89 protein-coding genes, 6 tRNA genes and 11 pseudogenes (2 of these 106 only partly in view) are annotated in these 115343 nt (G+C 34.0%); 59 read left to right on the top strand and 47 right to left on the bottom strand.

Annotation, left to right across the window (positions count from 1 at the left end; genetic code table 11):
* Positions 1-1945, bottom strand: partial view of a WD0745 family porin gene (locus tag JSQ73_RS03660; RefSeq protein WP_214249638.1) — the 5' portion only. Its footprint begins 98 nt before the window's first position; only the first 1945 of its 2043 coding nucleotides appear in the window; the start codon lies at positions 1943-1945; its stop codon lies off the left edge, out of view.
* A gap of 398 nt (positions 1946-2343) precedes the next feature.
* Here JSQ73_RS03660 and JSQ73_RS03655 point away from each other — a divergent pair, with 398 nt between their 5' ends.
* Positions 2344-3588: a lipase family protein gene (locus JSQ73_RS03655; protein WP_234301642.1), complete on the top strand. Its 1245-nt coding sequence runs from the start codon at positions 2344-2346 to the stop codon at positions 3586-3588.
* Positions 3589-3630: 42 nt separating this feature from the next.
* On the opposite strand, the gene JSQ73_RS03650 is transcribed toward JSQ73_RS03655, so the two are convergent.
* The 4 genes from JSQ73_RS03650 to JSQ73_RS03635 form a co-directional block, all read right to left on the bottom strand.
* The gene (locus tag JSQ73_RS03650) at positions 3631-4458 is read right to left on the bottom strand and encodes a 3'-5' exonuclease (RefSeq protein WP_214249637.1); all 828 of its coding nucleotides are present in this window, start codon (positions 4456-4458) and stop codon (positions 3631-3633) included.
* Complete coding sequence (gene era / locus JSQ73_RS03645) at positions 4451-5335, bottom strand: GTPase Era (RefSeq protein WP_214249636.1); 885 nt, start codon at positions 5333-5335, stop codon at positions 4451-4453. The genes JSQ73_RS03650 and era overlap by 8 nt, the downstream gene beginning before the upstream one ends.
* A gap of 62 nt (positions 5336-5397) precedes the next feature.
* The gene (locus JSQ73_RS03640; protein WP_234301641.1) at positions 5398-5826 is read right to left on the bottom strand and encodes a hypothetical protein; all 429 of its coding nucleotides are present in this window, start codon (positions 5824-5826) and stop codon (positions 5398-5400) included.
* Positions 5827-5948: 122 nt separating this feature from the next.
* Positions 5949-6021 (bottom strand) — tRNA-Gly (locus JSQ73_RS03635).
* A gap of 151 nt (positions 6022-6172) precedes the next feature.
* On the opposite strand from JSQ73_RS03635, the gene JSQ73_RS03630 reads away from it, so the two are divergent.
* The 3 genes from JSQ73_RS03630 (at position 6173) to JSQ73_RS03620 (ending at position 7315) form a co-directional block, all read left to right on the top strand.
* Positions 6173-6793 carry a ribonuclease D gene (locus JSQ73_RS03630; protein WP_214249635.1) on the top strand — a complete coding sequence of 207 codons (621 nt, stop codon included), beginning with the start codon at positions 6173-6175 and terminating at the stop codon, positions 6791-6793.
* Positions 6794-6872: 79 nt separating this feature from the next.
* Positions 6873-7199, top strand: coding sequence for a thioredoxin (gene trxA / locus JSQ73_RS03625; protein WP_064085368.1), 327 nt, complete (start codon positions 6873-6875; stop codon positions 7197-7199).
* A 39-nt stretch (positions 7200-7238) separates the two neighbouring features.
* Positions 7239-7315: transfer RNA gene (locus JSQ73_RS03620), tRNA-Ile, on the top strand.
* A 741-nt stretch (positions 7316-8056) separates the two neighbouring features.
* Here JSQ73_RS03620 and JSQ73_RS03615 read toward each other — a convergent pair.
* Complete coding sequence (locus tag JSQ73_RS03615; RefSeq protein ID WP_234301640.1) at positions 8057-8278, bottom strand: hypothetical protein; 222 nt, start codon at positions 8276-8278, stop codon at positions 8057-8059.
* 98 nt (positions 8279-8376) lie between these two features.
* On the opposite strand from JSQ73_RS03615, the gene JSQ73_RS03610 reads away from it, so the two are divergent.
* From JSQ73_RS03610 to JSQ73_RS03595, 4 genes are read left to right on the top strand one after another with little or no spacing between them, the layout of a single operon-like run.
* Positions 8377-9036 carry a CADD family putative folate metabolism protein gene (locus tag JSQ73_RS03610; protein WP_214249634.1) on the top strand — a complete coding sequence of 220 codons (660 nt, stop codon included), beginning with the start codon at positions 8377-8379 and terminating at the stop codon, positions 9034-9036.
* A gap of 22 nt (positions 9037-9058) precedes the next feature.
* The gene (locus JSQ73_RS03605) at positions 9059-9445 is read left to right on the top strand and encodes a dihydroneopterin aldolase (protein ID WP_214249633.1); all 387 of its coding nucleotides are present in this window, start codon (positions 9059-9061) and stop codon (positions 9443-9445) included.
* Positions 9442-10695: a dihydropteroate synthase gene (folP, locus tag JSQ73_RS03600; protein WP_214249632.1), complete on the top strand. Its 1254-nt coding sequence runs from the start codon at positions 9442-9444 to the stop codon at positions 10693-10695. Before JSQ73_RS03605 ends, folP begins: the two co-directional genes overlap by 4 nt.
* A complete protein-coding gene (locus tag JSQ73_RS03595) occupies positions 10692-11171 on the top strand; it encodes a dihydrofolate reductase (protein ID WP_214249631.1) in 480 nt (159 codons plus the stop codon). The genes folP and JSQ73_RS03595 overlap by 4 nt, the downstream gene beginning before the upstream one ends.
* Before the next feature lie 255 nt (positions 11172-11426).
* Here JSQ73_RS03595 and JSQ73_RS03585 read toward each other — a convergent pair.
* Positions 11427-12330: pseudogene (locus JSQ73_RS03585) on the bottom strand (alpha/beta hydrolase family protein).
* 454 nt (positions 12331-12784) lie between these two features.
* Between JSQ73_RS03585 and cutA the strand changes: the two are divergent.
* From cutA to JSQ73_RS03570, 3 genes are all read left to right on the top strand, one after another.
* Entirely contained in the window at positions 12785-13120 is a 336-nt protein-coding gene (gene cutA, locus JSQ73_RS03580; protein WP_214249630.1) for a divalent-cation tolerance protein CutA, read from the top strand.
* Positions 13111-13182 (top strand) — tRNA-Gln (locus JSQ73_RS03575). Before cutA ends, JSQ73_RS03575 begins: the two co-directional genes overlap by 10 nt.
* A gap of 21 nt (positions 13183-13203) precedes the next feature.
* The gene (locus JSQ73_RS03570; protein WP_015587954.1) at positions 13204-13749 is read left to right on the top strand and encodes a hypothetical protein; all 546 of its coding nucleotides are present in this window, start codon (positions 13204-13206) and stop codon (positions 13747-13749) included.
* On the opposite strand, the gene JSQ73_RS03565 is transcribed toward JSQ73_RS03570, so the two are convergent.
* Positions 13746-14036 carry a hypothetical protein gene (locus JSQ73_RS03565; protein ID WP_214249629.1) on the bottom strand — a complete coding sequence of 97 codons (291 nt, stop codon included), beginning with the start codon at positions 14034-14036 and terminating at the stop codon, positions 13746-13748. The two genes, JSQ73_RS03570 and JSQ73_RS03565, sit on opposite strands and share 4 nt — an antisense overlap.
* Before the next feature lie 439 nt (positions 14037-14475).
* Complete coding sequence (gene dapE, locus JSQ73_RS03560; RefSeq protein WP_214249628.1) at positions 14476-15672, bottom strand: succinyl-diaminopimelate desuccinylase; 1197 nt, start codon at positions 15670-15672, stop codon at positions 14476-14478.
* A 42-nt stretch (positions 15673-15714) separates the two neighbouring features.
* On the opposite strand from dapE, the gene JSQ73_RS03555 reads away from it, so the two are divergent.
* The gene (locus tag JSQ73_RS03555; RefSeq protein WP_214249627.1) at positions 15715-16980 is read left to right on the top strand and encodes an iron-containing alcohol dehydrogenase; all 1266 of its coding nucleotides are present in this window, start codon (positions 15715-15717) and stop codon (positions 16978-16980) included.
* Positions 16981-17534: 554 nt separating this feature from the next.
* Here the strand turns inward: JSQ73_RS03555 and JSQ73_RS03550 are convergent.
* The 8 genes from JSQ73_RS03550 to lipB form a co-directional block, all read right to left on the bottom strand.
* Positions 17535-17606 (bottom strand) — tRNA-Met (locus tag JSQ73_RS03550).
* Entirely contained in the window at positions 17597-18898 is a 1302-nt protein-coding gene (purB, locus tag JSQ73_RS03545) for an adenylosuccinate lyase (protein ID WP_214249626.1), read from the bottom strand. Before purB ends, JSQ73_RS03550 begins: the two co-directional genes overlap by 10 nt.
* A gap of 130 nt (positions 18899-19028) precedes the next feature.
* Positions 19029-19583, bottom strand: coding sequence for a 50S ribosomal protein L9 (rplI, locus tag JSQ73_RS03540; protein ID WP_214249625.1), 555 nt, complete (start codon positions 19581-19583; stop codon positions 19029-19031).
* A 3-nt stretch (positions 19584-19586) separates the two neighbouring features.
* Positions 19587-19865 (bottom strand): 30S ribosomal protein S18, encoded by a 279-nt coding sequence (rpsR, locus tag JSQ73_RS03535; protein WP_015587948.1) that lies wholly within the window; start codon positions 19863-19865, stop codon positions 19587-19589.
* Entirely contained in the window at positions 19865-20638 is a 774-nt protein-coding gene (gene rpsF, locus JSQ73_RS03530) for a 30S ribosomal protein S6 (protein WP_214249624.1), read from the bottom strand. The genes rpsR and rpsF overlap by 1 nt, the downstream gene beginning before the upstream one ends.
* 48 nt (positions 20639-20686) lie before the next feature.
* Positions 20687-24016 (bottom strand): DNA polymerase III subunit alpha, encoded by a 3330-nt coding sequence (dnaE, locus tag JSQ73_RS03525; protein WP_214249623.1) that lies wholly within the window; start codon positions 24014-24016, stop codon positions 20687-20689.
* Positions 24017-24709: 693 nt separating this feature from the next.
* A complete protein-coding gene (locus tag JSQ73_RS03520; protein WP_214249621.1) occupies positions 24710-25678 on the bottom strand; it encodes an LD-carboxypeptidase in 969 nt (322 codons plus the stop codon).
* On the bottom strand, positions 25678-26295 hold the full coding sequence (gene lipB, locus JSQ73_RS03515) for a lipoyl(octanoyl) transferase LipB (protein WP_214249620.1): 618 nt from the start codon (positions 26293-26295) through the stop codon (positions 25678-25680). The genes JSQ73_RS03520 and lipB overlap by 1 nt, the downstream gene beginning before the upstream one ends.
* 246 nt (positions 26296-26541) lie before the next feature.
* Between lipB and JSQ73_RS03510 the strand changes: the two are divergent.
* The 4 genes and pseudogenes from JSQ73_RS03510 to JSQ73_RS03495 all read left to right on the top strand — a co-directional run bounded on the left by JSQ73_RS03510 (position 26542) and on the right by JSQ73_RS03495 (position 28958).
* Positions 26542-27700 (top strand): annotated as a pseudogene (locus tag JSQ73_RS03510) (phage portal protein).
* A 52-nt stretch (positions 27701-27752) separates the two neighbouring features.
* Positions 27753-28211 carry an ankyrin repeat domain-containing protein gene (locus JSQ73_RS03505; protein ID WP_234301635.1) on the top strand — a complete coding sequence of 153 codons (459 nt, stop codon included), beginning with the start codon at positions 27753-27755 and terminating at the stop codon, positions 28209-28211.
* A gap of 30 nt (positions 28212-28241) precedes the next feature.
* On the top strand, positions 28242-28454 hold the full coding sequence (locus JSQ73_RS03500; RefSeq protein ID WP_234301634.1) for a hypothetical protein: 213 nt from the start codon (positions 28242-28244) through the stop codon (positions 28452-28454).
* Between the two features lie 129 nt (positions 28455-28583).
* Positions 28584-28958, top strand: a complete 375-nt coding sequence (locus JSQ73_RS03495; RefSeq protein WP_214249619.1) for an ankyrin repeat domain-containing protein — start codon at positions 28584-28586, stop codon at positions 28956-28958.
* Between the two features lie 41 nt (positions 28959-28999).
* On the opposite strand, the gene JSQ73_RS03490 is transcribed toward JSQ73_RS03495, so the two are convergent.
* Both JSQ73_RS03490 and murJ read right to left on the bottom strand, forming a co-directional pair.
* The gene (locus JSQ73_RS03490; protein WP_214249618.1) at positions 29000-31489 is read right to left on the bottom strand and encodes an AsmA family protein; all 2490 of its coding nucleotides are present in this window, start codon (positions 31487-31489) and stop codon (positions 29000-29002) included.
* Between the two features lie 383 nt (positions 31490-31872).
* The gene (gene murJ, locus JSQ73_RS03485; RefSeq protein WP_214249617.1) at positions 31873-33369 is read right to left on the bottom strand and encodes a murein biosynthesis integral membrane protein MurJ; all 1497 of its coding nucleotides are present in this window, start codon (positions 33367-33369) and stop codon (positions 31873-31875) included.
* Between the two features lie 131 nt (positions 33370-33500).
* Here murJ and JSQ73_RS03480 point away from each other — a divergent pair.
* The 9 genes from JSQ73_RS03480 (at position 33501) to JSQ73_RS03440 (ending at position 41303) form a co-directional block, all read left to right on the top strand.
* Positions 33501-33576: transfer RNA gene (locus JSQ73_RS03480), tRNA-His, on the top strand.
* Between the two features lie 147 nt (positions 33577-33723).
* A complete protein-coding gene (locus JSQ73_RS03475) occupies positions 33724-34254 on the top strand; it encodes a hypothetical protein (protein WP_214249616.1) in 531 nt (176 codons plus the stop codon).
* 89 nt (positions 34255-34343) lie between these two features.
* On the top strand, positions 34344-36392 hold the full coding sequence (gene mnmG / locus JSQ73_RS03470; RefSeq protein ID WP_214249615.1) for a tRNA uridine-5-carboxymethylaminomethyl(34) synthesis enzyme MnmG: 2049 nt from the start codon (positions 34344-34346) through the stop codon (positions 36390-36392).
* A gap of 8 nt (positions 36393-36400) precedes the next feature.
* On the top strand, positions 36401-38197 hold the full coding sequence (locus tag JSQ73_RS03465) for an aminopeptidase P family protein (protein ID WP_214249614.1): 1797 nt from the start codon (positions 36401-36403) through the stop codon (positions 38195-38197).
* Between the two features lie 94 nt (positions 38198-38291).
* A complete protein-coding gene (locus tag JSQ73_RS03460) occupies positions 38292-38657 on the top strand; it encodes a hypothetical protein (protein ID WP_214249613.1) in 366 nt (121 codons plus the stop codon).
* Between the two features lie 97 nt (positions 38658-38754).
* On the top strand, positions 38755-39399 hold the full coding sequence (locus JSQ73_RS03455) for an alpha/beta hydrolase (RefSeq protein ID WP_214249612.1): 645 nt from the start codon (positions 38755-38757) through the stop codon (positions 39397-39399).
* A 5-nt stretch (positions 39400-39404) separates the two neighbouring features.
* On the top strand, positions 39405-40184 hold the full coding sequence (locus JSQ73_RS03450; protein WP_214249611.1) for an SDR family oxidoreductase: 780 nt from the start codon (positions 39405-39407) through the stop codon (positions 40182-40184).
* A gap of 91 nt (positions 40185-40275) precedes the next feature.
* On the top strand, positions 40276-40743 hold the full coding sequence (locus JSQ73_RS03445; RefSeq protein WP_234301633.1) for an ankyrin repeat domain-containing protein: 468 nt from the start codon (positions 40276-40278) through the stop codon (positions 40741-40743).
* A gap of 80 nt (positions 40744-40823) precedes the next feature.
* The gene (locus JSQ73_RS03440) at positions 40824-41303 is read left to right on the top strand and encodes an ankyrin repeat domain-containing protein (protein ID WP_234301632.1); all 480 of its coding nucleotides are present in this window, start codon (positions 40824-40826) and stop codon (positions 41301-41303) included.
* Between the two features lie 254 nt (positions 41304-41557).
* On the opposite strand, the gene JSQ73_RS03435 is transcribed toward JSQ73_RS03440, so the two are convergent.
* From JSQ73_RS03435 to JSQ73_RS06840, 4 genes and pseudogenes are all read right to left on the bottom strand, one after another.
* Positions 41558-44377, bottom strand: coding sequence for a hypothetical protein (locus JSQ73_RS03435; protein ID WP_214249610.1), 2820 nt, complete (start codon positions 44375-44377; stop codon positions 41558-41560).
* The gene (locus JSQ73_RS03430) at positions 44358-46712 is read right to left on the bottom strand and encodes a VirB4 family type IV secretion/conjugal transfer ATPase (protein ID WP_214249609.1); all 2355 of its coding nucleotides are present in this window, start codon (positions 46710-46712) and stop codon (positions 44358-44360) included. Before JSQ73_RS03430 ends, JSQ73_RS03435 begins: the two co-directional genes overlap by 20 nt.
* A 51-nt stretch (positions 46713-46763) precedes the next feature.
* Positions 46764-47129 carry a hypothetical protein gene (locus JSQ73_RS03425; RefSeq protein ID WP_214249608.1) on the bottom strand — a complete coding sequence of 122 codons (366 nt, stop codon included), beginning with the start codon at positions 47127-47129 and terminating at the stop codon, positions 46764-46766.
* A 104-nt stretch (positions 47130-47233) separates the two neighbouring features.
* A pseudogene (locus JSQ73_RS06840) lies at positions 47234-48085 on the bottom strand (DUF350 domain-containing protein); the annotation flags it as partial.
* Between the two features lie 132 nt (positions 48086-48217).
* Between JSQ73_RS06840 and JSQ73_RS03415 the strand changes: the two are divergent.
* Positions 48218-48355, top strand: a pseudogene (locus JSQ73_RS03415) (IS5/IS1182 family transposase); the annotation flags it as partial.
* A gap of 623 nt (positions 48356-48978) precedes the next feature.
* On the opposite strand, the gene JSQ73_RS03410 reads toward JSQ73_RS03415, so the two are convergent.
* Together JSQ73_RS03410 and JSQ73_RS03405 are read right to left on the bottom strand one after the other, a co-directional pair.
* Complete coding sequence (locus tag JSQ73_RS03410) at positions 48979-49974, bottom strand: NAD(P)H-dependent flavin oxidoreductase (protein ID WP_214249607.1); 996 nt, start codon at positions 49972-49974, stop codon at positions 48979-48981.
* Between the two features lie 5 nt (positions 49975-49979).
* Positions 49980-50501 (bottom strand): cytochrome b, encoded by a 522-nt coding sequence (locus tag JSQ73_RS03405; RefSeq protein WP_214249606.1) that lies wholly within the window; start codon positions 50499-50501, stop codon positions 49980-49982.
* Positions 50502-50764: 263 nt separating this feature from the next.
* Between JSQ73_RS03405 and JSQ73_RS03400 the strand changes: the two genes are divergently transcribed.
* Entirely contained in the window at positions 50765-51937 is a 1173-nt protein-coding gene (locus tag JSQ73_RS03400) for an NADH-quinone oxidoreductase subunit D (RefSeq protein ID WP_214249604.1), read from the top strand.
* Positions 51938-51955: 18 nt separating this feature from the next.
* Here the strand turns inward: JSQ73_RS03400 and recJ are convergent, their stop codons facing one another.
* Positions 51956-53695, bottom strand: a complete 1740-nt coding sequence (gene recJ / locus JSQ73_RS03395; protein ID WP_214249603.1) for a single-stranded-DNA-specific exonuclease RecJ — start codon at positions 53693-53695, stop codon at positions 51956-51958.
* A 687-nt stretch (positions 53696-54382) separates the two neighbouring features.
* Here recJ and JSQ73_RS03390 point away from each other — a divergent pair.
* The 4 genes and pseudogenes from JSQ73_RS03390 to JSQ73_RS03375 all read left to right on the top strand — a co-directional run.
* A pseudogene (locus JSQ73_RS03390) lies at positions 54383-54514 on the top strand (IS5/IS1182 family transposase); the annotation flags it as partial.
* 115 nt (positions 54515-54629) lie between these two features.
* A complete protein-coding gene (gene miaB, locus JSQ73_RS03385; RefSeq protein WP_214249600.1) occupies positions 54630-55946 on the top strand; it encodes a tRNA (N6-isopentenyl adenosine(37)-C2)-methylthiotransferase MiaB in 1317 nt (438 codons plus the stop codon).
* A 434-nt stretch (positions 55947-56380) separates the two neighbouring features.
* A complete protein-coding gene (gene ileS / locus JSQ73_RS03380) occupies positions 56381-59611 on the top strand; it encodes an isoleucine--tRNA ligase (protein WP_214249599.1) in 3231 nt (1076 codons plus the stop codon).
* 43 nt (positions 59612-59654) lie between these two features.
* Positions 59655-62337 (top strand): annotated as a pseudogene (locus JSQ73_RS03375) (hypothetical protein).
* Here JSQ73_RS03375 and pheT read toward each other — a convergent pair.
* Complete coding sequence (gene pheT, locus JSQ73_RS03370; RefSeq protein ID WP_214249598.1) at positions 62334-64673, bottom strand: phenylalanine--tRNA ligase subunit beta; 2340 nt, start codon at positions 64671-64673, stop codon at positions 62334-62336. The pseudogene JSQ73_RS03375 and the gene pheT sit on opposite strands and share 4 nt — an antisense overlap.
* Positions 64674-64784: 111 nt before the next feature.
* Complete coding sequence (locus tag JSQ73_RS03365; protein WP_214249597.1) at positions 64785-65066, bottom strand: hypothetical protein; 282 nt, start codon at positions 65064-65066, stop codon at positions 64785-64787.
* A 239-nt stretch (positions 65067-65305) separates the two neighbouring features.
* Here JSQ73_RS03365 and JSQ73_RS03360 point away from each other — a divergent pair, with 239 nt between their 5' ends.
* Genes JSQ73_RS03360 through JSQ73_RS03335 form a run of 6 tightly spaced genes read left to right on the top strand, consistent with a single transcriptional unit; the run spans position 65306 to position 69857 of the window.
* Positions 65306-66031: a F0F1 ATP synthase subunit A gene (locus JSQ73_RS03360; protein WP_214249596.1), complete on the top strand. Its 726-nt coding sequence runs from the start codon at positions 65306-65308 to the stop codon at positions 66029-66031.
* Between the two features lie 59 nt (positions 66032-66090).
* Entirely contained in the window at positions 66091-66318 is a 228-nt protein-coding gene (locus tag JSQ73_RS03355) for a F0F1 ATP synthase subunit C (RefSeq protein WP_214249595.1), read from the top strand.
* Positions 66319-66321: 3 nt separating this feature from the next.
* Positions 66322-66801, top strand: coding sequence for a F0F1 ATP synthase subunit B family protein (locus JSQ73_RS03350; protein WP_214249594.1), 480 nt, complete (start codon positions 66322-66324; stop codon positions 66799-66801).
* Between the two features lie 7 nt (positions 66802-66808).
* Positions 66809-67285: a F0F1 ATP synthase subunit B family protein gene (locus JSQ73_RS03345; protein WP_214249593.1), complete on the top strand. Its 477-nt coding sequence runs from the start codon at positions 66809-66811 to the stop codon at positions 67283-67285.
* Positions 67286-67290: 5 nt separating this feature from the next.
* Positions 67291-68880 (top strand): glycosyltransferase family 2 protein, encoded by a 1590-nt coding sequence (locus JSQ73_RS03340; protein WP_214249592.1) that lies wholly within the window; start codon positions 67291-67293, stop codon positions 68878-68880.
* The gene (locus tag JSQ73_RS03335; protein WP_214249591.1) at positions 68862-69857 is read left to right on the top strand and encodes a COX15/CtaA family protein; all 996 of its coding nucleotides are present in this window, start codon (positions 68862-68864) and stop codon (positions 69855-69857) included. Before JSQ73_RS03340 ends, JSQ73_RS03335 begins: the two co-directional genes overlap by 19 nt.
* Here the strand turns inward: JSQ73_RS03335 and JSQ73_RS03330 are convergent.
* A complete protein-coding gene (locus tag JSQ73_RS03330) occupies positions 69840-71819 on the bottom strand; it encodes an ATP-binding protein (RefSeq protein ID WP_214249590.1) in 1980 nt (659 codons plus the stop codon). The genes JSQ73_RS03335 and JSQ73_RS03330 overlap by 18 nt on opposite strands.
* 61 nt (positions 71820-71880) lie before the next feature.
* A complete protein-coding gene (locus JSQ73_RS03325; RefSeq protein ID WP_214249589.1) occupies positions 71881-72558 on the bottom strand; it encodes an ankyrin repeat domain-containing protein in 678 nt (225 codons plus the stop codon).
* A gap of 151 nt (positions 72559-72709) precedes the next feature.
* On the opposite strand from JSQ73_RS03325, the gene gltX reads away from it, so the two are divergent.
* The gene (gltX, locus tag JSQ73_RS03320; RefSeq protein ID WP_214249588.1) at positions 72710-74062 is read left to right on the top strand and encodes a glutamate--tRNA ligase; all 1353 of its coding nucleotides are present in this window, start codon (positions 72710-72712) and stop codon (positions 74060-74062) included.
* 767 nt (positions 74063-74829) lie between these two features.
* On the opposite strand, the gene JSQ73_RS03315 is transcribed toward gltX, so the two are convergent.
* The gene (locus JSQ73_RS03315; protein WP_234301630.1) at positions 74830-75204 is read right to left on the bottom strand and encodes an Hsp20/alpha crystallin family protein; all 375 of its coding nucleotides are present in this window, start codon (positions 75202-75204) and stop codon (positions 74830-74832) included.
* 454 nt (positions 75205-75658) lie between these two features.
* Between JSQ73_RS03315 and JSQ73_RS03310 the strand changes: the two genes are divergently transcribed.
* Complete coding sequence (locus JSQ73_RS03310) at positions 75659-76366, top strand: pyridoxine 5'-phosphate synthase (RefSeq protein WP_214249587.1); 708 nt, start codon at positions 75659-75661, stop codon at positions 76364-76366.
* Here JSQ73_RS03310 and JSQ73_RS03305 read toward each other — a convergent pair.
* The 3 genes from JSQ73_RS03305 to rplM form a co-directional block, all read right to left on the bottom strand.
* Entirely contained in the window at positions 76359-76670 is a 312-nt protein-coding gene (locus JSQ73_RS03305) for an HU family DNA-binding protein (protein ID WP_214249586.1), read from the bottom strand. The genes JSQ73_RS03310 and JSQ73_RS03305 overlap by 8 nt on opposite strands.
* 145 nt (positions 76671-76815) lie before the next feature.
* Positions 76816-77217: a 30S ribosomal protein S9 gene (gene rpsI, locus JSQ73_RS03300; protein ID WP_214249602.1), complete on the bottom strand. Its 402-nt coding sequence runs from the start codon at positions 77215-77217 to the stop codon at positions 76816-76818.
* A 47-nt stretch (positions 77218-77264) separates the two neighbouring features.
* Complete coding sequence (gene rplM / locus JSQ73_RS03295; protein ID WP_214249585.1) at positions 77265-77723, bottom strand: 50S ribosomal protein L13; 459 nt, start codon at positions 77721-77723, stop codon at positions 77265-77267.
* 119 nt (positions 77724-77842) lie between these two features.
* Here rplM and JSQ73_RS03290 point away from each other — a divergent pair, with 119 nt between their 5' ends.
* From JSQ73_RS03290 to JSQ73_RS03275, 4 genes are all read left to right on the top strand, one after another.
* On the top strand, positions 77843-79078 hold the full coding sequence (locus tag JSQ73_RS03290; protein ID WP_410543641.1) for a TolC family protein: 1236 nt from the start codon (positions 77843-77845) through the stop codon (positions 79076-79078).
* Between the two features lie 10 nt (positions 79079-79088).
* Positions 79089-79610: a PopZ family protein gene (locus tag JSQ73_RS03285; RefSeq protein WP_214249583.1), complete on the top strand. Its 522-nt coding sequence runs from the start codon at positions 79089-79091 to the stop codon at positions 79608-79610.
* 75 nt (positions 79611-79685) lie between these two features.
* Positions 79686-80264 (top strand): RlmE family RNA methyltransferase, encoded by a 579-nt coding sequence (locus tag JSQ73_RS03280; protein WP_214249582.1) that lies wholly within the window; start codon positions 79686-79688, stop codon positions 80262-80264.
* A gap of 176 nt (positions 80265-80440) precedes the next feature.
* Complete coding sequence (locus JSQ73_RS03275; protein WP_214249581.1) at positions 80441-81130, top strand: ankyrin repeat domain-containing protein; 690 nt, start codon at positions 80441-80443, stop codon at positions 81128-81130.
* A 552-nt stretch (positions 81131-81682) separates the two neighbouring features.
* Here the strand turns inward: JSQ73_RS03275 and JSQ73_RS03270 are convergent.
* On the bottom strand, positions 81683-83323 hold the full coding sequence (locus JSQ73_RS03270) for a lysine--tRNA ligase (protein ID WP_214249580.1): 1641 nt from the start codon (positions 83321-83323) through the stop codon (positions 81683-81685).
* Positions 83324-83387: 64 nt separating this feature from the next.
* On the opposite strand from JSQ73_RS03270, the gene JSQ73_RS03265 reads away from it, so the two are divergent.
* The 8 genes from JSQ73_RS03265 (at position 83388) to rsmD (ending at position 98503) form a co-directional block, all read left to right on the top strand.
* Entirely contained in the window at positions 83388-83684 is a 297-nt protein-coding gene (locus JSQ73_RS03265; RefSeq protein WP_214249579.1) for a type IV secretion system protein VirB3, read from the top strand.
* A 9-nt stretch (positions 83685-83693) separates the two neighbouring features.
* Complete coding sequence (locus JSQ73_RS03260) at positions 83694-86099, top strand: VirB4 family type IV secretion/conjugal transfer ATPase (protein WP_214249578.1); 2406 nt, start codon at positions 83694-83696, stop codon at positions 86097-86099.
* Positions 86092-88596: a TrbL/VirB6 family protein gene (locus tag JSQ73_RS03255; protein ID WP_214249577.1), complete on the top strand. Its 2505-nt coding sequence runs from the start codon at positions 86092-86094 to the stop codon at positions 88594-88596. Before JSQ73_RS03260 ends, JSQ73_RS03255 begins: the two co-directional genes overlap by 8 nt.
* A gap of 17 nt (positions 88597-88613) precedes the next feature.
* On the top strand, positions 88614-91019 hold the full coding sequence (locus JSQ73_RS03250; RefSeq protein WP_214249576.1) for a TrbL/VirB6 family protein: 2406 nt from the start codon (positions 88614-88616) through the stop codon (positions 91017-91019).
* Positions 91016-93922, top strand: a complete 2907-nt coding sequence (locus JSQ73_RS03245; protein WP_214249575.1) for a TrbL/VirB6 family protein — start codon at positions 91016-91018, stop codon at positions 93920-93922. Before JSQ73_RS03250 ends, JSQ73_RS03245 begins: the two co-directional genes overlap by 4 nt.
* An 81-nt stretch (positions 93923-94003) precedes the next feature.
* Complete coding sequence (locus tag JSQ73_RS03240) at positions 94004-97237, top strand: TrbL/VirB6 family protein (protein WP_214249574.1); 3234 nt, start codon at positions 94004-94006, stop codon at positions 97235-97237.
* Positions 97221-97850, top strand: coding sequence for a WD_0853 family protein (locus JSQ73_RS03235; RefSeq protein ID WP_214249601.1), 630 nt, complete (start codon positions 97221-97223; stop codon positions 97848-97850). Before JSQ73_RS03240 ends, JSQ73_RS03235 begins: the two co-directional genes overlap by 17 nt.
* Before the next feature lie 104 nt (positions 97851-97954).
* Positions 97955-98503: a 16S rRNA (guanine(966)-N(2))-methyltransferase RsmD gene (rsmD, locus tag JSQ73_RS03230; protein ID WP_214249573.1), complete on the top strand. Its 549-nt coding sequence runs from the start codon at positions 97955-97957 to the stop codon at positions 98501-98503.
* 251 nt (positions 98504-98754) lie between these two features.
* On the opposite strand, the pseudogene JSQ73_RS06835 reads toward rsmD, so the two are convergent.
* A pseudogene (locus JSQ73_RS06835) lies at positions 98755-98874 on the bottom strand (IS200/IS605-like element ISW1 family transposase); the annotation flags it as partial.
* Positions 98875-99315: 441 nt separating this feature from the next.
* Here JSQ73_RS06835 and JSQ73_RS03220 point away from each other — a divergent pair.
* Complete coding sequence (locus JSQ73_RS03220; protein ID WP_214249555.1) at positions 99316-100152, top strand: polysaccharide deacetylase family protein; 837 nt, start codon at positions 99316-99318, stop codon at positions 100150-100152.
* A complete protein-coding gene (locus JSQ73_RS03215; protein WP_214249554.1) occupies positions 100107-101663 on the top strand; it encodes a penicillin-binding transpeptidase domain-containing protein in 1557 nt (518 codons plus the stop codon). Before JSQ73_RS03220 ends, JSQ73_RS03215 begins: the two co-directional genes overlap by 46 nt.
* A gap of 100 nt (positions 101664-101763) precedes the next feature.
* Here JSQ73_RS03215 and lon read toward each other — a convergent pair whose 3' ends face one another.
* From lon to JSQ73_RS03185, 6 genes and pseudogenes are all read right to left on the bottom strand, one after another.
* The gene (gene lon, locus JSQ73_RS03210) at positions 101764-104220 is read right to left on the bottom strand and encodes an endopeptidase La (protein ID WP_214249553.1); all 2457 of its coding nucleotides are present in this window, start codon (positions 104218-104220) and stop codon (positions 101764-101766) included.
* Positions 104221-104235: 15 nt separating this feature from the next.
* Positions 104236-105513 carry an ATP-dependent Clp protease ATP-binding subunit ClpX gene (clpX, locus tag JSQ73_RS03205; RefSeq protein WP_214249552.1) on the bottom strand — a complete coding sequence of 426 codons (1278 nt, stop codon included), beginning with the start codon at positions 105511-105513 and terminating at the stop codon, positions 104236-104238.
* Positions 105513-106139 (bottom strand): ATP-dependent Clp endopeptidase proteolytic subunit ClpP, encoded by a 627-nt coding sequence (gene clpP / locus JSQ73_RS03200; protein ID WP_214249551.1) that lies wholly within the window; start codon positions 106137-106139, stop codon positions 105513-105515. The genes clpX and clpP overlap by 1 nt, the downstream gene beginning before the upstream one ends.
* Before the next feature lie 11 nt (positions 106140-106150).
* Entirely contained in the window at positions 106151-107494 is a 1344-nt protein-coding gene (gene tig / locus JSQ73_RS03195) for a trigger factor (protein ID WP_214249550.1), read from the bottom strand.
* Between the two features lie 155 nt (positions 107495-107649).
* Positions 107650-107731: transfer RNA gene (locus tag JSQ73_RS03190), tRNA-Leu, on the bottom strand.
* A 169-nt stretch (positions 107732-107900) separates the two neighbouring features.
* Positions 107901-108038, bottom strand: a pseudogene (locus tag JSQ73_RS03185) (transposase); the annotation flags it as partial.
* Between the two features lie 233 nt (positions 108039-108271).
* Here JSQ73_RS03185 and JSQ73_RS03180 point away from each other — a divergent pair.
* The gene (locus JSQ73_RS03180) at positions 108272-108871 is read left to right on the top strand and encodes a BON domain-containing protein (RefSeq protein WP_214249549.1); all 600 of its coding nucleotides are present in this window, start codon (positions 108272-108274) and stop codon (positions 108869-108871) included.
* A gap of 206 nt (positions 108872-109077) precedes the next feature.
* Here JSQ73_RS03180 and JSQ73_RS06760 read toward each other — a convergent pair.
* The 4 genes and pseudogenes from JSQ73_RS06760 to JSQ73_RS06635 all read right to left on the bottom strand — a co-directional run.
* Positions 109078-109183 (bottom strand): annotated as a pseudogene (locus JSQ73_RS06760) (transposase); the annotation flags it as partial.
* A 92-nt stretch (positions 109184-109275) separates the two neighbouring features.
* Positions 109276-109500 carry a transposase gene (locus JSQ73_RS03175; protein WP_214249548.1) on the bottom strand — a complete coding sequence of 75 codons (225 nt, stop codon included), beginning with the start codon at positions 109498-109500 and terminating at the stop codon, positions 109276-109278.
* Positions 109501-109581: 81 nt separating this feature from the next.
* Positions 109582-110433, bottom strand: coding sequence for a peptide chain release factor N(5)-glutamine methyltransferase (gene prmC / locus JSQ73_RS03170; RefSeq protein WP_214249547.1), 852 nt, complete (start codon positions 110431-110433; stop codon positions 109582-109584).
* Between the two features lie 80 nt (positions 110434-110513).
* Positions 110514-110636, bottom strand: a complete 123-nt coding sequence (locus JSQ73_RS06635) for a hypothetical protein (protein ID WP_255701060.1) — start codon at positions 110634-110636, stop codon at positions 110514-110516.
* A gap of 239 nt (positions 110637-110875) precedes the next feature.
* On the opposite strand from JSQ73_RS06635, the gene rpsL reads away from it, so the two are divergent.
* The 4 genes and pseudogenes from rpsL to JSQ73_RS03150 all read left to right on the top strand — a co-directional run.
* Positions 110876-111244: a 30S ribosomal protein S12 gene (gene rpsL, locus JSQ73_RS03165; protein ID WP_214249546.1), complete on the top strand. Its 369-nt coding sequence runs from the start codon at positions 110876-110878 to the stop codon at positions 111242-111244.
* Positions 111245-111247: 3 nt separating this feature from the next.
* Positions 111248-111724 (top strand): 30S ribosomal protein S7, encoded by a 477-nt coding sequence (gene rpsG / locus JSQ73_RS03160; RefSeq protein ID WP_214249545.1) that lies wholly within the window; start codon positions 111248-111250, stop codon positions 111722-111724.
* 21 nt (positions 111725-111745) lie between these two features.
* Positions 111746-113821, top strand: coding sequence for an elongation factor G (gene fusA / locus JSQ73_RS03155; protein WP_214249544.1), 2076 nt, complete (start codon positions 111746-111748; stop codon positions 113819-113821).
* Between the two features lie 12 nt (positions 113822-113833).
* A pseudogene (locus tag JSQ73_RS03150) lies at positions 113834-113971 on the top strand (GTP-binding protein); the annotation flags it as partial.
* A 138-nt stretch (positions 113972-114109) separates the two neighbouring features.
* Here the strand turns inward: JSQ73_RS03150 and tnpA are convergent.
* Positions 114110-114422, bottom strand: a pseudogene (tnpA, locus tag JSQ73_RS03145) (IS200/IS605 family transposase); the annotation flags it as partial.
* A gap of 321 nt (positions 114423-114743) precedes the next feature.
* Here tnpA and JSQ73_RS03140 point away from each other — a divergent pair.
* Positions 114744-115343 carry the 5' portion of a superoxide dismutase gene (locus JSQ73_RS03140; protein WP_214249571.1) on the top strand. 9 nt of this gene lie beyond the right edge of the window, so only the first 600 of its 609 coding nucleotides appear in the window; it begins with the start codon at positions 114744-114746; the stop codon falls past the right edge of the window.

The following is a 115343-nucleotide window of genomic DNA, read 5'->3' as shown; positions in this document are numbered from 1 at the left end:
TAAAATAATGTAAGGCTGCATAAGGAACAAACTTGCTCTTATTGCAAGAAGATAGGTCATATTGAACACCAAGTGCAACATCATGAAGCATATCTTTATCATTCATTGCGCTGCCAAAGTATGTCAAACTTGTATAGACATTTTCATATTGATAGCCAGCACCTGCAGTCCAATACATGGTGTCCTTGTCATTAAACTGACTTAATCCATCTTTTCTAACATTATCACTAGTATCTTTATATTCTTTTAAAGCAGTGTCGAGTTCCTTGATAATCTTCGGTTGACCAGACTTGCCCAAATATGCAAAAGAAGCAGCAAATTTTATATTTTGACCTTCGTCAATTTTATAATCAGCACTTGCACCTAAATTAACACCCATCAAGTTATTGTACTCTATGAATTCCTTATAAAGGTGCTTATCTTTACTCGGTTGCTTTGAAAACCCATATTCACCAACTACGGAAGTTTTAACTTTTATATTATGTTTACTAAAGTCATATTCATATGACGCACCAGCACTTATTATATGCTGATAATCTGGTCCAACATGTCTTAACATTTCCTCATTCTTTACCCCTGTTACCGTATTACTTGAATCTTTGAGGAGATCTGGAGCTATTTCTTTTACAACGGATAAACCACTATCGTAGCGAGGTGAGTAGCTAAGACCAAATCTTGCACCCATATAATTCGGCGAGTAGTAAGCAGCTCTAAATGGCAATGTGGTCATAACCTCTTTGTTGTATTTTCCTGCCATACGGAAGGAGAGTTTTTCGCTCTCGCTCGAGAAGCTTTCAGTGTAAAGACGTGGTGTTACGTAAAATGGGAAGTTTGCAGCACTTCCTTCTAAGTTTACTTTTCTGAACCAGTCACTATCTGCAGCTCCATCAACAGTTGCAATTCTTGTTGCATCAAGTCTCACCAGAGACTCAGGACCAAACTGATAGCCAAGTTTCAGATTACCATATTTTGAATTCAAAAACACATGTGCACTTCTACCTCTTGCAGCATTCACGCCTTGTGAAGCTCCTTTACCTTCAGTAACTGGAACATGGAATTGTACATCGGCACCATAATGAACACCAATATCCTCATTTTTATTTTCAGCTCTTAAGTGCAATATTGCATCTGAAATCATGCCCATGTTTTCACTGTAATCACCAATATTCCCTATCCCTTTAGGAAATATTGGATTTGCTCCTTTTATACTATCTGGAGTATTGTTAAAATAATCTGTAGATTTACCTGGCATAACATTATAATGGTTATAGCCACTTAGCCCATGGTTACCATAACCTTGAGAATCAACAACGCCACCGAAAGTTATTCTTAAACCATCCCCTTGATTGGGATTGATATTATCAATCCCACCAACTGAAATAATAGGACTTGCCTTACCTTTTTCCTCTGTATTGCTGTTAACAACTTTTACATCCTTTTTTATATCTTTAGCTTCAATTTTAGCATTCTTAGTTTTAGAACCCTTAATTTTTGACTTTTCTACATTAGAATTTTTAGTGCTTAGAGCTTTCGCCTTTGAATCCTCTATAAGCTTTGCTTTTTTCTCTTTTGCTAGCCTAATTTCATCTTTTTTCTTTTGTTTTGCTACTAATTTTAACTCTTCTTTTTTCTTCTTTTGTTCAGCTGCTAATTTTAACTCCTCTTTTTTCTTCTGCTCAGCTGCTAATCTTAGTTCTTCTTTTTTCTTAAGCTCCTCAGCTTTTTTTCTTGGATCAGCATTACATATCTTGTCCATTTTTTCTTTTAGTTTCTTATTTGACGTCTTCATCACTTCCATCTTTCCAGAAGTTTTGATTGACTCGTTAATCTCTTGCTTTTTTACTTCCTTCATACTCTCGTCAGAAAAGTCAGCAGCAAAGCCACTGAAAGAACATAAAGTCAATAGAGAAGCTAGAGCAGTTCTAGTATAAATAGATTTTTTCATGAAGTGCCCCCAAAAAATTTTAAAATCATAACATAAATAGTATAAAGGTGTTGAAAATCCAACTTAAAGCAACCTTATAGCGAAAATAAAAGTAAAATGCAATACTTTAAAAGCAACTTTCTTAATACGCTCAACTTGTATATTAACCAAAATTTAGTACAGAGGTTTGCTTGTTAATGTATTATAACTCTATACTTATTCTATGGAAGTAAAATTTACTCAAGTGAAAGTACATAAAGATTAAAATATTAATATAACTATTGACAATAATATTAGTTTATATTATAATTAGTGAATTATTGTTTTATTTTTAATAATCAAGGTATTTATGGATTTTAGTTTTTTACGAAATTGGTTTAGCACTACAGGTGCTGCTACAGGCTCAGAGCCAGGTAATATTGAACAGCCTAGACTCTATTTCAGTAGATGATGGCAAATACGAGATGAAAGAATATGACGATGAATTTGAGATCATTGAAGATTATGAATTTATAAATCGTGCTGATCCAAATGAGCCATGTTCTTTACCTTCTGACTATAAAATAGATGAAAGTATTGTAAAAATTGCAGGATTTGATAGAGAGAAATTATTAGAAATGGGTAATTTTTGCAAGATAAGCTATGGCGATGATGATGGTAAATTAAGTAAAAAAAGATGTAACAACTTAGCTCAAAGAGTATACAAAACTGAATTTGAAATTGTAGAAGATTTTGAAATTGTTCCATCTACTGAAAAAATGTATAAAACTAGAGCTGAACTCATCAACGAAGGTTATGAAATTATTCCATTTGGTAATAGCTTTGAAAAAGATGCTGGTCACGTTTTTATAAAAGGTAAAGAAATAACAATAGCTTACCATGGTACTCGTCTGAGCCAGAGTTTTAATGATGGAATTACTGATATAAATGTACTTTTTGCTACTTCGGAATTTTTACCTGAAGGTGGAAGAATTCATTGTGGTTTCTATAATTCATTTATGGATTCATGGCCTAATCTGTATGGCATTTTGAAGTCTCATGCTGAAAAACAGGGATCAGAAATCAAGGATTTTAAAATTAATCTCACAGGTCACAGTATTAGAGGAGCTATTGCTAAGATATCTGCTTTATGCCTCAATAAAACAGAAGGAGCTGAAGATGTTCATGTTGCAACTTTTGGTGATCCACGAGTTTTTGATCTTACTGCTAGTGAATTTTATAATGATGTTCTTCAAGAAAAAACCATTAGAGTAACTCAACATAGACAAGACCCAGTACCAGCGGTATCACCTGGTATTTGTGGTTATGCTCATGTAGGTGGACAATTGAGAATATCAGTACCTGAAGGATATTTTGTTCATCAAATAGATGGTTATCATGAAGCCATTAAAATAATGGATGAAAAGGATTTTCGATCGAACAATAACGTTTCTCTCTTTTATTACCCTTCGAGAATATTAAGTCGAATTAACTGTGCAGTTTTAGGTAATGCTCAATATTATGCTGCTAATTTAGGTAATTATATTCTTGGTGGACAAAATTTTTTCGAGAAAGTAAAAAAGGAATACCAAGATAAAAACTTAGAAAATTTTTCTAAGCTTGAACAAGCAAAAGTTAAGCAAAGGGCATATCAAAATGTCTTTTCTACTACAAGGAGTTTATAACTACTATATAGAGCAATCTAATGATTGCTCTATAGCATCTATTCATTTAAATTCAATATAAAAATTTTCACCAGAAGTTATTTTCCATTCTTCTTTAAATTTCTTTAGGTGTTCTTTTTTTTCGCATTCTAAAAGCAGTTCTTCTATGCTCTTATTATAGCTTTCTGTAGCAATTCTTCCTTGATGATGCATAAACCTCAAATAAATCAAATAAGTGTTAATCACATCTGTTTCACAATAATCGCGAATCTCTTGTATTTTGCCACTATCATATAAGTCCATAACTTGTGAACCATCAACTCCAATCTTACCGGGAAGATTAAATGCTGCGCAAACTTCGTTCATCTTCATTCTTGCAGAAGCTCCAAAATCAGAGAGAGATTCAAGCAAATCACAATGCCAATCACTACTGTACCTCTGATTGTAACTATTCCACTTATCGCCAGCTTTGTGAAAATATTCTGCTTGAGTGCCATGAACCATAGCACGGTACTTCAGTACCGGTATATCAAAAGTGCGTCCATTGAACGAAACTAGTCTTGGCTTTTTCTCTGATATGTAGTTAAAAAATCCCTTTACTAGCTCTTTTTCATTGGAGTTTACTGTGCCTCCAGATCTTATTTCTTGTAGTGTGAACATTTCATAATCGCTCTGGCGTGTTATATTACAAAGTAAAAAACTGATAACTACAACAAGGTGGAAGGGCTGACGCAGAAAAGAGTTTTGCCCGTTTGTTATTTCAAGATGATATTTTGTTAATGCGTTCCTCTTTTCTTCTACACTGCTATCATCACTAATATTTAGTAAATTCTTGCAGGAATTTACATCTGGTATAGTTTCAATATCAAATACCAACAAAGAATTAAGCATTACTTATATATTCCTCAAGGCGATCAGTCCAAGGTCGTACTTTTACGAACAAAAAGAGATGAACTTTACACTCAAATAACTTTTCCAATTCTGTACGCGCCTCGATATTAATTTTTTTTATGCTACTGCCGTCTTTTCCTAGCACTATTTTCTTATGATTATCTTTCAATACAAATATGATCTGTTTTATGACTAAACTCTTATCTTTTTTTTCCTCAAATTGTTCAGTTATAACAGCTGTAGAGTATGGCAATTCTTCACGTAGGTTCAAGAATAACTTCTCTCTTGTAATTTCTGCTGATAAAAAATCAGCTGAGGAATTGGTTACTTGATCTTCTTCATAGAACCAAGGGCTTATCGGTGCAATTTCAGATAAGTAATTCATCAAATTAGAAAGTCCATCATTCTTCAGTGCCGATATCGTAAAAATTTTTTCAAACTTATAAAGCAAATTTAGGTGCTCATGTGCCATCTTGAGCTCTGATTTCTTTACTAAATCAGTTTTATTGATAACCAAAATGCATCTGCCTTTTGTGCGCTCCAGTCGTGCAAATATCGTTTTTATTCTTTCTATATTTTTTAGGTAATTGTTTACATCAACAAGTAACAAAGTAATGTCACTATCCTTAACTGCTCCCCATGCAGATTTGACTAAAGCTTTTTCAAGATTTGTTTCTGCTGAAAACACTCCTGGAGAGTCAGTAAAAACAATTTGCGCATTGTTGCATATAGCAACACCCCTTACCTGCGTCCTTGTTGTCTGCACTTTAGGGGTGACAATTGCAATTTTCTTGCCTACGATGCTGTTAATTAGCGTTGACTTTCCAGCATTTGGCAAACCAGCTATCGTTACAAATAAGCATTTTTCTTCTTTCACAAAGGAAATTATAAAGAAAACTAAACGTTAACGTCAAACAACTTTTTTTAATTATCCTTTAACTAGCCCGTTTTTTCCTCTTTTGAAGAAAAACATTTTTCAACTATAGGTGATATAATATACTCATTCACTTTCTTAGCTATTGGTTTAATAATACAAGCTGTTGCAATTAACCCTGCGATTACTGATATGGGTGCTATCAACTCACCTGCTAAAGCTGCCGATTCCATTCCAAGCATTGCACCAGGGAAAACAGCAGTTGCAGCTGCAACAAGACTAACTCTAGTTGCAAAGCTTGCAGCACATAAACAAGCACCAATAATAAAACTTTTTTTGGAAAAATTTTTATTATAAATCATTATGCATGTAAATAAGGCTGCCAGAACAGAAGCAACAATTCCACCCATTACCAATGGTGATAGAGTTGTAAAACTAAGCGCTAAGCCTGTAAGTGCTCCTATTGATGTAGCTATACCTAAGGCAAATAACATTTCTTTATCATCATCATCTATACGGCCTCCTTAAATAATAATTTTCTAAAAAGCTTTTAGCTACTTTAAGCATAGCTGAACTAGTTGAATAAGTGAAGTAATTTTTTTTATGTTAAAAGAAGAGCGGGAGAAGGGGTTCGAACCCTCGACCTCAACCTTGGCAAGGTTGCGCTCTACCAACTGAGCTACTCCCGCAATGAAAATTTACTTATTCTTATTATAGGTGCATATCATAATTTGTAAACCCTACATACATGAAAATCATGAGAGCCAATTTTCTATGATCTTTTCGTATACTTAAAACTCATTTTTGATTATTGTATGTGTCATAAAACATATTAAATTTATGAGAATATTTATATATAAAGATGACCTGCCAGCCAGTGCAATACCGAATGATATAAAATCTATAGCTGTTGATACAGAGGCAATGGGGCTACTGCATAGCAGAGATAGATTATGCCTTGTGCAGCTTTCTTTTGATGATGGCAACGCTCACTTAGTTCAATTCAAAAACGATTATACAGCTCCAAATTTGAGAAAAATATTAGAGGATAAGAATATAACCAAAATATTTCACTTTGCGCGATTTGATGTAAGCATAATACATTATTATTTAAAAATCTGGGCACTGCCTTGCTATTGCACGAAAATAGCCTCACGTTTAATTCGCACTTATACAGATAGTCATAGCTTAAAAGAGTTGTGCTTAGAACTACTTGATATAAAATTAAATAAGCAACAACAATCTTCTGATTGGGGAAATGAAAATTTAACAGACAAGCAAAAAAGTTATGCTGCATCTGATGTTTTATATCTTCATAGAATAAAGGAAAAGCTAGATTTAATGCTAGAACGTGAAAATAGAAAAGAATTAGCCGAAAAGTGCTTTGAATTTCTTCCTACTCGTATTGAGCTAGATTCAATGGGTTGGGGGAGTGTAGATATCTTTAATCATCAGATGTAATCACTTCACTTGAATCCAGAAAAATTTAGTTGATCAGCTGTTAATTGATACGCTATATTTATAAAAATTTAGGTATTTTATGAGTGATGATATTAAAGCGGTAAATGATCAAAATTTCGAATCTGAAGTTGCTAACCACAAAGGATTTGTGCTGGTAGATTTTTGGGCAGAATGGTGTGGACCATGCAAAAGTCTGATGCCACGTATCGAGCAGTTAGCCAAGGATAGAAAAGACAAGATCAAAATCTGTAAGTTTGACATAGATGGAGAAACTGAAGTGCCAAGTAAGTATGGAGTTCAATCTATACCTACTTTAATCATATTTCAAGATGGTAAGGAAATTGCACGCAAAATTGGCGCAATAAATGATTTACACAGTTGGGTTGATAGTGAAATAAGCGAGTAGACAAATTTCCTTTTGTGTGTATTATAAGTGTTAATAAAAGGGATTGTAGCTCAGTCGGTTAGAGCAGTTCGCTCATAACGAATTGGTCGTAGGTTCGAGTCCTACCAATCCCACCACTATTAATACAATTGCAAAACCTACTCTCTTACATAAGCTTTTTGTGTTTTTAAAGTACGCAGTATTGTAGTTGTTAGTGTTTGAAAATTCCACTATATAAAAATTACTTCCGGATATTTTCAATCTAATTATAATTGCAATTAGAGATATTTTAAGAGCTCAAAAATTTATCTTTGTCTGCAGGCTTTCAATTAATCTTTCAATAAAAAGCGTACTCTTCAGCTTATATCTGTCGTGTGTGCGCTGCATTTTTTTCTAATTTATACAGGAGGATTTTATGTTCAGAATTCCAGATATTTGACCTTTACCTTAGCTAATAAAAACCAACTGGCGCCTTTGGTTTTTATAAAAAAAATCTAGGAAATAACCAAAAACTGTTTCCAGGCATAAATTTGCCATCTATACCTAAAAAGTAATGATATTAGCATAATGTTCATATTTGTATGCCAATATTAATATCATTTAAATTGAAGAGTATTATGGAACAACAAGCATCAAACAAAGAGAAAGGGATTGAATTTAGATATAATCAATGTAAGCAGAAATGCCATTCCTACAAAACAAAACGGACAGACCAAGAATGCCTAGATAAATGCTATGAGAAGTACGTTTCTAAACTTTATCCATAAATTAGTGAGAAATTATTAGCTAGTGAAAACAATCTCTATGATGAAAGCACAAAATTATCACTTATAGCAGATACTCTAGATGCAATGTTTTTTTAATCACAAAAGAAACACTTATTTCAATATTTGCAGAGATGTTAGCTTTTTAGATATACTTTGACTTATTGAATAATTCTTTAAATTGGTAAAATACTGTTTCTTTTCCTCTATTTCTTTTTCACTATTCTTTTCAAATATCACTTCTGTTTTTATCTCTTGATTGAGCGAGCCCTTCTTTTTGAAATAATCATCTGTGAATTCTAAAAAGAGTGAAATTAGCTCAGGAATTATGTTCACTTGATGAGCACAACTCTGTAATCGGAGAAAGGTAATGAGAAATGCCTCTTGACATTTGATAAACCTAAACGTAGCCTAAAACAATTTAGTGTTTATTTATGATATTTGTTCAATCACTTAATAATCAATTAGATAGTTTACACTTATTAAAACACCCATTTTACGAGTCATGGAATGAAGGTAGCTTAAGCCTGCAGGCTCTGCAAACCTATGCTAAGGAATACTATCACCATGTTGCTGCTTTTCCTCGTTATATCAGCGGTATACATTCCTTGTGTTCGAATTTGAAAATGCGGCAAGTTTTACTTGGTAATTTAATAGAGGAAGAACAAGGTGACGAGAATCACCCAGAATTATGGCAGCGTTTTGCTGAAGGACTGGGAGTAGCACGTTCAGAACTTTGTGAAAATGCACAAATTAAGGAAACACGAGAATTAGTTGATGGTTATTTTGACATTGTAAAATCAGATTTTGCAGCAGTTCTTGGAGCTCTGTACGCTTATGAACGTCAAACTCCAGAGGTTTCTAAGTCTAAAATTAAAGGTCTGAAAAAACACTATTCAATAAATGACGAACGTTCTCTCAAATTTTTTACCGTTCATATGGAAGCTGATGAGTGGCATTCTGAAGAATGTGCAAACTTTATTGCAGATTTAAGCGAAGAAGAGCAAGAGAAAGTTATGCAAGGCGCTAAAAAAGGAGCAAAACTCTTATGGGGTTTTCTTGATGGCATGATGAATGTTAACGTTTGCCATTAATTATAAGTAGATACTAAATTCAGTGGTAGCATGTAATCTTCTTATATCTGATTTACGGCTTTGGGTTCATTTGGGATGTAGTGCAGAAGAGAAGTTTTCTCCCCAATTGGTGAGTATTGATGTTGATTTTACTTTTAAATCTCCTCCTTCAGGGCTTACAACTGATCAATTTAAAGATACTATCTGCTATTTGGAAGTAGTGCAAAATATTCAATCTCTTGTTCAGGGCAAGCAATTTAATTTAATCGAGCATTTAACTCATGAGATATACAGAGCCATTAATAACCTTTTGCTGCGAAAGAAGCATATTATTTCTTCTGTCAAGGTGACTACTCACAAAACTGCACCACCAATTCCTGGTGTGCATGGGGGAGTTTTCTTTACTTACTGTAATGAATTGCAAGAATGATCTATATTTCTATTGGGTCAAATATAGGGAATCGCCTTTCCCATTTACAAAGAGCTACTGAGTTACTAAAGAAGCGCTATTTAAAAGACTTAAAGTCTTCGATCATTCTAGAAACTAAGGCTATTTTACCAAATGGTGCTCCACCTGATTGGAACAAGCCATTTCTCAACATGATTGTCTATGGAAGTTGTTCTTCTTCTCCTGAGGAGCTACTAAAAGGCTTAAAACAAATCGAATGTGATATTGGTCGTCCACAAGTCTACGAAAAATGGGCACCTCGTGTTATTGATTTAGATATTTTGTTATGGGATGATCTAACGCTTGATATACCTGACCTTAAAATTCCTCACCCAAAATTAGTAAATAGACCATTTTTGCTCCACTTGATGGCAATTGTTAATAAAACCTTTGCTTTCAATGTTCAAGACTGTTTTTTAAAGAGTTTTACGCTTTCACCAAAGCTTATGGGTATCGTCAATATTACCCCTGATTCATTTTCAGATGGTGGTCTTTATTATGATGCGAATCGAGCAACCAAGCAGGCATTGCAGCTGTTATCAGATGGTGCAAGCATAGTTGATCTTGGAGCTCAATCAACAAGGCCTGGAGCTTCAATAAAGACGCCAGAGGAAGAGTATGAACGTCTAAAACCAGTACTTGATAATCTTAGCGACTATATGAAAACTGGTGATATTAAGGTCAGCATTGATAATTTTTGGCCGAATGTTATTTTAAACGTTTTGAAGCACTACAACATTGCCTGGGTAAATGATCAGAAGGGAGATCTGAATGATCATACTCTAAAAGCGATTGCTAGTAGTGGATGTAGTATCGTTATTATGCATTCACTCTCCATACCGCCACATAAGGACAAAATTATTCCACATGACACTGACCCAATTGATACTATAAATAACTGGGCAGAGAAGAGCATTAACAGACTACTAGGCCTGGGTTTTGATGAAAGTTCAATAATTATTGACCCTGGTATTGGTTTTGGCAAATCTATGTATCAGAATATTCAGATTTTACGCAGTATAGAAACTTTACAAAATTTTGGCTGCAAGGTTTTAGTTGGCCATTCCAGAAAGTCATTTATTTCCTCTTTTTCCATAGAATCTCCTTCTAATAGAGATTTAGAAACAATTGCTACATCTGCTGTACTGCAAAATAAGGTTGATTTCCTTAGAGTGCATAATGTATGTGACCACATGAGATTTTTTGTAGCCCAAGCTGTCTTAAAGGGATGAAGATTATTGGAATTATGGCTGTTGACCCTAATGGGGTAATTGGAATAAATAATGATTTGCCCTGGCGTTATCAAAGTGAATTCAAACATTTTTGTCAAGTAACCGACAAGCAAGTTATTGTGATGGGAAGAAAGACATTTGAAACCGTGCCTCAGAGCATACTAAAGAATCGTACACCTATTGTTTTCTCCCGTAACAAGTGTTTTAATAGAGGCCCAAAATGTACTGTTGTCTCTTCCATGCAAGAATTTCTGTCAATTCAAAGTAGTTCTCAAGTCTTTGTGATTGGTGGGGCACAAATAGCACACCTTTTTTTAGAGCATAACCTAATCTCAGAATTTATTATGACTGAAATTCACAAGCCCTATAAGGGTGATACATACCTCAATTTAGCATTTTTTGATCGATGGAATAAAACTATTCTCGTCAGAACAGAAGACTATACTATATTCAATTGTATCCGTTCGGCAGAGTAGTAAAATAAGGTAGGCGAGAAAAGACAACTATCAGTGCATGACACTACCTAGACACTGGCATCCAGTTAAATTTATGGATTCCAGCATCAAGTGCTGGAATGACAGGGGAGAACTACTAAATGACATCTTCAATTTCTGTACAGCTACATCGCAAGAAAGGAAGCACTGCTTTCACATTAGCAAATTCCCTGAACAGATGCATACAATTTAATACGTAATGAAGTGTGACCTTAGCCAAAAAAAGCAGAAGAAAAGTTAATGCGTTCTAGACGTAACTTTACTAAGTACCATTTCTCTTAATTCTTCAGTCAGTGTGCCACTATCCAAAACACTGTTATGAGGATCATCTTCATATATAAACAGATCATCACGAATCTTAATCGGATTACCATTTAATAATTGATCACCTCTTATCGCATTTGCCAATTGTGCAGGCAAGTGGTATTAATGTGTCTCTTGCGTGATTAATAATTACTATTGGCGTTTTTTCATTTTGTGACTTTTGCAAATTATCTGCTATATCAAAGTCTAAATCGAAGGCTTTTAGTATTCTTTTTAGTAGGAATGAAGGCAGTATACTCAAAATTTTCGTTTGAGGCATTGGAAAATGCTCTATTGCTGTATGAAAAGAACTAAAAGTGCTAGTGAAGACGATTCCTCCAAGTTTAACATCTCTATTCGCAAAATGCCTTGATACTTCCGATGCAACTGCTCCTCCAAAAGAATGACTGAAAAGTATAATATTTTCGGGTTTTACACCTTGATATATTAGTTGATCAATTTGCTCTATTGAAGACTTGAATAACTTTTGATCCTTATTTAGAAACGGAATCATGAGTAGGAATATAGATAAAAAAACACAAGCTGAAGCTGATAAGACTGCCAATCCATCTGTTCTAGCTGTTATTGAATTAGTGAGCAGTATGACAGTAGGTGGCAATATTGATGCTAGTAAGCATACGAAGCTGATTAAGGCATAAGTTATATAATTTTGAAATGCAGACGGGTATTTGTGTTCATGAGTGTGAAAATTAGGTATATCATGGTGGTGCATGAGCTCAGATTGCATATCTTTACAGAATGTAGTTGCATTTTTATAATTATCCCCTAACCCATGAAAGAATATAAGATGTATTTCTTTTTCTTTAGTGTTAGGCATTATTTTCACTATTAAATATTTTCAATTATATACTATTCTTATAATTTTGTTGAGCTTTTTCTATGTTAACTAGTGAACCGGCAATCTTAAAATGCTTGCAAGATCTACTTACATCAAGGTGCATGAGTTTTTTTTGTATCCGTTCATCAGAGTAGTAAAATAAGAAAAAGAGAAAAGACGACTAGAGAAATAAATGATGTTATTCAAGTAGCTGACACTGATTCCTTTATGGTGATGTCATGCCATTGTCAGCTACTTGGATAACATTCCACTCCAGTACTTGATGCTGGAATCTAGATGAAAAACCAGTCTCTAGGCACTGGGATGACAAGGGGAGAGCTACTAAATTACATCTTCAATTTCTGTGTGTCAAGCACTGAAGAGGTCTCTCCTATTTTCTCTTGATGAATAAATCTAAGTAGAGTATAGTAAAAATGCATTGATGTAGCGATTAATGAGCAATTTAGTTTTAGTCTATATAACTTTTTCAAACTTGAAAGAGGCTCAGGCTATTTCTGAAGAATTGTTAAACGAGAAGTTAATTGTGTGTGTAAATATATTTCCTGAAGTAAATTCTCTGTATTTATGGGAAGGTAAAATTAATAATAATTGTGAAGTAGTGGCAATTATGAAAAGTAGGAATGATCAGGCTGATAAGATTGTAGAAAAAATCGAGGCAATGCATTCTTATGATCAACCAGCCGTTGTGATAATACCCATAGGAAAAGCGAATAAATCTTTTACTAATTGGGTTAATAATGTTATTGATATAAACGATATTGGGGTGTAGCCAAGTGGTAAGGCAGCGGTTTTTGATACCGCCACGCGAAGGTTCGAATCCTTCCACCCCAGCTTTATTGAAGTGTGAGTGAAATGATATCACTTTTTTATAAATTAAGGTTATTTAATTACATACTGGGCAGTTTGAAAGATATAGTTGTCAAGCTATTTCTTTTCACTTTGTATCTTTATACATCGAGCATTATGCTCATGTTTCTCACCAGTGGCTTTTGGTATGCTGTAGAATTTAGCTCTTTCAAAAATGCATTTTACCATTTATATCAATATTTAAAATGGTATTATGAAAATAGAGATGATTTGGGTTATGGAGTTTCTATTAGAATATTAGTAGCGTTTCTTACTCCGCATTTTCTCTACAAATTATTTTCTGGCACAGGCTGGAAGTCTTTTTTCAAGGAGAAGATAGTTCAGATACTCAGCACAAGAAGAAAAATGAGTAATAAACCAAATGGCAGTAGTTATGGTTATAGTAATAAGAACAGTTACGGTAACAATAATCTTCAAGAGGCAGAACGGAAAGTGAATATGATAAAGCAGCTATTAATCCAAGATATAGATGAAGCTATAGAAAAAAGATTAAATGATATTTTTCTTGGTGAGAGGGGTAAACCTCATTAAAAGGGCTTTATCTTGTTTAGAATTGGCTGTATTTTGTTTTTTACGTATAACGGATCGCAATCAGCCAGTATACATGTTTCAACAAAATCTTGACTGAAGTTTGATAGCCAGGAAATTGCTTTACGTTTCTCTACCAAGCTTTCTGTTTTTTTACAGTTACTTGCTGCATCAATCATTGCCTGTGATATCACTGATTGCCATAGTATGCAGTACCTTTGTATATCATCTAAAGTGCTATTTGTTTCGTGATGGTGAAAAAATTCTTTGAAATTGAAGTTATTTGACATTATGTACCTCTTTAAGTTGAAAATTAGAATTTGAAGTAGTGCGAAAGTTGTCTGCTGTAATGAGTAGCCTTTATGACAGTCAGACCGGGTTTTATGTGAGCTATAAATGTTTAAGAAATTATATCTGTTCAGATCTATGTGAAACCAGTGCTTCTTTTCTTGTTATCCGAGCTGGGATCCAGGTTGACAAAAGCGCTTTACAACGTTTTGTGTACAAAAGCCAGTGTTGCATAACGCTATTTGTTCTTATACCCTTTTTGTCTATCTTATTTTGTCACTCTGCTGAACAGATAATTTTCGCCAATAAGCTTTCTACTGAATTTTTGTTATTGAGCTCGCACAGATCAAAGACAAGTTTTGATTCAAAAATACCCTTAATATTATAATAAGGGGCTGGTAAAATGTGTCTAGTAAGTTTTCTTCTCTATGCAACTGCACCTCAAGCTAATAATGGACCATCAGGCGTATTACCAATTACATTGATCTGGTTTAATATTTTATTAGTGGGGTAAAAATAATTTTTTATAAACTCCTTATATATAGCTGTTAATTTATGTATATCGTCTATTGATATGCATTCATTTACCTGATGTGCGGTTTTGTTGATCATACCAAATTCAATTACTGGACAAATATCCTTAATAAACACAGCATCAGATGTGCCACCATTTGTACTCAGCACAGCATCAATGCCGGTAATTTTATTTATCGCATCAAGCATAATATCAGTATTTCTATCAGGAATAGAGAGAAAAACGTTTCTGCTGCTCTGCATAGACAGTTTATAATCGTTAGTCACATTGGTGCATATTGCATCAATCATCTTATATAAAACGTCTGGTGTTTGTGTATTGTTATATCGAACATTAAAACCTGCTGCTATTGAACTAGGTATTAGATTATTAGTATTATTTCCAACGTCGATAGTAGTAATTTCGCAATGTGAAGGCTGAAAGTATTTATTACCAGTATCAAAAGTGGTATCTTTTATCTTACTTAGTATCGATACCATTTTATATATTGGATTATCTGCTAGATCTGGGTAGGCAACGTGCCCTTGTTTACCATGGCAAATCAATTTAAATGTTGCAGAACCTCTTCTACCTATTTTTATGGTATCACCTAATTTCTCACTACTCGTTGGTTCTCCAACTATACAAAAATCTATCTTTTTTTGCTTGCTTTTCATCCATTCCAAAACGGCCTTTGTTCCATGTTCTTCAGTGCTTTCTTCAGCGCTGGTAATCAATGCACTGATTGAACCGCTGAATCGAAACTTACCTGCAATTGAATCTACGATAGCAGCAATAAATGCAGCTACTCCGCCTTTCATATCAGCTGCTCCTCTTCCATATAGCATTCCATCTCTAATTTCTGGCTTAAATGGATCAGATATCCAATCTTTTAACTCACCTGGTGGTACAACATCAACATGTCCAGCAAAACACAAGTTTGGTACTCCATTTATATATTTTGCATAAAGATTTTTAACTTTATCACCAAACTCTAAAATCTCACATTCAAAACCACTTTTCTTGAGAATGGCTGCTATATGCTCTATTGCCCCATCGTCTTTTGGTGTTATACTTTTAAAAGAAATTAATTTCTTAGTTAGTTCTACAGGGTCAATCTTCATGTCAATCTTGAAATACTAACATTACCGTATTGTAAACATTCTATGCGATATTTAAAACAAATATTACAGCACACAGAACAAGTTCTTATTAGGGAAGTAAAAGTACTTGCTGATAATATCTATGAAATATGTAGACAATACGGAAATGACATTTTTCTGATTGCAGATGAAAATACAGCAAAACTTTTAAACAAAAACATACTGAATAAAGTTTCTCATTTAATTATTCCAGCCACACCTGTCATTCCAGCGCGTGACTATGATGGATCGCAGTGTCACGCTACTTGGATGACACCAAATAGACTGAACAGCGCTGCTTCTCTCCAAGCTGTAAACCTAGTTAGAAATAAAGCAAAAGATAGTGACTTAATGGTTGCATTTGGCAGTGGCACTGTTAATGATATCTGTAAGTACGCAAGCTATTTAGAAGGCAAAGACTACATATCCTTTCCAACAGCTGCTTCCATGAATGGATATAGCTCTGCAAATGCTTCAATATTAGTTGATGGATATAAAAAATCATTCGGAGCACATCTTCCAAAGGCAATATACATTGATACCGATATAATTGCCAACGCACCACCACGCCTCACATTAAGTGGATTTGCAGATTTCATCTGCCGTTCAACAGTACAAGCCGATTGGCTATTATCTCATCTATTACTTAGCACAGAATATAATGAACTCCCCTTTAAACTTGTTCGCAATCTGGAGGAAATTTTGCTCAGAGAACACTTGGCACTTGCTAAAAAAGATAAAAGAGTAGTTTTATTACTTATGGAAGCCTTATTGATTTCAGGACTCGGAATGGTGATGTCAAAAGGCAGTTACTCTGCAAGTCAAGGAGAACATATGATAGCTCATGCAATTGAGATGGTAACACAGGATTATTCCTCCTCGTTACATGGGGAAAAAATTGCTGTGACAACGATTACCATGGCTAACTTGCAAGAGGAGATATTGTCAATACAAAACCCGATTACCAAACCGATCACTTTAGATGTAAAACATATAACTCAGTGCTTTGGTAATACCGAATTTATAAAAATTCTAAAGCAGAAGCAAATGATGCAGCAAAAAATTCAAGAGATTATTTGCAAAGAATGGATTAATATTTCTAGTTTAATTAAGCAAAATTTACTATCTGCAAAACACCTGCAGAAAGTATTTGAAGATCTGTCAATTCCGTACTTACCGGAGCATCTTAATTGGAACAAAGAGCAATATTGCAAGGTAGTCAATCTTACATTTGCAACAAGAGATAGATTCACCTTTCTTGACCTGGCTGGTTGTATAGAAAAAAGTTAGATTTTGTGTATTCGTTCAGTAGGGTAGCAAAATAAGATAGACAAAAACAAAGTAACAAATGGTGTCATGCAAGTAGCTATCCAGCCTTTCTTAACAACAAAAATTTAGCATGACTTTTGTGCTCAAAAAACTTCTGGATTCCAGCATCAAGTGCTGGAATGACATGGTAAAATATTATTCAAGTAGCCTCTGTCCCAGTACCTATTCGGTGTCATTCAAGTCAACTCTTTTCTTGTCATCCCAGTGCCTAGACACTGGGATCCAGAAAACTTCACTTTAAATGAGTGCATTAGATTGTCTTTATATAGATGCCAGTGTCAGCTACTCGGATGAAATTCATTTAGTTGTCTTTTCTCATCTACCTTACCACTTTCTTGAACGGATACCATTAGCCATTCCCCTGAAAAGATACAACAAATGTTGTATCTTTATCACTTCACATACATTATTCCATATACTATATGAACAACTAAAAAAAAACTTCAGTTAATTGACAATGAATCACGTTATTTTGTCAAATGCGCTGCTATCGCCAAACCATAGCTTAGCTTGAGTGGCTGAGGAGGGATTTGAACCCCCGACCAAGAGATTATGATCCTCCTGCTCTACCACTGAGCTACTCAGCCTCATTAAAAACCTTGCTATATATATGATCTACATGTTTCGTATAATACTTCAAATCAAACAAAGATTCAAGTTTTTTAGAGTTAATAACTTCAAGTAAGGATTTATCTTGTTTCAGTTCGGCCAGAAAATCACTATTGTTTTGTTTCACTTTCATTGCATTGCTCTGAACAATTTTATACGCCTCTTCCCTCGCCAAACCACTATTTACCAACTCGAGTAATATTCGTTGTGAAAAAACCAAGCCTTTTGAAGAATTTAAGTTCTTTTCAATATTTTCCTTATTGATCACCAATTTATCTATCAAATCTGTTAATCGTACTAAAGCAAAATCCATTGCTATACAAGCATCAGGAGCAATGCACTTTTCCACAGACGAGTGCGATATATCTCGTTCGTGCCATAATGCAACATTTTCTAATGCAGGAAAAACATAGCTGCGTACTAAGCGTGAGAGCCCAGTCAAATTCTCACTTAAAATAGGATTACACTTATGCGGCATAGCAGAACTTCCCTTCTGCCCAGTGGAAAAATATTCAGAGATTTCGCCGACTTCAGTTCTTTGCAAATGACGAATCTCAATTGCAATATTTTCTATTGAGCTTGCAATTACTCCCAAAACTGAAAAGAACATGGCATGTCTATCACGAGGGATGACTTGAGAAGATATGATTTCAGGTATGAGTCCCATTTCTTTCGCTACATACTCTTCAACAAATGGATTAATATTTGCAAAATTACCTACTGCACCTGATGTTTTACAAATTGAGATCTCTTTTTGCGCGCTAATTAATCTCTGATAATTGCGTTTAAATTCAGCATAAAATCTAGCAAATTTTAATCCAAGAGTTATTGGTTCTGCATGCATTCCATGACTGCGTCCAACACAAACAATATCTTTATAATCCTCAGCTTTTTTTTTCAATACTATAAGTAAATTTTTTAGATTCTTGAGTAAAATATCACATGACTCTTTCAACTGTACTGCAAGGCATGTATCTAAAACATCAGAACTTGTCATTCCGTAATGGAGATAACGAACATCAACTCCTGCTTTTTCAGCAATATATGTCAAAAAAGCTATAACATCATGTTTTACAATGGATTCAATTTCGTTAATACGCTCAATATCAAATTCAATAGCACCAGAGAGCTTTTCAGCAACATCATTTGGAATAACTTTTAATTTTTCTTGAGCTTTACATGCTAATTTTTCTATTTTGAGCCATATGTTGAACTTATTTTTTTCTTCCCAAATAGAAGAGATTTCTTTGCGGCTATAGCGTGGGATCATTTTTGATTTATTCCAATAATGGTGTCATTCCAGTGTCACGCACTTGGATGAAATGAGGGGAGCACTTGAATGATACCAGCTTAGCAATGGAAGACATTTTTTTACAACTATAACAAGGGATCATCTTTGATCAGCTATCATCATCATCAGTAGCTTCTTTACTCGCATCTTGCTCTGCCTCTTTTTGCTCAGATTTCTGATTTTTCAACTTTGCTTGCCTTAATTCATGTGCATCTTTCTCAGATCTGACAACGTATATAGTAGTTGGCACTATCACTTTACTATGTAATTCTATATTCACTTGATACTCGCCCAAATTTTTGATGCTTATTCCACCAAAAGATAAACTATGATGACTTATATCATATCCTTCTTGTAATAAAGTCTTTGCAATTTCACGTGTGGTTACAGAGCCAAAAATCTTTCCATCCTCTGAAGCTTGCTTTATTAATATAATAAATTTATCATGCAGTGATGATGCAAGCACTTTTGCTACATTTAATTTTTTGGTATTTTCTTCTTCCAATAATAAACGCTGTTCCTCTAACTTTATTAAATTTTCCTTAGTGGCTTTCATCGCCTTTTTTTGTGGAAAAAGAAAATTACGTGCATAACCTGGCTTAACTTTGACAACTTCACCAATCTTACCTAAAGTTGTTATATTTTCCTTTAAAATTATTAACATAAATTACCTAACTTTTTTAGTACAGTAAGGAGCAAGAGCTAAAAAGCGTGCTCTTATAATTGCTAAGCGCAACTTTCTTTGTTTTCTTGCGCACACACCTGTTAACCTTCTAGGTAATATTCTACCATAGTCAGAGGTGAATTTGGACAATAAATCTATATTCTTATAGTCTATGTCCTCATCTTTAGATGCAGCAAGAGGACAGACCTTAGGACGCCTAAAGCCAGTTCTGTTATTTACAGACACGTAAGAATTATTAAAACTATTTCGTCTTTTCATCATTATGCACTTTTCTCCTCAATTTGTTTATCCATCATGTAAGATTTACCTTTAAAAAACTCATTAATCCGTACAGACAAGTGGCGAATAATATTCTCATTCAGTTTTACTCTACGCTCAAATTCATCCATAATGCTTGAAGTAAAACTTATACACATCATACAGTAATGACCACTTTTCATCTTATTTATTGGGTATGCAAAATCCAATAGACCCCAATATTCATATTTTATCAATCCTGAAGCTTCAATATTTTTCAAAAGCACTTCCAGCGTTTTATTCAATTGATTTGAGTCTACTATTTTAAAACTTTTTAAAACCTCTTGAAGGGGCTTTATTAGATGTTGTGAAATATTTTCCTTAAAAGCATTTACTACATTATAGATAAATGCACTTTTAGTGTTAGCTCCTGGAAGGTCCATAAAATTTTGTTTTATTCCCGTATCACTTAGTTCATTTTTCAATTCTTTATCGATTCTTGACTTTATTTCTTTTAAATTTGAAAAATCTTCTTCCAATTCAACCCATAAAATTTTTGTCAGAGTTTCCAAAAAATCAGAGTAAACAATCAGACTTTTTTTAATGCTTTCAGTACTTGCCTCTAGCTCTTGTTTTGTAACTGTGCTATGTTCTCTTTCTATCAGACCTTTAAACTCCTGAGAAATAACATCTGCTTTAATATTTTTCAACAAAATAGCCAATTCTTGGACCATTTCTTCTACTTCTTGCTGCAATAAGTTCGGTTGTGCTATAAAAGTAAATTCATAAAGATTCACTATATCTTCCTTTAATATCAATTAAACACTTTATTATATGAAACTTTTTTATATAAACAAGTTATTTGTATTAATTTCTACGCCTTCAATCCAACTTAAGTGAGATATTTCATAAATAGCTTGGGGGGTGATTGAATATGTACCTGGCAACAAGATGCTGACTTTATGTTTTTCGAGAAGAAACTTTAGCATTATTTTGGTTTTGCCTCCATTTTTCAACACTGCATTCAACTCCTCAGCAACTTTTTGCGAGTCTGCACATACAGCAGTTAAAACTAATCCTTTCATTAGAGAAGTAACCTTTTCTGTAAATTCAGATATGTCCTTTCCTGATAATCTCGTTGTGTTTTCTGAAATTTCAAGATCAATTATCACAAATGCTCCAGGTGAAAATAGATTCTTTTTTTCTTCTATTATTTCATTGTTGTAGAATGCTATTTCAGAAACATTGTGGGGATCAGAAAGTGTTAGGATAACAAATCTTCCACGTTCTGAGGTTCTCATACGCACATTTAATACTACACCAGCAGTTTTTATCGTTTTACTCTCTCCGATAAACCCAATATTTAATTTTTTCAAGAGAGTTCTAAATTTTTCAAGTGGATGATTAGTTAAGTAAAATCCCAATGAAAATAACTCATGCTCTAATTTTTCCTCTTCATTAAAATCTTCCACGTTCTTAAGTTTTGGCTTCAGAATATCAAGATTACCAAATAAAGCAGCTTGATTTGACTGCCTATTTTTATTTGCAAAGTAAATCAATGTGTCTATTGACTCATATAACTGCTTTCTATTTTTGTGCACATTATCAAATGTTCCAGATTTAATTAAACTTTCTAATGCCCTTTTATTTATTATATGCCCCAAATTTTGAATGAATTCCCATATGTCCTTATAAGAACTTGAGCGTGCATTTACTATTCCTTCTGCTATAGCAAAACCAACATTACGCAAAGCAGCAATTCCGTAGCGTATGTGCTCACCCTCTATTGAAAATTCATCCTTAGATTTGCTGATATCAGGCGAAAGAACAGCAACTCCACTGAATTTTGCAGCATGATAAAACAAATTCAGTTTGTCTCTATCATCAATGTTGAGATTCATCAAGGCCGTAAAAAATTCTAGCGGGTAGTTAGCCTTAAGGTAAGCTGTTTGGTAAGATATAATCGCATATGCTGCAGCGTGGGATTTATTAAATCCATAACCAGCAAATTTTGCAACAAGGTCAAAAATATAACTTGCCCTATCATAATCAACACCATTCTTTGTTGCTCCTTGAACAAAAAGTTCACGTTGTTTATCCATCTCTTCCTTAATTTTCTTACCCATGGCACGTCTGAGTAAATCTGCTTCTGCGAGGCTATATCCAGAAAGAATACGCGCTATTTCCATTACCTGTTCTTGGTAGATTATTACTCCGAATGTTTCTTTTAACACCTCCTCAAGCAATGGATGAATGTAATCTGGCTTTTCAAGTCCATGCTTTCTTGAAACATAAATTGGAATGTTATCCATAGGCCCTGGGCGATAAAGAGAAATTAAAGCGATGATATCTTCAATACAGTCTGGCTTTAATTTGATTAAAGCTTCTCTCATCCCTGAACTTTCAAGCTGAAACACTCCGATTGAATCACCTCTTGAGAGCATTTCATAGGTTCTTTGATCAGTCAAAGAAACCGAGGAAATATCAAATTTTTTTTCATCACGATTAATTAAACGACATACATGATCTATTAGTGTTAGCGTACCAAGTCCAAGAAAATCAAATTTTATTAACCCAGCTTTCTCCACATATTTCATGCTGTATTGAGTGATTGGCAAAGCCGAATTTGGATCATAATAGACGGGAACAAAATTTTCTAACTTTTGATCGCATATCACAACTCCAGCAGCATGAGTTGAAACGTGACGGTATATTCCTTCAAGCTTCAAAGAGATATCAAGGAGTTTTGCAATTACTTCATCACTATCTCGTTCTTTCTGTAGATTTTGATCAAACTCTATCGCTTGTGATAAAGTTACCGGATTTACCGGATTAAATGGAACCATTTTGGATATTTTATCCACCTGAGCGTAGGGTATCTGCAATACTCTACCAACGTCACGCAGCACAGCTCTAGCTTGCAATTTTCCGAAAGTGATTATTTGAGCAACATAACCGTACTTCTTCCAAACATAATCAATAACTAAATCCCTCTTTTCCTGGCAGAAATCAATGTCAAAATCGGGCATCGATATACGATCAGGATTTAAAAATCTTTCAAAGATCAGACCAAATTTTATTGGATCAAGATCTGTAATTTGTAAGCTCCAAGCAACAATCGACCCAGCACCAGAACCTCTTCCCGGTCCAACTGGAATGCCATTTGCTTTGCTCCAACGAATGAAATCAGAAACTATCAAAAAGTAGCCAGCGTAGTTCATCGAAGTTATTACGCTTAGTTCGTAATTCAGCCGATCGTAGTATTGTTTAAGGTCTATGTCCGTTTCATTTGCAATACGCAGCTTCAACCCTGAAACTGCCTGCTCCCTCAGTTCTTCATTCTCAGTTTTATTTTCTCGACAAGGAAATTTAGGCAAGATAGGCTGCCTGCTTCTTGGCATGTAAGAGCACCGCTTAGCTATCACTAAAGTGTTATGAATTGCTTCGGGAATGTCGCTGAACAGTTCCTCCATTTCTGCCACAGATTTGAAGTAATGCTCGGTAATTAACTTCTTTCTGTTATTCTCCAGGGCATAACTGCCCTCCGATATGCACGTTAATATGTCATAAGCCTCATAATCAGACTTATTTGGAAAAAACACATCATTCGTTGCAACTAGTGGTATATTGCGCTGATAAGCAAAATCTATTAAAGCTTCTTCAAGCTCTAGCTCTTTATTCAGCCCATGACGCTGCAATTCAACATATAAATGACCATCGAATGCTGAGAGCAGTCTTTTTATCGTTTCTTTATCTTGCTTCAATAACAGTTGAGCCAATATGCCGTCATATCCACCAGTTAAGGCGATTAGGCCTGAACTTAAATTTAATAGCTCATCAAAATCAACGTAATGAATATCGCTATTATTCTTGCGCTTTTTAAAAGACTCACTCACCAAGGTGACTAAATTAGTGTACCCTTGTTCATTTTTTGCAAGTAGGAGTATTGATAAATTTTGTTCTAAGTGTCGAACGATAATATTGCATCCTATTATTAGCTGTATTCCCCTATTAGCTGCATATTCTGCAAATTCAAGTGAGCCAAATAAGTTACCTGAGTCAGTAACTGTAACTGCCGGCATTTTGTTCTGCAAACAAAGACCAATCAGCTCCTCAATTTTAACCGAACTCTCAAGCAGAGAGTAAACGCTATGAACACGCAAGTGTATGAACATAAAAAACTTTAGATTAGCAATAATTAAGGATAACATTAATTTACTCATAAGGATATGCAATAGAGTCAACTTGACAAACCTCATCAGTCTTCTTATCATGACAATAAGAGTATTTATCCTTGTTTTTAATCTCTGCAGATTTAACAACAAAAATTCAGTAAAAAACTCAGATATATATTGGCAGATTACATAAAATTATAGTGGCTGCATGTCTTTTTATTTTTTCTACATTCAGCTAAAACGCGCTTTAAATAAGCGTTAGCACATTATTACAATGCCGATTTACATTATTATAGGGTTAAAACTCACTACTGGGGGATTCTTTTGCCTTTTTTCTTGGTAAATTTCTTAATATTTTTGATTGGTTAGGAGTCCTATAGAGATGTCATTTCAGTGCTTCTTATTACCTGTTCTGGATGCCAGTGTCTAGGCACTGGGATGACACTGAAGGGGTTACTCGAATGACAAGAATAAGGAGTACTGGGATGACAAGAAAGCACTGATTTCATATGCATCTGATAAAAAAGATGATGTCATGCCAGTGCCCAGACACTGGCATCCAGTTTTTTGTGCAATTTCGTCAAAAAAAAAGCGCTTTCGTGTTTACCAACTTAGTTGGATCTCAGTGTCAGCTACTCTGATGACAAGAAGGAGGGCTACTTGGATGACAAAGAGCAGAAGTGTAAGATAAAGTTACTTGTATAACTGTTGCACATCCATAAACTCCTTCTCGTTTTGAATGCTGATGATAGTGTGAGTGTTGAAAGGTAAAGGGTCATTTATATGTCCATGGCCTACTCCTTTCATTGTAAATACTGGAAAGTTGACACTTTTTGCAAACCTTTCTTTTACAATTTCAACAAGATTATCATTATAACAGTTAATAAAGTCTCCAAAGATTACTGCATCTACTTCATCAAAAATATGAGCTTGTTTTAGGTGATCTAGACTGCGCTCAATTGAATATGGATAAACTTTTATGTCTTCTAAAAATAGAATTTTGTTTTTTGCGTTTATTTGCCAAGCAGTTCCTATGCTATTTTCAACCAAAGTCATATTACCACCGATGATTTTAGACTCTAATCTGCCATTTTTTAGTCTAACTCCATTATTTATCATCTTTAAGTTGTCAAATTTGATAGAGTTGCGTTGGTTAAGAATTAATTCTTTTAATTTTTCAACAGAGCTTTCAGCAACAGAGTTATTTACTATCATTTCCAACATGGTACCGTGAAGAGTTTGCCAGTCATATTTAACTTGCAGATAAATATGTAAAGCAGTGATATCACTATAGCCTATAAGAATTTTTTTGTTTTGAGCAATTCTTTCTTTTTTATCATTGGGCAGCTTTTCTAGGTAAGGAATTAACCGAGAAGCCCCTTCTCCTCCTCTGATACACCAAATTATTTTGCTATCATCAGTGAGCGCATTAACCAAATCATTCGCTCTAAACTCATCAGAGTTAGAATAAAATGGGTTGTCATTACTGTATATTTTCTCCGAAATATGGGGATTAAAACCCAAAGTTTTTACGTATTCTTTTATATTAAGCAAATCTGATTCTTTTCCCTTCGAAGAAGGAGCAATAATATCAACTTGATTGATTGTGTGTGCAGGATTAGTGAGTAAAAGGCATAGAAAATAAAGAATAAAGGAATACATTAAAATATCTTATGAAACTCTTGCTTTAATATATCATCTAATTCGCAAAGAGAAACTTTTACTCCTAGTTTTTCCATTGATGTAACGCCGTAATCTTTTAGTCCACAAGGAATAATACACTTATAGTGGGAAAGGTTTGGAGAAACATTAAGTGCTATGCCATGATAAGTTACCCATTTTTTCAAGCGAATGCCAAAAGCTGCTATTTTTTCTTCTACTTCGTTGTTGTTCACCCAAATGCCTATTCTATCTTCCTTAAATTCCCCAAGTATATTAAAGTGTTTTAAAACATTTATGATCCAATTACTTAGGTCCCTGATATACAGCTTGATGTCACATTTGTTTCTTTTTTTGAGGTTTAGCATTAAGTATATAATGCGCTGCCCTGGCCCGTGATATGTATATTTACCGCCCCTGCCTGTTTTGTATATGGGAAATAATTTTTCAATAATGTCATCATCTGTTGCACCGATTCCTGCAGTATAAAGTGGAGGGTGCTGGAGTAGCCATACTAACTCATCAGATAAATTATTGTGAATTTGTTGAATTTTTGCTTCCATGAATTTCACAGAATGGTTATAATCAGCAAATTGGTTAGATATTAGCCATTCTGTCATATTCTATTTTTTTTAGGTCTATCAATGTCATTACAGTGCTTGACACTGGAATCCAGAAATTTAATTGTAGATAGCACACTGAACTGGTAAGCATAGTTGCTTTACGCTAAAAAGAACGTCTTTGACTAGATTGTATGAAAAATTGGATCCCAGTGTCAAGCACTGGGATGACATCATTCTTGTAACACTAATTGATATAATTCAACTACAATTTCAAATTTTTAACAAAGTTTTCAGGAGGCACATATGAATTTTAACATTTTTCAAAGAAAGAAAAGCAGTGAATACTCTGCTTTGCAACTAATGATGAAACCAAGTTGGAGTAGGCGCAATTATGCAAGTTTTGCTGAGGAAAGCTACATAAAAAATGTCATTGCCTTTCGAGCAATTAATATGATGGCAAGTGCTGCATCTTCGGTACCTTTTACTCTCTGCTAGCTTACTGATCAGGGAAAGTCACAACTAAAAACACATCCTTTACTAAAATTACTTTATTCTCCTAATCCAATGATATCAAAATCGGAATTTATTGAGGGGATTGTGACTTATCGATTAGTTAACGGCAATTCTTATGTATTGATGATTGAGGCGCAGAACAAACCAACAGAGCTTTATCTTCTGCGCCCCCGATAGAGTTGAAATTATTCCAGGAAGAAATAACGTTCCTTATGTCTATCGTTATACCGTAAATAACAACAGTTATGACTTTAGAGTTGATAAATTGACTGGGCGTTCAACAGTACTGTATCTTAAAACCTTTAACCCTTTGAATGATTGATATGGACTTTCACCAATTGAGGCAGCTGCATATAGTATAGATCAGCATAATCAGGCAATGCTGCAAAATGGAGCAAGACCAAGTGGTGCAATAGTTGTAAAATCAGAAAAAGATGGAAGTGGTGAAAACTTAAGTCAAGAGCAGTACCAACGCTTAAAAGGACAGATAAATGATCATTACTCAGGTCCTATCAATGCTGGAAGACCTATATTGCTTAAAGGGGGTCTAGAGTGGAAGGAAATGAGCTTATCACCGAGGGATATGGATTTTATTGAATCCAAACATAGCTCAGCTCGTGATATTGCGCTAGCTTTTGGCGTTCCGCCGCAGTTGCTTGGCATACCAGGTGATAACACTTACAGTAATTTAATTGAAGCACGTATTTCCCTTTGGGAACAGACAGTCTTACCGACTCTAGAAAATATTATTTGTCACTTAAATTCTTGGCTAGTGCTCAAGTTTGGCAAAGATTTATGTTTGTCATATGATAAAGACGCGATAGAAATTCTAATGGAAAAAAGGCAAAAGATGTGGAAATACGTGGAAAACGCAAGCTTCATGACGCTCAATGAAAAAAGAGAAGCTTTTGGCTTGCAACCGTTACCCGGTGGTGATAAATTGGGTTGATATTATTTTTTTTACATATTAAATTAACTACAATGAAATTGTGGGGTAAATTATGAATGAAAGGGAACAAAGAGAATTGGATGAACTATTAATGAATTCTTCTAAAGGAGAGAATATACAGCAGATTACGGAGTTGATAGAAGCTGGAGCAAATATTAATGCAGTAACAACTGTGCAAAAGGAAACTCCTTTACATATTGCAGTTAGGTATGGTCATAAGGAAGTAGCAGAATTGCTGCTTGATAGAGGAGCAAATGTTAATGCAGTAGATAAGAAAGGAAGGACCCCTTTATCTATTGTAGTTAGTGATGATTACAAAATAGGGTATTGCGATAAACCGATGGTAGTAAGAACTATAATTGCATATGCTGTGGTACATAGTGGTATCACAACGAAACCAGAGTGTATTGTCAAAAATATTGAATTGTCCAAATTTTGGGATGATTATCAGAATGAGATGATGAACGTCAGGCTTAGTAACAGCAATATATCATTATATCAGTTTCTGTAAGAGACTGATGAGAATAAATTAGCAAGTTATTTGTCTGATAGAGAATATGATGAAATAAGGTGTTCTGACGCATTGGAACATATATCAGAATTTCCTGAACACGTTGATACAATAGTAAGCCAATTTGATAAGGAATCGGACAGAAGGGATTTGTTAGATAAAAGTAAAGCAGCTATTCCAAGTCAGAATTTGGATAATCCAAGTGCTGAACAACTTCAAGCAGCTGCTCAAGCTCATAATTAGAGTAATGTACACAGGCCTATGCTCATTATAAAAGGAGAAACTTTTACCGTTACCCGGTGGTGATGCGTTGAATTGATATTTATATAGTGTAGATATTTATACTAAGCTTTAAGAAATTAGAGGTATTTTATGTATCAAGAACAAGAAAATTCAGTAGGTAATTCTCGATTTATTCTTCCTCATATAGAATTGTCATCGAGACGCAAAGCAAATATTAATGCAGCAGATCGTAATGGTGAAACTCCTTTACATTACGCTGCTAAAAGAAATCGCTTAGAGCAAGTGAAATTATTGCTTGAAAAAGGAGCAGATATTAATATATCAAGTAATTCTTATATTACTGTGTTACATTTATCTGTTCTCAAAGACTATAGGGAGATAACACGTTTATTGCTTGGAGAGACAGAGAGTCCAAGCACAAGCTGCAGCGATGCAAATATTGAGAAGGTACAAACAATCAGTTTTATCATTGGTGAGAGTGGAACATCTTTTACTAAGGTCTAACTTAAAGATAGATTGTCCCTTAAATCCTACATCTAAATGAGTTAACTATTTTTCTTGCTAACTAAGGTGTTGTAAATTTGGTCTACATCAAAACTCATCTTAGGGCACCAAATAGGGCCATCTAAGTGTGCCTCGATATAAAGAGGACTATTATGATTTGGTAGTATGAAAAAGAGTCTGAATATAGAAGTTAAGGAGAAATTAGATAAGATTAAATTAGAAGAGATAGAACCTGATGCTTGATCGGTACTAAACTGTGAACTAGTTGAACATACACCACTGTTAATACTTACTTTTCCATTAATATTTTCAAAAAGCGTACTGCCATTACATATATCAACGTAAGCAAGCTTGGAAATTTCAGGTTTATTCTTACTACTTAACAACTTAGTGATGAATGAATTAAAATCCACATTTGTAAACTCTATTTTCTGTGCTTGAAAGTTTACATTTCCTGATAAGTTACTAGCCCAATCATCAAAGCTTGTTCCTTGAGTTTTGATTTCACCACTTAAGCTTATCTTGCCATTTATGTTATTAACCCCTATAACTTCCTTGGTGTCCAAATTTGCAATAGAAAATTTTGTGTGAATTGAGCCTGCTTTTAGATAACCCTGAAAAAACATTTTTCCATGTTCTAGTATGTAACTTATCTGTTTGATAGTGATAGTGTTGTTTCTTATCACTGTATCCAAGTTAAAATCTTTTAAGACGTTTTGCCCAATTTTAAATTCTGTAGTTTTGATTTGCACGTTTGCATCAAAATCTCCTTTCTCATCTAAAAAATTAAGCTGCTTTGTTGACCATTGAATTTGATTTATTTCATTTTTTGAGTTTCTTTTTACCTCTAATAGTTTTGGTAATTTAAAGATATTTCCATTAAATTTATTACCTGTAAGGTTTACTTCTAATAAAGGCTTAGTGTATTTTTGATCCACTAATATTTTTACATTACCGGTAATGTCGAAATTTTCTCCGAATAATTTTATTTTATCTGCAACTAGCTTGTTCTCTTGTATTTTTAATGAAAAATCCAAATCTTCAATTTTTGTGCCATTGAATATAGAATCTTTAACACTAGTTCTTATATTTACATCATATTTAAGATTTTTCAGCCATTGCACTTTGCTGAATAATGAATAATCATATTTATCTATATTAATGTTATGTATGCTAAATTTGCTATCGATCATATTGTGTTTTTTTGTGTAATTTACCTTAATTGATCCTTGCCAAGATTCTTTGTTATTTAGCAATCTGATATCTGAAAGAGATAATATTCTAGGTGCTAAATATAGTTTAGAACTTGCTGTAAATTGACTTTTCTCTCTTTCTTGCATCTTGATAGAAGGTAAAATATGTGAAATGAACGACTCACCCTTTATCAATATATCACCATTAAATTCAGACAAGTTGCCATTGTTTGAAACTCTTCCTGATAAGCGAGATATATTATTGATTCCAGGAAATTGAAGAAGAGTATCAACGTTTATTTTGCCATTAGCAAATTTTAGCGTAGCATGAAATTTGTCCAATATCCTGTTTTGATATTGAATATTTGAAGCTTCCATATAAAAATCCAAGCTCAAGTTCTTTGGCACAACTTCTCTAAAAGATTCTAAAAGACCCTTCATATCTGTTGTTTTGTGTGAGCCGTTTTTTAGGTCGACTTTACTAAAACTAATATTGATATTAGTATGATCACTTTTTCTATCATTTTGTATTATACCAGTGCCTTGCATGCTTTTGGACTCAATTTTTAAATCAGTTGCCGTAAATTCGCTTTCATTGAGATTGATATTGGATGATATCTCAATATTTTCGCTGGGAATTATATAAGAAAGGAAGCTAAGATTAATGATTTTTGCTAAATTGCTCACAGAACCGGAACTGTTATTGATTGTCATTGTTAAATTACCCTGTTGATTTCTATTACCTTTAAATAGCAAATTTGCAAAATTTGAATCAACACTAATGTGTACATTATTTTTTGTGACATTAACCTTTCCAGAAAAATCGTAATTGTTGTCACCAATCTGTACTTCACCAAAAAACTGCTTATTTTTTTTTATAGCAACTTCCTTGATGTTAATAGTATCGGCGTTAAAACTTATTTGGCTGTCCTTTATTAATATATCAACTATATTATCATTGGCTTTCGTATTTATAATATTAAGTAAATTTTCTTTGTTGCTTTTCATGCCCAAAAATGAGATTGACTTTGGTTGCAATGAAAATGAAAACAACGATAATAGCGATGGCCTTATTTCAATTTTTTTTGCACTAATTAAATCTGATAATTTTTGTTCCTTATTTTTGTTATATTGTACATATAAATTGTAAATAGTAAGTTTTGGAGTAATGAGCGAAACTTCAATTTTTCCTCCAACATGTACTTTAGCATCATACGTCTTCTCTAACTCTTTTACGATATATTCTCTGTAGCCACTCCAATCCTTAAAAGTTGCAGCAACGTGCATGAGAATTAATAGCAACGAGATTGATAATATGGCGTATAAAGAAAGTTTCATAATAGACCTCTCATTCCAGCATCCCTTCTCTTCTTGTCATCCCAGTGCTTGACACTGGGATCCAGGAAATTTGATTAGACATTAAGTTAATTAGCAAAAAAGTAGCTATTCTTATGTTAAAACACAGCATTTTTACATGAGAAGCTGGTCTGATGAGCACTGGGTTCCCAGTGGAAATTGCTCTCAAACCACAACACTCATACAGTTGTGTGTGTGACACTGTGATCCAGTGTGACTTAAATAAGGTTTTCCAGATTATATAATCAACAAAATTTCTGGATCTCAGTGCTTGACACTGGGATGAAAGGAATAGGTTATGGAATGAAAGGAGTGGATATTGGAATAGTAGCTGAAATGACATATAGCAATACAAAGGGTGTAATTTATACATATTTCAAATTATTCAAATTTCCTCTAAAAATTATGTAAAGAGTGCTAGAATAAATAATAACACTCAAAGCTATTAAAGTTACTAAATAAACAATACGAGCTAGCCCTCTATCGAAAAACAACCCTGCTGATAAGTGATTAGAGAGATAAAGAACTATTGACATAACAAATGTTGCAGTGAGAATTTTTACAATATTTAGTAATAATGCTTGGCTAATCTTATACATCTTATTTATTGTTAAATAATTAATCAATAAAATAGAATTTATCCAAGTGGAAATGGAAGTAGCAATAGCAATTCCTATATGTTGGTATTTGTTCATTAATATGAGATTTAGTATTACATTAATTCCAAGGGACGTTAATGAGAACATAGTTGGTATTTTTAGCTTTCCCCTAGCAAAGAATGTGGGTAGCAATACTTTATTTATAATAAATGCGGGTAAAGAAAGAGAAAATGCTACTAATGTAGGAACAGTTTGCTGCACTGCATAATAATCAAATCGGCCGTAAGAAAAAAGCGTAAGTAAAATTATGTCAGGAATAATGATAAAAGCAGCAGTTATTGGCATAATTAATATTAACCCTATATTAAGGGCCTTGTTCTGTATTTTGACTATATTCTCAGTATCATTTATTCGTTTTGAAATCAGAGGAAGAAGTACTGTACCAATTGCAGTGCCAATTACTCCTTGCGGTAGTTGATTTAGTCTATCGGCATAATATATATAAGAAACTGCATTTGGTATAAAACTCGCCATGATTGTGTCAATCCATAAACTTATTTGTATTACACAATTGTTGATAATTGCAGGTATCACACGTTTAAAAAATAATTTTACTTCGTTACTTAATTCTAAACTAAAAGAAAAGAAAGCCTTTAATTTGTATGCACTAAATATTATTAAAAGTAGCTGCAAAATCCCTCCAATCAGGACGGCTATAGAAAGGTTATGAGCCGGTGTTTCAATGTAAGGTAAAAATAAACTGATGATTAAACAGAGGTTCAAAATGATTGGTGAAATAGCTGTTGAAGCAAAATGCTGTTTTACTTGCAACATTCCACCAATAAGTGATGCGATTGACACGAAGATTATGTAGGGCATCATAATTTTCGACAAAGTTACAGTAAAAGTAAATTTATTTTGGTCAAATCCAGGAGTGAAGATTTTGATCATGTAAGGGAAGAAGGTTTGTGTAATAAGGCAAAAAATTACTAGAATAATAAACGTAATGGATATTACACTACTTGCGAAATTAAATGCCTTTTTATTATCATATGACTCTGCAGAGTATAATGGTATGAATGAGGTAGTAAATGCTCCCTCTGCAAAAAACGATCGAAATAAATTAGCAAAGCGAAACGAGGAAAAGAATATATCTGCAAGAGAGGTTGCACCAATAACCGTAGCAATCAATACATCTCTTATTAGCCCTGAGATTCTTGAAATAGCTGTAAAAAAACTAAATGTGAAAATACTTTTAAACATATCACGGTGTCAATAGGATTGATTATAATGATAAAAGCGTGAATGAAAATATTTAAAACCCTCTGCAAAAGGAGGTAGCTTAAATAAGCAATTGACTATTTGTGCTCGTATGTTAAATATTTTATATCTTGGCGGGCGTAGCTCAGTTGGTAGAGCGTCAGTTTGTGGTACTGAATGTCGCCAGTTCAATCCTGGTCGCTCGCCCCACTCAAAATTTCCATTTTACATAAATATAAACATTAGATATTTTTGCACGGCCGTTAGCATTCCTTGTTGCTCTAGTATTTAGATGGCGGAGGGAAAATTTGCAATTTAGAGTAAAAATGATGCCTATTAATTAGTGAGAGGGATTGTATGTATATTTGTTTATTAGCTTATAGTATAGTGTCAGCACTAGGAGTATTAGCTTGGTGGTTGAGTTTTGACACTTCATCACCTTTAGCCATAGGTGCAATTGCTGGTTCTATGGCTCTAGTATTGATTGCGGTTTTGCACTTAGGATGTTTGCTATATAAGTTTTGCAAAAGAGATCCTATTGAGGAAGATCATGGAAAAATAGCAATTTTTTTTGGTATGGCTATACCTATAAGTACTACGATTGGGGCAGTGATTAATTCAAGTGTGATTGCTGTTTTTCCTAATCCAGTAGTAACAGTGATTATCTTAGTAAGTGCAATAACAGGGCTAATAGCAATAATTATGGGGGTTTATGTAGCCACATCTTTAGTGCATTGTGCAGATGAATCAGCAATTACATTTGCAGCAAGTGCAACTTCGATTACAGATTCTACATATGTTGGAATATCTCAGGAAGAAGAAGTGGATGAGTGTATTACCTATCCTACAGTTGAAAAAGTTTCTTTTGTAAAAGAGACGATAATTTGAGCTAAGTTAGTGTGTAACACTGGAATCTGTAAAATTTGACATCAATCACTGATAGTTGGAATATTATAGAGTAGGAATTACTCAAGAAGATGCATAAGTACGACGTAGTGGTAGTAGGTGGCGGTCATGCCGGGTGTGAAGCAGCTTCAGCTGCAGCACGCCTTGGTGCAAGCACGCTACTTATAACTCACAAAATTTCAACTATAGGAGAAATGTCTTGTAATCCAGCAATTGGAGGAGTTGCAAAGGGTGTTGTAGTTAGGGAAGTGGATGCCCTTGATGGAATAATGGGAAGAGCTATCGACCGAGCAAGCATACACTCAGTCGTTTTAAATGGCAGTAGAGGCGCAGCAGTATGGGGCCCACGTGCACAGGCAGACCGAAAATTATACAAAAAAGCAATACAGGAAATTATTCTAAATTATAACAACTTGACAGTAAAAGAAGAGTCAGTTGACGATTTTCTTATCGAAAGTGATAGCAATGGAGAATCTTATATAAAAGCTGTAATAACAGACTCAGGTGAACGTATACTGACAAGCAGAGTTGTTTTGACTACAGGGACTTTTTTACGTGGTGTGATTCATATGGGAGAGCAAACAACTCCTTCTGGAAGAATGGGAGATAAACCTGCAATAGAGCTTGCAAATACGCTAAAGAAGTATGATTTTAAACTGGGCAGATTCCGTACCGGAACTCCACCGAGGCTTGATCTTGGCACTATAAACTGGTCGGTATTACAAGAACAAGTGGGTGACAATCCACCTACACCATTTTCTTATCTTACAGAGAAAATTAACCAGCCTCAGGTTTCATGTTTTATTACTCATACTAATGAACATACACACAGAGTAATTCGAGAGAATCTTCACAGATCAGCTTCTTCATATTTAGATAACGTTATTGCACCAAGATACTGCCCATCAATTGAAACTAAAGTTAAAAAATTTGCAGAAAAAAATAATCACCAAATATTTCTAGAACCAGAAGGGATTGATGATAACACTATATATCCAAATGGAATTTCAAATTCATTGCCCATCGAAGTGCAGTATGAAATGATAAAGAGTATAAAAGGGCTTGAAAATGCAGAAATATTAAGACCTGGATATGCAGTTGAATACGATTATATCGATCCACGAGAGCTATTTCATACTCTCGAAACTAAGAAAGTTAAAGGACTATATTTTGCTGGTCAAATTAATGGTACTACTGGATATGAAGAAGCGGCCGGACAGGGAATTATTGCCGGAATCAATGCAGCACTCTCTTTATCTCAAAAAAGTTTTGTTCTTCATCGTACAGACTCATATATCGGTGTAATGATAGACGACTTGGTCACTAAGGGAATTGCTGAGCCTTACAGATTATTCACCTCGCGTGCAGAATATAGACTGGCAATCAGGTCAGATAATGCAGATAGAAGATTGACACAAAAAGGTTATGACATCTCTCTTGTGTCGCATGAGAGATACTCTGTTTTGCAGGGTAAACTTAAATCCATTAAGCAACTTGAGGAGAAATTAGAGAGCTTAACAATTACTCCTGAGCAGCTCAGGTCCTATGGCATTAAAATATCTTATGATGGAATAAGAAAAACAGCATTAGATTTGCTCGGTTATCCAAATATTGACTGGAATAAATTACAAGAAATATGGCCAGAGTTAAACATGGATTTCAGTGTCAGCTACTTGCATAACACCAAAGCACCTCTTCCTGTCATCCCAGTACTTGACACTGGGATCCAGTACTTGAATGATGATAGAGTAGATGCAGTTGACACTGAAAAAAATGTAGATTCCAGCGTCATGTGCTGGAATAACACTATAACTGATAGCATAGCCAAGAATGAAATATATGAAGCAGTTGCAATTGAAGCAAAATACAAGCCTTATTTAGTAAGACAAGAAGCCGATATGAAGTTTCTACAAGAGGAAGTTAATACTCAAATTCCAACTAATTTCAACTACTCACAGATTAAAGGCTTGTCAACTGAAGTGATAGAGAAGTTGCAATCAATAAAACCAGCAACAATTGGCATTGCAAAGCAAATACAGGGCATCACTCCAGCAGCAATAGTTAGCATATTAGTGTACCTTAGGAATAAGAAAACGAAAATAGCTGCTAATTCTGCGTAAGGTATTCCATGTCAAAAATCGAAGAATTTCGCTCTTTTATGCACGAAATAAATGTTGATGCATTTATGTTGCATACTAAAGACGAGTATTTAAATGAATATTCAAAAGAGTTAGCAGAGTTATGTGGCTTCACGGGAACAAATGGGCTACTTATCGTTACAAAGAGTAATAAGTGCCCATTTTTTACAGATGGACGCTATATCACACAAGCTTGCAGTCAGCTCGATCAGGGCAGTTTTCGAGTATATAATATACAAAAAGAGGATCCACACAAATGGGTAAAAGCAAACTTAACATTGACTACCTCACTGGGTTACTATCCGCAATATTTTACTATGAAGGACATAAGAAAATATGAAGGCATTTGTAAATTAGTACCATACTTAATTGAAAAAGATAGTAGTCATAAAGCACAAACAATAGTCTCACATGTATCTGGTGAGAGTAGTAAGGATAAATGTGAAAGAGTAGCTAAAAACATAGAGGCTGAAGCAGTGCTTCTGACTGATCCAAATTCAATTTCATGGTTATTAAATTTAAGAAATGAAAGTGCTGAATATACTCCTTGTATATTTGGTCGTGCTATATTGTATAAAAATGCCAATGTTGATTTATTTATTCAAGATAAAGAACATTCAACTATAGAAGCAAATTTTGATAACCATATAAATGTTTTTGATATTAGTGAGCTAGAAAATTCACTACATAAGTTAAATTTGGTGGTGATAGATCCAAGCACGACTCCAATGAGCATTATGAATGCAATAGATTCCTTGTATAACCATTATTTAAATGAAAAATCAGCTTCGGTGTCATCTCAGTGCTTGACCAGAAATAAAAAAGCATGGATCCCAGTGTCAAGCACTGAGATGACAATAAGTAATGAAAGAGGTCTAATAGAAAATAAGCAGATAATTGAGAAGGAAGATCCTTGTTTGATTCACAAAGCAGTAAAAAATCAAACTGAAATAACTGGAGCTATAAGTGCGCACATCAAAGATGGAGTAGCAGTTACAAATTTTCTATATTGGCTTGAAAACAATATTGACAGTGAAATTACTGAGCTTGAAGCTGAAGAAAAAGTTTTAGAATACAGAAAGGAGCAGAATTTGTTTAAGCAATCGAGTTTTCCAACAATTTCAGCATTCAACGAGAATGGAGCAATCATTCATTATCGTGCAAGCAATAAGACAAATAAAGCTATTAAAAAAGATGGACTATATTTGATCGATTCTGGTGGTCAGTACCTTGATGGTACAACCGATATTACAAGAACTATAGCAGTTGGCAATCCAACTAATGAGCAACGGGCTCATTACACAATAGTACTAAAAGCTCACATTTCGATAGCAAGTGCAGTCTTTCTCCCTGGTACCACTGGTGGGGAATTGGACATATTAGCGCGTATACATTTATGGAAATTTGGAATAGATTACATGCACGGTACAGGACATGGAGTAGGAAGTTACCTTTCGGTACACGAAGGACCGCAAGCAATATCAAGAGGAAATAAAGAGGAACTCATTCCAGGCATGATACTTTCTAACGAGCCTGGTTATTATATTCCAGGAAAGTATGGAATAAGAATTGAGAATCTGATGTATATTGAAAGGCGAGAAAACGTCTTTTTAAGCTTTAAACAATTTACCTCTGTTCCTTATGATAAAAAGCTAATAGATATACAAATGCTTACTGAAGATGAAGTTAAATGGATAAATAGCTATCACCAATTTATTTATAAAAATATAAAAAATGGCATAAAAGATAAGGAATGGTTAAAGAGAGTATGTGAACCTTTAAAATAGTTAATTTGTCATTTAATCAAGTATTAATATAGTTGTTCTTGTATTGTTTTTAATTAAAAACAATATATAATATTAGTTTCAAATAGGTGTAATTATGACAGATAAAGTGCAAGATGATGAATTTATGAAGCAATACATGGATACTTGCAAAGAGCAAATAGAAAAATTGGCAAGCGACCCTAATTTGCTTCAACAGGCCTTAAAGCCATTCATGCAAATGTCTCAGCAACTTATGGCTGGCGGTATGCTAGAAGGAAATATGCCTAGCATGATACCTGATATGAGTGGTATGGATATCAACAAGATGATTGCTCAGATGAAGGAAATGTATGATTACATAAAGAGTAATCACAAAGAGCTCATTAGAAAAGATGTTTCACAAATTCAAGAGCTTGATGATTCCAGCAGAAGATTGAGAGGCTTAGTCAAGAAATTGATAGAGAAAGTTGAAGCTAAGTAGTATTTATTCATATCAAAGAGCTATAGCAGTAGTGAGGTCTTGTTCCTCAAATTTAGTATTACCATAGAGTTAAATATAAACATAAAGGGATGAAGAGATGATTGAACTACAAAGCCAAGAAATTTGCCCAAATGGAAATAAGAAAAATTTGATTATTTTTTTTCATGGTTGGGGCTCAAGTGGCGATAATTTCGTGCATCTTGCTAAAGTTATGAGCAAGTTTTTGTCTGATTCATATTTAGTAATTCCCAATGCTCCATTTGAAAGAGAAATAGGTGATGGTTATCAGTGGTTTAGTTTAGAGGATCGTAGTGAGGAAGCACTATATAATGGGGTGAAAAATGCTGCATCAATTGTAAATCATTTTATTGGTACAAAATTAAAGGAGCTTAATTTAAAAGATACTCAGCTTTCTTTAGTTGGATTTTCTCAAGGGGCAATGCTTGCAATGCATGTAGCTCTTACCCGGCTTCAGTCTTGTGCATCGGTTGTTGCATATTCTGGTAGGTTTCTTTCACCTTCAAAAATTGCACCGGAGATCAAATCAAAACCCAGCATATGTGTTATTCATGGTGACGCTGATGATGTGGTACCTTTTTCTTCCCTTGATTTAGCGGTTAAAGCTCTGAAAGAAAATGGAGTAAACGCTCAAGGATACCCAATTCATGGATTAGGCCATATTATTAATGAAGAAGGAATAAGGTTAGGGGTTGAGTTTATCAAGAAGAATTTTGGAAATTAATTTCCATGCACTTGTTTTGCTTTGGTTACGGATATGTAGCTAAATTTCTATCGAAAAAATTGCTAAATTTAGGCTGGAAAGTTAACGGTACATCAAGAAATAAAGATATACAACTTTTTGATTATGAAAAGGTTGATCAAGATCTGCTTAAAAGCGTAACGCATGTTTTAGTTTCTATTCCTCCAGACGGAGATGATGTTATGGAGAGATACGGTCATTGTCTGGAGAATATTAAATGGCTTGGTTATCTGTCTGCAACTAATGTTTATGGTGACCACTGTGGTAATTGGGTGAATGAGGAATCTGAAACAAAGCCTATAGAAATTAGAGGAGAAAAGCGCCTTGAATCTGAAAAGAAGTGGCTAAGTAGCAAATTGCCTGTACATATTTTTCGTTTGGCTGGGATATATGGTCCTGGTAGAAATGCGCTAATTGACCTGCAGCTTGGCAAAGCAAGAAATGTGAAAAAATTTTTTTCTCGTGTTCATGTTGAAGATATATCGAATATTTTATTTTCTTCCATGCAAAATATAAAGCCTTATGAGATATACAATTGTGCAGATGATTTACCTGCTACGCAATCTGAAGTGGTCACGTATGCAGCCGAGCTTCTCAATATTAGCCCTCCAGAGCCAGTTGAGATTTCTTCCGTACCGAATTACGCACGGGGTTTTTATTTAGGGTCAAAAAAAGTAAGCAATACTAAAATTAAAAAAGATCTTGGTGTCTCTCTAGTTTATCCTGATTACAAGGTGGGTTTAAAGAGTTTGTATATATTAGAATAGAGAAAATAGATTGCCAGATGCAAAAAATTTTTCTTGAATGTTCCTTGTTTTGATGTAATACCACTAGGCATACTATTATATAGAGGTAAATATGTTCAGCACTCAATCGCTCCCGGTTGAAAATATTCTATTACATCAAGCCGCTTATAATGGTAACATAAATGAAGTTAAGTTATTACTTAATGTAAAAACTGATATCAATGTCAAGGATAAAAAAGGATTTACAGCCTTGCATTTTGCTGCTTATTCAGGGAATTTAGACGTAGTAAAGTTACTAATCAGTAAAGAAGCTAATATTCATGCAAGAACTACTAAAGGCAGTACAGTTTTACACTTTGCTTTTGTAGCTAAAAGCAAAGCTATAGTAGAGGAGTTAGTTAAAGCGGGAGCTGATCCCAATATAAAAGACTGTACTGATGGTAAGACACCTTTACATATTTCTGCTCAAAATGGACTTGTAGAAGTTGTAAAGGTGTTACTTAATACTCAAGAAATTAAGATTGATGCTAAAGACAATGAATTTGGTATAATAGCTCTGTACTTAGCCTCTCAGAACTGACATACTGAAATAGTTGAACTATTAATTAGCACAAAAAATGCTGATGTTAACATAGTAGATAAAAAAATAATGTCACACCCTTGTATCTAGCTGCTCAGAATGGGCATGCAGCAGTAGTTAAGTTGCTTCTTGATAATGGTGCTAAAGTCAATGGCTGTGATACCAGTATGAATCCTTTGTGTGTAGCTATTAATAATGGCCATGACGAGGTAGCTCAATTATTACTTAGTGTAGAAGGGGTGGATGTCAATATTGGCAATCAGCTTGGCAATACACCTCTACATATAGCAGCTATAACAGGCCGCAAAGAAATAGCAAGATTACTATTAGCAAAAGGAGCTGATGCTAATATTAAAAACCATTCAGGAGATACTCCTTTACAAATAGCTGAGATAATTGAAAACTCTACAGTTTTTATGCTTGAAAAGGATACAAATTCAGTACTTCTTGTGAAAAAAGGAGTTAAGGAACTTTTGTCACAACATGTGAAGAACAACAAACCTAGCTCATCAGTAGATAAAATTGACGTATCTGTTCAGCAGAGTAGCAAAATAAGATAGATGAGAAAACTAGTTTGTGACATTGGTGTCCAGTTAAATTTACATGGATTCCAGTGTCAAGCAATGGAATGACATTATGGAAGCTGTGATGACGAGGAAGGAAGCACTAGAAAGAAATGGGTGTCACGCACTGGGATGACATTATGGGAACTGAGATACAAGAAAAGAAACACTGGTTTGACATGCATCTGAACAGATACTCTCAGTGATGTAAATTCAACTTTACCACATTTGCAACAATCAGGGTCCTTTTACTATGATCCTAACAATTCGTTTTCGATTTCTTTCTTAATTGTCTCAATAATCTTTTTATCAAGTTTATTTATTAAGGAATCATCAATATCTGTGATATCATCTGGATTTTGTATCATTTTTTCAATAGCATCATCTATTTTTTTTACTCTTTTTTCATTAATTTTCTCAAATATAGGTTTAATTTTCACATAACCAGGAGCGCCCTTGCTATAACTTTTGCTGCTTTCGTTGATACAACCGCCAGCACCATATGTTTTATTCACGTAGTTTTTACTACATTTTGTTACACTTTTATACTCAATCTCACCATTCTTTATATATGCTATTTTGTTATCTTTAGTAGAGTTTAGATCATCTCCTTTTACAATTTTTTCTTCTAGCTTTAAATTTTGTTCATGAATTATTGTGTATTTATAATCTGTTCCTCCATAGGTTCTGTGTGTGCCCCCACCTACAACAGTAATTAAATCTTTACAACTTATTCCTGAAGAGTCTCTGCACATTTCTATCAAAGTTGGTCCTCCATCTTTATTGGATTGATAATCTTCTTGTTCGCCACCTCCTTCTGTCACTTTTACTTTGATGTAAGGATAATTAGGGTTGATTTTTAGTTTAGCTTTAATGTAATCACCTGGCATTCCTGGTCTACTTACAGTAGACTGAGCTTTATCAGCTATATGACCAGCTTCACCACCTCCCCATGCTTCTATTTCAACGTAATCATACATTGACAGATCATCTGTATAGCCATCTCCAAGCTCATAAAGTTTTTGATCCCTGTCTTCAATAATCTGCTTCTTATGTTTCAATTGTGCTATTATTATTTCACGCAATCTCTTTTTTAAACCATCTAAATCGAATCTGCATAATTTATCAGCAAAAAAGACTTCTGTTCTATTTGCTTTAATTGGATGATCTAACTTCTTTATAACTCCATTTTCATCCTGTGAAACTCTTAAGTAAAAAAGCTTGTTGTCCTTGTTCACATACTGTGTTGAGCGACTACACACTCCATCAAAGCAGAGGCAACCATCATCACCGTGATTACAGTTTTTTTCTTCATACTTTCCATCTGTTAACTCATATACTATTTTGCATTTGTCACAATTTTGTTTTGTATCTACCTCTTTATCCTCTTTTGCCATGCAATTGTCTCTAGGCTTATTTTCTTCAAGAATAGAAATATATCCTTTCTTATTGAATATTATTTCATCTAGTGCATCTTGTGGCTTTGCTAAAACATCAACTAATTCAATAATTTCCCCTTTTTTGCAAGGAAAATAATAAGATTGATTTGATTCTTTCGAGTAAACAGTATTGTGTTTAGCATAGCTTGCTCTCATTGACTTCATTGATATTAGCTCATTTCTTTTTTCAAGAACGAATTCCTCCGGTTCTGGCTGCCAACCAGAAAGGCATAGCATTTTACTTTTAGGATTTTCTTTATATTTTACTTCTATTTTAGGATATCCTAAATTATCCAGTTTGCACTTATTTCCCTGAAACTCTTTACATTCTGCTTCGATATCGGGAACATACCCATATTTTTCTAAAACTTCAAATTGCGAATTATTTTTTAATATACCTTCTATTATGTTATCGATATCGCTTTTTATGTTACCGGTACCAGTTGTTTTTTCTACTATTGCCGGCTTTATTACTTTTAAGAATAGAGGGCCGACTTCTATAGAGCGACTGGTGTCAGCATTAACATTAAAAGTACAGACTCCATTATTGTGAGTTCCACGTGCCCTCTCAGTACAAACTCTCTCATCCATCTTCATTTTTACTTCTAGCGTATTTTCATTTACTACCTTTATTTCCTCAGGCTTTGGAGCAGTTGGTGATGGAAAACAACGGGCAGGAAATTGTAATTTTCTTTTTGATTCTTCTTTTTCAGTACCATAATATTCAGCGCAGAGCTTATCTTTCTTTCTATAGGTTTTGAAATAATGGATAGTATCTTTATCTGGAATAGGATATGTCCAACTTGGAATATTCTTGTGATTTGAAACAGCAGATGGAACATATATCTCCCTTCTTTCTTTCAGCTCACCAATAATGACTCCAACTCTTGGATGGAAATAATCATTTTCTTCATTTGTTATAGGAACAATTCTAACTTGTGGTGGTGACATCGCAAGTTGTTCACAAAATGGAGGTGGGCCAGGTGCAAGTTGCACAGGGGCACACTTTACTTTTGTTTGATAGCATGTATCACAAGCTTTTTCCATCTCTCCAGGACGAAAAATATTTTCCCCAGAAAATACTCTAGAGCCCCATGAAGAAATTCCTGACATACAAGCCCCCTTTTGACTACAAGCGCATATTTTAGGGGCATTAGCAAATTTTACTTTTTCTTCATCAGTAACACCATCTGCCCATTCCCATCCAAGACCTTGGGCAATTTCTCCTCCAGCTTTTGTTTTATCTCCTTCCCAATCGATAAAAGCTGCTGCAGAAACTCCAGCTCCTGTACTCTGCGTTCCATATATCTGGCGGCAGGATGTTCCACTGGATAATATATAACAGTTGTCGTTCCCTTCGTAATCGCAGACCTTAATTTTTAGATCGAAGTAACCTTCTGGTCCCTGATTATTTACTGCTGTAACTTTAATAAATTGCAATAATTTTTCGTCAAAGTCTAAATCGCTCCACTTGCCTTTAAAAAAATTTGCAATACCTTTTCCTGTTTTATTTCCTGCAACCTCAAGTTCAGTATTGCTCTTTACAAAATACGGACAATCAGCATATCCTTGATAAGAAGGACAAAATATCAAGGAGAATATCAATAAAAAATTAAGCTTTACATTTTTCATAGAACGCCGGTAACCACTTACTCACTTTTTCGCCTTTTTCCTTTATTGCTTCATACATATACTTTATAGTCTCTTTATTAGCTGAAAGTACATGTATTTCTTTCATATTCTTCAAATCTAGATTTAAAGTTATTAAACCTTTGTATTGCTTTATCAAAAATAAACCTTCCTGTGTTGGTGTTTGCAAAATGACATTCAGTTCCTCTTTCGACAGAGAAAACGCTTTCATGTATAACCTGTTTGCATTTATATTCGGCATCAGAATTCTCGTATCGACATGCTTATCTAAATATTGAGTAAACTTGCTAGCAAATGCTAGGTTTAAGTTTTCAGTACTTAGAATTACTACAACATTTAACTTTGTCATTCTTTGCATCCAGTCGTCAAACTCTCCCTCTGTAGGAAAAATATTACTTATCTCCCATGCTTCATCCAAAACAAGTATTGCAGGTGAGCCATCACATTTTGCTTCGAAAGAGTATAAGAAATAGTAAAGTATCACGGACATACATTCTTTTTGCTTAGTGAGATTTGCAGTATTGAGGGATATAGTTTTTGTTCCCCAGTCAATGTCTGATTCATCACCATCTTGGAATAAGTAAGCAAATTCACCATCACCACACCATTTACTTATTTTACCCCCAAGAAGTAAAAGCACTTCAGAAATTTGAGAAATAGAGCGCGATTCTCTTGGTATAGCAAATATAGAATCTACAATTTTTTTTGTCTTTTCTTCTACGTCTACCAAACTTGCATCTACAACCATCCTTTTGATCAATTCAACAAGCATATTGCGATTAGAAGAACTATTTTCAATGTTCAGTGGGTTGAATTTTAGACTTTTATCTTTATATTTTGGATCAATTATGTAATATTGACCGCTTACTGCTTTAGTAAATATTATTGATTTTCCAGTATTATCCAATATAACAATCCTAGGGTTAAATTTTCTTGATTCCGAAAGTAAGAAATTGATCAATGAGGTTCTACCTGAATTTGGAGCTCCAAGTATTGTGGTATGACCATTATTTTTCTTTCCATGAAAGTTAAAAAAGTAAGGACTGCCTTTTTTTGAAAAAAAAACTGTTACTGCTTCTTTCCATCTTCCTCCTTTTAATGTACCTGATGTAAAATCATGCAACATAGCAAAGCTGCAAGCATATTTTTCTAATATATTTTTTGGTTGTGTAACAAAAGCAAAGTTTCCAGGAAGCTGTGCCCAAAAATGATTTTCCATGTGCAGATCAGTTCTAAACATCATCAACCCGATTAACGACATTACAGAGGATAAATCGCTGATATTTTTAGCTAACCTATTCTTATCATCTGCAAAGATTGTAACAATAATTTTCTGTTGACAAAAATCCATAGCAGAAATTTTTTCAAGCTCTATTATTTCATTTATTCCTGAGTTTTGAAGTAAGGTATTGTCCTCACTGATTTGCAGTATATTAATTTGTTTTTTAAATTCTTTTACTGCTTTATTATTACTAGTAAATATTATTATCTCTGTGATGATAAGCTCAGAGTCAAGTTGCAAACACCTATCTATATTTTCTAAGGGGATTTCTCGATATTCCTTTATGCAAAAAATAGAACCAAACTTCTGTTGACCTTCAAACGATGTTTGAAATTTATTGAAACCGAAAGCTACTTTTAGGTTTTTCACATGCTGCGATAGATCCCTTTCACATATTGGATAATCTTTGTGCGTTAATGTAATAATGTAATGGAGAAATTCCATCATTTGAGAATATATTTTGCCTTCACTAGACCTAAGGCCCAGTTTTTTAGCTCCAAAAGGTTCTAAATCTTTTTGAATCAGGTCAGTTATTTTTTGTAATTCTTGATGATTTTTTTGTAAAAATAACTTGTGCCTATTCTTTATCCCGCTAAAAAAAAATGCATTATTAATATGTTTGCCAAAATCATTAAGTAACACCACAATGTACAATTCATTTATATACTGTAGTTTACTATCAACTAGTTTATTAAACCACGTTGAGTGTAGCTGATCGGAAAAGTCTGCAGTTTTATTCCACTGTAAGCTCAGTTTATTGCGCTTACGGACAGTGTGAATCCAAACGGTGAAATATAAACTCTTGATATTTTTTGATATACTTTTTCTAATTTCATTTCTAAGATCACCATAGTTATCAACTGAAGAATAGTCTTCTAATTTGATTATTTTTAATAATTCCCCCTGTTTTGTTAGTATAGTTTCTTCATCGTAGTGGCAAGCATAAGGGATAAAATCTAAATTAATACTTTCTAGTAACGCTAAATTGTTCTTTTTTTCAGAATTAGAGCTAGTGACTGGTACTTTTGGTTGCATATAATATTATGCGTATTCAATAAAAAGATAATAAAGAATCATCTATCTTACTTAATCCTTATCTTCTTTTTTGTTATTGGATTGTAACTGTATGTCCTTTGCAAAGTTGAATTTTTCTTTCAGGTAATCTGTTGCCTTTTCTGTGCTTCCAAACATCATGATCAGTACGCCAAATATTATCATGAAAAAAATTAGGCCTCTGAACACTACTGCAAGTATCACTGTAGCTATACATAAACCTATAATTGTTGAGGAACTCATATTTTCTACAGTATCTTTAACTGAAAATGAAGAAACAAGTTCTTTCAACGTTCCTGGTATATTTTTCAATTCATCACTTGCTTTGCTAGAACATGACATGAAGATAAAACTTAACAGGGCTACAATAGCAAAAACTCTACCCAATTGAATATGCATCAGCTAAATACCTTTAAGATACTCCTCAAATGTAACAATTTTTACATCAATAGGCAAGAACCGAATTCACTTGCTCACCATAAGTAACTCATATTTAACTTTTATCACCGTGTTAGCTCTTTATTATCAACAAGAGGACTCACACTAATGGATGTCAATTTACTTGACAGAATATTTTAACAAAATTCAGCAGCAGCTGATGTAGCAAACACTGCAGCCACCACAAACAGTCCTGCTCCTACTAATCCTGATGTCATTGCTCCTGCAACAATTCACCCTATTGCTAAGAGAGCAGAACTTGTTACAAGTGCGACGTGAAGATTTTTGTTTTTGATTTTACTATTCTTTTCATAATTATTGTATTGTATTGTATTGTATTGTATTGTATTGTATTGTATTGTATTGTATTGTATTGTATTGTATTGTATTGTATTGTATTGTATTGTATTGTATTGTATTGTATCTTTTACCTTACTGCCTGTCACTGAGATCACACAATGAGGCCCTTCTTCAGTCTTCTTATAATGTTTAGAAGGGGGTATTCTTCCGCTTGGGCCTTTGGGCCTTATTTTGTTCGGATGTGCTAATTTTGTTTTTCCTTCATCTTCTAGTTGCAAACTATTATCTTCCTCAGCAGGGTTTAATTTTAAGTGTACACTTTCCTCAGATGAAATGCTTGTTACTGAAGTTAAGCTGTTCCTTTGTGATTGTGCGATCTCCTTTCTTTCTTGCGATTGTTTTGATGTAAGAAATGTTGAAGCACTATAATAACCTGAACTTCTCAAGGGATTATATATTTCAGGGGTTCCTTTTCCACTTACACCCTTAGCTAAAGAATCCTTTTCCAGAGGATTAATACCTGAATTTTTGGGAATTTCAACTTCACCAGAAAGACTTTGTTTGTTAAATAGTTCCGTAGTATTATTTTGTCTATTTGCTTGATTACTTCTAAGAGACTGTACATGATCTCAAAAAAGGGATAGAATGAGAGGATAAAGTAGGATATGGGAAGTTTATATCCAAGTGATATAAGTCGAGGAAAGTTTGAGATTATTGTAGCAGATCTGAAGTCTTGCAGGAAGAGGACAAGATGGGTTGTTGAGAGATCTTCTTTTGCTTGGTTGCAAAAATGTAGGCGACTTTGGAAAAATTGCGAGCGGAAACTCAACACTAGCCTGCAAATGGTCGTTCTTGCTTTCGCTGCTTTGCTTCTGAAAAGATTGTGAACAGGTTCTAAGACTTTTCTGATTTTGAATAGTGCTACTAGAATGATCTTTATTGTTGCTCTTTTTAGTAATCTCTGAAATTATTTTTAATGTTTTCCCTTTTATTGTTGGTGATCTTTGTGATGATTTTTCTTCATTGTTAAGTACTGAAGGTTTCATTAATCCCTCTGACTCTATCACTTCTTTTTCCAATGCTGGAAGAAATTTCTCGGTGTAATAATTATAATATTTTTGATATTCTTCTTGCTCTCTCAGTAATTTTGCTAATTTAATTAATATGTTAGGATCAGCTCCTTTGTTGAACAACTCTATGCATTTTGCGATAGTTCTATCTCCCTTTTTTAGATTTCCATGATTATGTGTGTTTTTTGTGACCTTTTTGTATATATTGGTGAACAGTTTACGATCTTCTTCATTACTCAAAGATTGAATAAGCTCTTCTATTTTATAAGGTAAATCATTACTTCTAGATTTTTTAAAGTACCTAGCATAACATTCCTCTCATATAAATAAAATGTATGAATACCTCTTTAGCGTTAATTTTACATTAAAATTGGGCAGTTATACCTTATTGCGGATAATTATAGCAATTTGCTAACTATTTTCTTTGCTGATTACTGATTTTACATTTCAACATAATTGCTTGCCTGTTGAACTAGTATATCTATTACTTCTTTTACAGGCTTTTCTCTATCAACCATGCCAACACTTTGACCAGCCATTAAAGATCCTGTTTCAACATCTCCATCAATTACTGCTCTTCTTAAGGCTCCAGCCCAGAACTTTTCTATTTCAAGCTGCCCATCTTCTTTTGAGATTTCTCCATTTTGATATTTATCAATAATGTCTCTTTGATGCTCCATAAAATCGTCACTTGCTTTGTTAGCTATAGCCCTTACTGGAATTATAGGAAAATCAGCACTAATCTGCACAGAAGATACAGCATTACGCGCAGCTGATTTGATGAATACTTCTTTAAAATTTTTGTGAGCGATTGACTCATTCGTGCAGACAAATAATGTACCTATTTGACAGCCACTTGCTCCCATTTCTAGGTAGTTCACTATCATTTTGCCTCTTCCTATTCCACCTGCAACAAACACCGGTGTTTTCTCATTTTTAAAATGAGGTAATATCTCTTGTGCGAGAACAGAAGTGCTAACAGGACCGATATGTCCTCCTGCTTCCATACCTTCTATTATTAACGCATCTACCCCCATGTTTACTAACCTTTTCGCAAGGCTTAATGCTGGTGCAAAGCACATAACTTTAATGCCTGCATTCTTGATTTTTTCTATATTAGGTTTTGTTGGTAATCCGCCAGCAAGAACTACATGGCTTACTTTTGTTTCAATGCATATATCTATTAACTCACTCAAATTTGGGTGCATAGTAATTAGATTGACACCAAATGGCTTATGAGTTAATTTCTGTGTCTCTATGATTTCTTTTTTCAGTAAGTCCGGAGATATTGCACCACATGCAATTACGCCAAATCCACCAGCATTTGAGATTGCTGAAACCAAATTTCTCTCTGAAACCCAGCTCATAGCACCACCCATTACTGCAAACTCACTACCGAGAAAATTCGTTCCTTTCTTCCAAAGCCTGCTCAACATATAGCCTACATCATACGTTTAAAAATGTTTTGTTTATCTATAAATGTGTGTTTTAAAGCACCAAGTATATGAAAGGTTATAAAGACTATCATAAGATATGCAAGCATCGAATGTAGCTGATTAGCTGTACTAGCTAGCTCTTTGTTTTCATTGATTAACAAAGGGATATGAACAAAATATTTGATCTCTTTACTAGAAGCAGAAGACATGACATAACCAGATAGCGGTATTAGCACCATCAAAGCATATAAACAAAAGTGTATCGTTTTGCTCACATTGATTACGAATCGAGAAAAATTGGCTGGTAATGGCGGAACATAAGTAAAGACGAGAAAAAATATACGTACTATAGTTAATCCAAGAACGGTGATACCACAAGCCTTATGAATAGTGTATATGCTGAATTTAATTTCACTGCTAATCAGCAAACTTTTCATGTACAGTCCAGAACAAAGCATACCAATAATAAGAGCAGACATTAACCAATGAATGATCCTTAAACCTAAACTATATTTATTGTCTTTCATTAATTTTGATTACTCTAAAGTAGAATTTATATAGTAGAAAAACTATTTCTCAATCAAAATTATCTATACATAATTTCGCTGCCTTGATCAACATAAGTGCAATAATTGTATGTGACACATAAACATTGTCTATCAGATCATGAAGAAGTGGTGAAGTTTTTGAGAGTTTTTTATTGTAACGATGAGTTATAGCTTGTACAAGAAGCCTATTGACTTTAAGCACATTTTACCATATACAATTCCAATACCTTAAACTACCAAGCATGCCTGATCTAAAGACAATGATGTTAAACTTTGGACCGCAGCATCCAGCTGCACACGGGGTGTTACGTCTTGTTTTAGAGATGGATGGTGAGGTGATCGAGAGGGCAGATCCTCATATTGGGCTTTTGCATCGTGGCACTGAAAAATTGATAGAACATAAAACTTATCTTCAAGCTCTGCCTTACTTTGACCGCCTTGATTATGTGTCACCAATGTCACAAGAGCATGCATATTCGTTATGTGTAGAGAAATTATTGCAGTGCGAAGTTTCGATTAGGGCAAAATATTTGCGTGTTCTATTTTGTGAGCTGACAAGAATACTAAATCATTTACTAAATATCTCTTCCCAAGCACTTGATGTTGGGGCGATGACTCCTCTTTTATGGCTCTTTGAAGAGAGAGAAAAAATACTCGAGTTCTATGAAAGGGCCTCAGGTGCAAGATTTCACGCAGCTTATATAAGGCCAGGTGGAATTGCAGCAGATATCCCAGAAGGTTTGATTGAAGATATTGCAAAATTTATAGAGCAATTTCCAAAGTATATAGATGATGTTGATGATCTTCTGACAGAAAATATGATATGGAAGCAACGCACTGTAGGAATTAGTGAAATATCAATAAAACAGGCGCTTGATTGGGGCTTTAGTGGACCAATGCTCCGTGCTGCTGGACTTGCTTGGGACTTGCGAAAAAGCCAGCCATATGAGATATATGATCAGCTAGATTTTGATATACCTATCGGTCAAAATGGTGACTGTTATGATCGTTATTTAGTAAGAATGGCGGAGATCAGACAATCTATCAGCTTGGTGAAGCAATGCATAGAGAAGATGCCTGAAGGGCCAATAAAAACTGAAGATAGAAAAATTTCTCCACCGCCAAGAGCAGAAATGAAAGAATCCATGGAAGCTATGATTCATCATTTTAAGCTTTACTCAGAAGGATATCATGTGCCAGAAGGTGAGGCTTATGTGGCTGTTGAAGCGCCAAAAGGCGAATTTGGAATATATATAGTTTCAGATGGTACCAATAGACCTTACAGATGCCGAATAAGAGCACCTGGCTTTGCGCATTTACAGGCCTTAGATTTCATGGCAAAAGGACATATGCTTGCTGACATTTCAGCAATTATCGGTTCACTCGATATAGTCTTTGGTGAGATTGATAGGTAATTATTGTAAAATAGTAACTTAACTAATGGTTAAGACATCTTCTATCATAAGTTGTATAAATTCATTACCATTCCAGTAATTCATAGAGATTTTACCCAAAATGGCTTTAACATTACCCTGCATAATAGCAGAGCCAAGCTCAGTATTTGCAGAGCGAAACGCAATAGCTTTGACCATAACATTATCGTCAGCAATAAAACATTTTATATGGTCAACTCCTATAACTTCCGGCTTTCTTATCTTTGCTCCTTGAATGATGAATCTCGGTTCAGGATTACCAACACCAAATGGCTCTAAGCGTTGCAGTTGGTTCCACAGGGATAAGTTTATTGTTTTAACTGTTACTATACCATCAGCTTTGATAATTTTGTTATTTGTAGAGTTTGCAAATCTTTCAGTAAAAAAATCATATAGATCACTTATTTTACCTTCCTCAATCGAAAATCCTGCTGCCATACTGTGACCACCACCTTCAATGATTAGGTTGGTAAATTTTGCAGAAAGAACCGCAGCACCAATATCTACTCCAGAAATTGACCTACAGCTTGCTTTTCCTATTCCATTGTTTAAAGATATCACTATCGTTGGTAAGTGAAACTGCTCTTTTAGTCTTGATGCAATTATACCAATTATTCCCTGGTGCCAATTACCACTTACCATTATAAAATTTACACCTAAGTGGGCAAAATTTTCCGCTTGTGTTGTAGCTTCCAAAATAGCCTCATTTTCTAGCATTTTTCTTGCATTATTCAAATCTATTAGTTTTAGCGCGATTGAATGAGCCTTTTCTTCATCATCAGTGGAAAGCAACCTTGCACCGAGCGATGCTTCTCCAATTCTTCCTCCGGCATTTATACATGGCCCAATACTAAACCCTAATCGTGAAACACTTGGTTTTTCAAGAATTCCCAAAGCGTCAAACAAAACACGTAAGCCAACATTTTTTCTTGCTGACATAACTTTTAATCCTTGTAAAACAAAAGCCCTATTTAGGCCTGTAATCTGCATAACATCGCAAACAGTTCCAAGAGCAACTAAATCCAGTAGATCAAATAAATCTGGTTCTTTTTTGTTGGTAAAAAATCCTTGCTCACGTAGGCTTCTGTTAAGAGCAACAATTAGCAGAAATGACACTCCAACTGCTGCTAAGTTATTATAAGGAGAGCTCTCATCAAGGCGGTTGGGATTAACAACTGCTACAGCACTTGGTAATTTTTCTATACCAAGGTGATGATCGATAACTATAATATCAAGTCCAAAAACCCTTGCCTCTTCTATTGGTTGATATGCAAGCGTACCGCAATCAACAGAAATACATAAATCAATACCATTCTTTTTAAGTTGTAATAAAGCATCTGTGTTCAATCCATAGCCCTCATCAACACGATCTGGAATATAGATTATAGAGTGTGTCCCAATCGCTCTTAGGTACCTATTAATCAATGCTGATGACGTTGCACCATCAACATCGTAATCACCAAATATTGCAATATTCTCATTATTGTTTATTGCTTTTATTATGCGAGAAACAGCTTTATCCATATCAAGGAGGTGAAAGGGATCTGGTAATAGCGATCTGATTAGTGGGTGTAAGAAGTCATGTGCATTTTCTATGTTAACACCACGAGCAACTAATATTCTTGCTAATATTTCTGGCAACTCAAATCTCTGTATAAGAGTAAAAATCTCCCTTTGATCTGCTTCTTGTAACTTCCACAGTGCATTTGTTATGCTGCGTTTTTCAATATCAAGTAGCATGCTCTTTATAAATAAAACTACTTTACCAGAACTTTTAAGCTTGTTCTATAATTGTGTTAGACTTCTGTATAACCTAAAGAAGGATATAAGAGAGTGTCACTCGAAAGGAATCACATTTATTTTGACAAAGAGCATCTGTAAAATCTAATACTTCTTCTTGCATAACATGCTCTTTAATTATTATTATATCTATATTGACATATAAGTGTGAACATTATATTAATGTAATTACTTTTTAAGTATGCATCGCAAATTTATGCCTGGAAACAGTTTTTGGTTACTCAAACCTTTTCTACCTTTATTTCATATTCTTTAAAGTATTTTTTGCACTTTCTTTATAAAAACCATAGGTACCAATCGGTTTTTAGCTTAAGAATAAAGGTCAAGTATCTGGAATACTGGACATAAAATCCCCCTGAAAGATTAGAAAAAAAATACAGCGCACATACTACAGTATACACTGAAGAAGATACGCTACACTTTTTATTGAGAAATTGACTGAAAAGTCTGCAGACGGAGATAGATTTTTGAGCTCTTAAAATACCTCTACTCTAAGAGACTGTACATGATCTCAAAAAAGGGATAGAATGAGAGGATAAAGTAGGATATGGGAAGTTTATATCCAAGTGATATAAGTCGAGGAAAGTTTGAGATTATTGTAGCAGATCTGAAGTCTTGCAGGAAGAGGACGTTGTTGAGAGATCTTTTGCTTGGTTGCAAAAATGTAGGCGACTTTGGAAAAATTGCGAGCGGAAACTCAACACTAGCCTGCAAATGGTCGTTCTTGCTTTCGCTGCTTTGCTTCTGAAAAGATTGTGAACAGGTTCTTAGGGTAAGGAAAGCGAGAAGGTTTGTCAAGCAAACTTTATTGGCTGTTGTACTAGAATTCAGTTTTTCGTATAATTTGCTAGAATTTGTGTGAAGAATTTTAAATATGAAAGGCCTATATATTAAAACTTACGGCTGTCAGATGAACGTTTATGACTCCATTTTAATGGAGAATATAGTTAAGCCTCTAGGATTCAACATTGTTAGTGATGTAGAACAAGCTGATTTAGTGATATTGAATACTTGTCATATTAGAGAAAAGGCAGCAGAAAAGCTTTATTCAGAGCTTGGAAGAATTCATTCGTCAAGAAAAGAAAGGACCATAGTAGTGGCTGGATGTGTAGCGCAAGCAGAGGGAGAAGAAGTGTTCAGAAGGGCTCCTTTTGTTGATATTGTTGTTGGTCCGCAGAGTATTGCTGCTTTACCGGAATTGATAGTCAAAGCAAGTAGAAGTAAAGGTCATATAATAAATACTGACTTTCTTGAAGTTGCAAAGTTTGATAAATTGCCGGATGAATGTTATGGCAATAGCCAGGGGTCTTCTGCGTTTCTTGCCATACAAGAAGGTTGTGATAAATTTTGTACGTTTTGTGTGGTGCCTTACACTCGCGGGGCTGAGTATTCACGACCAGTAAATGAAATATTCCGTGAAATATTGAAGTTAGTTGCAAATGGGGCAAGGGAAATCAATTTGCTCGGTCAAAATGTTAATGCTTATAATGGAGAGTGCGAAGAAGAGGTCTGGGATTTAGGAAAATTAATTAGTCACATTGCTAAAATTGAAAACCTAAAAAGAATCCGCTACACAACTTCTCATCCAAGAGATATGCACGAATCTCTCTACTTGGTGCATGCAGAAGAGCCAAAACTCATGCCGTTTGTTCACCTACCTGTGCAGTCAGGTTCGAATAAAATATTGCATGCAATGAACAGAAAACACACTGCAGAGGAGTATTTGGAAATAATAGACAGATTTCGCAAATTGAAACCTGAAATCGAATTTTCTTCTGATTTTATTGTTGGTTTTCCTGGAGAAACTGAAAAAGATTTTGAGGAAACTATGAAGTTAGTAGAAAAAGTAAAGTACGCTCAGGCTTATAGTTTTAAATATAGCCCAAGGCCAGGAACGCCAGGGGCGGAAAGAAAAAATCAAGTACCAGAAGAGGTTAAAACAGAGCATCTTCTTCGGTTACAGAAATTAATTAGCAAGCAACAACTTGAATTTAATCAGAGTATGATAGGAAAAACTATTCCTGTTCTATTCAGTGATAAAAAAGGTAAACACCAAAATCAAATTATTGGTAAAAGCCCATACATGCAATCAGTATGCGTTGATGATCCTGACGATAAATACAAAGATAAAATAGTAAATGTAAGGATATTGGAAGCTCGGCAAAATAGTTTATTGGGATGCGCTGCCTAATTAGAGAAAAGTGCTCCCATGGTCTCATGTAGAAGTACTTTGTGTGTTTTATAAGTTTATAAGCTATCTAGATTTAATCCTTAAGGGACTACAGCTCTCTGTTACGCAATCATATGAGACTTGATATAATAGATTCGCGGGATTTTTTTCTTTTTCCACTGATAGCGTATTCTCTCAATCTCTCCAGAATTGTTGTATTCATAAGAAAGCGATTTCCAAATAAAGCTACTTTTACTATTATTTTTGTTAGCATCATGAAATTTATGATAAGGACAACTTCTATTGTCTTTATTCATCTTCAACCTCAATAAATAAGTCTAATGAATTAATATGTTGTATAATGATGTCAATACCTGTCTATGTTTATAGAAACAGAGTTTTTGAATTTGTAATTTTCCAAAAAGCTCTATATTCTTTGATTTTATCCAGTTAAAATGAATATGAAGTATTATCCTGATACAAGCAGCAGTCCTGATTTTTCATTGCTAGAAAAGGAAATCATAAAATTTTGGCAGGAAAATAAAATTTTTGAGCAGTCAGTCGAGAAACGTTCCAAGGGTCATTGTTTTGTATTTTATGATGGGCCTCCGTTTGCAAATGGACTTCCGCATTACGGACACTTGCTTACTGGTTTTATAAAAGATGCATTTGCAAGATATCAAACTATGCTGCAAAAAAGGGTTGAACGTAGATTTGGTTGGGATTGCCATGGCTTACCAGCTGAGATGGGTGCAGAAAAGGAACTTGGAATATCTGGTAGAACTGAGATAGAGAAGTTTGGCATTGAAAAATTCAATAATCATTGCCGTACTTCTGTGATGAAATTTTCATCAGAATGGGAGAAGTATGTAAATAGACAAGCAAGATGGGTAGATTTTCACAATGACTATAAGACTATGGATAAGTCATTCATGGAGTCGGTCATGTGGGCATTTAGGCAGCTTTATGATAAAGGTCTGGTGTATGAATCAATACGCGTTGTTCCCTATAGCTGGGCGTGCGAAACTCCACTCTCTAATTTTGAAACAAGACTAGATAATGCTTATAGAGAAAAAGCTAGCAAGGCTGTAACTGTTGCATTTGAGCTTTTAGATAATCCAAAGCAATTTAAACAAAAATGTAAGTTGCTCGCTTGGACTACAACCCCTTGGACGTTGCCAAGCAACCTCGCACTGGCAGTAGGGGAGGATATTGAGTATTGTATGGTGTTAGTAAATGGTGAAGTTTGCATCTTTGCTGAAAGTTATTTAGAGAAATTTGTCAGCCACTGTGAACAAAGCAATATTCAATATGAAAACTGTAATATAAAACTTAAAGCAAGTGATCTTGCAGGTCTTTCTTATAGACCACTGTTTGATTACTTTAAAGATACAAAGAATGCGTTCCGTGTTTTCATTGCCGATTATGTTACAGCAGAAGATGGTACTGGTGTTGTGCACACTGCTCCTGGATTTGGTGAAGAAGATTTTTACCTTTGCCAAAGCCATGATATTCGAGCTGTTTGTCCAGTTGATAACGCTGGAAAATTTACTACTGAAGTTTCAGATTTGGCAGGAGTTCATGTTTTTGATGCCAATGATACAGTAATCAAGAAATTAAAAAGGCAGGGGAGCTGGTTTAAAACTGAGCAATATATTCACAATTATCCACACTGCTGGAGAACTGACACTCCTTTAATCTACCGTACTATGCCTTCTTGGTATGTTGCTGTGACAAAGTTTAAGGGAAGAATGACAGAGCTAAATAAGAGAGTTAATTGGATGCCAAATCATATAAGAGATGGTCAATTTGGAAAATGGCTTGAAGGAGCGCATGACTGGTCTATTTCACGCAATCGATTTTGGGGTACGCCAATTCCTGTGTGGAAGTCAGACGATGTAAAATATCCAAGAGTGGATGTGTATGGTTCGATAGCAGAACTAGAGCGAGATTTTAATGTTAAAATAGATGACTTGCACAGACCATTTATCGATACTTTGATAAGACCAAATCCTGATGATCCAACAGGAAAATCAGTTATGCGTCGTGTGCCTGATGTGTTTGACTGTTGGTTTGAATCTGGATCGATGCCGTTCGCGCAAGTTCACTATCCGTTTAAAAATAAGGAGTGGTTTGAGAGTAATTTCCCTGCGGATTTTATCACTGAATATATAGCACAAACAAGAGGATGGTTTTATACGCTTTTTGTTCTTTCCACTGCTTTATTTGATAGTGAGCCATTTAAGAATTGCATATGCCACGGTGTGGTTCTTGATGTGAAAGGTCAGAAATTATCTAAACGTTTGAATAATTATGCAGATCCAATGGAGGTTTTTGATAAATACGGTTCTGATGCGCTGCGTTTTCTTATGCTGTCTGGTTCCATTGTCTGTGGTGGTAATTTGCTACTCGACAAAGAAGGAAATTTAGTGCGTGATGTTCTAAAAAACGTAATAAAACCTATTTGGAACAGTTATCACTTTTTTACCATGTATGCAAATGCAGATGGAATTAAAGCTGAAGTTTGTAAGGATTATCAAAGTACTATTGATCGCTACATGATTTCAAAATGTTTTGAAGCTGTGGAAGGTATCCAAGCTTCTATGAACAACTATAACTCTCAGGAAGCTTGCAAAATCCTGAAAGATTTTTTTGAAGTGCTAAATAACTGGTATATTCGTCGCAGTCGCGAGCGTTTTTGGAAAAGTGACTTAGATCAAGATAAAACCGACGCTTATAATGTTCTGTACACAGTTTTTTATTACATGCTTCGAGCAGCAGCCCCTTTGTTGCCACTTATAACAGAGACTATATGGCAGGGGCTTAGGTATGAAGAAATATCTGTTCATTTGGCTGATTTTCCACAATCAGATAGATATAATAGTCAGCTCATTGCCAAGATGGATTTGGTAAGAGAGATATGTAACTCTGGATTATCCATCAGAAATACGTTTAACATGCGCATCAGGCAGCCACTTGGCAGTATGACTATCTACCATCAGTCTTTCTGTAGTTTTCTTGAAGGTGAGCCGTTTTCTGTCATCCCAGTTCGTGACACTGGGATCCAGTGTACTGCAGACTCAAATGAATACCAAGAGATGATAAAAGATGAGGTAAATGTAAAAAAATTAGAATTAGTAAATAGACTTGAAGATATTGCATCACTAGAGCTGAAACTAAATTTCCCTCTACTTGGCAAGAAGATTCCAGATAAAATCAAGAAACTAGTTCAATATTTCAAAGAAGGAAAATGGAAGCAGATTGAAAATGAACAGATATTCTTGGGAAATGAGTCGGAAAATTACATTATAGAAAAAGGCGAATATGAATTGCTATTAAAAGCAAATAGTGAATATTCTTCTGTATTTGATGACAATAAAGGGGTTGTTATTCTGAGCACTAAGCTCAATGACGAACTAATTCTAGAAGGACTCGCAAGAGATGTTGTGAGGCTTATTCAAGAAACTAGAAAACAAGCTGATTTTCATATATCAGATAGAATTAGAGTAACAATAAAAACAGAAGATGAAAAAATTAAGGAAGCAATAACTACATGGAATAAATATATAAAAGAGCAGACCCTTGCCTTATCTTTGGACACTAATAAAGAGATCGAGGCCGATTTCTATTTTAAGAAATACCAAGGTTTGACAGTTGGTATTAAGTTAATAAAGTTGCAAAATTAGTAATGTTTATGCTATACTTAAATTGCTTTAAGTAGGGTGTAATATGAATCAAGTTGTTACAGATAGCCATAAAGAAATTGTTGATTTAAACAACAATAGTGATGATTTGGATAAAGTACAATCTATTTCCAATGTTGCTTTGGAAGAGGAAGAAGAGTTTTTTGATGCTGTAAGTAAGCAGGATTGGTTAATTAAATAAATAGCTGCTTTTAATGTTCCACTCAGTATATTTCATTATAAAGATAATAATTCTTGACTTTTTTACCTCCTGGTATAATATGTCAAGCGAAATATTGCAAGAGATAAACAGAGCTTGCCCAGAGAAGAAAATATTAAATTTAGCTCTGTCAGTTTTAATGCTCCCTTATATTGCTTTTACTGCACTGAAGTTAGTCATATACAGTAAATTTAAAGCAAATAGCAAGACACAAGAAGGTGTAGTGGAAGATAAGACAAAAAAGAGTGAAATAGGTGTGCCAAAAAGATTGGCATATGGTGCTCTTGCTGCAATGGCAATTTTTGTTAATGTGACTGTGCTTGTAGCCTTAATCATTCCTGCAACAGTTGCTTTGGCTACTTTTTATCTTTTAAATAGAGATTTATCTCACTCTTTAGTTACTGCTCTTGAAATAAGTATGGGGCAGTATTCTAATAAGCACCAAAATATAGAGGTATCTTTTCATGAAACGAAACTTTTTAGAACAAGCATTACATATGATATGGAAATAAAGTTTCCACCACAATTTAAACAATTACTGAGAGATTTATGCCAAAGTGAAAATGGCAAATGGTTTAATGTGATACAGGATTCAGAACGTAATATCATACTGAAATTGTCAACTGGTGTCGATTTAAAAAATGGTCTTCAGCCCTTGCGTAATGAGATCGCAAGTGTAATTGCAACTTCAATTCAAGAATGCGCAAGAACTATGGAAGAGCTGATGAAGCTAGAAAAGAAAGATATTACACATGATAAACTGAAGGAATTATTGAGTGAATTCAGGCTGAAAGTGGTGAGTAGCATAGATTCTAAGTTGACAACTCACTTAATAGAAAATGCTTATCAAGTTGCCTTTATACAAGCAATTAAGTTTCAGCAAAATAGACGGGGAGAAGATTTTTCACTGGAAGATGAGCTAAAAAATACTTTAGTGAAACAGAAATTAGAAAGTCAAGGTAAGGAATTACAAGTTGAAAAAGAGATTATAATAAAAGATCTAAAAAAAGCAGGAGCAAAAGTGCCAGATATCTTAGAAGATAGTGAGCTTTTTGTATTTAAAGCAGAATGGGAACGGCTTATACAAGAAGAGAAAATAGCTAAGAGGACAATTATTGATGTTTATAAGGATATACATCCTCAAGAAACGAAGAAAGCTCTAGATAACACTAAAATAGAGATTGAGTATTAAAAAAAAGAAGGATAAATAAGGTATAATGGGATACATGAAAAGCTGAAAGCAATATATGATGAAGGAAAAAATAACTTAACAAACGATGATTTAAAAAGGAAATTAGAAGATCTTTTTAAGTTCGAGTATGATGATCAAGAAGTTGAGCAAAGGCTAGTAAAATCAGTAATGAAAAAAGCAAAGGGTGAGTTAGGCCTATTAGGCACGCTAAGCTTAATAGACCAGTTTCGAAGTTTAGAAGAGGAGATAAAAGGTCCTTTTAGCAAGAAAAGTTCAAAAGAAGTTTCAGATAAAGTAAATGACTTTATAGCAAAGATATATTTAGAAATAACGAAATGTAAAATACAAATTTTATTCAAAGGCCAAGCAAAGGGTATAGAGGACTCATGTAAGCTGTTAGAGGGAAAGGAGCCGAATTTAGTGCAGAGGATTAATTCGCACCGAGCGGAAATTGTAGAATGCTTAAAGCAACCTATATAGTTAAGAAAAGTAATAGAAGGAAATGAGGATTTAAACAAATATTTAGAAGATGAGCAAAATAGAAGGGGGGAGAAGCATCCAAGTACAAAATTAATAGAGAAGCACTTTCAAAATAACCAAGAAATCCTAAAAGCATTAAAACAGTTAGAATTAGAAGAAAAAGGATTATTGATAAATGAAGAAACAAAAAATGATTATAGAGAAGAACTGGAATCTCGCGAAAAAATAAAGTTTGCAATAATAGAAGATGATTTACTTAAAGCATTCGAGCATGAAATTTTTGATGAAGAAGCAATTAAGAAGTTACTAGAGAGAGCAGAACTTGAGTACTATTTGGCAGAAAAGTGCATAAAAAGTCCTGTGATTAAGACAAAAGACAATATCAAACATTTTTGTCAAGATTTATTGTCTCCTTTAATAAATAGGTTGGTGGAAAATATAGTAAATAATGTACCAAAAAGTGATAAAAGTTCATGGCTGCAGCCTATAAAAGCTATTAGGACAGGCTTGGGATATATTCAAACAGGTCTTGCCGTTGCAATTCGTGGGGATAAGAGCACAGAAGGAAAAGCGTTGAGTGTGGCGCATGATACTCATAAGGAAGTAGAAACATTTCTTCAACATTTTCAATCAAGTTATGAGGAAGTAGGAGTTTTTTTTGGTAATTTATTTTCTGATGATGGAACGACATTTAAAAATGATGTATGGCCTAAAGTAGAAGAGCATTTGCATGGAATGTGGGATAGCTTTTTCAAGGATATTGAATTCAAGATAGGGAATAAATTGGATGAAGTAAACGTGACACAGCAAAATCAGGAAACGGCGATTACAGCTTAATGATGAGCTCTCAAAGTTCCTTCAGTATTTTCACACACTAAGTTGACTATCATATTTGATTCTTTTTGGATTTCCTCTTCAGTTAAAGTGTGAGTTGGAGAGCAGAAAGTAACTGAAAATGCTATAGACATCTTATTCGATTCTATATTGTTTCCATGATATACATCAAATATCAAAACTTCTGTGATGAGCTCTGAGCTTTTTTTCACCATATTGATTATACTACCTACTTCTATATCTTTATTTACAATAAACGCAAAATCGCGTTTTACACTTTGATATTTATAATTGATAAATTTTTTTCTACTTATAGGTAATTTTTCGATATTTTCTAATATCAACTCAAAGCCTACAATTTTTTGTTTGATGTTAAAAAAATCCAATATACTCGGATGCAATTCTCCAAAATAACCAACTATGTTACTTCTAAAAGATAAGGAGCCTGATTTTCCTGGGTGATAATATTCTTTTTCTGCTCTCTCTATTGCTAAATTATCACAATTGATATTAAAAAGTTCCAAAGCTGTTATGAGTTCAGCCTTTGCGTCAAAAACATCTATTTTCCTGTCAGTGTTATAATGGTTTCGTGGTAGATTATTTCCTGACCTGATTCCGCTTAAAACATACTTAGACTGAGCTTCATCATTATAAATTAGCCCAATTTCAAAAATTGCACAATCAGGTGTACCATGGGCAGTATTATCTGCAGTAACTTTTAACAAATTTGGTATGATGCTTGGTCTCATTATATTAAAGTCATTATTAAATGGGTTGTCGATAATAAATAATTTATTCAAGTAATTAAATTTTTCAGCTATTGATTCACTCATAAAAGACCAAGTTATCACTTCATGAAACCCTCTACTTGTCATTAAAATGCGCAAATCATCTTGCGTCTCTTCTTCTACTGTAACGTCTTCTGCTAGTGGCTCTTCCTTTATTTTATCATAGCTGTATATTCTTACTGCCTCTTCAATTAAGTCAGCAGGTATGGTTACGTCCGATCTCCAGGTTGGTACATGTACGCTCCAATTATTTTCAGTTCTTTTATCAATACTAAACCCTAATTTTGTTAGAATATTGAATAATTCATCAGGTGATGCAGATACACTTCCAAGTTTGTTTGCATCTTGATAATTGAAATTTATCTTGGTATCAGCCTTATTCAGATTGCCAGCAGACACTACACTTGACACTTCTCCACCACATAAATCTAAAATCATCTGGGCTGCAAGATTGAGTCCATCAAGGGTAAAACTAGGGTCAACTGAACGTGCAAACCTGTAACTTGAGTCTGTGGAGATGTTGAGCTGCCTTGAAGATTTAGTGATAGAAATAGGGTCAAACCAAGCAGACTCTAAAAAGATGTCAGTAGTTTCAAGAGTGCATTCACTGTACTTACTACCTATAACTCCAGCAATTGCATGAACATTTTTATCATCAAAAATAACGCTTATGTCTTTGTTCAATAAGTATTCTTTATCATTTAAACCAATAAATTTTTCTCCATCGTTTGCTTTACGTACTGTGAGCTCTCCTTCTATTTTTTTTGCATTATATGCATGCATTGGGCGATTAAAGGATATCATGATGTAATTAGTAATATCAATTATTGCAGAAATGGAGCGCATTCCTATCGATTCTAGACTATCTTTTAGCCATTTTGGACTCTCTTTATTTTTTACATTAGTGATATATACTCCACTAATAAAACTCTCCCCATCGATGACTTTGACGTTTATTAGTGAGTTCATAGAATCGGTAAGTTGTGGAATGATTAAAGTCTTTAACGTTCCAATTCCAGTTGCTGCTAGATCACGTGCTATTCCATAAACACCTAGGCAATCTCCACGATTTGGAGTGACATTTATATCAATTACAGGATCGCAATTAAAAAATTTATCCCCTACTTTATAATCGTCAGAAAGCTCAATTATTCCTTCACTTTCATTTTGAGTCAACGCAAGTTCGAAAGCAGAGCAGAGCATCCCTTCACTTAGCACTCCTCTTATTTTTGTAGGCTTAATTGTAAAGTTGCTTTCTGGCAATGTGCTACCAAGAGATGCAAGTACAGTCTTCATGCCTTCTTTAACATTTTTTACTCCGCAGACTATCTGCAGAATTTTACTTCCATCATTTACTTTACATAATTTTAATTTATCAGCATTTGGATGAGGTGTGACTTCTAATACTTTTGCAATAACAAACTCGGACAATTTGGTATTGTTGACCACATCTTCTACTTCCAATCCGATGTGAGTTAGCTTATCAGTAATTTCTTCTAAACTGGCATTGATTTCTAAGTACTCTAATAACCAAGATAATGTGAATTTCATCTACCTAACAAGAAACAAAAATTTATTGTAATGTAAAATGTGATGCTTTTAAAGTTTGTTGTAGTGGAATACCTCTACATCACGAGCAGTGATGTAGAAGCTATTGTAATTTTATATATTTTTGTGAAGAAAGCTTATCTTCTCTATATCACCTTTTAAATCTACTTCCATAGAAAATTTGAGATTCATATTGTGATTATCTTCATAGAAATTACAAATGTAACCATCAATAGTTAAGTTTCCTATCATATTATGACTTTCATATAGTATTTCGCTTCCTATTTGATAATGGCCAGTGTATTCGTTAAAGGAACCATCTGTCAATTTGATATATCCGTTACCAAACTCCTGTTCTAAATTTAAAGGCTGATTAATAAAATCTATTCCATCCATAATAATACCTCAACTAAAAGTTAAATTATAATTAAAATAAGATGTTAAATCAAGGTATTAAGTAACTTAATAAGATTAGTGAATTTTTAAATGTAACGCTGGCTATAATTAGCATTCTAATCACATACTTTGTTGATATATTTATGCAATAATGGCATGGATCTTCTATCTTAATTCTTGACTTTACCCTATCAAATCTATATTTTACTTACTATTATAGTTTAAGTATATAAATCAAGATGGCGTTAAATCCGCTAGAACAATTTAAAGTATATACAATAATAGAACTACCAAAATTATTTGGGTATGACATAAACTTTACCAACTCATCTCTTTTTATGATGATCTCGTTGATATTAATGGTACTGTTTTTGCTCCTTGGAATAAGAAAAAGTGCAGTAATACCAGGATATTTGCAAGCTGCAGTTGAATATGTATATGATTTTGTTGTTTCAATAATAGAAAGTAACACTGGAAGCAAAGGTTTGGAGCACATTCCTTTGATATTTACAGTATTTATTTTCATTTTATCGTGTAATTTAGTTGGTGTTCTTCCTTATAGTTTCACAGTTACAAGTCATGTGATAGTTACCTTCGCTTTATCAATGGTGGTTTTTACTTATATAACGATTGTTGGGTTTAAAGAAAGAGGAGTAGAATTTTTACGCATATTGCTACCAAAAGGAACTCCTTCGTGGCTTGCACCTATAATCATCATTATTAAATTATTTGCTTATTTAGTAAGACCGATTAGTTTATCAATAAGGCTTGCAGCAAATATGATTGCAGGTCATACAATCATCAAAGTGATAGCAGGATTCGTCATAAATATGAACATATTTTTTACTCCTGCACCTTTTTTGTTTATAATTGCACTAATAGGATTTGAAGTATTTGTTGCAGTTTTGCAAGCTTATATATTTACTATATTAACATGTGTATATTTGTCAGATGCAGTAAAGTAATTGACTTCCTTGCAGAATATTTTATAATTATATTATAAAGAAATAGTTAAAGGTAATATATGGATTTAGTGGCTTTAAAATTTATAGCAATTGGCTTAGCTGTGTTTGGGATGCTCGGTGCTGGTTTAGGTATAGCTAATATCTTTTCTGCTATGTTAAATGGAATTGCGAGAAACCCTGAATCAGAAGGTAAAATGAAAACGTACGTTTATATTGGTGCTGCCATGGTTGAAATCATGGGGTTACTTGCGTTCTTACTTGCGGTGTTATTGATATTTGTTGCTTAACAGATGCCACAGCTTGATGTTTCCACTTTCTTTTCTCAAGTTTTTTGGTTTTTAATCTTTTTCTCTTCACTTTTTTTTGTAGTAAGTTGTTTGTTCTTACCAAAGTTAGATAAAATAATAAACACTAGGAGTAAAGGGATATTAGATTCTTTTAATAGTTCTGTTCACCTTTTAAGACTTACAGAAGAACAAATTGCCAAGTATAATGCAGCTTTAAATCAAGCTAGAGCACAGGCAAAAAAAATCATAGATGATGCCCTCGCTCAGGTAGAAGAAATGAGAGCGAATGTTAAGAGTATATTGGAGGAGGAGGACAAAAAAATGGTCAAGTTTGTTGAAGAAAAAGTGGCAAAATTTAAATCTAAGTATATTAGTGAGTTAAAACAAATGGCTACTGGTATTGCTTTAATTTACTACACTAAGTTAACTAATTCTGAAATTGAAGAGGAATTTGTTGCTGACTTGGTGTCAAAAGAATTTTAGGATTTTTATGTCTACATTACTAGTTATCAGCCTTGCTTTTTTAGTAAGTTTTATCCTCTCATATAAATTGCTAAGGAAGGTAATAAAAAACGCACTTAACAATAAACGTAACAAAAGCAAGTTTTCAAGTGAAGAAACTAAAAAATTCAGAAAAGATATGTTGGAGTATTACAAAAAATCTTCTGAAAAATACAAAAAATTAGATGCAGAAGTTAACAAAATGATGAATGAAGCACTTGATAAGGCTAATAGTATTATTAAGCATAATAGACAGCAACTCGATCAAACGTTAGATGAAAATGCCCATTCTAATTTGAAGAAAGTTACTGACCAAGTTGAAAAAGCTCTTGGGGATTTACAAGCTAACACAGCGAGTATAGCTGCTGATGCTGTAAAAAAAATAATGCATGAACGTAAAGATGATAAGCGTAGTAGTGAGGTTATATCTTCGTTTTCACGTGACTTGAGCAAAAAGTTGCATTAAGTTTAATGCCTGTACTTCAAACTTATAATGTAGAAAAAATTAAATTTGATTCTAGTTTATGCAAAGAACAAGAGAAATTTTTCTACTATAGATTTAATATCATTCTTTGGCAAAAATTAAATGATACTACTTTTTTTATGGTTGAAGACATAAGCCAAGATATCAACCTTTGGGTCGAATCTCATTACGGTATTGAATATGTATTAATAAAAGCGAATAGCGAACAGATTTTAAATCTTCTTAACTCGCACTTTGGTATTTCAGAATTCGCAAGTAACTACTTATATTATAAGAATCTTAATTTTTCAGCTAAAAGCATTAGGCTCAGTTCAATCTTTTTTTCCTCTTTTTTTGTTATAATTTCGACTTTAACACTGACAAAAAAATATGCATATTTTGCTTTGGTGTTGATATTTATAATCGAATGTTCTAGTTCTTTATTCAAATTTGTAACTAAAATTTTTGGCTTGCGTAAAATTTCTAACCAAAAAGCAGATTATGATAAGATGAATGAACCTATATATACTATTTTATTGCCTGCTTTTAAAGAGAATGCGGTTATAAAGCAATTGATTAAGAGTATTGAAAGTTTGGATTATCCAAAATCAAAATTAGATGTAAAGCTTGTGATAGAGAGCGATGACCAAGAAATGTTGGCAGCTATAGAAAAATGCACTTTACCACAGTATTTTGAAGTAATAAAAGTGCCTCATTCTCTGCCTAGAACAAAAGCTAAATCGTGCAATTATGCTATGAGCTTTGCTAGAGGAAAGTATGTGGTAATATATGATGCAGATGACAAGCCAGATCCGTTGCAGTTAAAAAAAGCACTAATTGAATTTCATAAGGGTGACGAAAAGTTGGCTTGTGTACAGGCGAAATTAAATTACTATAACTTTGGTTGCAATTTTCTTACAAAATTCTTTTCTCTCGAGTATATGCACTGGTTTCAATATTTTTTGCCTGGATTTCAAAAAATGAACATGCCAATACCTTTGGGTGGTAGCAGTAACCATTTTTCAGTGGAAATTTTAAAGAAAGTGCTTTTTTGGGATGCTTACAATGTCACTGAAGACGCTGACCTTGGTTTGAGACTTGTACAAATGGGATATAAAACCAGGATTATTGATTCAGAAACATTGGAAGAATCACCAACTACTGTGTTTGCTTGGATCAAACAAAGAGCACGCTGGATTAAAGGTTATATGCAAACTTATATCGTTCATTTAAAAAATATAAAATTACTTTTTAAGCACAATGGGCTTAAGGGAGTTTTGCTATTAAACCTTTTTGTTGGTTCCTCAGCTTTTATATTTTTCACGACTCCTTTTTTGTTACTTTCATTGGTGCTGACTCAATTTTTGAATGAATTATTCTTATATTATTTTATAATAGTATACGGTATTAACTTGATTTTTTTGATAATAGCTATCAGACAACAAAAAATGCCTTTTTATTTTTATATAGTATCAATATTTTTTCCCGTCTATAGTCTACTACATAGCGTTGCAGCTTTTCTCGCTTTGTGGGAATTTGTTATTCACCCTCAGCAATGGAATAAAACTCAGCATGGCTTATGGAAGCAAAACCTGTAGCTATTTGGTTTTTTCTCTGCTCTCTCATGGTGATTTGCATGGTGGGAATTGGTGGATTTACCAGACTTTCAAAAGCAGGATTGTCAATCACGGAATGGAAACCAATTACCGGAACATTGCCACCGCTGAGTGAACAATACTGGCTAAAAGAAAAATCAAAATATGAAGCTACACCTGAATATAAAGCATTTAATTATGGTATGAGTATGGAAGAGTTTCGCACCATATACTTAATAGAATATGTGCACAGGTTAATTGCAAGGCTGACAGGTTTATTTTTCATCTTACCATTTATATATTTTATACTCAGAAAAAGAGTAGATAAGAAGACAATAATAAGGCTATCTATAGCACTATTATTTGGAATTTTACAAGCTTTTGCCGGTTGGTATATGGTTAAAAGCGGTTTGGTAGTCAATCCTCATGTTAGTCACTATAAGCTCGCACTTCACTTACTGCTTGCATTGGTTATATTTGCATTATTGTCATATCAATTTTTTGATTACCAAATCAAACCAAAGCAAATAATTAAAATTAATAGCAACATTACATGTTACATATGGATAATTTTAGTCCTAGTTACAATACAAATAATCTTCGGTGCATTTGTTGCAGGGCTAAATGCTGGTTTAATTTATAATACCTTTCCACTAATGGATGGACAAATTGTTCCAGAAGATTTATTTTACTTACAGCCTGCTTGGCTAAATATCTTTGAAAATAGAGTAACAGTGCAATTCATACACCGGGCATTGGCATTGCTGATATTAGTTCTGACAGCAATACTCACAATAACAAATGCCAGTATAAAACCATTATATGTTATGCTATTCTCCGTCATCATTCAGGTAATTCTAGGAGTAGTCACTTTGTTGCTGCATATACCAATGGCCATTGCTATAGCCCATCAAATGTTTTCATTTATCTTATTTGGATCAGGTTTATACTGCTTGCATTATTTAAGAAATCAGATCTAATACCAAATCACCAGCATGTATATTTTTTCCTTCTTTAACAGGGATATTTTTTATCACCATTTCTGATTCAGCACATATTATATTTTCCATTTTCATTGCCTCTACAACAAATAGAGGTTGTCCTACCTCTACTTGATCTCCAGCATTGACGTGTAATTTAACCAATAAACCTGATATTGGAGATTTTACAGCGTCTACTGAAATCCCTTCTGTTTTGTTGTTTAGCATTAATTTGCTTAGTTCAGCTACATGAGGTTTCAATACACAACATTTAGCTTTCATACCTGCGTGTCTTATAAAGTATTTGCTGCCTTGCCTTTCTATTTTAAGTTCTATATTGGTATCATCATTAATTGTTATATATAACAACCTGTAACTTGGTTTCCACTTACCTACCACGGAGTATTTATTGTGGTTATATACTGTTGTTAATGTGTTATCTTGATATTTTGCATTTACGGAGTACTCATTATCGTCTATTTTCACTATGAATGCTTCATCTATTGACTTAATGTAATACTTTCCCTCATTTTCTAAGTGAACATACAGTGCAATAAAAATAAATATTTTAATATATTCCTCTGTAATAAAATCACCTTGAAACCCGCTAGGGTAATGATCTGGAATGAATCTCGTGTGGAGCTTTGCTGCAATAAAATTTGGATTATGGAAGATAGATTCTAGAAATTCTATGTTGTTTATTACTTCCCCTATATAGCACTCAGACAAAGCTTTTTGCATTCTGCTGATCGCCTCTATTCTATCTTTTCCATAGGTTATAATTTTTGCAATCATTGAGTCGTAGAATATGCTGATTTCTGAACCGCTAGCTACTCCATCATCTATTCTTACATGACCATTTTCATCTGGTTTGTCGTAATATTTGATTCTTCCGCTGGAAGGAAAAAATCTCTTTGATGGATCTTCAGCGCAAATTCTGCTTTCTATTGCAGAGCCAATAAGTTTAATATCATTCTGACCAAATCTTAATTTTTCTCCACAAGAAATTCTGATCATCTCTTCCACTATATCTATTCCAGTGACAAATTCTGTTACTGGATGCTCAACTTGTAATCTCGTATTTACCTCAAGAAAATAGAAGTTTTGGTTCTTATCTACAACAAACTCGACAGTACCTGCTGAAAAATAATCAACTTGCTTTGCCAAAGAAACACATTGAGCATACATTTTTTGTCTTACTTCTTCACTAATAAATGGGCTTGGTGTTTCTTCTATTATTTTCTGATTATTCCTCTGTACCGAGCACTCTCTCCCCCCAAGACACACTATATTGCCGTATTTATCTGCAATAATTTGTATTTCGATGTGTCTTGGTAGTTCTATATATTTTTCTATGAAAATACTACCATCTTTAAAACTTTTCTCTGCTTCATTTGTTGCTGATGTAAATGCTAGTTCAATTTCTTTTTTGGAATATACAATTCGCATTCCTTTGCCACCACCACCTGATGCAGCTTTGAGCATAACGGGAAAATCAATCTCTTCAGCAACGATGGCTGCGTGGGCAGCATCTTCGATCTTACCCATATATCCTGGCACTACATTTACTCCAGCTTTTCTTGCCTCTTCTTTTGCTGTTATTTTATTGGCTGTAACTTCTATTGTTTCTGCACTTGGACCAATGAAATCTATGTTATGTTTTTCCAGAGCACGGGGAAAATCTGGATTTTCTGCTAAAAACCCATAGCCAGGATGGACCGCCTCGGCACCTGTTTCAACTGCTACTTCGCATATTTTTTCGATATTTAAGTAACTAAGATAAGCAGGCGAAGGGCCAATGTGCCTTGACTCATCTGCTTGCTTTACATGCACAGAATTTGCATCTGCATCTGAGTACACAGACACACAAGATATGCCCATCTTGTGCGCAGTTTTGATTATCTTGCAGGTAATCTCCCCTCTGTTCGCTACTAAAATCTTACTATACTTCTTTCTTATCATCTTATCAGTATACTTTCTTAAGTTAAGAAAGTAAATTTCTATATTACTACCTGCAAATACTTCACACTGGGGCTAAATCACTATCTAAAAGTTGCATAATATCAGGATCTGTCACTATAGTACTTTCGTTATAGAGGCCATATACTTCATTACATGCCTTAAATAACAGATATGAAGATCCTCCAGAAGCTATTGTTGCTATTGAAGCCAATGCAAGAGATTGAGAAGCCGAAAATAGAAGATACAAAGATACACACATAGTGATAGCACACACTATAGCTCCTACTATATATAAGCATATATGAAACTTCTTATTACATATAAAGCCACATTTTATATCTGCAATTTGCTTAACTTCCTTCCGCTCTTCAGGGTCCAAGAAATAAAGGGGTGATACTGCCTTCTTCCCGTCATCCTTAATATAGCTTTTATCGAGGAGTGCTTCCTTAATATATTTCTTATTATTCTTAAGTTCCTTTTCTAATCTTTTTACTTCTTCCCACTCTTTAGCTTCTTTTGCTTTCTTGACTTTGCTCTCAGTATCTTCTTCTAAATACTTTATGATCTCCTGTAACGCAGATAATAGAAACTCTTTACTTGCTGCTATATGAAATGGGTTTCCATTTTCATCAATTCTATGCTTAGCTACACAAGCAACTCTTTTCTTGCAAGCTTCAATAAATTTATTTTCATCTTCTTTTGTTACAACTCCTCTTGCAATTTCAAATAAATTATCCATATATACACCTCACTGCATTCACTAATATTAAATTATACAATGCAGTTTGTTAAAAATAAATGTAAATTGATCTTTCAAATTTACTATAGTTCCACGTTGTTGCAAGTGCAAATTTTAGTTATCATCGGTTACGTTATCACAATAGACAAATATGCCAGGTATAGTCACTAGATTCGCTCCATCACCAACAGGATTTTTACATATTGGAGGAGCTCGCACAGCTTTATTTAATTGGCTCTATGTGCAGCGTCATGGTGGCCAGTTTTTACTAAGGATTGAGGATACCGACAGAAAACGTTCAACACAGGAAGCAATTGATGCAATAATAGATGGGTTAAAATGGCTTGGAATAAACTATGATGGGGAAATAATATATCAATCAAAAAAAATAGAGCAGCACATTGAGGTTGCAAATCTTTTAGTTGAAAAGGGTAGGGCGTATCATTGTTACTGCCCCGAGAATGAAATTGCAGAAAAGAAGGCAAAAGCAAGGGAAGAAGGAAAAATATATAAGCATAAGTGTACTCATTCGACATCAAATGCAGAGCCTGTTGTTCGCTTCAAAGTGCCAGACTCAGAAGATATTGTTGTTGACGATAAAATATACGGCCAAGTTACAATAAGTAGCGATCAGCTTGATGACATAGTAATCTTGCGCTCTGACAATACTCCAACATATATTTTTGCTGTAGTGGTTGATGACCATGATGCCGGAATAACCGATATTATACGTGGCTCTGATCATCTCACTAATACCTTCAAACAATTACTAATATATCAGGCTCTTGATTTTGATGTCCCACGCTTTGCACATGTACCGCTAATTCATGGAGAAGACGGGAATAAGTTATCTAAAAGACATGGCGCTACAAGTGTTTGCGATTATGAAAAGATGGGAATATTGCCACAGGTAATGCGTAATTACTTGCTAAGACTTGGCTGGAGTCATGGCAACGATGAGATTATTAGCGATGAGCAAGCAATAGAGTGGTTTAATTTAGAAAGCATCGGTCGTTCACCTGCACGGCTCGATTTCAAAAAACTGGAGCATTTGAATAACCACTATATTAGTAATATGAGCAATGAAGATATTCTGACTCTAATGCTTAGAGAAAATACTCTAACTGACAAAAAAAAGGGCTATTTAATGCAGGGACTGACAGAGCTAAAAAAAAGAGCAAACTATCTAACTGAACTGCTGGACTTAGCAAAGTTTTATATTCAAGTTGATTTTAGTGAAGAAGCTCAGCAAATTGTCAAATCTAACCTCGATGTAATTAAGTTACTTGCATCATTTCTTTCGATTATAGGTAGTGAAGATTGGAATAAGAATTTTTTATCTTCTCAGATTAAGGAATTTTCAAAATTACATAATATAAAAATGAGCGATATATACCACTCATTACGCGCCCCAATAACTGGAATAATGGATGCGCCTGGAATCATCGATATCATGGTAATTCTTGGTAAAGATGAGTGTATAAAAAGATTGCGAGCAGTTTAAATAAAAAATTACTTGACAAACTCTAATAGCTTCATTACAGTGGAAAATGAAGATTCTTTAGGATCCAAAATCTGTATTCACCTGCAGGTTTTTTCATCAAATAATTAAATTTCAGCAAAAAAAATATAAGTTTATTTTTGCTAGCTCTTTATTCATATAGGAGGGTTTATGTCTAGAATTCCTGATACTTGACTTTTATTTTTAAGTTAAAAACCAACTGGCACCTATGGTTTTAACTATTAAGTTATTTTACCTTTTTTTATTGGTATTTTTTCATATTTTATTACACCGTTATGCTTTAGTATTATACAGTTTCATGATAATGGGAGCAAGAAGAGTAGCTCTGTCTCAGCTATGGCATTAAAAAATGACTATGCATAAGATCTAATGGTGTGTCTAATCTATAGATAATTTTTGAAATAAACTGTATTGCTAAGTTAATATTTTACATATCTGTTCAGCAAAGTGGCAAAAAAGACAACTAAATGAGTGTCATGAAAGTAGCTTACACTGTAATTCCAGCTTCTATAATGTCATGCCAGTGCTCGACACTGGCATCCAGCAAAATTTATCACAAACAAGACAACATTTTCAATTAAAAAATCAGTGTCTGGGTGCTAAGATGACACCTTCATAAGGGATCCAGCATCAGCTACTTTCATGACACTCATTTAGTTGTCTTTTCTCGTTTACCTTATTTTGCCACTCTGCTGAACAGATATTAAAATAGCAAGCCTCAAGGTCAGAAGCCTGCTATTACTTACTGGTTACTTTACATCAATTTTCTTGATGTGTTTCTCTGACTTAGGTATGGTTACATGCAATACCCCATCTAAAAAGTTGGCAGATACCTTATCTTGCTCTACATTTGTTGGAAGTTGAATAGATCTATAGAAAGAACCATAGTACCTTTCTTTATGGTAAAACTGCTTATCTTTTGATTCATTATCACATGTTTTTTCACCCTTCACTATTAAGTTATCGCCAGATATACTAATGTCTATGCTTTCTTTAGGAATACCTGGTAACTCTAATGATAGGCAATAGCTTTCCTTTGTTTCATAAAAATCACAAACTGGTAGTAGACTACTGCCTCTTTTGGAAAGCTCTGGGTTCCATCCTGTAAAAAAGCTATCAAACATGTCATCAACGGCTCTTTGTAACCCTCTTACACTAAAATTATCACGATTATTGTTTTTTATTTAAATGAACTATATTACTCATGTTGTACCTCCTTTTACTAATACATGCACTACATAATCATTCCACTTATTAATTTCAATCCTAAATCTAAAATTTTTTAGATGCGAAAAATTGTCCCCGTTTACTATAACTTGATTATGAGAAAAAATCTTGTTTGGATTGCCACGAGTAGTTCTATAAACTAGATTAACTGTAAAAAAGGGCAAGTGTATGCAAATTTATTACTTCTCTTTCCACTTCCACAATCAAACAATTTTGAATGTTTCTTATTTGACTTGCCAACAATGAGAATTGGTATAACTGCTAGCTCCGTCTTTCAGCTATGGCGTAAAACAATCAAATGCATAAGATCTAATAATATGTATAATTTATAAATAATTTTTGAAGTAGATTGTGAAATTGGGCGTTAATATTGATCACATTGCAACCCTTCGCAACGCACGTGGAGCTTCTTATCCAGATCCATTAAAAGCAGCAAAAATAGCTATTGATGCTGGAGCAGATTTTATCACCGTACACTTACGAGAAGACAGAAGGCATATCAGAGATGAGGATGTATTCAATCTAAAACAAAACATTAGCACTGAGTTAAATCTTGAAATCGCAGCTACGGAAGAAATGCTCAAAATAGCAAAAGAAGTAAAACCCTATTCGATTTGTATAGTACCAGAAAAAAGAGAAGAATTAACAACCGAAGGTGGCCTGGATATCGTGAATATGCACAGTAAACTTTCTGGTATAATAGAGGAAATGCACAGCTTTGACATAAAAGTCTCACTGTTTATCGATCCAAATATTAATCAACTAAAATATCTTGAGAAGCTAGAAAGAAAGCCTGACATAATAGAAATTCACACAGGGGATTACTGTGATAATCCATCAGAAGAAAAATTAAAACTTATTACTAACTCTGCAGAATACATTAATAAGCTAGGAATAGAATGCCACGCAGGGCATGGCATAAATTATAAACATGCTAAAAGAATAAAAGAGATACCTCACATCTCAGCTCTTAATATAGGCCATTCTTTAATCAGCGAGGCTATATTTCATGGCTTACACAATGTAACTAAAAAGATGAAAATGACTATATCTAAATAGCTGATGCTTTCTCTTTGTTATTTAAAGCACTTGAAAGAGCTTGACTTGCTTTAAACCTGATCCTTATCTTTTCAGAAACGGTCATAATCTCACCATTTTGAGGATTACGGCATTGTCTTTCCTTACTTATAGCAGTAGAGAATGTCCCTATTCCATGTAAACGTATTTCACCTTTAAGATTTAGATCGTTCTTGATTATTTCCATAAAAATATCATAAAACTTACCCAAACTAGCTTTTGTTATATCTATACCTTGACTAGAGCACTCTTTACTCAGTTGGTTTACTATATCTTCTTTACTCATAAATTACCTTGATATTGAAAAATTACATAAACAGCATATTATGCTAATGCCAGTAGTCAACTAAATTCGTCATAAAAAGAGAAAATGTCATAAATCCTTGTAAGAACTTGTATAATATTTATAAAAAAATACCATTATGAAACAATTATCTCTTAGAAAACTGACATTTTTTCCGAGCTTTATGTTGACCATATTTCTTACGCTCAACAACACGTGAATCTCTAGTTAGGAATCCACCTTTACGTAATATAGAGTGTAGATCTTGACTTATACTACTTAAAGCTCTGCTTATTCCATGAGCTAAGGCACCTGCTTGGCCAGATAGTCCTCCACCTTTTACAGTTGCAAACACATCATACCTATCTAACATAGAAGTTACTATGAATGGCGCTTTAATCATTTGACACAGTGATTCTCTTTTAAAATAAGAAATTAAATCATCTTTTTTATTAACACTAAATTTTCCACTTCCTGGCTTCATCCATACTCTTGCTACAGATTCTTTCCTTCGACCTGTGGCATATGAACGACCAAGTGAGTCAATCATTGCCTTTTTTGGCTGATCATTATTATTTATTTTCACTTTTTACTCCATTATTTCTTATTTTTACGATTTAAAGAGGCAAAATCTATTTTTTCAGGTTGCTGTCCTTGATGCTTGTGTTCTGAACCAGAATAAACATACAAATTTTCAAACCGTCTACGTGCCATAGGACCATCATCAATCATTCTTTTTACTGCCATTTTTATCACACGCTCAGGGAATTTGCCATTTAAAATATTATCTAGAGTAGTTTTCTTTAAACCACCAGAATAACCTGTATGCCTATAGTAGATTTTATCTTTAAGTTTCTTTCCGGTAAAATGTACCTTTTCTGCATTAACAATGATTACATTATCACCACAGTCCATATGAGGTGTATATTCAGGTTTATGTTTTCCACGCAATAACATTGCTACAAATGCTGCAAGCCTTCCTACTACTAATCCTTTTGCATCTATAACAAGCCATTTTTTATCAATTTGTTTCTCTTTTAAGAAAAAAGTTTTCATATATCAATACATAAGATTAGATTATGATATACTAAGTTGCTTGATAGTGTCAACAACATTAGTTATTGATTATTAAAGTAATTTATGCTAATAACTTAAACAACATGCTAGAAAGCAAAATGTTTCGATTGATTATTATATTTGTAATTGCTTTTTGTACCATAGATTGCCATGCAATTGATTTAGAGGAAGCTATAAGCAAAGCTATCAAAAACAGCTCAAAAATAAAGTCTCAATTTTACCAATATAAAAGTGCTGAAAAACAACTAAAATCTTCTGGATTGGCTGGTTTTTTACCTGACATCAATTTACAATATAATTTCGATAGTAATTTTAATGTTATTAACGGTCTACAAAACTCTGGAAAACGTCTAACATTAAGTCAAAGAATAATAGATGGTGGTGGCACTTTTGCTACATTCAGCCGATCAAATCATCTTCTTAAAGCAGCAAAAATTAGATTTCAGCAATCTAAGCAAGAAGTTGCACTCAGCGCTGTGAAAGCATATGTTAATGTTTTACAAAAGGCAGAAATATTAAAACTGGGAGAACATAAAGAACGTGTTTCTTTAGAACACTTATCAGCTATGAAAAAACGCTTTTCTCTTGGAGAAGTTACTAATGCTGAAGTTTTGTTCGCGAAAGCAAAATTTTCATCTTCTATATCCAAAAGAGTTGATGCTGAAGGTGAATTAAAGCTCGCTAATATTGCTTGCTATCATTTAATTGGTGAAGATGCTGATAATCTTCACGAGACTAATGGTAAACTACCTTCTATACCAGAATTAAATGAATGTTTACAGTTAGCAAAAATCAACAACTTGTCCCTAAAAGCAGCTATTTATAAAAAAAGAGCTGCTGGAATGGAAGTGATTGCTGAAAGTTCCAAGTGGCTTCCTTTTTTGAATCTAAGCGCAAGTAAAAATTTTGGAAAGGACAATATAAAATTAGACACGTTACTAGAAAATGTGAATGTTGTCTTTACTCTTGATATTCCGATCTTTAAAAGAGGAGTTAATGTTTTTGATGTTAGTAGAGCTAAAATGGATGCAAAGCAATCTACTTACGATTATTACGAAGCAGTAAAAAATATAGAACAAGCAGTTATAAATGCTTGGAATAACGTGCTGACAGCAAAAGCTATTATTAAAGCAAGTCAAGAAGCAGAAAAAGCGGCAGCTTTAGCATTAGAAGGAGTTGAGCAAGAAGTAAACTTGCATTTAAAGAGCACAACTGATCTTTTGGATACTGAAGATGAATTATTTAAAGCACGTTCCGATCTAATTCAGGCAAAAAGCAATTATGTAATTAGTGTTTACAACTTGCTTTTTATGATAAATAGTATAAACCTTTAAATTTAATGGTATGAGCGATAATCAATCTGTAAAAGATATACTAGAAGATATAAAAAAAGCTATATCGGGTAAAAATCCAAGTGGCGATAGAGCAGAAATAATAGATGAAGATGATGACGTATTATGCCTTGAAGAGGAGTACCAAGAAGAAATCGAAGAAAAAGAAAATAGTGAAGAAGAGAATAATTGCCAAAGTGAGAAAATGAATAACCTATTTAATAGCCATATTTACAACTCAGAAGAGAAAAATTTGTATGATAATATCCAAATGAGTAATAACAAAGTGAGCTATCAAGAACAAAGTAACGAGCATTTAGTTTTAAAAGAAAATATGGAGGAAATTAAAACATTGCTTGAAAAGATGCAAAGCGAACTACGGCATAAACAACAAAAAAGAGCGGATCTTACTGTTGAAGAATTAGTTGTATCTCTTTTAAAACCTCAGCTTTCAGAGTGGCTGAATAAGTATCTACATGCATTGGTAAAAGAAGTAGTTGAAAAAGAGCTCAAAGATATAATCAATAATAAGTAGGTTATTAGTATAAAGACCAGAGTAAAAACAGCTAGAGGTAGAAAATTATCTTCAACAAGATGGCTGCATCGCCATTTGAATGATCAGTATGTGCAAAAAACCAATAAGGACGGTTATAGATCGCGCTCGGCATATAAATTAATAGAAATAGACGATAAATTTAAACTACTCCAACAAGGGCAAAAAATTATTGATCTTGGCGCTTTTCCTGGTGGATGGTCACAAGTTGCATCTAAGAAAGGAGCGAGTGTGATTGCTGTTGACATAAAACCAATAAACGCAATTAGTGGAGTAGAGTGTATACAGTGTGATATTATCAGCGAACTTGAAATTTTAAGAGAAAAATTCAAGGATCACAAATTTGATGTAATTTTATCTGATATGGCACCCGAATCTTGCGGTTTAAAATCGTTAGATCATATCAGAATTATGCTTTTATGCGAAGCAGCACTCAATTTTGCAAAGCATTTTGTGAATCATGATGGCAAATTTGTAGTAAAAATTTTTCAAGGAGAGTCTGATAAAGATTTCTGCAATGAGCTAAAAAAAATGTTTAAAACAGTAAGATATTTTAAACCAAAATCAAGTAGATCTGAATCTACAGAAATGTATTTAGTAAGTTTAGGCTTTATTGGTGGCAACTATTCTGTATAGCAGATACTTACAGAAATGTTGACGAATCTTATCCTATTAAACTGAAGATTAATAACGCTCGCACAAAAGCCCCTTTTTCCTGTTTAAATATTTATGATAATTAATTAAATTCTTGACTTTATTGCTTAAGTATATGATAATTAAAGTATATTATTATTTTTATAGGAGAATTTTATATGTATTTAGCATTGTTCAAACAGATATTAAGTATAGTAAATTGTGAAAATGATTTGAATGGTAATAACATAGTTGAAAAAATACAAAAGCAACTACAAAAAGCAGACCCATCTACTGATGCAGAATGGAAGAAGAAAAATTTTGATATAAATTATAAATTGAGTGTTGATGATTATTTTCGCAAAAAAGAATTAAAATTATTACATTTAGCATGTCTATATAATCAAGAAAATGTAGTAAAAGCTCTATTAGAAGTAAAAGGTATAAATGTTAATTTTCAAGATGGATCTGGAAAAACTCCTTTGTATATAGCTGTTGATAAAGGTCATCACAAGATAGTAAGAGCTCTATTAGAAGCCGGTGCTGATCCTTTAGTAAAAGATCGTTGTAACAAAAATCTGGCAGAAATATTTACTAAAAAAGCAATTGGGAAAGCAGTAGACTTGGGTGCTCATATATTTATTATTGCATCTTGTGTAGCTGCTATAGTAGTTACTTATGCATATTTTTTTGGTGTGTCATTATCAGTAGGTGCTATGGCTGGGATAGCTGTGGCTGCTGCTGTACTCACAAGAATTGTTGCTGGTGGTATTATATATGAAGTGTATAAGCCTTGTGATGAGTTAAAGGACGCTATTGCACAAGCAAAGTCAAGTCTTGGTAACAAGCTAAATGGAGCTGGTGTATAATCAGAAACTTCTTCAAAGTCAAGTGTAACAGTGTAGTTAAGTAGAAAGAAGAAGTCTCTTCTTTCTTTTCTCCAGGTTTTCTTATTTAGCAAGGTATCTAGATACTAGGATACCTTGCTTAACACCAAAACAGAATTAAGGTTTAAACATCCTAGGTGTATGAACATTCATTTTGAAGACAGCAAATGGTGTCATCCCAGCGCTGGGATTCAGAAAACTGACCAGGTTGGTTACGCGCTGGCTCTCTAAAATTACTTTAGCTATGAATATTAAGAAATTTACTAAGCAGAAAAAAGACAAAAAAATTCCCGTGTAACGAGTTTTAATAATTTAAATTGATAATGTGCTAACAAGCGCGATTTGGCTGAATGTAGAAAAAATAAAAAAAGCTGCTATAATTTTATGTAATTTGCCAATAAATATCTGAGTTTTTTACTGAATTTTGTCGTTGAGCCCAAAAACAAGGATAAATACCTTTATTAGCATAATAAGGAAAGTGGGAAGGTTTGTCAAGTAATAAAACTAGAGAGCTCAAATGGAAGAAGGTAAACTCTAAAGTGTACGTTCATTAGCACTTTCTATAAGAGAGATTGTATTATCTATCCCATAAAGCTTGATAAAAGATCCCATTCTAGGACCGGTTTTTTGTCCGAGTAATGTTTCATACAAAAACTGAAACCAATCGCGTAAGTTATTGTAATGATGTTTTTTTCCGATGGAGAAAACCTGAAATTGAATCTCTTCAGCAGTGGCTGTAATAGGCAGGGAATGTAGGTTGTTCTTTAAATTTAGTAACGCTTCTTTCTCTTTTTCGTTTGAAGCTTTATACGCTTTTGTTGGCTTGATGAAGTCGTGATAATACCTAACTGCAAAATCCGAAAGCCTATCTAGCATTTTGTTGCTTTCTGGTGTAACGTTTGGTGCATAAGTTGATATAAAACCCCAAAGAATCTCTTTATTTTCAGCATTACAAGCTGCTGCCAGGTTTAAAAGTAACGAAAAATTTATGCCTGAAGTTTCTACGTTTGGAACTTTACCTTGATGGATGTGCCATACAGGATTAGACTCCTCATTAGGTGTCATTCCAGTGCTTGACACTGGAATGACAGTAGATGACTCTGAAGTAGATGCATTATTTTTCTCATTTTCGTTATAGCGCTTAACAAACTCCAAATACTCATCGGTTGATTTTGGTATCACATCAAAATGTAAACGTTTAGCTTTTTTAGGACTCTGAAAGATGTATAACGCTAAACTCTCTGTGGGTGCATAAGTTAGCCACTCCTCAATTGAAATACCGTTTCCTTTTGATTTTGATATCTTCTTTCCTTCTTTATCAAGAAATAACTCATAGCAAAACAAAAGCGGTGGCTTTTCTCCAAGTATTTTACATATTTGACTTGAAAGCACAGCAGATGGAGTCAAATCCTTTCCATGAGCTTCGTAATTAACTCCGAATGCAGCCCACCTCATCCCCCAATCAGGTTTCCATTGCAGTTTACATTTTCCTTTTGTCACTGGAACTTCTATTTTTTCCCCGTTTCGGTCTTCATACGTGATTGTTCCTTTATCTGTATTTGTTTCAATTACTGGAACTTGTAAAACTTGGGAATTTTTTGGGCATATCGGCAAGAATGGACTGTAAGTCTGCTGCCTTTCTTCCCGAAATGATGGAAGCATTATGTCCATCACTTTATCATAATTTTTCAGCAGGAGTAAAAGTTTTTCATCGTAAACGCCAGATTTATAACACTCTGTTGCACTCCTAAATTCGTATTCAAATCCAAACAAATCAAGAAATTTACACAACAACGAATTCATGTGATGACCATAACTCTCATGAGTGCCAAATGGGTCAGGTATCATGGTTAATGACTTGTTCAGATTCTCTCTTAGCATTTCCTGATTTGGTACATTATCTGGTATTTTTCGCAAACCATCCATATCGTCGGAAACTGCAATGATTTTGGTTTTTATACTAGGAGCTATTTTTTTTAGAGCGTTTGCAATAACTGTGGTACGAAAAACTTCCCCAAAAGTACCAATATGTGGTAAACCTGAGGGACCATAACCAGTCTCAAATATTATCTCTTTTTTATTAGGGAATTCTTGTAGTATTTTTTCTGCTTCTTGAAATGGCCAGCTTATAATCATTGAATTTAAATTAATTATCTTACCTAAAGTGCTATTCATTTCAATAGATTTTTAATTAATGATGTAGTATTAGTGTTAGAGCTCTTATTAGAAGGTTAAAGATATGTCTACTGGCATCATACAAACGAATCAACTATTTAAAGGTCTTACAAGACCTGCAATGCTCTTTGGTGTGAGTTATATGTTTGCAATATTAAACGTTCTAATTTGCATGCTAATTTTCATTAATACAAATGATCTTAGAGTAATTCTCCTGATGTTACCAGGTATACATGGACTTGGCTATATAGCTTCTGCAAAGGAACCGTTGTTTATTGAGTTATTTATGGTAAAGTTGGGAAAATGCTCCAAATGTTTAAATCGGTTTTATCATGGAGCCAATTCTTATGACATTACTTGATGTTATGCAATGTTGAGATTTAGAGCTATTCAATCAAAGAATAAATCTATTCTAAGTAGAGAGGTTCACGCTGCCGAATTTATACCTTATTCTTGCTATTGGAATAGTACAACCTTGATAACAAAGCAGAATTGGTTAGTTAAATTTATAAAATTAAATGGCTTTGCGTTTGAAACGGCCGATGATGAAGACTTGGTGATACAAAATAATATCAGAAATCAGATGCTAAGAAGCATTTCATCTCCAGCATTTAGTTTGTACTTTCATACCATCAGGCGTAAGAAGAATATCTTTTCTGATGAATTTGCAAATCAGAGTTTACCAAATTTTTTTGCTAACCACGTAAATCTAAAATGGAGAGAAAAACACGCAACTAGGCAATCTTTTATTAATGATTTATACATTACGATTATTCGTAGGGCAGATACAAAGGGAGTAGAATTTTTATCACATCTACTGAAAAAATTTGGGCATGTAACTTCAAAACATGCTTGGGAAAGTGATATGCGTGATACCTATGAAGATTTAGAGGAAACGACAAATCGTATAATAACAAGCCTTAGGAATTATTCGCCTAAAGTCCTTGGAGTCAAAGAAACTCCAAACGGACTGTTTTGTGAAATAATGGAGTTTTTGTCTAGAATTGTAAATTGTGGCTTTGTTACAAATACGCTTTTTCCACTAAAAACTGAAATATCAAGATACTTACCAGTTCATAGGTTATTTTTTGGCCATAAGATGATACAGGTTGTGACTCATAATGAAAGTAAATATGCTGGAATAGTTAGTATCAAAGAATATGGAAATAATACTTCTGCAGGAATGCTTGATTCTTTTTTACAACTTCCTTATGAATTTATTATCACGCAGTCTTTTCAATTTACAAATAGGCAAATGGCAATTGCGAAAATGCAGATACAGCAAAATCGTATGATACAATCTGCAGATAAAGCTATTTCTCAAATAGCAGAAATTTCTCATGCGCTTGATGATGCAATGAGTGGTAAAATTGCGTTTGGTGAACACCATTTAACTATTTTATGTATAGAAAAAAGCCCTAAATCATTGGACAATGCTTTATCATTGGTTGAATCGGAGCTTTCTAATTGTGGTGTTTATCCTGTTCGTGAGAGGGTTAATCTAGAACCAGCATTTTGGGCGCAAATTCCTAGTAATTTTGATTATATAGTAAGAAAAGGTACAATAAGTAGTCTTAATTTGGCCGGTTTTGCATCTCAACATAATTATCCTACTGGTAAAAAATTCAATAACCACTGGGGAGATGCTGTTACAGTTTTTGATACAACATCTGGCACTCCATTTTTCTTCAACTTTCATATAAGGGATGTTGGACATACTATGATAATTGGGCCAACAGGTGCTGGCAAAACTGTTTTAATGAATTTTTTATGTGCTCAAGCAATGAAATTTTCTCCAAGAATATTCTTTTTTGATAAAGATCGCGGTGCAGAAATTTTTTTAAGAGCACTTGGTGGTATCTATACTATAATAAAACCAAGAACTAAGACAAATTTTAATCCTCTGCAACTTGACGATACTCCTGATAATAAAACATTTTTGATGGAATGGATAAAATCTTTAATTTTAGTGTACAACGATAAATTCACTTCAGAAGATATTGCTAGAATTAATGATGCAATTGAGGGAAATTTTAAATTAAAAAAAGAAGACAGATTTTTGAGAAATCTTGTACCATTTTTAGGACTTGCGGGCCCTGCTACTCTAGCTGGAGCAATATCTATGTGGCATGATGATGGCTCTCATGCTGCAATATTTGACAATAAAGAAGATTTGCTAGATTTTTCAAAAGCAAGAGTGTTTGGCTTTGAAATGGCTAGCTTGCTAAAAGATCCTGTTGCTCTTGGGCCGGTCTTGATTTATTTGTTTCATAGGATTAGTATATCGCTTGATGGCACTCCATCTATTATTGTTCTTGATGAAGCATGGGCGTTAATAGATAATTCAGTTTTTGCACCTAAGATAAAAGACTGGTTGAAAGTGCTGAGAAAGTTAAATGCTTTTGTGATTTTTGCTACTCAGAGTGTTGAAGATGCAAGTAAAAGTGCTATTAGTGATACGCTTGTACAGCAAACAGCAACACAAATTTTTTTGCCAAATCTGAAAGCTACTAGTGTCTATCGAGATGTTTTTATGTTAACTGAACGTGAGTACATACTGATCAAACACACAGATCCAAGTACTAGATTCTTTTTAGTAAAGCAGGGAGTTAATGCTGTGGTAGCTAGAATAGATCTGAAAGATTTAGATGATGTGGTCAACGTGTTATCTGGACGTGCAGAAAGTGTCCTATTGTTACATGATATATTGAAAGAACTCGGAGATGATCCAAAGATGTGGTTGCCTGTGTTTTATCAAAAGGTGAAAAATGTTTAAAACTAAACTGTCATTACTGTTAGTTGCGATATTTTTATTAAATATAGATTTTTTACTCTCATATCCAGTATTTGCAGATGTAGTAAGTGGTACTGAAAAGACAGAATTTGTTAGCAGGTTTAATTCTAATGGTAGTTTTAGCCGTGCCTCTGATCCTGACTGTAAGGCGTTTGAAACAGCTGCAGCAGTTGCTGGGATAGCAATTGCTATTAGTGCAATATTTACTGGTATTGTTTTGATTGTCTCTTCTGCTGGTTTATTTACTGCTCTTGTTATCGTTGGAATGATAGCTGCAATTGTTGGAGTCTGGAAGGCAGTTGGGGGACTTATTGTTTGTCAGCATAGTTTTATTAGGCATCCAGTTGCATACGATAATGATGGGAGATATAAAAATTTTAAACTAAAAGATACAGGTTATAGTGGTGATACAGATAAAAATTATCGAACAGAAGATGAATATTTTTCTGCATTACAGAAAAGATCAGGAAAAGATGGAAAACAAAAAGAGAAAGATATTTTAAACTTTACTGATTGGGATGTTGTGAATGTTGATAGGGAACACTACTACTGGCCAAAAAATGGGGTACAATATAGTGAATACATAGAAGTATGTCATCGCAATCCTTTAACATTTGGTAACCTTTTCAAGACGAATGACTTTAATTTCAGAGGGGAAGATGGATACATAGATTTTGATATCAGAGAGAAAGATACTAGATATGAAAGTGGGTCATGGTCTCCGAAGGTTGATGGCGATCTAGAATGTAAAGTGCTTAAAGCTGGGCAGAGCGAAGACATACATGGATCAACGTTCAGGGCAGTGAGAAAAATGGGTAGGTTATGTGTGGAATTGGCTGAAGTTAGTTCAGCTGGAACTGCTTGGCCGCAAGGAATTGATATAGGATGCATGGAATTACCACCTGATCCGATTGCTCCTATGTGTGAACAATCTGTGATATTATTCAAAAATAAAGATGGTACAGGTGGTGAAGAAAGGAGTTTTATCAACAGGGATGACGATTATAAAACTCTTATCAGGAAAAAAGAAAAAGAAGGAAAAATTTTTGTAGGTTATGACAATAAAAGCTGTTTTAGCTCGTATGTCTCTGAAGCTTGCTACAATCAAGCAGGGAGTAAATCATTATCTCCTATTCCTATAACTTCTATGATAGTGCAATGTATTAAGGAGTCGTTAGATAATTTAGTGGCAGGTATTGACTCAAATGGTGATAAGCTAAAATATGAAGATGGAGAAAAAAAAGGACAGGGGAAGGGTAGTTTTTTATCTGTAGCACAAGGAAGGTTGAAAAATACTGTAACTGCTGTTCTAGTTTTAGCTTTAATACTGTTCTCTATAAAAGTTATGTCTGGTGGAGTGCGTAGTCTGCAAGAAATGTACATGTTGATCATTAAATTTGCTTTAGTGATTTACTTTACGACAGGTAGCACCATGTCTCATTATTACGGAGAATTAACAAAGCTTTCAAATGGTTTGTCAGAGATAGTGCTTAAAGCGTCATCTGAAAGTAAAAATATATGTAATTATGAGGCAGGTACAGATTATGAATACGATCGCGCAGGAAAGAGGGTATCTTACAGTTATCTTGCACCTTGGGATAGGCTTGATTGCAGGATTTTATTTTATTTAGGAGCACCTTTAGATGGAATTGGTGGCAAAATCGGTACGGGGGGTGCTGTAACATTAACAATTTTGCTTGGTGCTGCTCCTGTCTTATTAGTTGCAGGTTCGGTAATCGGTATTATTTTTGCTGGTGGACAGATCTTAGTAGCTCTTGTCTGTATATTTATGGCCATTTTGATGATGATGGTTATTTTGTGGATGTGCTATGTACTTATCTTATCTTTAGTTGCGCTTAGTGTAATTATCATCTTATCGCCTTTATTTATTCCTATGGTTTTGTTTCAACATACTAAGGGATATTTTGATGGTTGGCTAAAAGAGTTAATTACCTACAGTTTATACCCAGTTATCCTTTTTTCATTTCTATCTTTTATGTTCATAGCATGTGATAAAATCTATTTTAAAAATTTAAATTTTAAACTGGACGAGTCATATGAAAAGAAACAAGCAGAAATCTCATATAGCAAGAAAAAACATTGGTTTAAATTGAAAGATGGGGAATGTGATAAAAATGAAACTACTCTCGCATGTATGATGCAAAATTATAGCTTTAAAAAGAGCAGCATACTTGGTCTATTCGACTTTACATACATGGAGTTTGACAGCTCTATAATCGGAGAATTATTAAAATTGTGTTTAGTATTATTCCTCTTTTACCACTTTTTAAACGTTCTTCCTGGTATGGCTGCTGAACTTGCTGGTAACCACAGAGCAGCACTTGGTTCGGGTAGCACTCCTGCACAAATGGTGAATAAAGCTTTATCTGCTGCCAAAGCTGCTGCTGGAGGTGCTAGTCAAGTTGCTGCTGCGGCTGTAAATAAGGCAAGAGGGGCTATTGAAGAAGGTGAAGAGTGAGCGCAGGTGAGTAACAGATGTTTGAACATTTGAGCAACCAAAACTTGGTTAAGCTATGCATAAGTTTTGTGATACTCTTTTTATTATCTGGGTGCGGGTGTATTAAGCCAGAAGATTTATCAGGCTTGCGTGAGAAATTGGATATAGTGTCAACAGAGCAGAAATGGGTTGATTCTGGAGTCTATATTTCTGATAAAATAAAAGTAACAGAGATTAATATAGTACCTAATAAGGTTAATTTTTGTTCGCAATATAAAGATTTTGCAATTGAACCTGGAGTAAGAAACGTTACATTACCGTTTGCGCTTAAAGCTGGCGATGCGATAAGCTTTAGTGTTGTTGGAAGTAAAATGTGTAAAAACGATAATGGCACGGTCACCTATAAAAAAATTGACGAGAGTTGCGGTGAAGGAGAGAAGGAGTATTTTGCACATGTTTTAAATCAAAATGAATGTCAGGCAATATGGCAAAATGGAGAATACAGGTACACAATATGTCCTAACAAACTCATGATAGGCAATGCAGAATGGCTTCCCGGGCAAGAGTACTGGAGTTCAGATTTTTCAAAACCAGACCAAGAAGAAAAAAGAAAGGAGATTGGAAATATTAACTTTATAAAGAAGGGAGAAAATATAGACTGCAGCAAGCTTTCAAGCGATCAGAAAAGTAAGATGAATACGCGCATTTTAAATTTACTCTGTGGACGTATATGTAAATTTTCTTTCGGCAGCAGAGAAAAAGGTTGCGTATATATTGAATACAATAGTATAGAAGGTGAGATATTCAATACTTTAAATTCTAGAAGTGAATCTGTTATTGCTGAAATTATTGATAACGTATTAAAGGAAAAACGGGTAAAAACTGACATTACACTATTACGTGTTCACATGGATAATGAGGAATTTGAACACATTCCAGGAGGCGGTATATGTATTAACTGTGATCATAAGATAGATCGTAACCATCCAAAATCAGAGTTAACTTTTAGTTTAGGTGATGGTAAGGGCAAGGGTGGTTTCAACATAAGAGTAACAAGAATCCCTAATTTAGAAAAAAGCTTATATATAAGCGTTTCTAACACATTTCCTGAGCGTGAGCCCGATGAAACTCAGGGAGATATACCTGTAGACATTAGCAAAGTTTATAATACTCAATATATGGAAGGCTTAAAAGAAAAGCTAAAGGACAAGAGTGGCACTATATATTACGGAATAAGAGATCATGGCTGTGATTATAAGAAAAATGAAGGTCAATTTAGCATTAACCTTACAACTAAAGAGCCACCTGTAAGAACTTTTAGTGCGATATATAAATTTTTTGATGAAAAAGTAAAAACTGCATTTTTCGGTTCTAGCTACAAAGACACTAACGCAATTCACTCTGATACTAGCCCTGTGAAGTCTCTTTATCAAAGTTTTGTAGCATCAAATAGAACAAATATCATCAGATCTACAATAGCGTCGTTATTAGTATTATATATAGTTTTATACACCCTTTATTACTTTTTTGGATTGTCTCATGCTTCTATATATGAATTTTTAATTATATGTGTAAAGATAGGAGTTATTACCCAATTGCTGAACGATAACAGTTGGAGTTTTTTTTATAACAATGCATTTTCTATTTTTGTTAATGCTCCAAAACAGTTAATAGAAATAGCAAATTTCAGAGGTACAACATCAAATGTTTTTGAATTTCTTGATTTACCGCTCAATAGGTTTTTATCAGCACATTCAGTGTTACTAATAGTATCTCTTATATTCTCCGGTCCTTTGGGTATTGTATCGTTTTGCTTGGTGATTTGGGGTTTGATAACAGTGAGCTTATCGATGTTTAACGTCTTATTTTCTTTTATCACATCTATAGCAATAGTTGCATTATTGCTTTCCTTGGCGCCTCTTTTTATTATTTGCCTTCTATTTGGATATACTAGACAGATGTTTCACAATTGGGTCAAAAATTTAGCAAGATTTGCAATTCATCCGGTAGTGCTTTTAATTTTTATATCATTAATAAGCCAGGTTATGGATTATATTGTGTATTCGGTCTTTAATTTTGAGGTCTGCCCTACATGTATACTTAATCTTAACTTAAAGATTTTTAATCCTTGTATTATTTATGGTTATGCTTTCAAACATGCACCTAACATCACAGCTATGATGGCTTTTGTGATTTTGGGACATGCTATGAAAGCTTTAGTTGAGGCATCTTCAACAATATCTGATTCGTTGTTTGGTGTTTATGTGGCAAGCGAACCAGGAAGGCAATATCAGCAAAGCTTAATGGGAACAGTAGGTTTAGATGAACAAAGTATCCAAAGAAGAGCAGGTCAGCAATCTGGTACACCAAGTCGAAGACCTCAAATACCACAATCAGCTCAAAGATCAGCACCTAAAATACCGACAAACACAGGAAATCAATGATGAGCAGAAAATCATTATTATTGATACTATGTCTTGTAATTACTGGCTGCACAATGGATTGTGTTGAACCTGGGCTGCAGAGCAGAAATACTAGTGTCAGTATAGATGTTCCAGTTCGTGAAGCTGGCGAAGGAGTTAAAATTCATTGGGTTGATTCTGGTCAAGTAATTAGCAAGGATGAGAAAATCAAATTTACTCTTGGTGGGTCAGTAAATTTTTGTCCTCTTAAAGAAGGGAAAAATCCAAAGAGAGTACTTGTGCCCGCTGTATTTTGTGCTAATGATTTAATACCAAATTACAGTAATAAGTTAATTGATAATGCTAGTCTTGATGAACGAGAAATATGTGGGGATATAGGCTTTGGAAATAATGAATTCTATAGCAATAGACGTTATGTAGATACTGGAATTAAAGCAAATCCTGGTGATAAGTTAAGCTTTAGCTTAGTTCCCAGAGAGATAACGATTAATTATGACAATCCGGAAGGGAAAGGTATCAGCTTTGATGACTATTGCTATAGAGCTAAAGAAAATGATAAAAAAGACAAAGCTACAATAAAAGACATGCTCAATGGAGGAACGTTCTTTTGTGAAGAAAGTGGTAAGAGAACTAAAGTAGAATTTCCTAAGATTAATAAAGAGAACATAGAAGAAAGAAGAGTGCTAGTTGGTAATGGCTACACTCCATATGATAATAAGGTACATTTTAATAAGGATTATATTCAAAATTCATGGATAAATGGAGCATTGTTAGATTTACGACGAACTAAAATAGGACTGAATGAATTATGTAATGGGAAAAGGTGTGATTTTAATGAGATGAACAAATACAGTTCTTATGAACTTAATTGTTACTATCAGAATATATGTTACAACGCAAAAGGTATAGGGGAGAATTGCGTCTCTTCTATAAGGTATGAGAAGTATGATAAAAGAAATACATGTGACATGTATTCTCACCTTAAACGTATTGAGGATGAACTAAAAGAGATTAAAGAAAATAAGAGGGATTCTAAGCAGATTGACATTAATTTAATATCAAATTCTAAATTAAACTTCAAAGAGGACAGAGAAGATATTTCTTGGGCTGAGGCTCTTGTTGCAAAAGTTGGCGATCTTAATAATCAGAATACTGCTAAAGGTATTCAATGTTTTCCAGAGAAAAAGGGTGCAAAAGGGGATAATGTGTGTTCGCAAATTGGTGGTAATTTTGAACATTTTTCTTTGAAATTAAATCATGATTATAAAATAGATGAAAAAGATATACTACCTGGTAGTAGTGTGATGCTTGCTATAGCAAGTAATGGCAACTACCAACTTCATAGAGGTGGATATCATGTTGCAGTGACTAGATCATGTAACTTCGATAGTGGTAAAAAACTGTATATGTACTTGGGTGATAGCCCGCCAGAAGATCCATCTGCTCGAAAGACTAATAATTTCAAAAAAGTAAAGAAATTAGATAAAATAACAGAGGATAATGTAGACTATTACATAATAGATGGAAGTCATTTAAAGGATAAAGAGTCTAAAAAGATATACTTTGGTATTAATGTAGAAAACGTAAAGAAAGATGATATTACGGACAAAGAAGGCAAATATTATGAAGATAACAAATACACAGTAAATTTATTTTTAAAAAGAAAAATAAAAGATTTTATTTCATCAACTGTAAACAAGATTTTTGATTTCATAACAGACGGGGGTGAAGACGGAATTAAAATTCCATATGAAGGATATAGAAAGGGGCTTCTACAAGTAATAAGAGCTTTGCTTATTCTATACGTTACATTTACTGTTGTTGGCTATATGCTTGGAACAATACAATTAAGTAAATTCGATTTTATTATAAGAATATTCAAAATAGCATTTATAGCTTTTGCTTTTAGTGATAGAAGTTGGGAATTCTTTGGTACAACTTTGTCTGGGCTTTTTGTTGATGGTAGCATTTATTTAGTTGATAGTTTTTCTGGCTATATAGGAGAAGGAGGTAAAAATTTTGCATTCTTAGATTTAACAGCGGGAGTATTATTTACAGGAGAAACATGGCTGAAATTTTTGTCTTTAATGCTATCAGGACCTTTTGGCTTTATTGCATTTTTGGCAATACTTTATGCTACTTTTGTGTTTTTAAGATGCATTATTAGTGCTGCGTTTAAGTATGTAATATCTACTGTTTTAGTGGCATTTTTATTGTCATTAGCACCTTTATTTATCGTATTTATTCTATTTCAACAAACTAAAACATTATTTGATAATTGGATAAAAACGCTGGCTCATGTTTCATTGCAACCAGTCATTTTATTTTCATCCTTGTCTCTTTTAAACCAGTTAATGTATTCAGTTCTATACAACCTCACAAATTTTTCTGCATGCTATCAATGCTTAATTAGTGTAAATTTTTTATCGTATGATCTGTGTCTTATGAAATCAATATTACCTCTTGGGTATAGTCCTGGTACTAGTGTTGATGTTGCGCTCAGTACTGGAGAAAGGGCTGGTGGGCACTTTGCAGCATTACCTATAGATCTAATCCAGGCATTTATATATCTCATCATTGCTAGTGCAATGGAAGCTTTTGTTTCTATATCAGAAACTATGGCGCAGGCGTTGTTCAGCTCTGGTTATGGAGTTGCTCAAAGTGTTAGTCATATTTCTAGGAGCGCATCACAAGCTATGCTGTCAACTGTTGGCCTTGATGATAGAACCCAAAATATGATACATAACATCAAGCAGGGAATGAGTAAAGATCGTAGCAAAATTGAAGCTAAATTGCCTGATACACTAAAGCAAGCAGATGGGAAAGCGAGTACTGGCAGAGAAATGAGCAAATCTGAAACACTAAGCCAGCCAGATAAGCAAAAGGATTTTGATAAAACAAAAGGACAAGTCAAGGAAGATTGATGAGATATATGGAGTAACTAATTAAAAAGATATTTGAAGTAAGGTTTTAGAAATTTATTCTGTATTGGAAAAAGTTTAGGTATGCAATCACGCTTAGGCAAATGTTGGTTTAGGTTATTAATTTTGGTAATCTGTGTGCTGGTTACAGGTTGTAGTAAGAATGATATGCCTTTTCCAAGATGTATATCTGCTGATTATTTTGGTCCTGAGCCGGTTGCAGTTGGTGCTCATTTTTCAAGAGATCACGATGCTTTTTTTCCAGAAGATGGAGAAATTATTGATCCTAATACTGGCGAAATTAATTATGGTTTTCACCTTAATCAGGTGGTAAAATGGAAGGATACCGGATTTGAAACCAATGGAGATAGTTTAGTAGTACGAGTAAATGGTGCATGGACATCTTGGAGCAATAACAATAAGAAGGAATCTCAAAGCAGTTATAGCTTGCAAAACTTGGAACAACTGAAGTATATAACCAAATTTGAAGGCAAACAAGGCGATAATAGTCTGCCTGACTTTCGCTTAGTTTGTAATGATTATAAATCTAGTACTCCACAGGAAATTTCAAGTAATCCTAATGTAAGTTGCCCTGTAGGTTGCAAGTGTATTAGTGAAGATGATAACAAAGAAAAACGCGGTGCTCCATGTTGGTTTACTAACGGCCATGGTGCTTATCTTTTATTTAAAAGGCCTAGCGATTCTAGTCCTAACGAAAATTTAAAATCCATGCGTAACCCTGAGTCTCCTACTGTACATCTAGGTTACAATTCCGTAGCGGAAGATGGAAGTGGGCTTTTTACTTTAGACAGAGATAACACCACATTACAGGACAGGAATTGTAATACGGTGAGGTTAGAAAAAGGATGGAAAATATATGTAAAGATATTAGATAGATATTATCTAGATAATGCAGGTGGCTACTCTTTTGAATTTTTGAGCGGAGTGCAGAAACCAAGTAATTTTGGATTTTTTGATTACGTTTATAACTATCTAAAATGTGTATTATTGATTAACGAAAATTGTAAAAAGCATTTTGATAGCAATGATCCTGCAGCTGCACAAGCGATGTTTCAAAATATAGCTGAAAAAAGTACGAGCTTTCACAATTTTGTTCTTTCCTTGCTTGTTCTATTTATAGTGATTTCATCGCTTCTTTATCTTTTTGGAATGATAAGAGAAACTAAGCATGATATGCTCATCAAAATGATGAAAATCACTCTATTAATAGTGCTTATATCTCCTGGAAGTTTTAGATTTTTCTATGATCATTTTCTTGTTTTTTTTGTTAAAGGTCTTGAACAATTGATAAGCATAATTACTAATTTTGCTCCCAACATGAACACCGGAGGTAATTCAAACGTTGCTCAAGGAAATGAAGCTAAATTGTTTAGCTTCATGGAGGATATGTTTAATAAGTTTTTTGCTTACTCTGTTTGGAAAAAGTTTGCAGCATTTTTACATTATCAAATGTGGGCAAGTCTCCTTATGATACCGGCAATTTTTATAGGGATTGCCTTATATTTCCTGCTGTGTATGTATGCTTACATAATATTCCTTTCTGGTTTTATGGGTATAGCTTTTCTTGTAGCTATAATGCCGCTATTCCTAATCTCTATTTTATTTTCACCACTGAAAAGTCTATTTGAGGGTTGGATAAAATTCTGTATTAGTTTCTGTTTGCAATCAATTATGATATTTACCCTGCTGTCATTACTTGCTGCGATGACAATGAATACCTTTTATAAACAGTTAGGCTTTACTGTGTGCTATAATAAATGGCTTGAAATAAAGTTATGTGCTCCAAAATCGGTATTTGGTGGTTTTTGTATAATTGATAAAGAATACTTTAGCTGGACTCCAGGGCAAATTTTTGTACCTTATGATATTGGAGAGGCTTCTCAATTGAACGTAGATAAGAATATAGAAGGTATAGAAAAACTAAGCAGAATAGGTGGTACAGTGAAGTTTACTGGTGGCGCTGGATATATCCCTCTTCCACCAGATTACATTAATAAAGGTTTTCGTTATATAGATTACCCTTTCTTGAACCCAGTGCCTGGTACTGAGAAAAATCCAGCAGACCATTATATAGCAGAAAGTGATATAGTAGTTGATGCTAATTGTAGTGAAAAAGATCTAGTGCGTCTAACGAATAGTTTATTACATGCATCAGAAAAGGCTGATATCTTATTGTTGATAGATAGTATAGATGGTAAGATAAAAAGGCGTTATTGTCAATCTCAACAGCATGAAGAAGAGTGCAGAAATTATGAAAAAATAATAGGCGATTACAAAAAGGGTATCATTCGACCAAATTCAAAAAGTGAAATAAAGTCTTTAGTGCAAGGTGTAATTACGCAAAGTGTAAGCTGCCAATCAGAGAATTTTTATGATATAAATCAAAATTATCAAGAAAATAGTGATTACCAAAGGGTGCAAGACATACAGAGAGGTTATTTAATCAACGCAGGAGAGATCTTTGTATTGTTCTTGCTTTCGTTTTTGATGTTTTCTTTGAAGAAGTTTGTACAACAGATGGGCTCAAGCATTGCCGGTGGTGGGTTTGGTGTTTACAATATATCTAGTATGTATCAAGCATCACCTGTGACTGGTTTAATGCAGGGATTAAAACAACAGATGCAAGATAAAATTGGTGGAGGGCTAGAGTCTTTAGGTAATTGGGCTACTCATGTACCGAACAGATTAGCTGGAGGTACAGCTAATTTGCTAGGTAGAATAACAGGAGTTAGGGGTGTGCTGAAATATGCTATTAATGTGCCAAGTAAGCTTGTAGGTGCTACTATTGAAGCAAAAAAATTTGCAACATCACCTAAAAATGATGTTGATAAGCTTGAGGAAAAAATCTACAGGGCGTTTGGAATTGATAAAGAAGATATTGAACATAGAAGAATTGATAAATATTTAGAATATTATAAAGGATATGTAGGATCACATTTGGGCTATACAATAGAAGATGCTATGAAGTTTACTTGGGAACATGGTCTCGACTCTATAGGAATTAACCCTGCTATAGGAGAAAAGGATGGTTACCAGCATAATCTACTCTATAGAGCAAAAACATATAGACGGGAATTTCTTGAAAAGCTTCATGACTACACTATTGGCCGCAAGAGAGAACCAGAAGAAGATGAATCATCAAAAGAAAATAAGCCTAATCAATCAAATCGAAAATTAGGTACGGAACCAGAAACCCTAAAAAACACTACAGAAGCTATAAAAAAGCGTGCTGGAGAAGATAGAGAACGTCAAGATAATGAAAGGAATGATAACAGAGATAATAATGAAGAATTGTAATTTTAAAGGACTAAAATATTATGGTTTGCAGCAAGACGAAGATGGTAATATCAAGTTAAACGATTACAATGATGTTTTAAATGCGCGCAGAGCGAGGGTAGATTTGTTACTAGATAGCACTAAGCAAGGTGATGTTAGTCTTTCAAAGCTAAATAAAGCTCTGAATGAGAGACTTATAGATGATAAAGGGCTATCGTCAGAATTTGACAAAGAAGACAAAGAAATTGCACAGAAGGAGCTTAAGATGTTCTCTATTTTAGACGATCTTGATAATCTTGCAAACATTGAAAGTGAAGATCTATTAGAGGTTAGTTTGTTACTATCAGATCTTAGTTTTATAGAGAGAAATATTGTGTTGAATGCCGATCAGAGTTCTGATCTAATAGGGTTCAAAAGTCTATTTATAGAAAAAAAAGAATCTGGTGAGGAATATAGTGATGAAGAGTGTCACAATTTCCTCTATAGTATAGAGAAAATCAATACTTTAATTAAGTTAGAGTTAGAAAGTAGAATTGAAGGGATGAATCATGATGAAAAAAACAACCATGATGATTTACAAGACGAGATTGGTCGTGCAATCAGTATAGAAAATAAATCAAAGAAAAGCGATTGATCTTGCTTTTCTCCACAAGCAACCTTCTTTCTATTAGACTGCTGAAGCTATGTTGACATTAAATGTGTATTATAAATAATTAGTTAACTTCGAACTTGTTTTATATGTTACGTGTTATTGCGGGTAAATATCGTGGAAGAAAAATAACTACAGGCAAGAATTTAGCTGCACGGCCCACTATGAGTAGTGTCCGAGAAGCAATATTTAGTATACTTTCTTCAAGAAAACCTATTTATAACCTAAATGTACTTGATTTATTCTGCGGAAGTGGTTCTTTTTCATTTGAAGCACTTTCTCGAGGTGCTAAACATGCATTCATGGTAGATTCAGATTATTACAATTTGCAACTGCCTAAAAAAACAGCAGAAGATTTTGGAATTACGAACGATATCACGTTAATTTGTTGCAATGCTAACGGATTACCAAGACCTATTTCAAAGTGCGATATAGTTTTTATGGACCCACCTTATAATATCAATCTGGTTAACTCAACTTTAGACGAGTTAGCTCACTCAAGCTGGTTAAATGATAATGCGTTAATAATTCTAGAAATGAGGAAAAATGAAGGTTTTGAGTGCAATAAAAACTTCAATATAATTGTGGAGCGTACCTACGGTATTGCAAAAATAATTTTTCTTTCTTCACTCACTTGAATTTCTTTTGTAAACATCTATAGCTAAGCTAAGTAAGATTTTTCCAAGAACTGAAAGAAAAAATCAATAGCCGAATTAATATTGGGCCAAAAGCTTGGCAGCACTTTTCTTATGAAATGCTTAATAGCAAACCAGAACTTCTCAATTGAGTTTTAATCTTACTTTTATCGAATTACTAAACAGTGAGGTTATTATTCAACCACTATGGATTGAAATCCAAAGATTGAGAGAGAGCATATAATGCTAACTTTCTACTTACCAAATTTATCTTCTTTTTTAGAGTGATTTTCAATATAATTTTTTATCATTTCGTCAGTTATAGCCCTTCTAATAATAGTGGAAACAGGATAAAATAGAGACTTAGGGTAATAAGAAGGTAAAAGTGCCAGCAGCATACAGTTATGACTTAAGGAAAAAAGCCATGCAGGCGTTAGATGAAGGAGAGAGTAAAACAGCAAGTATTTTAGTAGTTCTTCATTATTCATAAAAACCTCCAAGATCAACATTATATACAAATTCAACGCCAGCTTTCTGACGCAGTAGTTCTCGAGGAATAACCCTTTTGAACTCTAAATTTGCAATGTTGTCCTTGTTGCTTTAAAAGCTGGAATACCATTTGCCATGTGAATTTGTGCATTAACAGTTATTGTGCTGGTTCCCTGAAGTGCAACGGTATTTATATTTGCAATGATACTATATTATATAAAGTTATTAATACAGTATATTGATAAAATAACGAAGTAAACAGTAGCTGTTAAAAGTGGTTTAATTTAGCAAAAAAGTGTAGTACTCTATCAATTTGCTGATTATATATGTTTATAAGAATAATCGCTTTTCTTTTGTTATATTCAAGCGCAGTTTTCTGTAGTGATTGTAACTTTAACTTACCATATCGTGGGCTCAGTTGTGATTTGGATCTATCATATAGAAATTTAAGTAATATAAAGAAATTATTGAATAAAAAAGATAAGTTCGTTGCACTTACGTTTGATGATGGACCGTCTTATAATAGAGCAGGAGATATTGTTAATATTCTGGAGAGCAATAAAACAAAAGCGACATTTTTTGTGCTTGGTGAGCTTATAAATAAAAAAACATCTGAAATAGTAAACAAAATCCATAAAGCAGGTCATGAATTAGGTAATCATTCTTGGTCGCATAGGAAGTTGACATCACTTTCAAGTGAGGAGCAATTGCAAGAACTGGAAAAGACAAATGTGGCAATTAAAAATGCAACAGAACAGAATGTAAAATGGTTTCGTCCACCATATGGATGTCACAATGATAATTTGATCGAAAATACTAATCGATTAAATATGTGTTCCATACTATGGACAGTTGATTCTCTGGACTGGCAAGGCGATAAATCAGAGATTCTGGTTGAAAGAGTTTTAAGCAATGTACATAATGGAGCGATTATATTGTTCCATGATCACGATAACAAATCAAATACAGTTAAAGCTTTACCTCAGATTATTAAAATACTAAAAAAATGGGGTTATGAGCTTGTTACCTTAAGTGATTGGGAAAAGAGGATTTGTGATGTGGTGAAAGCTAGAAATATGCCAATAAAAGGAGAAGGAGTGCATTCTAAAGGAATTCTATGTGGACAAAAAATAAGGTCTTCAACCGCAGGGCATTCATATTAGGTGGTATTCAGCTTACTATTTCTGCTATTTTTAGTTATAGGTTGTATACTTTACAAGTACGAGATAGACAAAAATATGAAGTGCTATCCAATAATAATAGGATAAAAGTTGTTACTATTGTGCCTAAACGAGGCAGGATTTTGGATAGGAATAGTGTTGAACTCGCAGTAAACAAAATTTCGTATATTGTTTTATTTGATGGGCAAAAAACCTTTACTAGGGAGGTTGATCTGCAGATGTTATCAGAAATTAAACCTGATGCAACAAAATCATCAGATACAAAAATAACTGCTCTTTATAAACGTTATTACCCGTTTGGTTCGATATGTTCTCATATAATCGGATATACAAAAAGACAGCAAGACATAAATGAAGCAGGGGTTAGTGGAATTGAATATAAATATGATCATGTATTAAAAGGCAAGACCGGAAAATCTGAGCAGGAAATAAATTCTAAGAAGCTTATCATGAGAGAGTTATCTAGCATACCGCAGCAAGACGGACAAGATATACAGCTGACAATTGATGTTGATTTACAGAAGAAAATTGCAGAGATATTTAAAGACCACCAAGGTTCCACAGTGGTAATTGATGTAAATAACGGAGAAATTTTAGCATTATATAATTCACCTTCTTACGATAATAATCTTTTCACTAGCAGATTATCAAATGAAACTTGGAAAAATTTAAACAATCCTTCATTACCGCTTGTAAACCGTGCATTATCATATCAAATTCCACCTGGTTCAATATTTAAAATAATAGATGCGCTTGCGGGTTTAAAAGATGGAATAATAACACCAGAAGAAAAGTTCTCGTGTAGGGGATATATGAAAATAGGTGAACGAAAATTTCGTTGCCTAAAAAGCAAAGTCCATGGATATGTATCTTTAAACGAGGCAATGGCCTTCTCATGCAACACTTACTTTTATAATATAGGAAAAAAAATAAATGTAGATTCTCTACTAGAAATGGCTAGCAAATTTGGTATAGGAAGTGGACCATTAGTTGGAATGTTTAAGGAAGAAGCTCCGGGATTGTTGCCTGATGTGGATTGGCGTGCACGTAAGCTATATTCAGAGTGGTATTTAGGTGATACCATTAACTTAGTTATAGGACAAGGGTATTTACTTACAACACCACTACAGCTTGCGGTTCTTGCAGCGAGGGTTGCAACAGGAAAGGAGGTAATTCCCCACATTGAGATGAGTAAACCAGGGCAAGACTTTCTTGATATTGATGTGAATCATGAGCATCTTAGTGTGGTTCGAAAAGCTATGTTTGACGTGGTGAATTCTAACTATAGAAAAGGACTAGGCAGTATACAAATTGCTGGCAAAACCGGTACACCAGAGATAAACTCTAAAGGCGAAAGTCACAAATTGTTTATCGCTTATGGCCCCTACCATGATCCGCGCTATGCAATCTCAGTGTTTATAGAACATGGCAAAACTCCACGCCAAGATGTTGCAATTGCTAGTGAGATATTGCAATATATGCTTGAAAAATGAACTTATGAAATTGCCATATATGTTACTTGTAATTTATGTATTCAAATCAGAACTTTGAGGTTTAAAAAAAAGAAACGAAAATTGCATAAACCTTTTCAATTTAGTGCTTTAATGTTTCTAACGCAGAGAAGGTACTATCTTTATTTTCTATGGAGGAAGGTAGACTATTTTGACTATCACCATCAATTGAAGTAATAGGGCGAGTTAAAGCAATTTTTATAACTTCATCAATATTCTTAACAAAAATTACGTTGATCCCTTCTTTAATATTTGCGGGAATCTCCTGCATATCTTTCTCATTTTCACTTGGTATAATCACAGTTTTGATTGATCCTCTTAGCGCAGCAAGCAATTTTTCTCTCAAGCCCCCGATAGCCAAAACTCTACCGCGCAATGTTACTTCGCCTGTCATAGCAACACTTTTGTTAACTGATATATTTGTCATGAGAGAAACAATAGACGTACATACTGCACTGCCAGCAGAGGGACCATCTTTTGGCACAGCACCTTCAGGTACATGCAAATGTATATCATTATTTTGGAATTTTTCGGGCTTTATACCGAAAAATAAACAATTTGATCGCACATAACTATACGCAGCTTTTATAGACTCTTGCATAACTTCTCCAAGCTTTCCTGTATATTTTATCTCCCCCTTACCAGGAATTAGGACTGACTCTATCATCAAAATATCACCACCTGTTTCAGTATAGGCAAGACCAGTTACTATCCCTACCAAACTCTCATTTTCTGCAATGCCAAAGGTATACTTACGTACCCCTAGATAATCTTGTAAATTACCAATCTCTACAGATATTTTCTTATTTTTATCAGTTAATATTGCTTTAACTGCTTTTCTCATGAGTTTTGCAAGTTCCCTTTCCATGCTTCGCACGCCGCTTTCACGTGTATATAAACGTATCAACTCGTATAATGCTTCATTGGTTATTTCCCACTCCTTCTGATGCAAACCATGCTCTTTTTTTAATTTTGGAATAAGGTGATGTGTAGCAATACTGATCTTCTCATCTTCGGTATACCCAGATAATTGTATAATTTCCATCCTATCACGCAAAGGATGCGGTAAATTTAAGCTATTTGCTGTGGCTACAAACATTACACTTGAAAGATCAAACTCAACTTCCAAGTAATGATCTGTAAAATGTTTATTGTGCTCAGTATCCAAAACCTCAAGTAATGCAGATGCAGGATCACCACGCGAATCAGAACCCATCTTATCTATTTCATCAAGAAGGAAAAGCGGGTTGCATGAATTAGCTTTTTTCATGTGTTGAATGATTTTACCAGGCATTGAGCCAATATAAGTTTTCCTGTGTCCTCGTATTTCAGACTCATCACGTATACCACCAAGAGATATGCGAACAAAATCTCTTCCTACTGCTTTTGCCATAGACTTAGCTAAAGAAGTTTTACCAACACCAGGTGGTCCAACTAAGCAAAGTATAGGACCCTTTATCTCTTTTACTCTCTTTAATACTGCTAAAAATTCTATTATTCTATCTTTTACTTTCTCTATGCCATAATGATTTTCATCTAAGATTTTTTTAGCCGCATTTAAGTTAATTTTTGCATCTTTGTACTTTCTCCATGGCAAATCAAGCAACCAATGCAAGTAACTAGATATAACTGTTGCTTCAGGAGAAATGGGATTCATTTTCTTATATCTCTTTAAGTCAGTTATGGCTTTCTCTTTTGCTTCCTCAGAAAGCTTTGTTTCATTTATCTTTTTTTCAAATTCATTGAGTATATTCCCTTCATCTCCATTTTCAAACTCACCTAATTCTTTCTGTATAGCTTTTAATTGCTCATTAAGGTAGTAGACTCTTTGAGTACTTTCAACCTGTGATTTAATTGTCTTATACAAGCGGTTTCGTGCACTCAAAATACTTATTTCTCTCTCAATAAGAGCAAAAACTTTTTTTAAACGCTCTTTTGGGTTATAAACTTCAAGTATGTTTTGCTTATCTGATACCTTTATATTTAAGTGCGAAGCTATCATATCTACAATTTGATTAACCTCTTTAACTTGATCAATGGGGTCAATAATAATCTCGGGCCGACTTTTCTTGCTTAGTTTACACCAATTGTCGAATGCATCTATAACAGAACGCCTTAAAGCTTCTAAATCAATATTATCTTCATTTTCTCCATACTCATAATGACCATCCAACGCTACTCTGGCCTCTAACAAAGTGTGAGAGCTAATATATTCTATAACTCTTCCCCTTCTTACCCCATGAATCATGACTTTTACCGCATTGTCAGGCAGTTTTATTAATGGTTGTATAATATTTGCTAACACGCCTACTTCATAAAGATTCTTTGGCTCTGGATTATCAATAGAACCATCTTTTTGTGCTATGAGAAAAATCTCGTTTTGGTGACTACTGCTACTTATTGCATACTCTAGTGCATGAACAGATTTTTCTCTACCTACGAATAAAGGCAACATTATATTTGGAAAAATTACTACATCTCTTAGAGGTAATACTGGTAATACAGTAGAATTAAAGTTTACAGCACGTCCAATACTCATAATATATGCCTCAAATTAATCATTAACCGTTATAACACTACCCTTATTAGTATGATTAATCGTCACTTTGCCTAATTCTACCATTTTCTTAGTAACCGTTATAGTGCTACCTTCAAAACCTCCGTTGCCGGATATATACATAACATCAAGCAAAAGTGACTCTAAGATAGCACGTAACATCCTTGCACCTGTTTTATAGCTTATAGCTTTTTTAGCAATAGCTGATATTGCTTCATCTGAAAACTCAAGGTTTACTTTACTAAATGCAAGCAATGCTTTATATTGTTTTACTAGCGCATTTCTTGGCTCTGTCAACACATGTATTAAATCTTCGTGATCCAGCTCATCTAGAACAGCAGTTATTGGAACCCGTCCTACAAATTCGGGTATCAAACCGAATTTGATTAAGTCCTCAGGTTGAGCATCGCGTAAAGCATTTTTTTTCTTTTGTGCTTTAGACTGACTTATATCCGCTCCAAAGCCAACTGATGTTCCCTTTTTTCTTGCCTCAATAATTTTATTTAGGCCTTCAAAAGCTCCTCCACAAATAAATAGTATGTTACTAGTGTCTACTTGTATAAACTCTTGTTGCGGGTGTTTTCGTCCTCCTTGTGGAGGAACATAAGCAACCGTACCTTCCATGATTTTTAGTAGAGCTTGTTGGACCCCTTCACCTGAAACATCACGGGTTATTGAAGCGCTTTCAGACTTTCTTGTGATCTTGTCTATTTCATCGATAAACACTATACCATGCTGTGCCTTTGCAACATCATAATTTGCAGCTTGTAATAGACGTGACAACACGCTTTCTACATCATCACCTACATAACCTGCCTCAGTCAAAGTTGTCGCATCGGCCATAGTAAATGGCACATCTGAAACTTTAGCAAGTGTTTTTGCTAGCAAAGTCTTACCAGAACCAGTAGGGCCAATAAGCATTATATTTGACTTCTCAATTTCAATATCACTTATAGAATGAAGTTGCACCATGGATTGACAATGGTTATACATAGCCACAGATAAAACGTGTTGCGCATGTTCCTGACCTACAACATTCTTACTAAGAAAATTTTTTATATCTTCAGGTTTCTTTAGTAATAGCTTCATATCAGATATATGATCTGAATTAAAAGCTCTCTCTTTCTTTTGACTTATTGCTTTATGGGATAACTCTATGCATTCATTACAAATGAACACCTTTAAACCATCTGAAGAGTTAGTAATCAATTTATCTACTTCGTTTTGTGCCTTGTTACAAAAAGAACAGTAGTGTAAATCATTATTGTTATCCATTAAACTACCTTTTGTTTAACTTTAATATTTTCAATCTTCATATCTTTACGCTCAGCTATTACTCTTTCAATTAAGCCAATTTTCATTGCTTCTTCAGGATCCATGAATTTATCTCTTTCCATCATTTCTTCAATTTTCTTTAGTGAATTTCCAGTATGTTTTTCATAAATTTGATTTAATTTTTTCTTAATTCGCAAAATTTCATTAGCATGTATTTCTATATCAGTTGCTTGCCCATGATAACCACCAGATGGCTGATGTATCATAATTCTTGAATGAGGTAGCGAGTAACGTTTACCCTCCGCACCAGCTGTAAGCAACAAAGAACCCATAGATGCAGCTTGACCTATACACAAAGTTGAAACGTCTGGATTTATATACTGCATTGTATCGTAGATCGACAAACCAGCAGTTACAACACCACCTGGTGAGTTAATATACATACAAATGTCTTTATCGGGATTTTCCGATTCTAAAAATAAAAGCTGTGCTACTATTACGCTGGCCATGTTGTCTTCAATAGGGCCAGTTACGAAAATTATTCTTTCTTTTACTAGCCTTGAATATATGTCATAAGCCCGCTCACCGCGACTAGTTTGTTCAACTACAATTGGTATAAGAGTCATACCTTTTCCTATCAAATATTATCAAATAATTCCTTTAATTCTTTCACAGAAACAATCTGTTCTTCTTTACTAGCTTTTTCTATCATATAATCTGTCACTTTATACTCAAGCGCTTGCCCTCTAACTAATTCCTGAAATTGTCCATCTGATTTAAAATGTTTAAATACTCTGTCAAATGATACATCTTTACTGACATATTGATTTACAATAACATTCATAATATCACTTTGAGTTAATGATATTTCATGTTCTTTACTGAACTCCATAAATAGCATTGCAAGCTTTACGCGTCTTTCAGCTTCTTTACAAGAATCATCTTTAGCATTCAACTCTCTTTCCACTCTCTGCTGTTCCTGTTTTACTACTTCTATAGGCAAATCAAAACTATAACTAGCATCCAAACAATCAAATAGCTCTTTCTTAATTAAGAGATCTCCCATTTCTTTACACTGATTATCAATTACTTCTTTTACATGATTTATTAGCGAAGAATGATCTTCAAAACCAATTCTCCTAGCTATTTCATTATCACTTTGCAAATCTTTGGCAATCTGAATATCATTAACTCGAACAGAAAAAGCAGCCTCCTGCACCGCAAGGGAAATTATCTGGTAATCTTCAGGAAATCTCAACTTAAAACTTTTTGTTTCCCCTTTTTTCATGCCAATTAATTGATCTTCAAAACCATTTATAAATGTTCCAGATCCTAAATTAACAGTAAAATTTTTGCCACTTCCACCTTGAAAGAGCTTATTTCTAATTCGCCCTTCAAAGTCAATTATCAGTTTATCCTCGTTTTTTGCTTGATAAGAAGCATCATTAACAGAGACAAAGTTAGGAAATTTTGTTTTTATAGAATCAATAAATTCTTTTATGTCTCCTTCTTTGATTTTTGCCTTAACTTTCTTCAAATTTATTTTATCAAGATCTATTACTGGCACTTTTGGCATCGATTCAAAAGATAATTTGTACAGAAAGTCGCCTTTTTCATCCTTTTTATCCAGGTTTGGTAATGACATAATATCAACCTTAGGATGAATGTGAGACTTAACTTCGATTTTTTTCATTAAATCACTTGAGCAATAGTCAATCGTATCTTTTATCACATATTCCAAAGCTTCGTTTTTATAATTTTTAACAACAAGATCGTAAGGCATCTTTCCGGATCTAAATCCAGGCAGTTTTGCATCCTTCGCTATTTCTTGTAATCTAGAGTTTATCTTTTGTTCTATATAATCACTACTAACTGTGATTTCATACTCATACTTTAGTTTATCTACACTAAGTTCCTTATAGGTATATATATTACTTAATGTATCTGCTTCTACTGCATTTTGAGTTATATTACTAGACATTACAACCTGTTATCAATATTTTATTTATGTTTTAATAAAGCCATTTTACCAGAATTTAAGTTAAATACAATCCTTAAGAACAGGTTCTTATACAAACAAAAGTGTACTTAGTAATTATAAATTTTCTCTTAAAACCTGAGTTACATGACTTTAAGTGCGGATAGAGGGACTTGAACCCCCACGAGCAAGCTCACCAGGACCTAAACCTGGCACGTCTACCAATTTCGCCATATCCGCAAGAACCCTTCATTCACTTATAGATAACCACTTCTGTCATCTTATGCAATTTAAAGATTAGATTTTAATACCACAGACTGAACTTATAATACTGGTTAACTCCACTATGAATCTAAGCCTGAATTGCTTTAACTAACATTATTAAGATAAGTACTGTTTCAGATCCTGTTCACAATCTTTTCAGAAGCAAAGCAGCGAAAGCAAGAACGACCATTTGCAGGCTAGTGTTGAGTTTCCGCTCGCAATTTTTCCAAAGTCGCCTACATTTTTGCAACCAAGCAAAAGATCTCTCAACAACCCATCTTTTTTCCTCTTCCTGCAAGACTTCAGATCTGCTACAATAATCTCAAACTTTCCTCGACTTATATCACTTGGATATAAACTTCCCATATCCTACTTTATCCTCTCATTCTATCCCTTTTTTGAGATCATGTACAGTCTCTTAGAAATATTCAAGGCTTATTCAATTTATAGTATTTACACAATAAAAAAAGCTTATTAATATTCTTTAATTAAAGCTCTAAACTCTGGAAATTAATAATGAGATTAATAGCAAGCTTCTTACTAGCAATTTTTCTGATTACACAGAGTGGCTGTACGACTCTTGTGAGTGGTATAGTGGTAACAGCAACTGCAGCGGCTACAGCAATAACAATGCAAGATAAATCCTTGGGAAACATTATTGATGATACAACTATAGTAATAAGAATCAATAAGGGACTCTTAAAACACGGACTGTTCTCATCTATAAAAGTTAAAGTGAGTGAAGGAAGAGTATTACTCATTGGAAATGTTGATAATCATGAAAAGCAACTCACGGCAGAGAAAATAGCTTGGCAGCAAAAAGAGATTAAAGAAGTGATAAATGAAATAAGAGTCACACCAATTAAAATGGCTTCTATGCTAGATGTTACTGTGGATGGTATGATAACAGCAGAGATAAGCACGAGGCTTCTGGGAAAAAGAAATATTAAATCAATTAATTATAGCGTTAATACAGTTGATGGAGTCGTTTATTTGATGGGCATAGCTCAAAATAAGGCGGAATTAAAAGCTATAATAGCAATTGCAAGAAAAGTAAACGGAGTAAAGCAAGTTGTAAGCTATGTGAGATATAGACATAGCAAATTGCGTCATTGATGAAAATTTACTTGAGTGTTAGTATCATGTAGCTAAGCCATAAAACTCCTTTACAAATTTCATCAATTCACTCTTATGATATGTATAACAATCTTACAAAAAATAATATCATAGAATTCAATAAAATAATTCCTAGAAAATCTCTACATACTAAAAAAAGTAAAATGCTATTTAAATAAGCTTGAGAATAAATAGCAAATATCTATATCTTGTGCGATATGGCGTTTTATTCCTGAGATTTTTTTACCAGAGTCATAGCCTTTTTCTTCATCAGTGTCTGCGTTCTTTACACTCTGAGCGTCAATTATGCAAAAGCTGGGTTTTTCTTTCTAAACATTGTTTTGTCGGACCACACTAACTATTTTTTTCAACATGCACTCCAAAATACTTTTTTTTATTTCTTTTTACTTTTTCACTCCATTTTTGAAATAATCATAACAATTGCGCCGTTTTGGAAACTCTTTTGGTAGCATCCTCCAATGATAACCACTTTTTAGGGCGTACAACACTCCGCAAAATATATCATACAAATCGAGTTTTCTTGGTTTTGTTTTTCCACAAGACTCCAGATCTGGTGAAATAATCTCAAACTTCTCTCGACTTATGTCACTTGGGTATACACTCCTCATATATCCTAATTTATACACTCTATTTCTTACTTTATGCCTTTCTTGAGATTATGAACAGGTTCTTAGAAAGCTAGCGTTCTACTAGTCATGTTCTTTATCTTGCTTTACAACAATGCATCTTTTTATTCTAGCCAAGTCGTATACGTATTCCTGAAAAGCCAGTCCATATAAGGGTATTATTTTGTTAATATTGCTTTGATCTTCGCCTATTTCCAGTATCGCAAACCCATCTTTTTTAAGGCACTTTTTCAATATTGGAAAAATACTCAGGTAACAGCTCAATCCATCGATACCACCATCAAGAGCAATTCTTGGCTCTTTTTGCACTTCAGCTTGCAGATCTTTTAACTTACTTCTTTTAATATATGGAGGATTGCTTATTATGAGATCAAATAAATCTCTACATTCTGTCCACGAATTTGGAAATATTTTAGCTCTATTGAGAAGATTATGTTTCTTTGTGTTCTGGCAGGTAATTTTGTATGCTTCCAGGCTTTTTTCAAAACCAACTCCAATAGCATATTCATACTCACTAAGTATGGAGATCAACAAACAGCCTGTGCCTGTGCCAAAATCTGCAACTTTTATTTTTTGCTTCTTATTTTGGTAATATTTTAACACTGTTGAAATTACTGTCTCACTATCTGGTCTTGGATCTAGAACATGTTGGTTAACTATAAAATTTTTACTCCAGAATTCACGATTACCTATTATTTGCGATATTGGATATCTTTCTGCTCTTTTTTTTGTTAATTTCCAGAATAGAAGTTCTTTGTTTCTTGGTACCTGATTGGTGTAATTCATGATTGTGAATGATCTTTCTACTCCAAGTACGTACTGCATGATGATTTCACAATCCAAATGTGGTGATTCAATTCTATGTGATGATAGTAGCTTTGACCCTTCTTTAATTAAAGCGCTGATTGTTTTCATTATTCTAAAAACGTGTTCCTTGTATACAAGAACAGCAAAATTGAGTATAGAATTTTGAACTTAGGGTAGCTGCATTAAATCTAAGTGTCAAGAGTAGGATTGTAAAAATCATCTGGCTTTACTGGTAATTCGGTTAATTTGGTTGGTGTTTTTGCATTAATGTTAGAAGCTCTTGGCTCTATTATAAGAATTATTTTCTGCATATTCTTTGATAGCCATCACAATATATTACTTGTTCCATATCTATATTAATTCGACCACAGCAAGTGATAATTTCTTAATATTAAAACCAATATGCGCTTTAGCATATAATTATCGGTAGCTTTCAAAGCAATTAGGCTGAGATTATTAGAGTAGTAATGTTTATTTTTATATTGACTATTGAGGTTTATTATTTTATAACTAAGACTTAGTTATTTTCAGAGTTTTAAATTTACAGTATATGCCTACGATAAATCAATTAATATGTAAAGGTAGATCAGGGTTAACTCGCAAGAAGAAGGTGCCAGCTTTTGGAAAATGCAATCCTCAAAGAAGGGGTGTTTGCACTAAGGTATATACTACAACTCCTAGAAAGCCTAATTCAGCACTACGTAAGGTAGCTAGAGTAAAGATTAGTGGATACGGTGAAGTGACGGCTTATATACCTGGCGAAGGTCATAATTTACAAGAGCATTCCGTTGTTTTAATTCGTGGTGGGCGAGTTAAGGATTTGCCGGGTGTACGTTATCACATAATAAGAGGTGCTCTTGATCTACGTGGTGTGCAAAATCGAAAGAAAGCTCGTTCAAAATATGGTGTAAAGAAATAATTTATGGCACGTCGTAATAAAGCAAAAAAAAAAACAAGCCCTGACTCTCGTTATGGTAGTGTCTTGCTTATGCGTTTTATTAATATAATTATGAAATGTGGTAAAAAATCTATTGCAGAAAAGATTGCTTATAGTGCTTTGTCCTTAGCTGAAAAGAAAATAGGCAAAGATGCCTTATCAATTTTTGAAACAGCAGTAGAAAATGTTACCCCTTCTATAGAAGTACGCTCTCGGCGTATTGGTGGTGCAACTTATCAAGTCCCTGTTGAAATCCGTCAAGATAGAGCAATTTCTTTGGCATTAAGGTGGATTGCTAGAGCAACTTCTGCTGCTCGAAAAAAGAGCGGTAGAACTACTGTTTATTGTTTGCAGTCTGAAATATTAGATGCTTATAATAAATGTGGTGGTGCATTTAAGATGTGTGAAGAAAAGTATAAAATGGCTGAAGCTAATAAGGCATTTTCTCATCTTCGTTTTTAATATTAGCTGATTGATTGTGGTATGGAAGTTTTAATATCTAGGTATAGAAATATAGGAATAATGGCTCATATAGATGCTGGCAAGACCACCACAACAGAGCGTATTTTATTTTATACTGGTAAACAAAATAGGATTGGTGAAGTGCACGATGGTGCAGCTTCTATGGATTGGATGGAGCAAGAGAAGGAGCGTGGCATTACAATTACCTCTGCTGCAACAACATGTTTTTGGAATGATCATAGGATTAATATAATAGATACTCCTGGTCATGTTGATTTCACTATTGAAGTTGAGAGATCTTTGAGAGTTTTGGATGGTGCAGTTGCTGTATTTGATGGAGTTGCTGGAGTTGAGCCTCAGTCTGAGACAGTTTGGCGTCAAGCTGATAAATATACCGTTCCTCGTATCTGCTTTGTTAATAAAATGGATAGAATCGGGGCAAATTTTTATCGATGTGTCGATATGATAAAAACAAAGCTTGGCGCATCACCTTTAGTTATTCAGTTGCCAATAGGAAGTGAGAAAGATTTTAAAGGCATAATAGATCTTATTTCTATGAAAGCTATTATATGGCAAGAAGAAACATTAGGCGCTAAATTTTCTTGTGAAGATATTCCTTCTGATTTACTTGATAAGGCTCAAGAGTATCGAAATCTTTTATTAGATGCTGCAGCTGAAATGGATGATGAGGCGATAAATACTTACTTTGAATCTAACGATCTGCCAATTGATTTATTGAAAAGGTGTGTGAGAAGAGGGACCATTAAAGGAAAATTTGTCCCTGTATTATGTGGGTCAGCTTTTAAAAACAAAGGCGTGCAATCACTTTTAGATGGTGTGGTTGATTTTTTACCCTCTCCTATTGATGTTGATGTAATTATTGGAATTGATCCTAAAGATTCAGAAAAGAAAATTGAGATCAAACCTTCAGAAAAAGAGAAATTCGTTGCTCTTGCGTTTAAAGTGATGACGGATAAATTTGTAGGTAGCTTGACGTTTATTCGTATTTATTCCGGTAAGTTAAAATCTAAATCTGCTGTGTTAAATGCTGGAAAGAATGAGACTGAAGGAATTGGTAGAATGTTGCTTATGCATGCAAATAACAGAGAAGATATAAACGAAGCTAAAGTTGGTGATATAGTTGCCTTAGTTGGATTAAAGAAAACAATTACTGGTGATACTTTATGTTCATCTGATTTTCCTATACTATTAGAGCGTATGGAATTTCCTGATCCTGTTATTGAAACTGCTATAGAACCGAAAACTACCTCAGATCAGGAAAAATTAGGTGTTGCTTTGAATAGATTGGTTGCAGAAGATCCTTCTTTAAGGATGTCAGTAAATGCGGAGAGTGGGCAGACTATATTGAAAGGTATGGGTGAGCTGCATCTTGAGATTATTATTGATAGAATGAAGCGCGAGTTTAATGTTGAAGCTAACGTTGGTGCGCCTCAAGTTGCATATCGTGAAACTATCACTAAATCTGTTGAAATTGATTACATTCATAAAAAACAATCAGGTGGTGCTGGTCAGTTTGCTAAAGTTAAAATAAAATTCGAACCTCTTGAGCCTGGTTTTGGCTTTCAGTTTGAAAGTAAAATTGTAGGCGGTGCTATTCCAAAAGAGTATATACCTGGAGTGCAAAATGGCTTAGAATTGATAAAAGAAGGTGGTATAATTTCTGGCTTTCCATTGATTGATTTTAAGGCTACTCTTCTTGATGGTGCTTTTCATGATGTTGATTCTAGTCCTTTGGCTTTTGAACTTGCTGCTAAAGGTGCTTTTAAGGAAATGGCAAATAAAGCTGGTCCAAAAATGCTAGAACCTATAATGAAAGTGGAAATCATTACTCCTGAAGAATATATGGGTGATGTTATGGGTGATATAAATAGTAGAAGAGGCAGTGTTGTTGATATGCTGGATTTAGGTAATAATAGCAAAATAATTACTGCTTCGGTTCCTCTTGCAAATATGTTTGGTTATATAAATGTTTTGCGTTCTATATCTCAGGGAAGAGCTCAGTATAGTATGCATTTTTCTTGTTATGAACAAGTGCCACAATATGTGGTTGATGAGTTGAAGTTAAAGTATAATTAAAAGTTAGTAATTATGACAGCGATAGTAGAAGCATTTGGAAAGCCGCATGTAAACGTGGGAACGATAGGACATGTGGATCATGGGAAGACAACGTTAACAGCGGCGATAACAAAGCACTATGGTAACTTTGTAGCATATGATCAAATAGATCCAGATTTCAATAAAATTGAGCATCATTGGTTTGCTATAAAAAACAGAGCCAGAAATAATGTACCTCTGTTCAAATCTTTTCATCAAGCTGTCGATTCTGCTTTTCTTCATTTGTTTCCACTATTATGAGAACAGCTATACATTTCCGCTATTCCTGACAAATGCCCATAACCCAGTATCTTTTTTTCAGCTCTGGAAAGTTTTGCTGTATTTTTCTGGAACTTTTTCCTTTTATTAACTGTACTAACTTACTAATACTTAAGTATGGGGGTACAGAAACGTATACATGTTAACGCAACTCTACCTCTGATAATTTCTACTTTCACATACTTCTTGTACAATTTCTTTAGCTTTCTGTCCAATATCTCCAACTAATACTGGATATCGATATTTTGTTATCCACACTATGTGATATATATACAGAGTTACTGCTTTTTCTATAATATTCCACATTCTTTGAGATTTTTCACCTTAAAATTATATTCTTAAAAGGATGGTTTAGGGTTTTTCTTCCAAATTTGGGACAATAAACGGACTTATAGAAACTATTTTGTGGAACTTCGTTACCTCGAACGCTTTTGGTAGGAACTGTTCCATATCGAGAATACTTCTTAAAATTTTTATATAAACTTGACATATTACCCCTCTAAAATAAAAACATAATTATCTTACTAATATCGCTTGTTTTAGAATAAATGCAATCACTACCTAATTAAATTATCTGTTGCGCAAAAGCACATATTACCATACCATCAAAAATAAAGAGGTCAGCATGAGTTTTACTTTACCTGAATTGCCATATGATAAAACAGCTTTAGAGCCTTATATATCTGTAAAGACATTAGATTTTCATTATGACAAGCACCATAAGGGATATTTAAATAAGCTCAACGAACTGGTTGAAAACACAGATTATCAACATATGGAAATTGAGGAATTAGTAACGAAAGTTCATGGAAATAATAATACAGTTCCTATTTTTAACAATGCAGCACAAGTTTGGAATCACACTTTTTATTGGAATTCAATGAAAAAGAATGGTGGTGGTAAGCCTCAAGATGATGGTCTTCTAGCAAAAAAAATTCAAGATGATATTGGTGGCTTTGACAAATTTTGTGAAGAATTTTCAAATTATGGAGTAAGCCAATTTGGTAGTGGATGGGTGTGGTTAGTTCTTGAAAAAGAAAAACTCAAAATCACTAAAACTCCAAATGCGGATCTACCGCTAATTTATGGCCAGGTGCCACTACTTACTATGGATGTATGGGAGCATGCATACTATTTGGATTGCCAAAATCGCAGAATTGACTACATAAAAGTTTTTCTTGATCATTTGATCAATTGGGATTTTGTAGAAGAGAATTTAAAGAAG

Origin of the sequence: Wolbachia endosymbiont of Anopheles demeilloni (assembly GCF_018491735.2) — a bacterium.
Taxonomy (GTDB): domain Bacteria; phylum Pseudomonadota; class Alphaproteobacteria; order Rickettsiales; family Anaplasmataceae; genus Wolbachia.
Note: the sequence above shows the minus strand (reverse complement) of the source record. Positions and strands in the feature narration are given on the sequence as shown.

Bases quoted from the DNA above. Each gene is read 5' to 3' on its own strand.
- JSQ73_RS03650 (WP_214249637.1), bottom strand. From the start codon at position 4,458: ATGCTTAATTCTTTGTTGGTATTTGATATTGAAACTATACCAGATGTA.
- JSQ73_RS03640 (WP_234301641.1), bottom strand. From the start codon at position 5,826: ATGTTATTTGCCTTAGGTATAGCTACATCAATAGGAGCACTTACAGGC.
- JSQ73_RS03630 (WP_214249635.1), top strand. From the start codon at position 6,173: ATGAGAATATTTATATATAAAGATGACCTGCCAGCCAGTGCAATACCG.
- trxA (WP_064085368.1), top strand. From the start codon at position 6,873: ATGAGTGATGATATTAAAGCGGTAAATGATCAAAATTTCGAATCTGAA.
- JSQ73_RS03610 (WP_214249634.1), top strand. From the start codon at position 8,377: ATGATATTTGTTCAATCACTTAATAATCAATTAGATAGTTTACACTTA.
- folP (WP_214249632.1), top strand. From the start codon at position 9,442: ATGATCTATATTTCTATTGGGTCAAATATAGGGAATCGCCTTTCCCAT.
- JSQ73_RS03595 (WP_214249631.1), top strand. From the start codon at position 10,692: ATGAAGATTATTGGAATTATGGCTGTTGACCCTAATGGGGTAATTGGA.
- cutA (WP_214249630.1), top strand. From the start codon at position 12,785: ATGAGCAATTTAGTTTTAGTCTATATAACTTTTTCAAACTTGAAAGAG.
- JSQ73_RS03570 (WP_015587954.1), top strand. From the start codon at position 13,204: ATGATATCACTTTTTTATAAATTAAGGTTATTTAATTACATACTGGGC.
- JSQ73_RS03565 (WP_214249629.1), bottom strand. From the start codon at position 14,036: ATGTCAAATAACTTCAATTTCAAAGAATTTTTTCACCATCACGAAACA.
- dapE (WP_214249628.1), bottom strand. From the start codon at position 15,672: ATGAAGATTGACCCTGTAGAACTAACTAAGAAATTAATTTCTTTTAAA.
- JSQ73_RS03555 (WP_214249627.1), top strand. From the start codon at position 15,715: ATGCGATATTTAAAACAAATATTACAGCACACAGAACAAGTTCTTATT.
- purB (WP_214249626.1), bottom strand. From the start codon at position 18,898: ATGATCCCACGCTATAGCCGCAAAGAAATCTCTTCTATTTGGGAAGAA.
- rplI (WP_214249625.1), bottom strand. From the start codon at position 19,583: ATGTTAATAATTTTAAAGGAAAATATAACAACTTTAGGTAAGATTGGT.
- rpsR (WP_015587948.1), bottom strand. From the start codon at position 19,865: ATGATGAAAAGACGAAATAGTTTTAATAATTCTTACGTGTCTGTAAAT.
- dnaE (WP_214249623.1), bottom strand. From the start codon at position 24,016: ATGTTCATACACTTGCGTGTTCATAGCGTTTACTCTCTGCTTGAGAGT.
- JSQ73_RS03520 (WP_214249621.1), bottom strand. From the start codon at position 25,678: ATGTATTCCTTTATTCTTTATTTTCTATGCCTTTTACTCACTAATCCT.
- lipB (WP_214249620.1), bottom strand. From the start codon at position 26,295: ATGACAGAATGGCTAATATCTAACCAATTTGCTGATTATAACCATTCT.
- JSQ73_RS03505 (WP_234301635.1), top strand. From the start codon at position 27,753: ATGAATGAAAGGGAACAAAGAGAATTGGATGAACTATTAATGAATTCT.
- JSQ73_RS03495 (WP_214249619.1), top strand. From the start codon at position 28,584: ATGTATCAAGAACAAGAAAATTCAGTAGGTAATTCTCGATTTATTCTT.
- JSQ73_RS03490 (WP_214249618.1), bottom strand. From the start codon at position 31,489: ATGAAACTTTCTTTATACGCCATATTATCAATCTCGTTGCTATTAATT.
- murJ (WP_214249617.1), bottom strand. From the start codon at position 33,369: ATGTTTAAAAGTATTTTCACATTTAGTTTTTTTACAGCTATTTCAAGA.
- JSQ73_RS03475 (WP_214249616.1), top strand. From the start codon at position 33,724: ATGTATATTTGTTTATTAGCTTATAGTATAGTGTCAGCACTAGGAGTA.
- mnmG (WP_214249615.1), top strand. From the start codon at position 34,344: ATGCATAAGTACGACGTAGTGGTAGTAGGTGGCGGTCATGCCGGGTGT.
- JSQ73_RS03465 (WP_214249614.1), top strand. From the start codon at position 36,401: ATGTCAAAAATCGAAGAATTTCGCTCTTTTATGCACGAAATAAATGTT.
- JSQ73_RS03460 (WP_214249613.1), top strand. From the start codon at position 38,292: ATGACAGATAAAGTGCAAGATGATGAATTTATGAAGCAATACATGGAT.
- JSQ73_RS03455 (WP_214249612.1), top strand. From the start codon at position 38,755: ATGATTGAACTACAAAGCCAAGAAATTTGCCCAAATGGAAATAAGAAA.
- JSQ73_RS03450 (WP_214249611.1), top strand. From the start codon at position 39,405: ATGCACTTGTTTTGCTTTGGTTACGGATATGTAGCTAAATTTCTATCG.
- JSQ73_RS03445 (WP_234301633.1), top strand. From the start codon at position 40,276: ATGTTCAGCACTCAATCGCTCCCGGTTGAAAATATTCTATTACATCAA.
- JSQ73_RS03435 (WP_214249610.1), bottom strand. From the start codon at position 44,377: ATGAAAAATGTAAAGCTTAATTTTTTATTGATATTCTCCTTGATATTT.
- JSQ73_RS03430 (WP_214249609.1), bottom strand. From the start codon at position 46,712: ATGCAACCAAAAGTACCAGTCACTAGCTCTAATTCTGAAAAAAAGAAC.
- JSQ73_RS03425 (WP_214249608.1), bottom strand. From the start codon at position 47,129: ATGCATATTCAATTGGGTAGAGTTTTTGCTATTGTAGCCCTGTTAAGT.
- JSQ73_RS03410 (WP_214249607.1), bottom strand. From the start codon at position 49,974: ATGTTGAGCAGGCTTTGGAAGAAAGGAACGAATTTTCTCGGTAGTGAG.
- JSQ73_RS03405 (WP_214249606.1), bottom strand. From the start codon at position 50,501: ATGAAAGACAATAAATATAGTTTAGGTTTAAGGATCATTCATTGGTTA.
- JSQ73_RS03400 (WP_214249604.1), top strand. From the start codon at position 50,765: ATGCCTGATCTAAAGACAATGATGTTAAACTTTGGACCGCAGCATCCA.
- recJ (WP_214249603.1), bottom strand. From the start codon at position 53,695: ATGCTACTTGATATTGAAAAACGCAGCATAACAAATGCACTGTGGAAG.
- miaB (WP_214249600.1), top strand. From the start codon at position 54,630: ATGAAAGGCCTATATATTAAAACTTACGGCTGTCAGATGAACGTTTAT.
- ileS (WP_214249599.1), top strand. From the start codon at position 56,381: ATGAATATGAAGTATTATCCTGATACAAGCAGCAGTCCTGATTTTTCA.
- pheT (WP_214249598.1), bottom strand. From the start codon at position 64,673: ATGAAATTCACATTATCTTGGTTATTAGAGTACTTAGAAATCAATGCC.
- JSQ73_RS03365 (WP_214249597.1), bottom strand. From the start codon at position 65,066: ATGGATGGAATAGATTTTATTAATCAGCCTTTAAATTTAGAACAGGAG.
- JSQ73_RS03360 (WP_214249596.1), top strand. From the start codon at position 65,306: ATGGCGTTAAATCCGCTAGAACAATTTAAAGTATATACAATAATAGAA.
- JSQ73_RS03355 (WP_214249595.1), top strand. From the start codon at position 66,091: ATGGATTTAGTGGCTTTAAAATTTATAGCAATTGGCTTAGCTGTGTTT.
- JSQ73_RS03350 (WP_214249594.1), top strand. From the start codon at position 66,322: ATGCCACAGCTTGATGTTTCCACTTTCTTTTCTCAAGTTTTTTGGTTT.
- JSQ73_RS03345 (WP_214249593.1), top strand. From the start codon at position 66,809: ATGTCTACATTACTAGTTATCAGCCTTGCTTTTTTAGTAAGTTTTATC.
- JSQ73_RS03340 (WP_214249592.1), top strand. From the start codon at position 67,291: ATGCCTGTACTTCAAACTTATAATGTAGAAAAAATTAAATTTGATTCT.
- JSQ73_RS03335 (WP_214249591.1), top strand. From the start codon at position 68,862: ATGGAAGCAAAACCTGTAGCTATTTGGTTTTTTCTCTGCTCTCTCATG.
- JSQ73_RS03330 (WP_214249590.1), bottom strand. From the start codon at position 71,819: ATGATAAGAAAGAAGTATAGTAAGATTTTAGTAGCGAACAGAGGGGAG.
- JSQ73_RS03325 (WP_214249589.1), bottom strand. From the start codon at position 72,558: ATGGATAATTTATTTGAAATTGCAAGAGGAGTTGTAACAAAAGAAGAT.
- gltX (WP_214249588.1), top strand. From the start codon at position 72,710: ATGCCAGGTATAGTCACTAGATTCGCTCCATCACCAACAGGATTTTTA.
- JSQ73_RS03315 (WP_234301630.1), bottom strand. From the start codon at position 75,204: ATGTTTGATAGCTTTTTTACAGGATGGAACCCAGAGCTTTCCAAAAGA.
- JSQ73_RS03305 (WP_214249586.1), bottom strand. From the start codon at position 76,670: ATGAGTAAAGAAGATATAGTAAACCAACTGAGTAAAGAGTGCTCTAGT.
- rpsI (WP_214249602.1), bottom strand. From the start codon at position 77,217: ATGATTGACTCACTTGGTCGTTCATATGCCACAGGTCGAAGGAAAGAA.
- rplM (WP_214249585.1), bottom strand. From the start codon at position 77,723: ATGAAAACTTTTTTCTTAAAAGAGAAACAAATTGATAAAAAATGGCTT.
- JSQ73_RS03290 (WP_410543641.1), top strand. From the start codon at position 77,843: ATGTTTCGATTGATTATTATATTTGTAATTGCTTTTTGTACCATAGAT.
- JSQ73_RS03285 (WP_214249583.1), top strand. From the start codon at position 79,089: ATGAGCGATAATCAATCTGTAAAAGATATACTAGAAGATATAAAAAAA.
- JSQ73_RS03275 (WP_214249581.1), top strand. From the start codon at position 80,441: ATGTATTTAGCATTGTTCAAACAGATATTAAGTATAGTAAATTGTGAA.
- JSQ73_RS03270 (WP_214249580.1), bottom strand. From the start codon at position 83,323: ATGAATAGCACTTTAGGTAAGATAATTAATTTAAATTCAATGATTATA.
- JSQ73_RS03265 (WP_214249579.1), top strand. From the start codon at position 83,388: ATGTCTACTGGCATCATACAAACGAATCAACTATTTAAAGGTCTTACA.
- JSQ73_RS03260 (WP_214249578.1), top strand. From the start codon at position 83,694: ATGTTGAGATTTAGAGCTATTCAATCAAAGAATAAATCTATTCTAAGT.
- JSQ73_RS03255 (WP_214249577.1), top strand. From the start codon at position 86,092: ATGTTTAAAACTAAACTGTCATTACTGTTAGTTGCGATATTTTTATTA.
- JSQ73_RS03250 (WP_214249576.1), top strand. From the start codon at position 88,614: ATGTTTGAACATTTGAGCAACCAAAACTTGGTTAAGCTATGCATAAGT.
- JSQ73_RS03245 (WP_214249575.1), top strand. From the start codon at position 91,016: ATGATGAGCAGAAAATCATTATTATTGATACTATGTCTTGTAATTACT.
- JSQ73_RS03240 (WP_214249574.1), top strand. From the start codon at position 94,004: ATGCAATCACGCTTAGGCAAATGTTGGTTTAGGTTATTAATTTTGGTA.
- rsmD (WP_214249573.1), top strand. From the start codon at position 97,955: ATGTTACGTGTTATTGCGGGTAAATATCGTGGAAGAAAAATAACTACA.
- JSQ73_RS03220 (WP_214249555.1), top strand. From the start codon at position 99,316: ATGTTTATAAGAATAATCGCTTTTCTTTTGTTATATTCAAGCGCAGTT.
- JSQ73_RS03215 (WP_214249554.1), top strand. From the start codon at position 100,107: ATGTGGACAAAAAATAAGGTCTTCAACCGCAGGGCATTCATATTAGGT.
- lon (WP_214249553.1), bottom strand. From the start codon at position 104,220: ATGAGTATTGGACGTGCTGTAAACTTTAATTCTACTGTATTACCAGTA.
- clpX (WP_214249552.1), bottom strand. From the start codon at position 105,513: ATGGATAACAATAATGATTTACACTACTGTTCTTTTTGTAACAAGGCA.
- clpP (WP_214249551.1), bottom strand. From the start codon at position 106,139: ATGACTCTTATACCAATTGTAGTTGAACAAACTAGTCGCGGTGAGCGG.
- tig (WP_214249550.1), bottom strand. From the start codon at position 107,494: ATGTCTAGTAATATAACTCAAAATGCAGTAGAAGCAGATACATTAAGT.
- JSQ73_RS03180 (WP_214249549.1), top strand. From the start codon at position 108,272: ATGAGATTAATAGCAAGCTTCTTACTAGCAATTTTTCTGATTACACAG.
- JSQ73_RS03175 (WP_214249548.1), bottom strand. From the start codon at position 109,500: ATGAGGAGTGTATACCCAAGTGACATAAGTCGAGAGAAGTTTGAGATT.
- prmC (WP_214249547.1), bottom strand. From the start codon at position 110,433: ATGAAAACAATCAGCGCTTTAATTAAAGAAGGGTCAAAGCTACTATCA.
- JSQ73_RS06635 (WP_255701060.1), bottom strand. From the start codon at position 110,636: ATGCAGAAAATAATTCTTATAATAGAGCCAAGAGCTTCTAACATTAAT.
- rpsL (WP_214249546.1), top strand. From the start codon at position 110,876: ATGCCTACGATAAATCAATTAATATGTAAAGGTAGATCAGGGTTAACT.
- rpsG (WP_214249545.1), top strand. From the start codon at position 111,248: ATGGCACGTCGTAATAAAGCAAAAAAAAAAACAAGCCCTGACTCTCGT.
- fusA (WP_214249544.1), top strand. From the start codon at position 111,746: ATGGAAGTTTTAATATCTAGGTATAGAAATATAGGAATAATGGCTCAT.